104 protein-coding genes and 4 tRNA genes (2 of these 108 running past the window's edge) are annotated in these 112,043 nt (G+C 65.7%); 79 read left to right on the top strand and 29 right to left on the bottom strand.

Annotated features, from left to right (window positions below; genetic code table 11):
- Positions 1–1,539, bottom strand: partial view of a phosphoenolpyruvate synthase gene (gene ppsA / locus AC3WUM_RS13800; protein ID WP_492410902.1) — the 5' portion only. Its footprint begins 837 nt before the window's first position; the window shows 1,539 of its 2,376 coding nt (coding positions 1–1,539); its start codon is at positions 1,537–1,539; its stop codon lies off the left edge, out of view.
- 236 nt (positions 1,540–1,775) lie between these two features.
- On the opposite strand from ppsA, the gene ppsR reads away from it, so the two are divergent.
- The 3 genes from ppsR to AC3WUM_RS13815 all read left to right on the top strand — a co-directional run bounded on the left by ppsR (position 1,776) and on the right by AC3WUM_RS13815 (position 5,567).
- The gene (gene ppsR, locus AC3WUM_RS13805) at positions 1,776–2,597 is read left to right on the top strand and encodes a posphoenolpyruvate synthetase regulatory kinase/phosphorylase PpsR (protein WP_492410903.1); all 822 of its coding nucleotides are present in this window, start codon (positions 1,776–1,778) and stop codon (positions 2,595–2,597) included.
- A 137-nt stretch (positions 2,598–2,734) separates the two neighbouring features.
- Positions 2,735–4,450 (top strand): alkaline phosphatase D family protein, encoded by a 1,716-nt coding sequence (locus AC3WUM_RS13810; protein ID WP_492410904.1) that lies wholly within the window; start codon positions 2,735–2,737, stop codon positions 4,448–4,450.
- Between the two features lie 97 nt (positions 4,451–4,547).
- Positions 4,548–5,567 carry a hypothetical protein gene (locus AC3WUM_RS13815; RefSeq protein WP_492410905.1) on the top strand — a complete coding sequence of 340 codons (1,020 nt, stop codon included), beginning with the start codon at positions 4,548–4,550 and terminating at the stop codon, positions 5,565–5,567.
- An 18-nt stretch (positions 5,568–5,585) separates the two neighbouring features.
- Here AC3WUM_RS13815 and AC3WUM_RS13820 read toward each other — a convergent pair whose 3' ends face one another.
- Genes AC3WUM_RS13820 through AC3WUM_RS13830 form a run of 3 tightly spaced genes read right to left on the bottom strand, consistent with a single transcriptional unit; the run spans position 5,586 to position 6,723 of the window.
- Positions 5,586–5,873: a BolA family protein gene (locus AC3WUM_RS13820; protein WP_492410906.1), complete on the bottom strand. Its 288-nt coding sequence runs from the start codon at positions 5,871–5,873 to the stop codon at positions 5,586–5,588.
- Positions 5,870–6,169: a YciI family protein gene (locus AC3WUM_RS13825; protein ID WP_492410907.1), complete on the bottom strand. Its 300-nt coding sequence runs from the start codon at positions 6,167–6,169 to the stop codon at positions 5,870–5,872. The genes AC3WUM_RS13820 and AC3WUM_RS13825 overlap by 4 nt, the downstream gene beginning before the upstream one ends.
- 2 nt (positions 6,170–6,171) lie before the next feature.
- Positions 6,172–6,723, bottom strand: coding sequence for an inner membrane-spanning protein YciB (locus AC3WUM_RS13830; protein ID WP_492410908.1), 552 nt, complete (start codon positions 6,721–6,723; stop codon positions 6,172–6,174).
- Between the two features lie 85 nt (positions 6,724–6,808).
- Between AC3WUM_RS13830 and AC3WUM_RS13835 the strand changes: the two genes are divergently transcribed.
- The 6 genes from AC3WUM_RS13835 to AC3WUM_RS13860 are packed head-to-tail and all read left to right on the top strand — an operon-like array spanning position 6,809 to position 12,416.
- Positions 6,809–7,435: an L-threonylcarbamoyladenylate synthase gene (locus AC3WUM_RS13835; protein WP_492410911.1), complete on the top strand. Its 627-nt coding sequence runs from the start codon at positions 6,809–6,811 to the stop codon at positions 7,433–7,435.
- A gap of 3 nt (positions 7,436–7,438) precedes the next feature.
- Positions 7,439–8,104: a site-2 protease family protein gene (locus AC3WUM_RS13840; RefSeq protein ID WP_492410912.1), complete on the top strand. Its 666-nt coding sequence runs from the start codon at positions 7,439–7,441 to the stop codon at positions 8,102–8,104.
- 37 nt (positions 8,105–8,141) lie between these two features.
- Complete coding sequence (gene trpS / locus AC3WUM_RS13845; protein WP_492410913.1) at positions 8,142–9,149, top strand: tryptophan--tRNA ligase; 1,008 nt, start codon at positions 8,142–8,144, stop codon at positions 9,147–9,149.
- 11 nt (positions 9,150–9,160) lie between these two features.
- Complete coding sequence (locus AC3WUM_RS13850; protein WP_492410914.1) at positions 9,161–10,024, top strand: segregation and condensation protein A; 864 nt, start codon at positions 9,161–9,163, stop codon at positions 10,022–10,024.
- Entirely contained in the window at positions 10,017–11,057 is a 1,041-nt protein-coding gene (scpB, locus tag AC3WUM_RS13855) for an SMC-Scp complex subunit ScpB (RefSeq protein WP_492410916.1), read from the top strand. The genes AC3WUM_RS13850 and scpB overlap by 8 nt, the downstream gene beginning before the upstream one ends.
- A gap of 3 nt (positions 11,058–11,060) precedes the next feature.
- On the top strand, positions 11,061–12,416 hold the full coding sequence (locus AC3WUM_RS13860; protein WP_492410917.1) for a pseudouridine synthase: 1,356 nt from the start codon (positions 11,061–11,063) through the stop codon (positions 12,414–12,416).
- Between the two features lie 16 nt (positions 12,417–12,432).
- Here the strand turns inward: AC3WUM_RS13860 and AC3WUM_RS13865 are convergent, their stop codons facing one another.
- Together AC3WUM_RS13865 and AC3WUM_RS13870 are read right to left on the bottom strand one after the other, a co-directional pair.
- Positions 12,433–13,203: an energy transducer TonB gene (locus AC3WUM_RS13865; RefSeq protein WP_492410918.1), complete on the bottom strand. Its 771-nt coding sequence runs from the start codon at positions 13,201–13,203 to the stop codon at positions 12,433–12,435.
- A gap of 270 nt (positions 13,204–13,473) precedes the next feature.
- Positions 13,474–14,847 carry a phosphohexomutase domain-containing protein gene (locus tag AC3WUM_RS13870; RefSeq protein WP_492410920.1) on the bottom strand — a complete coding sequence of 458 codons (1,374 nt, stop codon included), beginning with the start codon at positions 14,845–14,847 and terminating at the stop codon, positions 13,474–13,476.
- A gap of 88 nt (positions 14,848–14,935) precedes the next feature.
- On the opposite strand from AC3WUM_RS13870, the gene AC3WUM_RS13875 reads away from it, so the two are divergent.
- Positions 14,936–15,460, top strand: coding sequence for a gamma carbonic anhydrase family protein (locus AC3WUM_RS13875; protein ID WP_492411092.1), 525 nt, complete (start codon positions 14,936–14,938; stop codon positions 15,458–15,460).
- 3 nt (positions 15,461–15,463) lie between these two features.
- Here AC3WUM_RS13875 and AC3WUM_RS13880 read toward each other — a convergent pair whose 3' ends face one another.
- Genes AC3WUM_RS13880 through AC3WUM_RS13890 form a run of 3 tightly spaced genes read right to left on the bottom strand, consistent with a single transcriptional unit; the run spans position 15,464 to position 16,961 of the window.
- Complete coding sequence (locus AC3WUM_RS13880) at positions 15,464–15,952, bottom strand: SixA phosphatase family protein (protein ID WP_492410921.1); 489 nt, start codon at positions 15,950–15,952, stop codon at positions 15,464–15,466.
- A 21-nt stretch (positions 15,953–15,973) separates the two neighbouring features.
- Positions 15,974–16,648 carry a class I SAM-dependent methyltransferase gene (locus tag AC3WUM_RS13885; protein WP_492410922.1) on the bottom strand — a complete coding sequence of 225 codons (675 nt, stop codon included), beginning with the start codon at positions 16,646–16,648 and terminating at the stop codon, positions 15,974–15,976.
- Positions 16,641–16,961, bottom strand: a complete 321-nt coding sequence (locus tag AC3WUM_RS13890) for an SCP2 sterol-binding domain-containing protein (RefSeq protein WP_492410924.1) — start codon at positions 16,959–16,961, stop codon at positions 16,641–16,643. The genes AC3WUM_RS13885 and AC3WUM_RS13890 overlap by 8 nt, the downstream gene beginning before the upstream one ends.
- A 99-nt stretch (positions 16,962–17,060) precedes the next feature.
- Here AC3WUM_RS13890 and pepN point away from each other — a divergent pair, with 99 nt between their 5' ends.
- The 4 genes from pepN (at position 17,061) to AC3WUM_RS13910 (ending at position 23,633) form a co-directional block, all read left to right on the top strand.
- Positions 17,061–19,670, top strand: coding sequence for an aminopeptidase N (pepN, locus tag AC3WUM_RS13895; RefSeq protein ID WP_492410925.1), 2,610 nt, complete (start codon positions 17,061–17,063; stop codon positions 19,668–19,670).
- A 103-nt stretch (positions 19,671–19,773) separates the two neighbouring features.
- The gene (gene phoB, locus AC3WUM_RS13900) at positions 19,774–20,472 is read left to right on the top strand and encodes a phosphate regulon transcriptional regulator PhoB (RefSeq protein ID WP_492410926.1); all 699 of its coding nucleotides are present in this window, start codon (positions 19,774–19,776) and stop codon (positions 20,470–20,472) included.
- Positions 20,473–20,481: 9 nt separating this feature from the next.
- The gene (phoR, locus tag AC3WUM_RS13905) at positions 20,482–21,894 is read left to right on the top strand and encodes a phosphate regulon sensor histidine kinase PhoR (protein WP_492410927.1); all 1,413 of its coding nucleotides are present in this window, start codon (positions 20,482–20,484) and stop codon (positions 21,892–21,894) included.
- A 143-nt stretch (positions 21,895–22,037) separates the two neighbouring features.
- The gene (locus AC3WUM_RS13910) at positions 22,038–23,633 is read left to right on the top strand and encodes an OpgD/OpgG family glucan biosynthesis protein (RefSeq protein WP_492410928.1); all 1,596 of its coding nucleotides are present in this window, start codon (positions 22,038–22,040) and stop codon (positions 23,631–23,633) included.
- A 73-nt stretch (positions 23,634–23,706) separates the two neighbouring features.
- Here the strand turns inward: AC3WUM_RS13910 and AC3WUM_RS13915 are convergent, their stop codons facing one another.
- On the bottom strand, positions 23,707–24,546 hold the full coding sequence (locus AC3WUM_RS13915) for a hypothetical protein (RefSeq protein ID WP_492410929.1): 840 nt from the start codon (positions 24,544–24,546) through the stop codon (positions 23,707–23,709).
- Between the two features lie 91 nt (positions 24,547–24,637).
- The gene (locus AC3WUM_RS13920) at positions 24,638–24,799 is read right to left on the bottom strand and encodes a hypothetical protein (RefSeq protein ID WP_492410930.1); all 162 of its coding nucleotides are present in this window, start codon (positions 24,797–24,799) and stop codon (positions 24,638–24,640) included.
- Positions 24,800–24,843: 44 nt separating this feature from the next.
- Between AC3WUM_RS13920 and AC3WUM_RS13925 the strand changes: the two genes are divergently transcribed.
- The 5 genes from AC3WUM_RS13925 to AC3WUM_RS13945 all read left to right on the top strand — a co-directional run bounded on the left by AC3WUM_RS13925 (position 24,844) and on the right by AC3WUM_RS13945 (position 31,432).
- The gene (locus tag AC3WUM_RS13925; RefSeq protein WP_492410931.1) at positions 24,844–26,247 is read left to right on the top strand and encodes a 3-oxoacyl-ACP reductase; all 1,404 of its coding nucleotides are present in this window, start codon (positions 24,844–24,846) and stop codon (positions 26,245–26,247) included.
- Positions 26,247–26,870, top strand: coding sequence for a GTP cyclohydrolase II (gene ribA / locus AC3WUM_RS13930; protein ID WP_492410933.1), 624 nt, complete (start codon positions 26,247–26,249; stop codon positions 26,868–26,870). The genes AC3WUM_RS13925 and ribA overlap by 1 nt, the downstream gene beginning before the upstream one ends.
- Positions 26,867–28,975 carry an AarF/UbiB family protein gene (locus tag AC3WUM_RS13935; protein ID WP_492410935.1) on the top strand — a complete coding sequence of 703 codons (2,109 nt, stop codon included), beginning with the start codon at positions 26,867–26,869 and terminating at the stop codon, positions 28,973–28,975. The genes ribA and AC3WUM_RS13935 overlap by 4 nt, the downstream gene beginning before the upstream one ends.
- Entirely contained in the window at positions 28,972–30,027 is a 1,056-nt protein-coding gene (locus AC3WUM_RS13940; RefSeq protein ID WP_492410937.1) for a quinone-dependent dihydroorotate dehydrogenase, read from the top strand. Before AC3WUM_RS13935 ends, AC3WUM_RS13940 begins: the two co-directional genes overlap by 4 nt.
- Before the next feature lie 166 nt (positions 30,028–30,193).
- Positions 30,194–31,432: an OmpA family protein gene (locus AC3WUM_RS13945; RefSeq protein ID WP_492410938.1), complete on the top strand. Its 1,239-nt coding sequence runs from the start codon at positions 30,194–30,196 to the stop codon at positions 31,430–31,432.
- Positions 31,433–31,541: 109 nt separating this feature from the next.
- Here the strand turns inward: AC3WUM_RS13945 and AC3WUM_RS13950 are convergent, their stop codons facing one another.
- Positions 31,542–32,141: a hypothetical protein gene (locus tag AC3WUM_RS13950; RefSeq protein WP_492410940.1), complete on the bottom strand. Its 600-nt coding sequence runs from the start codon at positions 32,139–32,141 to the stop codon at positions 31,542–31,544.
- Between the two features lie 91 nt (positions 32,142–32,232).
- Here AC3WUM_RS13950 and AC3WUM_RS13955 point away from each other — a divergent pair, with 91 nt between their 5' ends.
- Positions 32,233–32,535: a DUF1289 domain-containing protein gene (locus AC3WUM_RS13955; RefSeq protein WP_492410941.1), complete on the top strand. Its 303-nt coding sequence runs from the start codon at positions 32,233–32,235 to the stop codon at positions 32,533–32,535.
- A gap of 1 nt (position 32,536) precedes the next feature.
- Entirely contained in the window at positions 32,537–32,941 is a 405-nt protein-coding gene (locus tag AC3WUM_RS13960; RefSeq protein WP_492410942.1) for a hypothetical protein, read from the top strand.
- Between the two features lie 70 nt (positions 32,942–33,011).
- On the opposite strand, the gene AC3WUM_RS13965 is transcribed toward AC3WUM_RS13960, so the two are convergent.
- Together AC3WUM_RS13965 and purB are read right to left on the bottom strand one after the other, a co-directional pair.
- A complete protein-coding gene (locus AC3WUM_RS13965) occupies positions 33,012–33,536 on the bottom strand; it encodes a DUF7931 domain-containing protein (RefSeq protein WP_492410943.1) in 525 nt (174 codons plus the stop codon).
- Positions 33,536–34,903, bottom strand: a complete 1,368-nt coding sequence (gene purB, locus AC3WUM_RS13970; protein WP_492410945.1) for an adenylosuccinate lyase — start codon at positions 34,901–34,903, stop codon at positions 33,536–33,538. Before purB ends, AC3WUM_RS13965 begins: the two co-directional genes overlap by 1 nt.
- 246 nt (positions 34,904–35,149) lie before the next feature.
- Between purB and AC3WUM_RS13975 the strand changes: the two genes are divergently transcribed.
- From AC3WUM_RS13975 to AC3WUM_RS14105, 27 genes are all read left to right on the top strand, one after another.
- A complete protein-coding gene (locus AC3WUM_RS13975; RefSeq protein ID WP_492410947.1) occupies positions 35,150–36,466 on the top strand; it encodes a sigma 54-interacting transcriptional regulator in 1,317 nt (438 codons plus the stop codon).
- Between the two features lie 91 nt (positions 36,467–36,557).
- A complete protein-coding gene (locus AC3WUM_RS13980; RefSeq protein WP_492410948.1) occupies positions 36,558–38,078 on the top strand; it encodes a fumarate hydratase in 1,521 nt (506 codons plus the stop codon).
- A gap of 9 nt (positions 38,079–38,087) precedes the next feature.
- Positions 38,088–38,591: a disulfide bond formation protein B gene (locus AC3WUM_RS13985; protein ID WP_492410949.1), complete on the top strand. Its 504-nt coding sequence runs from the start codon at positions 38,088–38,090 to the stop codon at positions 38,589–38,591.
- A 35-nt stretch (positions 38,592–38,626) separates the two neighbouring features.
- The gene (rraA, locus tag AC3WUM_RS13990) at positions 38,627–39,109 is read left to right on the top strand and encodes a ribonuclease E activity regulator RraA (protein ID WP_492410950.1); all 483 of its coding nucleotides are present in this window, start codon (positions 38,627–38,629) and stop codon (positions 39,107–39,109) included.
- A gap of 52 nt (positions 39,110–39,161) precedes the next feature.
- Positions 39,162–40,517: an MATE family efflux transporter gene (locus AC3WUM_RS13995; protein WP_492410951.1), complete on the top strand. Its 1,356-nt coding sequence runs from the start codon at positions 39,162–39,164 to the stop codon at positions 40,515–40,517.
- Between the two features lie 242 nt (positions 40,518–40,759).
- Positions 40,760–42,067, top strand: coding sequence for an isocitrate lyase (aceA, locus tag AC3WUM_RS14000; RefSeq protein WP_492410952.1), 1,308 nt, complete (start codon positions 40,760–40,762; stop codon positions 42,065–42,067).
- A gap of 476 nt (positions 42,068–42,543) precedes the next feature.
- Complete coding sequence (locus tag AC3WUM_RS14005) at positions 42,544–43,566, top strand: SRPBCC family protein (RefSeq protein WP_492410953.1); 1,023 nt, start codon at positions 42,544–42,546, stop codon at positions 43,564–43,566.
- Between the two features lie 29 nt (positions 43,567–43,595).
- Complete coding sequence (gene uvrY, locus AC3WUM_RS14010; RefSeq protein WP_007187472.1) at positions 43,596–44,243, top strand: UvrY/SirA/GacA family response regulator transcription factor; 648 nt, start codon at positions 43,596–43,598, stop codon at positions 44,241–44,243.
- Between the two features lie 38 nt (positions 44,244–44,281).
- Positions 44,282–46,105 carry an excinuclease ABC subunit UvrC gene (gene uvrC, locus AC3WUM_RS14015; RefSeq protein ID WP_492410954.1) on the top strand — a complete coding sequence of 608 codons (1,824 nt, stop codon included), beginning with the start codon at positions 44,282–44,284 and terminating at the stop codon, positions 46,103–46,105.
- An 85-nt stretch (positions 46,106–46,190) separates the two neighbouring features.
- Complete coding sequence (pgsA, locus tag AC3WUM_RS14020; protein WP_007187470.1) at positions 46,191–46,769, top strand: CDP-diacylglycerol--glycerol-3-phosphate 3-phosphatidyltransferase; 579 nt, start codon at positions 46,191–46,193, stop codon at positions 46,767–46,769.
- A 113-nt stretch (positions 46,770–46,882) separates the two neighbouring features.
- A tRNA-Gly gene (locus tag AC3WUM_RS14025) sits at positions 46,883–46,958 on the top strand.
- Between the two features lie 78 nt (positions 46,959–47,036).
- Positions 47,037–47,110, top strand: a tRNA-Cys gene (locus AC3WUM_RS14030).
- A 63-nt stretch (positions 47,111–47,173) separates the two neighbouring features.
- Positions 47,174–47,260, top strand: a tRNA-Leu gene (locus AC3WUM_RS14035).
- A gap of 89 nt (positions 47,261–47,349) precedes the next feature.
- Positions 47,350–47,940: a heme ABC exporter ATP-binding protein CcmA gene (ccmA, locus tag AC3WUM_RS14040; protein WP_492410955.1), complete on the top strand. Its 591-nt coding sequence runs from the start codon at positions 47,350–47,352 to the stop codon at positions 47,938–47,940.
- Positions 47,937–48,605, top strand: a complete 669-nt coding sequence (gene ccmB / locus AC3WUM_RS14045; protein ID WP_492410956.1) for a heme exporter protein CcmB — start codon at positions 47,937–47,939, stop codon at positions 48,603–48,605. Before ccmA ends, ccmB begins: the two co-directional genes overlap by 4 nt.
- 10 nt (positions 48,606–48,615) lie before the next feature.
- Positions 48,616–49,359, top strand: a complete 744-nt coding sequence (locus AC3WUM_RS14050; RefSeq protein ID WP_492410957.1) for a heme ABC transporter permease — start codon at positions 48,616–48,618, stop codon at positions 49,357–49,359.
- Complete coding sequence (gene ccmD, locus AC3WUM_RS14055; RefSeq protein ID WP_492408887.1) at positions 49,352–49,513, top strand: heme exporter protein CcmD; 162 nt, start codon at positions 49,352–49,354, stop codon at positions 49,511–49,513. Before AC3WUM_RS14050 ends, ccmD begins: the two co-directional genes overlap by 8 nt.
- Positions 49,506–49,979 carry a cytochrome c maturation protein CcmE gene (gene ccmE / locus AC3WUM_RS14060; RefSeq protein WP_492410958.1) on the top strand — a complete coding sequence of 158 codons (474 nt, stop codon included), beginning with the start codon at positions 49,506–49,508 and terminating at the stop codon, positions 49,977–49,979. Before ccmD ends, ccmE begins: the two co-directional genes overlap by 8 nt.
- Positions 49,980–49,988: 9 nt before the next feature.
- The gene (locus AC3WUM_RS14065; RefSeq protein ID WP_492410959.1) at positions 49,989–51,959 is read left to right on the top strand and encodes a heme lyase CcmF/NrfE family subunit; all 1,971 of its coding nucleotides are present in this window, start codon (positions 49,989–49,991) and stop codon (positions 51,957–51,959) included.
- A 3-nt stretch (positions 51,960–51,962) separates the two neighbouring features.
- Positions 51,963–52,487 carry a DsbE family thiol:disulfide interchange protein gene (locus AC3WUM_RS14070; protein ID WP_492410960.1) on the top strand — a complete coding sequence of 175 codons (525 nt, stop codon included), beginning with the start codon at positions 51,963–51,965 and terminating at the stop codon, positions 52,485–52,487.
- Positions 52,484–52,942, top strand: a complete 459-nt coding sequence (locus AC3WUM_RS14075; protein ID WP_492410961.1) for a cytochrome c-type biogenesis protein — start codon at positions 52,484–52,486, stop codon at positions 52,940–52,942. The genes AC3WUM_RS14070 and AC3WUM_RS14075 overlap by 4 nt, the downstream gene beginning before the upstream one ends.
- The gene (gene ccmI / locus AC3WUM_RS14080; RefSeq protein WP_492410963.1) at positions 52,939–54,156 is read left to right on the top strand and encodes a c-type cytochrome biogenesis protein CcmI; all 1,218 of its coding nucleotides are present in this window, start codon (positions 52,939–52,941) and stop codon (positions 54,154–54,156) included. Before AC3WUM_RS14075 ends, ccmI begins: the two co-directional genes overlap by 4 nt.
- Positions 54,157–54,199: 43 nt before the next feature.
- Positions 54,200–55,057, top strand: coding sequence for a MaoC/PaaZ C-terminal domain-containing protein (locus AC3WUM_RS14085; RefSeq protein WP_492410965.1), 858 nt, complete (start codon positions 54,200–54,202; stop codon positions 55,055–55,057).
- Between the two features lie 201 nt (positions 55,058–55,258).
- On the top strand, positions 55,259–56,164 hold the full coding sequence (galU, locus tag AC3WUM_RS14090) for a UTP--glucose-1-phosphate uridylyltransferase GalU (protein ID WP_492410966.1): 906 nt from the start codon (positions 55,259–55,261) through the stop codon (positions 56,162–56,164).
- Positions 56,165–56,290: 126 nt separating this feature from the next.
- Positions 56,291–59,152: a 2-oxoglutarate dehydrogenase E1 component gene (locus AC3WUM_RS14095; RefSeq protein ID WP_492410968.1), complete on the top strand. Its 2,862-nt coding sequence runs from the start codon at positions 56,291–56,293 to the stop codon at positions 59,150–59,152.
- A 63-nt stretch (positions 59,153–59,215) separates the two neighbouring features.
- Positions 59,216–60,451: a 2-oxoglutarate dehydrogenase complex dihydrolipoyllysine-residue succinyltransferase gene (odhB, locus tag AC3WUM_RS14100; protein ID WP_492410969.1), complete on the top strand. Its 1,236-nt coding sequence runs from the start codon at positions 59,216–59,218 to the stop codon at positions 60,449–60,451.
- A 132-nt stretch (positions 60,452–60,583) separates the two neighbouring features.
- Positions 60,584–60,976, top strand: a complete 393-nt coding sequence (locus AC3WUM_RS14105) for a hypothetical protein (protein ID WP_492410970.1) — start codon at positions 60,584–60,586, stop codon at positions 60,974–60,976.
- A gap of 21 nt (positions 60,977–60,997) precedes the next feature.
- On the opposite strand, the gene zwf is transcribed toward AC3WUM_RS14105, so the two are convergent.
- On the bottom strand, positions 60,998–62,482 hold the full coding sequence (gene zwf / locus AC3WUM_RS14110; protein ID WP_492410971.1) for a glucose-6-phosphate dehydrogenase: 1,485 nt from the start codon (positions 62,480–62,482) through the stop codon (positions 60,998–61,000).
- A gap of 174 nt (positions 62,483–62,656) precedes the next feature.
- Between zwf and edd the strand changes: the two genes are divergently transcribed.
- Entirely contained in the window at positions 62,657–64,537 is a 1,881-nt protein-coding gene (gene edd, locus AC3WUM_RS14115; RefSeq protein ID WP_492410972.1) for a phosphogluconate dehydratase, read from the top strand.
- A gap of 12 nt (positions 64,538–64,549) precedes the next feature.
- Positions 64,550–65,176 carry a bifunctional 4-hydroxy-2-oxoglutarate aldolase/2-dehydro-3-deoxy-phosphogluconate aldolase gene (locus AC3WUM_RS14120; RefSeq protein ID WP_492410974.1) on the top strand — a complete coding sequence of 209 codons (627 nt, stop codon included), beginning with the start codon at positions 64,550–64,552 and terminating at the stop codon, positions 65,174–65,176.
- 78 nt (positions 65,177–65,254) lie between these two features.
- Here the strand turns inward: AC3WUM_RS14120 and AC3WUM_RS14125 are convergent, their stop codons facing one another.
- Positions 65,255–67,765, bottom strand: coding sequence for a glycogen/starch/alpha-glucan phosphorylase (locus AC3WUM_RS14125; RefSeq protein ID WP_492410975.1), 2,511 nt, complete (start codon positions 67,763–67,765; stop codon positions 65,255–65,257).
- 117 nt (positions 67,766–67,882) lie between these two features.
- On the opposite strand from AC3WUM_RS14125, the gene lpdA reads away from it, so the two are divergent.
- The 16 genes from lpdA (at position 67,883) to AC3WUM_RS14205 (ending at position 80,084) form a co-directional block, all read left to right on the top strand.
- On the top strand, positions 67,883–69,319 hold the full coding sequence (gene lpdA, locus AC3WUM_RS14130) for a dihydrolipoyl dehydrogenase (protein WP_492410976.1): 1,437 nt from the start codon (positions 67,883–67,885) through the stop codon (positions 69,317–69,319).
- A gap of 81 nt (positions 69,320–69,400) precedes the next feature.
- Positions 69,401–69,985, top strand: coding sequence for a YfaZ family outer membrane protein (locus AC3WUM_RS14135; RefSeq protein WP_492410977.1), 585 nt, complete (start codon positions 69,401–69,403; stop codon positions 69,983–69,985).
- Between the two features lie 59 nt (positions 69,986–70,044).
- Complete coding sequence (locus tag AC3WUM_RS14140) at positions 70,045–70,764, top strand: YebC/PmpR family DNA-binding transcriptional regulator (RefSeq protein ID WP_492410978.1); 720 nt, start codon at positions 70,045–70,047, stop codon at positions 70,762–70,764.
- A gap of 17 nt (positions 70,765–70,781) precedes the next feature.
- Entirely contained in the window at positions 70,782–71,303 is a 522-nt protein-coding gene (gene ruvC / locus AC3WUM_RS14145; RefSeq protein ID WP_492410979.1) for a crossover junction endodeoxyribonuclease RuvC, read from the top strand.
- A 79-nt stretch (positions 71,304–71,382) separates the two neighbouring features.
- Positions 71,383–71,979 carry a Holliday junction branch migration protein RuvA gene (ruvA, locus tag AC3WUM_RS14150; RefSeq protein WP_492410980.1) on the top strand — a complete coding sequence of 199 codons (597 nt, stop codon included), beginning with the start codon at positions 71,383–71,385 and terminating at the stop codon, positions 71,977–71,979.
- Positions 71,966–73,027 carry a Holliday junction branch migration DNA helicase RuvB gene (gene ruvB, locus AC3WUM_RS14155; protein WP_492410981.1) on the top strand — a complete coding sequence of 354 codons (1,062 nt, stop codon included), beginning with the start codon at positions 71,966–71,968 and terminating at the stop codon, positions 73,025–73,027. The genes ruvA and ruvB overlap by 14 nt, the downstream gene beginning before the upstream one ends.
- A 10-nt stretch (positions 73,028–73,037) precedes the next feature.
- Entirely contained in the window at positions 73,038–73,442 is a 405-nt protein-coding gene (ybgC, locus tag AC3WUM_RS14160) for a tol-pal system-associated acyl-CoA thioesterase (RefSeq protein WP_492410982.1), read from the top strand.
- Positions 73,443–73,590: 148 nt separating this feature from the next.
- Positions 73,591–74,271 (top strand): protein TolQ, encoded by a 681-nt coding sequence (gene tolQ / locus AC3WUM_RS14165; RefSeq protein ID WP_492410983.1) that lies wholly within the window; start codon positions 73,591–73,593, stop codon positions 74,269–74,271.
- 2 nt (positions 74,272–74,273) lie between these two features.
- Positions 74,274–74,726 carry a protein TolR gene (tolR, locus tag AC3WUM_RS14170; RefSeq protein ID WP_492410985.1) on the top strand — a complete coding sequence of 151 codons (453 nt, stop codon included), beginning with the start codon at positions 74,274–74,276 and terminating at the stop codon, positions 74,724–74,726.
- 6 nt (positions 74,727–74,732) lie between these two features.
- Positions 74,733–75,794, top strand: coding sequence for a cell envelope integrity protein TolA (gene tolA / locus AC3WUM_RS14175; protein WP_492410987.1), 1,062 nt, complete (start codon positions 74,733–74,735; stop codon positions 75,792–75,794).
- Positions 75,795–75,844: 50 nt separating this feature from the next.
- Positions 75,845–77,125: a Tol-Pal system beta propeller repeat protein TolB gene (tolB, locus tag AC3WUM_RS14180; protein ID WP_492410989.1), complete on the top strand. Its 1,281-nt coding sequence runs from the start codon at positions 75,845–75,847 to the stop codon at positions 77,123–77,125.
- Positions 77,126–77,180: 55 nt separating this feature from the next.
- A complete protein-coding gene (gene pal, locus AC3WUM_RS14185; RefSeq protein ID WP_492410990.1) occupies positions 77,181–77,696 on the top strand; it encodes a peptidoglycan-associated lipoprotein Pal in 516 nt (171 codons plus the stop codon).
- 53 nt (positions 77,697–77,749) lie between these two features.
- Positions 77,750–78,559, top strand: coding sequence for a tol-pal system protein YbgF (gene ybgF / locus AC3WUM_RS14190; RefSeq protein WP_492410991.1), 810 nt, complete (start codon positions 77,750–77,752; stop codon positions 78,557–78,559).
- Positions 78,560–78,567: 8 nt separating this feature from the next.
- The gene (gene queE, locus AC3WUM_RS14195) at positions 78,568–79,245 is read left to right on the top strand and encodes a 7-carboxy-7-deazaguanine synthase QueE (RefSeq protein WP_492410992.1); all 678 of its coding nucleotides are present in this window, start codon (positions 78,568–78,570) and stop codon (positions 79,243–79,245) included.
- A complete protein-coding gene (queC, locus tag AC3WUM_RS14200) occupies positions 79,242–79,928 on the top strand; it encodes a 7-cyano-7-deazaguanine synthase QueC (RefSeq protein WP_492410993.1) in 687 nt (228 codons plus the stop codon). The genes queE and queC overlap by 4 nt, the downstream gene beginning before the upstream one ends.
- 80 nt (positions 79,929–80,008) lie before the next feature.
- Positions 80,009–80,084 (top strand) — tRNA-Lys (locus AC3WUM_RS14205).
- Between the two features lie 70 nt (positions 80,085–80,154).
- Here AC3WUM_RS14205 and AC3WUM_RS14210 read toward each other — a convergent pair.
- A complete protein-coding gene (locus AC3WUM_RS14210; protein WP_492410994.1) occupies positions 80,155–80,355 on the bottom strand; it encodes a hypothetical protein in 201 nt (66 codons plus the stop codon).
- A 314-nt stretch (positions 80,356–80,669) separates the two neighbouring features.
- Between AC3WUM_RS14210 and trpA the strand changes: the two genes are divergently transcribed.
- From trpA to recJ, 5 genes are read left to right on the top strand one after another with little or no spacing between them, the layout of a single operon-like run.
- Positions 80,670–81,503 (top strand): tryptophan synthase subunit alpha, encoded by an 834-nt coding sequence (gene trpA / locus AC3WUM_RS14215; protein WP_492410995.1) that lies wholly within the window; start codon positions 80,670–80,672, stop codon positions 81,501–81,503.
- A 17-nt stretch (positions 81,504–81,520) separates the two neighbouring features.
- Positions 81,521–82,390 (top strand): acetyl-CoA carboxylase, carboxyltransferase subunit beta, encoded by an 870-nt coding sequence (accD, locus tag AC3WUM_RS14220; protein WP_492410996.1) that lies wholly within the window; start codon positions 81,521–81,523, stop codon positions 82,388–82,390.
- A gap of 34 nt (positions 82,391–82,424) precedes the next feature.
- On the top strand, positions 82,425–83,717 hold the full coding sequence (gene folC, locus AC3WUM_RS14225) for a bifunctional tetrahydrofolate synthase/dihydrofolate synthase (RefSeq protein WP_492411093.1): 1,293 nt from the start codon (positions 82,425–82,427) through the stop codon (positions 83,715–83,717).
- Positions 83,718–83,726: 9 nt separating this feature from the next.
- Positions 83,727–84,635 (top strand): SPOR domain-containing protein, encoded by a 909-nt coding sequence (locus tag AC3WUM_RS14230; protein WP_492410997.1) that lies wholly within the window; start codon positions 83,727–83,729, stop codon positions 84,633–84,635.
- A complete protein-coding gene (gene recJ / locus AC3WUM_RS14235) occupies positions 84,625–86,349 on the top strand; it encodes a single-stranded-DNA-specific exonuclease RecJ (protein ID WP_492410998.1) in 1,725 nt (574 codons plus the stop codon). The genes AC3WUM_RS14230 and recJ overlap by 11 nt, the downstream gene beginning before the upstream one ends.
- A gap of 44 nt (positions 86,350–86,393) precedes the next feature.
- Here the strand turns inward: recJ and AC3WUM_RS14240 are convergent, their stop codons facing one another.
- The 12 genes from AC3WUM_RS14240 to AC3WUM_RS14295 form a co-directional block, all read right to left on the bottom strand.
- Positions 86,394–89,549 (bottom strand): EAL domain-containing protein, encoded by a 3,156-nt coding sequence (locus AC3WUM_RS14240; RefSeq protein ID WP_492410999.1) that lies wholly within the window; start codon positions 89,547–89,549, stop codon positions 86,394–86,396.
- A gap of 107 nt (positions 89,550–89,656) precedes the next feature.
- Positions 89,657–90,868 carry a SufS family cysteine desulfurase gene (locus AC3WUM_RS14245; protein WP_492411000.1) on the bottom strand — a complete coding sequence of 404 codons (1,212 nt, stop codon included), beginning with the start codon at positions 90,866–90,868 and terminating at the stop codon, positions 89,657–89,659.
- Positions 90,865–92,052 (bottom strand): Fe-S cluster assembly protein SufD, encoded by a 1,188-nt coding sequence (sufD, locus tag AC3WUM_RS14250; RefSeq protein ID WP_492411001.1) that lies wholly within the window; start codon positions 92,050–92,052, stop codon positions 90,865–90,867. Before sufD ends, AC3WUM_RS14245 begins: the two co-directional genes overlap by 4 nt.
- Positions 92,049–92,792: a Fe-S cluster assembly ATPase SufC gene (sufC, locus tag AC3WUM_RS14255; RefSeq protein ID WP_492411094.1), complete on the bottom strand. Its 744-nt coding sequence runs from the start codon at positions 92,790–92,792 to the stop codon at positions 92,049–92,051. Before sufC ends, sufD begins: the two co-directional genes overlap by 4 nt.
- Positions 92,793–92,851: 59 nt before the next feature.
- Positions 92,852–94,324 (bottom strand): Fe-S cluster assembly protein SufB, encoded by a 1,473-nt coding sequence (gene sufB, locus AC3WUM_RS14260; RefSeq protein WP_492411002.1) that lies wholly within the window; start codon positions 94,322–94,324, stop codon positions 92,852–92,854.
- A gap of 26 nt (positions 94,325–94,350) precedes the next feature.
- Positions 94,351–94,824, bottom strand: a complete 474-nt coding sequence (locus AC3WUM_RS14265; RefSeq protein WP_341920249.1) for an SUF system Fe-S cluster assembly regulator — start codon at positions 94,822–94,824, stop codon at positions 94,351–94,353.
- Between the two features lie 132 nt (positions 94,825–94,956).
- Positions 94,957–95,502 (bottom strand): ECF-type sigma factor, encoded by a 546-nt coding sequence (locus AC3WUM_RS14270; protein WP_492411003.1) that lies wholly within the window; start codon positions 95,500–95,502, stop codon positions 94,957–94,959.
- 3 nt (positions 95,503–95,505) lie between these two features.
- Entirely contained in the window at positions 95,506–96,843 is a 1,338-nt protein-coding gene (locus tag AC3WUM_RS14275; RefSeq protein WP_492411004.1) for a hypothetical protein, read from the bottom strand.
- Positions 96,844–97,057: 214 nt separating this feature from the next.
- Positions 97,058–99,724: an aconitate hydratase AcnA gene (acnA, locus tag AC3WUM_RS14280; protein WP_492411005.1), complete on the bottom strand. Its 2,667-nt coding sequence runs from the start codon at positions 99,722–99,724 to the stop codon at positions 97,058–97,060.
- A 251-nt stretch (positions 99,725–99,975) separates the two neighbouring features.
- A complete protein-coding gene (gene acnB, locus AC3WUM_RS14285) occupies positions 99,976–102,570 on the bottom strand; it encodes a bifunctional aconitate hydratase 2/2-methylisocitrate dehydratase (protein ID WP_492411006.1) in 2,595 nt (864 codons plus the stop codon).
- Positions 102,571–102,783: 213 nt separating this feature from the next.
- Entirely contained in the window at positions 102,784–104,073 is a 1,290-nt protein-coding gene (locus tag AC3WUM_RS14290; protein ID WP_492411007.1) for an HlyC/CorC family transporter, read from the bottom strand.
- A gap of 71 nt (positions 104,074–104,144) precedes the next feature.
- Positions 104,145–104,945 (bottom strand): cytochrome C assembly family protein, encoded by an 801-nt coding sequence (locus AC3WUM_RS14295; protein WP_341920263.1) that lies wholly within the window; start codon positions 104,943–104,945, stop codon positions 104,145–104,147.
- Positions 104,946–105,121: 176 nt separating this feature from the next.
- On the opposite strand from AC3WUM_RS14295, the gene AC3WUM_RS14300 reads away from it, so the two are divergent.
- The 8 genes from AC3WUM_RS14300 to htpG form a co-directional block, all read left to right on the top strand.
- Positions 105,122–105,889 carry an MBL fold metallo-hydrolase gene (locus AC3WUM_RS14300; RefSeq protein WP_492411008.1) on the top strand — a complete coding sequence of 256 codons (768 nt, stop codon included), beginning with the start codon at positions 105,122–105,124 and terminating at the stop codon, positions 105,887–105,889.
- 79 nt (positions 105,890–105,968) lie between these two features.
- Positions 105,969–107,333, top strand: a complete 1,365-nt coding sequence (gene ffh / locus AC3WUM_RS14305; RefSeq protein WP_492411009.1) for a signal recognition particle protein — start codon at positions 105,969–105,971, stop codon at positions 107,331–107,333.
- A gap of 38 nt (positions 107,334–107,371) precedes the next feature.
- On the top strand, positions 107,372–107,881 hold the full coding sequence (locus AC3WUM_RS14310; protein ID WP_492411010.1) for a TlpA family protein disulfide reductase: 510 nt from the start codon (positions 107,372–107,374) through the stop codon (positions 107,879–107,881).
- Positions 107,882–108,209: 328 nt separating this feature from the next.
- Positions 108,210–108,464, top strand: a complete 255-nt coding sequence (gene rpsP, locus AC3WUM_RS14315; protein WP_007187413.1) for a 30S ribosomal protein S16 — start codon at positions 108,210–108,212, stop codon at positions 108,462–108,464.
- Positions 108,465–108,472: 8 nt separating this feature from the next.
- Positions 108,473–108,991 (top strand): ribosome maturation factor RimM, encoded by a 519-nt coding sequence (rimM, locus tag AC3WUM_RS14320; RefSeq protein WP_492411011.1) that lies wholly within the window; start codon positions 108,473–108,475, stop codon positions 108,989–108,991.
- Between the two features lie 8 nt (positions 108,992–108,999).
- Entirely contained in the window at positions 109,000–109,755 is a 756-nt protein-coding gene (gene trmD, locus AC3WUM_RS14325; protein ID WP_492411012.1) for a tRNA (guanosine(37)-N1)-methyltransferase TrmD, read from the top strand.
- 2 nt (positions 109,756–109,757) lie between these two features.
- Positions 109,758–110,105, top strand: coding sequence for a 50S ribosomal protein L19 (gene rplS, locus AC3WUM_RS14330; protein WP_492411013.1), 348 nt, complete (start codon positions 109,758–109,760; stop codon positions 110,103–110,105).
- Positions 110,106–110,283: 178 nt separating this feature from the next.
- A protein-coding gene (gene htpG / locus AC3WUM_RS14335) for a molecular chaperone HtpG (RefSeq protein WP_492411014.1) crosses the window boundary here: on the top strand, positions 110,284–112,043 show its 5' portion. It continues 109 nt past the right edge of the window; only the first 1,760 of its 1,869 coding nucleotides appear in the window; the start codon lies at positions 110,284–110,286; its stop codon lies beyond the right edge, outside the window.

The raw sequence follows: 112,043 nt of genomic DNA on the forward strand, positions 1-112,043 counted from the left end.
GATGAACTCGGTGCGGGCCAGGCCGACGCCCTTGTGCGGCAGCGCGGCGAAGTCGAAGGCCTGCTCGGGCGTGCCGACGTTCATCATGATCTTGACCGGAATCTCCGGCATCTTGTCGAGGGCGATTTCGTCGACCTGGAAGTCGATGTTGCCGTCGTAGATGTGGCCGGTGTCGCCCTCGGCGCACGAAACGGTCACGAGCTGGCCATCCTTGAGCACGGCGGTGGCGTCGCCGCAGCCGACTACGGCCGGGATGCCGAGCTCACGCGCGATGATCGCGGCATGGCAGGTGCGGCCGCCGCGATTGGTGACGATGGCGCTCGCGCGCTTCATCACGGGCTCCCAATCGGGGTCGGTCATGTCGGTGACGAGCACGTCGCCGACCTGCACGCGGGCCATCTCGTCGATCGACTTGAGCAGGCGGACCGGGCCGGCGCCGATCTTCTGGCCGATCGCGCGGCCTTCGGACAGCACCGTGCTCTTGCCCTTGAGCTTGTAGCGGCGCAGCGTGCTGGCCGAAGCGCGGCTCTGCACCGTTTCCGGGCGCGCCTGCAGAATGTAGAGGCCGCCGTCGACGCCGTCCTTGCCCCACTCGATGTCCATCGGACGGCCGTAGTGGTTCTCGATGATCAGCGCCTGCTTGGCGAGCTCTTCGACATCGGTATCGGTGATGCAGAACTTTTGGCGTTCTTCGGTCGACACCGGCACGAACTCGACCGTGCGGCCGAGCACGCGCTCCTTGGCGTAGACCATCTTCTTGGCCTTCTCGCCGAGGCCGCGCTTGAGCACGGACGGCTTGCCGGCGCGCAGCGCGGGCTTGTAGGCGTAGAACTCGTCCGGGTTCACGGCGCCCTGGACCACGGCTTCGCCGAGGCCCCAGCTGGCGGTGATGAACACGGCGTCACGGAAACCCGATTCGGTGTCCATCGTGAACATGACGCCCGAGGCGCCACGGTCGGAGCGCACCATGCGCTGCACGCCGGCGCTCAGTGCGACCTGGCTGTGCGCGAAATTCTGGTGCACGCGATAGCTGATCGCGCGGTCGTTGAACAGCGAGGCGAACACTTCCTTGATCGCCTTGAGCACATTGTCGATGCCCTGCACGTTCAGGAAGGTTTCCTGCTGGCCGGCGAACGAAGCGTCGGGAAGATCCTCGGCGGTGGCCGACGAGCGCACGGCGACCGAGATTTCCGAAGTGCTCTCGGCCAGCAGCACGTCGTAGGCGGCGCGGATCTCCTTTTCGAGCTCGGCCGGGAAGGGCGCCTTGATGACGGCTTCGCGGATTTCCTTGCCGGTCTTGGCCAGGGCGTGCACGTCGTCGACGTCGAGCGCGTCGAGCATACTGTTGATGCGATCGGCCAAGCCCTCGAAGGCGAGGAATTCGCGGTAGGCGGCGGCCGTGGTGGCGAAGCCGTTGGGCACCTTGACGCCGGAGGCGGCGAGGTTGCCGATCATTTCGCCGAGCGAAGCGTTCTTGCCACCGACAATCTCGACGTCCTTCATGCCGAGCTGCGAGTACCACAGAACGTTATGGCTCATGGCACCCAGGTTGTGGTCGCTTCCCATGTTTGATTGCACTCCGGCGGCTGTGATTCGTGGTTCGGAAAATAGATCGAAGGGTCGATCGAACTGATGCAGTGACGCAGTTACGGCAAAGAGGCCAACGCAATTCCCATGCGCGGCCGAATGACGGTGCTCTGGATCGTGGGTGGTGAGATGTACTTGACTCTGTTATCAATGCAACACGACGAACGACTCGGGCGATACCCCTAGACATGGCTGATCAGCGATACGTTTTCTTTCTTTCGGATGGTACCGGCATCACCGCCGAAACCCTGGGAGCCACCCTGCTGACCCAGTTCGAATTCGTCGAATTCAAGAAAACGACCCTGCCATTCATCAATACCCCCGACAAGGCACGCAATACGGTCGACTATATCAATCACCTGGCTGTTCAGGGTAGCCGCCCGATCGTTCTGTCGACCACGGTCAACGATGAAATCCGCAACATTCTGCGGCAATGCCAGGGATTGTTCATGGATTTCTTCGACGCCTACATTCCAGCAATCGAGGCTGAATTGGGTCTGAAGTCGATCCACGCCACCGGCCGTGCGCATGGACTGTCGGACGCCCGGCGCTACAACGCCCGCATCGACGCCATGAACTACGCGATGGAGCACGACGACGGCCAGAGCACGCGCGACCTGTCCAAGGCCGACGTGATCCTGATCGCGCCGTCACGCTGCGGCAAGACGCCGACCACGTTGTACCTGGCCCTGCAGTACGGCATCTTCGCGACCAATTTTCCGCTGACCGAAGAAGACCTCGAGGCGCAGAAGCTGCCGGCCTCGCTCAAGGGGCTGGCGCCGAAGTGCTTCGGCCTGACCTCCGATCCGGATCGCCTGCACCAGGTCCGCACCGAGCGTCGCCCGGGTTCCAAGTACGCCTCGCTGCCGCAGTGCGCCTACGAACTGCGCCAGGCCGAGAGCCTGTACCGCAAGCAGAACGTGCCGTTCATCAACTCGGCGAACATGTCGATCGAAGAGATCGCGGCGATCGTGCTTCAGGAAAAGAACTTGCGCCGCCAAACCAGCTGAGCCCGAACAAGGGCGGCCGATCTAAGCCACATTTACCAGCGGCCGCGCCCTCGTCCGTAACCCCGCTGTAACTCCCGAGCCTTAGCGTTGTGCGATTCGCGCCGCGCTCGCCGGCGCTTCGATCTTGGGGACTCCGAATGGGCAAGGCCCGCCGTCAGCGGCCGCGCAAGCGCGGCTGGTCGCGCCGTGACTTTTTGCGGCGCGCAGGTTTCGCATCGACCGCGGTCGCCGCCGCTCCGCTGCTGGCCAGTTGCAGCGCCGGCGGCGGTGGACGCGATCCGGACCCGGGCAGCGAACCCGGCAGCGTCGAGTTCAAGCACGGCGTGGCCTCGGGCGACCCCTTGCAGGACCGCGTCATCCTGTGGACCCGGGTGACGCCGGCGAGCGGCGGCACCATCGAAGGCGAGGTGCAGGTGGCGAGTGATCCGGCCTTCACGCGGATCGTGCGGACCGGCCGTTTTTCGACCGACGCTTCGAAGGACTACACGGTCAAGGTCGATCAGGACGGGCTCGCGCCGGCGACGACGTATTACTACCGCTTTTCGGTCGGACAGACCCGGTCGGTGATCGGGCGCACGCGCACGGCCGCGGAGGGCGGGCTCGACCGGCTGCGCGTCGGCGTGGTGTCCTGCTCGAGCTACGCGCACGGCTATTTCAGCGCGTACAAGGCACTGGCCAGGCGCGCCGACATCGACGTGGTGCTGCACCTGGGCGACTACATCTACGAGTACGGCAGCGGCGAATACGGCGAGGCGCGCGAATACCAGCCGGCGCACGAGATCACCACGCTCGACGACTACCGCACGCGCCATGCCCACTACAAGCTCGATCCTGACCTGCAGGAGGTGCATCGCCAGCACCCCTTCATCACCGTCTGGGACGACCACGAGACCGCCAACGATTCCTGGCGCGACGGCGCCGAGAATCACACCGAGGGCAGCGAGGGCGTCTGGACTCAGCGCAAGGCCTGGGGCGTGCAGGCGTATGCGGAATGGCTGCCGATCCGACTGCCTGACGCGGCCAATCCCGAGCGCATCTACCGCCAGTTCCGCTATGGCGATCTCGCCGAGTTCGTCATGCTCGACACCCGCCTCGACGGCCGCGATGAGCAGGCCGGCCTGGCCGATCCGGCGAGCATCAACGACGCCGACCGACGCCTGATCAGCGAGCAGCAGTTCGGTTTCCTGTCGAACGCGCTGGCGACCACGAGCGCCAGGTGGAAGCTGCTCGGCCAGCAGGTCATGTTCGGCCAGCTGCGCATCGTCGGCCTGCCCGAGCTTTCGGTGCTGACCGGTCTGCCGATCGAGCAGCTGCAGGACCTCGTCAATTCGCTGCCGATCGTCAGCACCGGCGGGCTCATCATCAATCCCGATCAGTGGGACGGCTATCGCGCCGAGCGCGCCCGCGTGTTCGACCTGATCGAGAGCGCCGGCGGCGGCAACGTGGCGGTGCTGACAGGCGACATCCACACCTCCTGGGCGATGGACCTGTCACGCGATCCGAACAATCCGCTGGTCTACAACCCGCTCAACGGTTCGGGTTCGCTGGCGGTCGAGTTCGTCGCCACCTCGGTGACCTCGCCGGGGCTCGATCAGCTCGCTCCGCTGCAGTCGCTGCTGCAGCTGCTGAATCCGCACATGAAGTACGTGGACCTCGCGCGGAAGGGGTATCTGCTGCTCGACGTCACGCCCGAGCGTTTGCAGGGCGAATGGTGGTATTCGCAGACGATCGCCGAGAGCTCGGAGGCCGAGAGCTTCGGCGCCGCCTATTTCACGGCCGATGGCGACAATCACCTGAGCCGGGCCGACGGCCCGAGCGAAGCAAGGACCGACGCCCCGGCACTGGCGCCCTGAGCCGGCCCGGGAAAACCCCGGCCGCAGCCGAAAATCGGGCGTCAATGCTACTGTTTGGCTGCCGCCGGCCGGCGGCCGACTCAAGGAGGAGAAAGCCATGCGGAATTTCGGGGCGGCGATCGGTCTGGCGGCTTCGGCGCTGTTGCTGAGCGCCTGTGGCGGCGGCAGCGACGGCCGCGATTACGACGATGGCGGTGACGAGGGCGAACCGGCGCCGCTGTCGGGCAAATCCGACGTGCTGCGGGAGATCAGCATCGTCACCAACGTGGCCCAGCTGTTCGGTTACGGCGACGGGCTGGCCGAATCGGGTTCCGCGACGCTCAAGGCGGCCGGGGTTCCGGGCGGTCACTGGGGGCGATATTCCGCGCGCAATCCGGGCCTGCTCAAGGCGGCGACCCGCCAGAACTGCGACAGCGGCTCGTACACGCTCGAGGAAGGCAGCGGCCAGGAGCCTTTCGGCTATTTCGACGGCAGCCGGCGCGCTGTGAGCTTTCGCATCTACAACTACGACGACTGCACCATCGACGACGAGACCGGCAACGGCTCGAGCTACGACGACGGCCGCGTCGAGAACGGCAGCGGCACGCCGAACGCCAACAACGAAACCTACGATTACAGCCTGCTCGGTTCTGGCGACACCCCGCATCTGTATCGCCGCTACGAGCCGGTCGGTTCGCGCACTGAACTTACCGAGTTCTACACGCTCGGCCGCTTCGAGTTCAAATCCACGACCAGCCAGCAGGAACAGCGGTCGATCCTGAGCTTCCGGCTCAATGCCGAGGACGACGACTACCTGCTCGATCTCGACCTCGGCAACGGCAGCGGCCCGTTCGCGATCGCCGAGAACACCAGCAGCCAGACGCTGAGCCTCAGTGGTCCGTATCGCTATCACAGCTCGGTCTGCGACTGGACCTACGCCGAGGTCAGCACGCCGACGCCACTCGCGATCAGCACGGATGGGTTCACCGCCGGCCGCCTGCGCATCGAATCCGACCGTGGCCTGGCGACGATCACGTTCGCGGCCGACGGCAGCGCCCGTTACGAACTCAGCAATGGCAGCAGCGGAACGCTCAATGCGTCGGAGATCGGCCTCGCGGTCAGCGAGCCGGCTTGCTGAGCAGTCCCAAGCCCAGCCTCAGCCGGCCGACGATGCCGCTTCGGCCGGCGTGCGCGTTTCCATCGACAGCGCGTGGATGTCGGTTTGCATGAGATCGCCGACCGCCGCGTAGACCGCACGGTGCCGGCGTATCAGCGTCAGGCCTTCGAAGGCCTCGGCGACGATGCGTACATGAAAGTGCCCGCGGCCGGTCGCCGCGCCGGCATGTCCGGTGTGCAGATGGCTCTGGTCCTCGACTTCGAGAAACCGCGGAGAAAATGCGGTCTGCAACGCGAGCCGGATGCGCTCGACGCGCGGCGAACTCATTCCGGCAAGGCCTTGATGAAGGGCTTGACCGTCACGCTCGCGTAGACGCCGGCCGCGACGTATGGATCGGCGTCGGCCCATTCGGTGGCCTCGGCGAGGCTGTCGAACTCGAGCACCAGCAGGCTGCCGGTGGCGCCGGCCGACAGATCGGGCGCATCGGCGACCGGGCAGGGGCCGGCGAGCACGAGGCGGCCCTGTTTCTGGAGTTCGCGCAGGCGCTCGATGTGCGCCGGGCGGGCGGCCTTGCGGGCCGGCAGGCTGTTTTCGACGTCTTGGCCGATGATGGCGTAAAGCACGTTTAAGTCGTTCCCTTGTCCTGGGTCGAATCGTTGAGGTATTGCGACAGAAACGGCGCGTGCGCGGCCGCGAACAGCAGCGGCAGCACGGTGAGCCCGCCGAACTTGAACACCGCCCAGACCTTGTCGCTGTACATGTGGGCGACGTAGAGGTTCAGCACCGCGCAGGCCGCGTAGAAGATCACCCAGGCGACGTTGACCTTGCGCCAGACCGCCGGCGGCAGCGAGATCGCATTGCTCGCCACGCGCTCGACGATGGTTTTCTCGCCGACGAACTGGCTGCCGAGCAGCACCACCGCGAAGCCGGCGAACAGGATCGTCGGCTTGAGCTTGATGAAGTTGGCGTCGTGGAAATAAATCGTCATGCCGCCGAGCACGAGCGTGATGCCGGCCGCGACGAGGTGCATCCTGTGCCACTCGCCGAACCTGATCCGGTAGAAGGCGATCAGCACGAGCAGCGAGGCCATCAGCGCCATCGTTCCCTTGTAGATGTCGGTCGTCAGCGTGACCGCGAGGAACACCAGGAAGGGGGCGAGATCGAGCAGGGGTTTCATAAGCCGCCAGTATACCGGGCGGCCGTCCCGCGGGCCGGTTTGTGCGCGCCGAGTCCCCAGGCAGGCTCAGACGGTACAATGACGAATGTCGAACTGGATCGAAGTCCACCCGCAAAATCCCCAATCCCGCCTGCTCGCGCAGGCCGCCGTGCACCTGCGCCAGGGCGCGGTGATCGCCTATCCGACCGACTCCTGCTACGCCCTCGGCTGCCACCTCGACGACAAGGACGCGGCCGAGCGGCTGCGGCGCATCCGCCGTTTCGACAAGAACCACCAGTTCACGCTGATGTGCCGCGACCTGTCCGAGATCGCGACCTACGCGCGCGTCGACAACTGGCAGTTCCGCCTGCTGCGCCAGCTCACGCCGGGGCCGTACACCTTCGTACTGACCGCGACCAAGGAGCTTCCGCGCCGGGTCGCGCACGAAAAGCGCAAGACCATCGGCATCCGCATTCCGGAGCATCCGGTCACCCAGGGCCTGCTCGCCACGCTCGGAGAGCCGCTGATCAGCTGCACGCTGCAGTTTCCGGGCGAGGAGCTGCCCGTGAACGATCCACGCGAGTTCGAGGAGCGGCTCATGCGCGAGGTCGACGTGGTGCTCGATTCGGGCAACTGCGGCCTGGAGCCGACCACGGTGGTCGATCTATCGGAAGGAGAGGCTCGCGTGCTGCGTCAGGGCAAGGGCCGCGTTCAGGGAATCTTCTCGGAATAACGCATGTTCGATGAGCTTTCACTGGTCCAGAAACTCGCGGTCTGGGCGCTGCCGGTGCTGCTGGCGATCACCATTCGCGAGATCGCGCATGGCTATGCGGCGCGCGCCTGCGGCGACATGACGGGCACCGCGCTCGGGCGGCTGTCGCCGAGTCCGCTGCGGCATGTCGATCCGGTCGGCACGCTGCTGGTGCCGGGCCTGCTGATCACGCTCGGTGGTTTTCTGATGGGCTGGCCCAAGCCGATTCCGGTCGATTTCTCGCGTCTGCATCATCCCAAGCGCGATCTCGCCAAGGTCGCCGTCGCGGGCCTCGCGGCGAACTTCGCGATGGCCGTGCTGTGGGCCGCGCTGATCAAGGCCACACTCGTCTTCGGCAGCGATCAGCCGACCTGGGTCGGGCTGCGCTACATGACGGTGGCCGGCGTGGTGATCAATCTCGCGCTGTTCGTGCTGAACCTGCTGCCGCTGCCGCCGCTCGACGGCGGACGCATCCTGATCAGCCTGCTGCCGATGCGCCAGGCGATGGCGCTCGCCAAGGTCGAGCCTTACGCATTCTTCATCGTGCTCGGCGTGCTGCTGCTGTTCAAAGGCCTGCTGTTCTGGCCGCTCGTGATCAGCCAGGGTTTGCTGTTCCAGGCCTTCGGCATCGAGCCCGTTTCCCTGTACTGATTTCTCTCCTCATCACCGACACATCACGGTTCTTCGAATGTCATCGAATTCGCAACGCCCCATCGTTCTTTCCGGCATCCAGCCTTCGGGCCGGCTCACGCTCGGCAATTATCTGGGCGCGATCAAGAACTGGGTTCCGTTGTCGGAAACCTACGCCTGCTACTACATGCTCGTGGACCTGCACGCGATCACGGTGCGCCAGGATCCGAAGGTGCTGCGCGAGCGCTGCTACGAATTCCTCGCGCTCTACATCGCCTGCGGTCTCGACCCGGCCAAGAACACCTTGTTCGTGCAGAGCCACGTGCCGGCGCATTCGCGACTGTCGTGGATCCTCAACTGCTACACGCAGATGGGCGAGCTCAACCGCATGACGCAGTTCAAGGACAAGAGCGCCAAGCACGTCGACAACATCAATGCCGGCCTGTTCGATTATCCGGTGCTGATGGCGGCCGACATCCTGCTGTACCAGGCGCACGCGGTGCCGGTCGGCGACGACCAGAAGCAGCATCTCGAACTCACGCGCGACGTGGCGACGCGCTTCAACAACATCTACGGCGAGGTGTTCCGCATTCCGGAGCCGATGATCCCGCCGGTCGGCGCGCGCATCATGAGTCTCAAGGAGCCGACCAAGAAGATGAGCAAGTCGGACGAGGCCGAAACCAACGCGATCTACCTGCTCGATCCGGTCGACACCATCGTGCGCAAGATCAAGAAGGCCGAGATGGATTCGGGCAACGAGATCCGCTTCGACATCGCCGAGAAACCCGGCGTGAGCAACATGATGTCGATCCTGTCGGCCACCTCCGGCGAAAGCTTCGACAGCATCGCCCTCCGCTACAACGGCCAGGGCTACGGCAAGTTCAAGCAGGCCGTCGCCGATGCGGTCGTCGCCTGCCTGGAGCCGGTGCAGACGCGCTATCGCGGCATTCGTGAAGATATCGACGGCTTGCAGCGCGTGCTGCGCGACGGCGCCGCGCGCGCCTCGTCCGCGGCCGATGCGACGCTCGCGCGCGTGCACGACGTGCTCGGTTTCATTCCGGAGTGAACGGGTAAGGGATGAGCGATCCGGCCGACAACGCCGAAATCGTGGCCGAAGTCGAAGAGACTTCGGATGCTTCGCGCCTGCCGAAGATCAACGGCCAGGTGCTCGAGAAACTGCCCGAAGATCTCTACATCCCGCCAGACGCGCTGCAGGTGTTTCTCGAAGCCTTCGAAGGCCCGCTCGACTTGCTGCTGTACCTGATCCGCCGCCAGAACCTCAACATACTCGACATCCCGGTTCTCAAGATCACGCAGCAGTATCTGCAGTACATCGCGCTGATGCAGGAGCTGCGGCTGGAGCTTGCGGCCGAATACCTGCTGATGGCCGCGCTGCTCGCCGAAATCAAATCGCGCATCCTGCTGCCGAAGCCCGTTGAGGCCGAAGAAGAAGAGGGCGATCCGCGCATGGAACTCGTGCGCCGACTGCAGGAATACGAGCGCTTCAAGACCGCGGCCGAGAATCTCGACCGGCTGCCGCGCGCGGGCCGCGAGTTCTATCGCGCAACCGCCAAGCCCGAGGTGATTCCGACCCACGTCGTGCTGCCGCAGCCGAGCCTGCGCGAACTCATGCTCGCGTTCCGCGAGGTGATGATGCGCGCCGAACTGTTCACTCGGCATCAGGTCAAGCGCGAGCCGCTGTCCGTGCGCGAGCGCATGACGCACATCCTCGATCTCGTGCACAGCGGACCGAAGCGCTTCGACGAGATCATCGAGCCGTCCGAAGGCCGCGCCGGTGTGATCGTCTGCCTGCTCGCGATCCTCGAACTCGTGAAGCTCGCCGCGATCGATCTCGTGCAGGAAGGACCGTTCGCCGAAATCATGATCGACAGCGGCCGCCCGATATCGGACACGGCCATCGAGACCGCCAGCTATGAGTGATACGCCCGACAACGAAGAGCAGGACGACGAACTGCCCGAGGTGCCGCTGCCTCCGCAGGAGTTGCCCAAGCCCGAGATGGAGTCCGACAAGGCTGCGATCGCCGGCGTCGCGCCCGAAATCGCGGCCGAAGCGCCGATGCAGGACATCGTGCCGAACCTCGCCGACAACACGGAGGCGATCGATAGGCTCGAGCACATCATCGAAGCGCTGCTGCTCGCCGCGGACGGTCCGCTGTCGGTCGATGCCTTGCACCGCCTGCTCGGAGAAGACCTCGGCGTGGGCCGCAGCGAGCTGCGCGCCGCGCTCGCCAGGCTCGACGCGCGCCTGCAGGGTGGAGCCGCGCAATTGCAGGAAGTCGCGAGCGGCTGGCGCATCCAGGTGCGCGAGGAATATGCCGGGTGGGTCGCGCGACTGTGGCAGGAAAGGCCGCCGAAATTCTCGCGCGCCTTGCTTGAAACACTCGCGCTGGTGGTCTACCGGCAGCCGATCACGCGCGGTGAGATCGAAGAGGTGCGTGGCGTTTCGGTGTCGTCGAACATCCTGCGCACGCTGCAGGAGCGCGGCTGGGTCAAGGAGCTCGGCGTCAAGGAAGTGCCCGGGCGTCCGGCCTTGTTCGGCACCACCGCGCAGTTTCTCGACGACTTCAACCTGCGCACGCTCGATCAGCTGCCGTCGCTGCCCGAGATTCGCGACATGGATCAGCTCGACGCCGCGCTCGCGCAGCTCACGGGCGAGCTGCCGTCCAAGGGCGACGAACCCGAGTCCGAACCCGAGGCGGACGAAGCCGTGAACGAATCGGCGAGCGAAACGGCAAGCGCCGCGAACTCCGCTGAAGCGCTGCCCGAAGCGATCGAAGCCGGCGGCGACGAAAGCACCGAAGACGAAGTGGAAGAAATCGTCGAGGCGATCATCGATGAAGACGATGAGGACGGCGCCGATGCCGACGAAGAATCCGGCCCCGCAGCGGATACGGAAAACACCGATGACGACCGCTCGCACACCGAAGAATCCAAGCCGGACGAGGAAGGCTGAGCCATGGTAGATCGCATACAGAAACTGCTCGCCACGGCCGGCATCGCCTCGCGCCGCGCCATCGAAACGATGATCGCCGAAGGCCGCGTGACGGTGAACGGTCGTCCGGCCGAGATCGGCCAGAAGATCGATCACAACGACAGCGTGCGCGTCGACACCAAGCTCGTGCCCTTGCACCGCAAGCCCGAAGCGACGCGCGTGCTGCTGTATCGCAAGCGCGTCGGCGAACTCGTGACGCGCGACGATCCGGATGGCCGCAAGACCGTGTTCCGCAAGCTGCCCGAACTCGAAACGGGCCGCTGGATCGCGGTCGGCCGGCTCGACATCAACACCTCGGGCCTGCTGCTGCTGACCAACGACGGCGAACTCGCGCGCCGGCTCATGCATCCGAGCTTCGAAATGCGCCGCGAATACGCGGTACGCGTACTCGGCAGCGTCGATGCGGACATGCTCGATCGCCTGCGCAAGGGCGTCGAACTCGAAGACGGATTCGCCAAGTTCGAAACGATCCAGCCCGGCGAAAGCGTCGACCTCGACGAAGAAGGCGGGCGCCGTGAGAACGAGGGCTCGTCGGCCAACAGCTGGTGGAACGTCACCGTGCGTCAGGGGCGCAATCGCGTCGTGCGCCGGCTGTTCGAATCGCAGGGCCTGCAGGTGAGCCGGCTCATGCGCGTCTCGTATGGGCCGATCGCGCTCGGTCGCGGCATCAAGAGCGGAACCTGCCGCGAGGCGACGCCCGAAGAACTGCAGGCCTTGCTCGAAGCGGTCGCGATCGCGCAACCGAGGCCGGCCAAGGCCGGCAAGCGGCCATCGGCCAAGCGCCACGACGAGCGGCGCAAACCCGAAGGCGAACTCGTGGCGCCGGCGCGCGGCGGTTTGCGCAAACTTGCCGGGCGTCCTCCTCGCAGTGAATCCGAGCGCGAGCGCAGTCTGCGCGAGCGTTTTCCGCATGCGGAAACGCCAGATGCGCCGGCTCGAGACGAACGCGAGGACGAAGGTCGCAGGAGTTTCGACAAGCCTCGCGCCGAGCGCGGCGATTCGAAGCGGGCCCATCGCGAGCGTGCGGCGGAGCGTCGCGACGAGCGCTCGCAGAAGCAGCGCGATGCAGGCAAGCAAGCGAGATCGCCGACGAGCCCGTCGCCCGGTCGTGCCGATGCGAATAGGCCTGGCAAGGGGCCGAACCGCAGCTCCGAGCGTCGGCCGGAGCGCCCAACATCGGAGCGTTCTTCCGATCGGGTCCCCGGCAAGAAGAACCCGAACCGCAATTCGAAGCCGAATGCCCGGCCAGGCTCGAAGCCCCATTCGAAGCCCACGTCGCCGCCAAAGTCGAGCCGGCCGCCGCGCAAGCCCAAGCCTTGATCGGGCAGCTGATCGCTTACAGCCTGAAATTCACCGGCTGATCGATGACGATGCTTTCCATCCAGGGCCGCAGCACCGATGGCACCGGTGGAAAGCTCGCGATGCGATACATCAGCGCCTGGGCTTCCTCGTCGAGATAGCCGAAGCCCGACGAGGTCACCACGCGGGCTTCGAGCACGCTGCCGTCGCGGCCGATGCGCATGCGCACGATGGTGACGCCGGACTCCTTGAACTGCCGGGCCCGCACGGGCACGCGCATGTTCCGCTCGACCGAGCGCATCACCATCATCGAATACTGACGCTCGAGCCGGCTGATCTGCTCGGGGCTCATGCTCACGGCCGGCGCTCCGACCGGGCGCCCGGCGCCAGGATTCGACGGCGCGGCGCTCGCCGCAGCGGTGGAAGGCGCGCTCGCTGCCGCGGCCATAGGCGCCGGCGTCGGCTGCGATTGAGCCACCGCGGGCTCGGCGGGTTTGGAGATTTCGGGCTCCGGCTCGGGCGCTTTGACCGGCGCGGGCGCCTGGGTGGCGACCACCGGCCTGGGTTTCGGCTTTGCGGGTTTGGGCCTGGGCTTTGGCGCCTCGACCGCTACAGGCGGCGCGGCCGGTGGAGGGGCGGCGGCTGCGGAAGGCGACGAGGCCGCGGCCGTGATCAGCGACACCTCGATCGATTTCTGGTCGGCGGCGGGCGGAAGCTCCAGCGTCCTATTTGGCCACTTCACGAACAGCCCGAGCGCGAGCAGCAGGTGCAGGCCGATCGAGATGGCGATGCCGAGCCGACGGCTCAACGGAGCGTCGTCCAGTTGTGGCGCCCGGCTCACGGTCATGTGAGAGCGGGTTCGCCTGTCAGTGAGTGCCGAGGCCGCGAGTGGAGTCATGACGGCCCGATCGCAGCAGGATTCGCGCCAGGGCCGCTGCGCTGCCCGCAAGCCTTGCGTTCAACCGTCTGGGCGTTTTAGAGCCCTGTATTCAAAGCTGAATTTCTCGATGCACGTAAAAGGAAACCCGCCCGGAGCCGAGCTCGGGGCGGGTTCGGAAGCGCGCCGTCGTGGCTCTTTTTAGTGCGCCGCGGTCGCTCCGCCCGCATCGATGAGCGCCAGGATCTCCTGCGTCTTGGCGTTCATGAGCGCCTCGTCGGCGCGCGATTCCACGTTCAGGCGCAGCACCGGCTCGGTGTTGCTGCCGCGCAGGTTGAAGCGCCAGCTGCCGAAATCGAGGCTGATGCCGTCGGTCTTGTCGATCGCGCTGGCCTTGGGCGCGTAGGCGCTTTCGATCCGCGCGATGGTGGCCTTGACGTCGGCGACCTTGCGGTTGATTTCGCCGCTGGCCGGGAAGGCCTTCATGCGCTCTTCGACAAGCTTGGACAGCGGCTTGCCGCTCTCGCTGATCAGCGCCGCCGCGAGCAGCCACGGAATGTTGCCGTTGTCGCAGTAGGCGAAGTCGCGGAAATAGTGGTGCGCGCTCATTTCGCCGCCGTAGATCGCGTTTTCCTTGCGCATGCGCTCCTTGATGAAGGCATGGCCGGTCTTGCTCATGACCGGCACGCCGCCGGCGCTCTCGACGACGTCGACCGTGTTCCAGGTCAGGCGTGGGTCGTGGATGATCTTGCCGCCCGGCTCCTTCTTGAGCAGCGCCGCGGCGAGCAGGCCGACGATGTAATAGCCCTCGATGAAGCCGCCGTTCTCGTCGAACAGGAAGCAGCGGTCGAAATCACCGTCCCAGGCCACGCCGAAGTCGGCACCATGCGCCTTGACCGCATCGGCCGTGGGCGCGCGCATCTCGGGCAGCAGCGGGTTCGGGATGCCGTTCGGGAAATCGCCATCGGGCTCGTGATGCACCTTGATGAACGTGAACGGCAGGCTCTTCTCGATCGCGTCGACGACCACGCCGGCCACGCCGTTGCCCGCGTTGACGACGATCTTGAGCGGCTTGAGCCTGGAGGTGTCGACGTAGCCGAGCAGGTGCTGCACGTAGCTGTCGCGATAGCTCACTTTCGTGACGACGGGTTCGCCCTCGGGGCACTTGGCGGTCGAAGCGGCCACGGCTTCCTCGATCTCGCGCAGGCCGGTGTCGCCCGAGATCGGAATCGATCCGCCGCGCACGAGCTTCATGCCGTTGTAGTCCATCGGGTTGTGGCTCGCGGTGACTTCGATGCCGCCGTCGACGCCGGGCTGCTGCGCCGCCCAGTAGATTTCCTCGGTGCCGCAGAGGCCGATGTCGAGCACTTCGACACCGCGCGCATTGAATCCGTGCGCGAGCGCCTTGAGCAGCGGCAGCGAGGAATGGCGGATGTCGCGGCCGAGCGCGATCTTTTTCGGCGCGAAGCGCTCGGCGTAGGCGATGCCGAGCCGGTAGGCGATGTCCGGATTGAGTTCGTCGGGAACGCGGCCGCGGATGTCGTAGGCCTTGAAAGCGGGCAGGCGAGTGGTCATGTCGTCAGGTGTGGAAAAGCGGGAATGCGCGGCCTCATCGTATGCGATCCACGACGGCGGCTGGAACCTCGGTGCGTATAATCGCCGCATGCTCTACCAACTCGATCACCGCAAGCCCGAACTGCAGGGCGACAACTTCGTCGCCGACAACGCGAGCCTGATCGGCTCGGTCGTGCTCGAACGCGGGGCCAGCGTCTGGTTCAACGCGGTGCTGCGCGGCGACAACGACGAGCTGCGCGTCGGCGAAGGCAGCAACGTGCAGGACGGCTCGGTGCTGCACACCGATCCGGGGCTCAAGCTCGTCATCGGCAAGCACTGCACGATCGGCCATCTGGTCATGCTGCACGGCTGCGAGATCGGCGACGGCTCACTGATCGGCATCAAATCGGTGGTGATGAACCGGGCGCGCATCGGCAGGAACTGCCTGGTCGGCGCCAACAGCCTCGTCACCGAGGGCAAGCAGTTTCCGGACGGCGTGATGATTCTCGGCTCACCGGCCAAGGTCGTGCGCGAACTGACGCCCGAGGAGATCGCGGGCCTGCGCAAATCGGCCGAAGTCTATGCGCAGCATTCGCTGCGTTATCGCGCCGGCCTCAAGCGCATCGAGAGCTGAGCCTTACTGCCGTTCCTTCGGGAACGAGTACGCGAACAGGCGGCCCTGGGCGACATCGGCCCAGCGGTCGGCATCGAATTCGAGCACGGCCATCGCGCAGGTCGGCATCTCGCTGAACGTGCAGCGCGCGAGCCGGTGCGACAGATCGGTGAGGCCCGGGTTGTGGCCGAACAGCGCCACGTTCGGAAACGCATCGTCGAGCTTGCGCACGACCGCGAGCAGCTCGGCGGCAGTGGCGTCGTAGATGGCCGGCTCGAAGCGAATCGCGCTTTCGGGAACGCCGAGCACTTCGGCGAAGATGCGCGCCGTCGTCGTCGTGCGCAGGGCGGGGCTCGCGACGAGTTGCGGTGTCGCATCGAGCAGGTTGCCGAGACGCTGCGCCATCACCGGCGCGTCGCGAAAGCCGCGCTCGTTGAGCGGGCGATGAAAATCTTCGATCCTGGGATCGTCCCACGAGGACTTGGCGTGACGGATCAGCGTCAGAGTGCGCATGGCGGATGGGGTTGAATCGGGCTAGCGGCGGTTGAGATAAATATCGTAGCGCGCCTGCGTGCCGACAACGTCCGCGTTCGGCTGGCGTTCATCGAGCCACGGCGCCTTGGTCGGACGCTTGACCGCGATGCGCGCGGCGCCGCTCGCCATCGCGGCGCTCAGCAGCTCGGCCGAATCGTCGTCGCCGTCGGTGAGTTCGCGCAGCATCTGCATGCCCTTTTGCGGCAGCGCGGTCTTGCCGTCTTCGGGATACATCGGATCCAGATGTACGCCGTCGAGCGTATGCGGGCAATGGCGCAGCCATTCGCGCGCATCGGCCTGCACGATCTCGACGCGCGAGCAGGCCGCGATCGCCCACTTCTCGTTGCAGGCGCTCGCACGCGCGAGCGCATCGCGCAGCAAGTCGATGACCAAAGGATGGCGCTCGACGAGAATCACGCGCGCTCCGAGCGCGGCGAGCGTGAAGCCGTCGCGACCGAGGCCGGCGGTCGCATCGGCGATCAGCACGTCCGCTTTCTTGTGCAAGCCGAGCGCGCGCGGAAGCAGCTGCTTGCGACCGGCGAGGATGCGCCGGCGCACATCGGCCGAGAGCCAGTCGATGCACAGCGGCTCCCATTCGGGGCGATGCAGCGCGCGCAGGCGCAGGCCTGCTGTGCTGGCTTCGAGCTCGAACGAGACGTTTCGAGCTTCAGCCAAGCTTGCCGGCCTCGAACCATTGCGTCAGGCGCTGCGCGAGCATCAGATCGCCATCGACCGTGAGCTTGCCGGTCATGAAAGCCGTCATGCCGTTGAGTTCGCCGGTCATCAAGGCAACGAAGTCGGCATCTTCCATCGTCAGGCTTACATCGGGCGAGGCGGCGGCTCCGCTCATGACTTCGCAGCGGCCATTGCGAATCAGCAGGTGCATGGGCTCGGAGACGTTGAACTGGATCGTGCAGTCGGTGTCCGCTGCCGCGGTCGCGTCGAACGCGGTGGGCAACTGCCGGATCAGATCGGTGGCGCTGGGCATCGCAGTCTCCGCGAAAAGCTGCCGAAGGCAGATGGCGCGGATACTAAGGCCAGCATGACGGTGTGGCTACAATGCGCCACGCATCGAGAAGATCACGACATGAACGCAGCGGTGGAAGTGTTTCGCAAGGATTACCGGGCTCCCGATTACGTGGTCGAGAGCGTGGAGCTCGATTTCGACCTGCGTGATCGCACGACCGTGGTCAGTGTGCTGCAGCTTCGGCGCAACGGGCAGGCGAGCGAAGCGGCGCAGGCCGATGCGCCGCTGCATCTCGATGGTCGCGGCTTCGAACTGATCGAGATCGCGATCGACGGCCAGGCCGTCGCGGCCGACCGCATGGAGCGAAACGACGAGCGCCTGCTGCTCAAGAACCTGCCGCAGGTGTTCAGCCTGCGCGTGGTGACGAAGCTCGATCCGGATTCGAATCATTCGCTCGAAGGCCTGTATCGCTCGGGCCCGATGCTCTGCACGCAGTGCGAGGCACGTGGCTTTTCGCGCATCACCTATTTCCCCGATCGGCCCGACGTGCTCGCACGCTTCAAGGTCCGCATCGAGGCCGACGCGCAGCGCTATCCGGTGCTGCTCTCGAACGGCAATCGCGTCGAAGCGGGCGAGGCCGCCGACGGCCGCCATTACGCGATCTGGGAAGACCCGTTCCTGAAGCCCTGCTATCTGTTCGCGCTCGTCGCGGGCGATCTGGGCTGCGTGAGCGATACCTACACGACGGCGAGCGGCCGCGAGGTGGCGTTGCAGTTCTACGTCGACAAGGGCAACGAGGGCCGCGTGCCGCATGCGCTCGAATCGCTCAAGAAGGCGATGCGCTGGGACGAGGAGGTCTACGGGCTCGAATACGACCTCGACATCTACATGGTCGTCGCCGCGCGCGAGTTCAACATGGGCGCGATGGAGAACAAGGGCCTGAACCTGTTCAATGCGCGCTTCGTGCTGGCTTCGCCCGAGACCGCGACCGATGCCGACTACGAGGGCATCGAATCGGTCATCGCCCACGAGTATTTCCACAACTGGACCGGCAACCGCGTGACCTGCCGCGACTGGTTCCAGCTCTCGCTCAAGGAAGGGCTCACGGTCTTTCGCGACCAGAACTTCTCGGCCGACCTGAACGGCTTCGACGTGCAGCGCATCGGCGAGGTGCGCCAGCTGCGCACGCTGCAGTTCGCCGAGGACGCCGGCCCGATGGCGCATCCGGTGCGTCCGGACTCCTACGTCGAGATCAACAACTTCTACACCGCGACGGTCTACGAGAAGGGCGCCGAGATCGTGCGCATGCTGCAGACCCTGCTCGGGCGCGAGACCTTCATCAAGGGCGTGCAGCATTACCTGCGCGAGCACGACGGCTCGGCCGCGACGATCGAGGATTTCCTCGCCGCGCACGAGGCCGTCTCGGGACGCCATCTCGAAGGCTTCCGGCGCTGGTACTCGCAGGCCGGCACGCCGACGGTCGGCATCGACGACGAATACCACCTGCTCGCGCACACCTACACGCTGCATCTGGAGCAATCCACGCCCGCGACGCCCGGTCAGCCCGACAAGAAGCCGGTGCCGATTCCGATCCGCGTCGCCTTCTTCGACGGCGAGGGCCAGCGCATCCACCTGCCGGCGCAGCCGCCGCTGATGCCGACGCCCGATCTGATCCTGCTCGAGGACGCGCGGGCGACGATCACCTTCGAGGACGTGAAAGTCCGGCCGACGCCGTCCTTCGTGCAGGGCTTTTCGGCGCCGGTGCGGCTGCAGTTCGGTTATTCGTCCGACCAGCTCGTGAATCTGCTGCTGCACGAGACTGACGGCTTTGCGCGCTGGGAGGCGGGGCAGCGGCTCCTGCTGAACGCCTTCTTCGAGCTGCTTTCCGGTCCGGCCGGGGACGCGACCCAGGCCTTGCTGAAGGGCTTGCAGCTGCTCGCGGCCCAGCATTTCGACGACAGGGCCCTGCTCGCCGAGCTGCTGCGGATGCCGTCCGAAAGCTATTTGGCCGGCCAGCTGCAGCCGCTCGATGGCGAAAAACTCGCCGCCGCCCGCGATGATCTGCGCCTGCGCATCGCCCATGCGTTGACCGGCCCGCTGTCGGTCTGGGCGACCGCCGCGCCGGAGGACCCGGGCGCGGCCAACGTCGGCCGCCGGGCGCTCGCCGCGATCGCGAGCTGGTATCTGGCGGCGACGCGCTCGAACCGCATCCTCGACCTGTGCCGCGAGCGCGCCGATTCGCCGAACATGACGATCTCGTACGGGGCGCTCGCCGCGCTCAACGACATCGACTGCCCGCAGCGCGAGGCGGCGATGGATGCCTTCCTGTCGCGCTGGCGCGGCGATGCGCTCGTGCTCGACAAGTGGTTCGCGCTGCAGGCCGGTTCGGCGATCGGCAACGGCGTCGAGCGGGCGGCCGGGCTGCTCGATCATCCGGACTACGTCGCGAGCCCGAATCGCATCCGCTCGGTGCTCGGCACGTTCTGGCGCGAGAACCTGCGCGCCTACCATCGCGCCGACGGTTCGGGTTACCGGCTGCTGGCCGATCAGGTGCTCAAGCTCGACAAAAGCAACCCGCAGATCGCCTCGCGCCTGGCCGACGGCCTGCTCGGCTGGCGCGGCCTGGCGGCTCCGCGTGACGGATTGTTGCGTGCCGTGTTGCAACAGCTGGTCCAGCAGGTGACTTCGCCCGACGTTGGCGAGAAGATCCAGAAGGCCCTGTCAGGCTAAATCCGAGCGCGGGCAAGGGTTTGGCGTTGTCACATTGGGCAGGAGAGCTGTCAAAAACCTGTAATAAGTTGTCTTTAGCATCCCGCAATCATCTAATGCGACCATGGGCATGCCGAACAAACTGATACTGGTTGTCGAAGACGAAGCACCGATTCGTGAAATGCTCAAGTTCGCGTTGGAGCGTGCCGATTACAACGTCGCTCTGGCCAGTGGTGCGAGTGAAGCCCGCCTGCGTATCGCCGAGAGCCAGCCCGACCTGATCCTGATGGACTGGATGATGCCGGGCGCCTCGGGCATCGAGTTCTCGCGCGAGCTCAAGAACAACGCCACCACGCGCGACGTGCCGATCATCATGGTCACCGCGCGCGTCGAGGAAGAGGACAAGATCCGCGGCCTCAACACCGGCTGCGACGATTACGTGTCCAAGCCGTTTTCGTTTCCCGAGCTGATCGCCCGCATCCAGGCCGTGCTGCGCCGCGCGACGCCGGGCGGCGAAGAAGAAACGCTGTCGGTCGCCGGCCTCGAGGTCAACGCGGCGAGCCAGCGCGTGACCGCCAAGGGCGAGCCGGTGCGCCTCGGTCCGACCGAATACCGGCTGCTGCATTTCTTCGTGAGCCACCAGGATCGTGTCTACACGCGCGAGCAGGTGCTCGATCGTGTCTGGGGCCAGAGCGTCTACGTGGAGGAGCGCACGGTCGACGTGCACATCCGTCGCCTGCGCAAGGCGCTCGAGCCGCACGGCTTCGACGGCATGATCCAGACCGTTCGCGGAACCGGCTACCGTTTCTCCGAAAAGGTCTGAGCAGTTCGCATGGCAGCCGACCCGCCGGCTTCTTCTGCCGCGCTTGCCTCGCGGGCTCCGGCCGCATCCAAGCCTCCGAAGGGGCGGGCGCTGAGTTCGCTGGCCTGGCGCCAGGAGCTCGTCAAGCTCGCGATCGTCGCCGCCGTCGGCCTGCTGGCCGGGCAGTTGTTCTCGCACCTGCTGGCCGGCTTCACGGTCGCCATCGTGGTCTACCTGGCGAACCAGATGCGCCATCTGCGGCATCTGCGCCTGTGGCTGATGGCGCCCAAGCACTATCAGTTGCCCGAACCTTCGGGAATCTGGGGCGAGGTGTTCGAAGCCTTGCAGGTGCTCGACAAGCGCAACCGCAAGCGCAAGAAGAAGCTCGCCGAGATCGTCGCCGAGTTCCAGGCTTCGACCGCCGCGCTGCCCGACGGCGCGGTGGTGCTCGGCGAACATGGCGAAATCCTCTGGTTCAACCGGGCCGCGCAGTCGCTGCTGGGCCTGCGATCGAGCCAGGACGTGGGCATCCGCATCGCCAACCTGATCCGGCATCCGAACTTCACCGATTACATCGCCGAGGACGCCTACGCCGACGAGGTCGAGGTGCCGTCTCCGATCAATCGCAACATTGCGCTCGCGCTGCGCATCATTCCGTACGGCAACAACCAGCGGCTCATGATCGTGCGCGACATTTCCGAAGTGCGCAGGCTCGAGCATGCCCGGCGTGATTTCGTCTCCAACGCCTCGCACGAGTTGCGCACGCCGCTGACGGTGCTGCGCGGCTATCTCGACATGCTCGAGCCCGATACACGCGATGGAAAAGGCCTGGCCGAATGGCGGCTGCCGATCACCGAGATGCGCAACCAGGCCGTGCGCATGGAATCGCTGATCAACGACATGCTCAAGCTCGCCCGGCTCGAGGCCGACGGCTACGACCACCGCCTCGATGTGCTCGACGTGCCGGCCATGCTCGCGCGCACGGTCGAGGAGGCCAAGGCGATGTCGAAGGGCCAGCATCGCTTCGAGGTCAACATCCAGCCCGGGCTGTTCCTCTGCGGGCGCGAGATCGAGGCGCAGAGCATCTTCTCGAACCTCGTCACCAACGCGGTGCGCTACACGCCGGCCGGCGGCGTGATCCGAGTGAACTGGTGGGGCGACGCCGAAGGGGCACATTTCTCGGTGGTCGACAGCGGCATCGGCATCGAGGCGGCCGACATTCCGCGGCTGACCGAGCGCTTCTACCGTGTCGACGTCGGCCGTTCGCGCGCGAGCGGCGGCACCGGCCTGGGGCTGTCGATCGTCAAGCATGCGCTGGAGCGTCACGACGGCCGGCTGCGCATCGACAGCGAAGTCGGCGTCGGCAGCACCTTCCGCTGCGATTTCCCGCCGCATCGCGTCGACGGTCACGAAGCCCTGCCGGTCGGCAACGTCGCTCACTGACGACGGACGCGAGCGCTCCGGCTCGAGACGGCGGCGGTTCATTTCGGAGCCGGACGCGATTGCCTAGAATCGCGCGCTTGAGCCGCGAACCCGAAGAATGCCGCGGCTCCTTGCTTGCGCCTTCCGACCAGGGACTCCAGACAATGCAGAGAAGGGATTTGTTGAAAGCCGCGACTGCCTTCGCAGCCGCGGGTTTGCCGGTGCCGATGGCCCTGTTGCCGACCGTCGCCGGGGCCGCCAAGCCCAAGCCGCTCGGCAAGGCCGAACGCTTCGATTACGCCGCACTCAAGGGCCAGGCGCGCGCGCTTTCGTCGCAGGCCTACAAGTCGCACCAGGGTGAGCTGCCGAAGGAGGTTTCGTCGCTCGACTGGGATCAGTACCAGGCGATCCAGTTCCGCCAGGACCATGCGCTCTGGCAGGACGACAAGCTGCGCTTCAAAGCCAAGTTCTTCCACCTGGGCCTGTACTTCAAGAGCCCGGTCAAGATGTACGAGATCGCGGGCGGCCAGGCGCAGGAGCTCGCCTACGACCCGGCGATGTTCGATTACGGCAAGAGTGGCCTCAAGGGCGGCAAGCTGCCGAAGGATCTCGGCTTTGCCGGTTTTCGCTTGAACTTCCATACCGACGAAACCCGCGACGTCGCCGCGTTTCTCGGTGCGAGCTACTTCCGCGCGGTCGGCGGCGAATGGCAGTACGGCCTGTCGGCACGTGGCCTGGCGATCGACACCGGCGCGCCGACGCCCGAGGAGTTTCCGAACTTCGTCGCGTACTACCTCGAAAGGCCCGATCCGGCTTCGAACACGCTGACCGTCTACGGCCTGCTCGATTCGCCGAGCACCACGGGCGCCTACCGCTTCATCATCACGCCGGGCGGCACGCTGACGATGGACATCGACGCGGCGCTGTACCCACGCAAAGTCATCGACCGGCTCGGCATCGCCCCGTGCACGAGCATGTACCAGACCGGCGAGAACGATCGCCGCATGGCCTGGGACTGGCGCCCGGAGATTCACGACTCCGATGGCCTGTCGATGTACACGGGCTCGGGCGAATGGATCTGGCGGCCGGTCGAGAACCCGCGCAACCTGCGTTTCAACGCCTACCAGGACAACGATCCGAAGGGCTTCGGCCTGCTGCAGCGGGATCGCAATTTCGATCACTACCAGGACGACGGCGTGTTCTACGACCGCCGGCCGAGCCTCTGGGTCGAGCCCAAGGCCGGCTGGGGCAAGGGCTCGGTGCAGCTCGTCGAGATTCCGACCGTCGACGAGACCTTCGACAACATCGTCGCGTTCTGGAGCCCGGCGACCAAGCCCAAGGCCGGCGACGAGCTGCTGTTCGGCTATCGCCTGCACTGGGGCGCGAAGATGCCGGCCAACCCGCCGAACGCGATCTGCGTGGCGACGCGCACCGGTCTCGGCGGCGTGGTCGGCCAGAAGCGCCAGTATTTCTCGTGGCGCTTCGCGGTCGACTTCGCGGGTGGCGATCTGCCGCTGATCGCGGGCAAGACCGAGGTCAAGGCCGAGATCAGCGTCTCGCGCGGCAAGGTCGAGATCACCTCGGCGCGCCCGCTCGATGCGATCCGCGGCTATCGCGCGATGTTCGACGTGGTGCCGCCGGACGACTCGACCACGCCGATCGACATTCGCCTGTATCTGTCGGCCAATGGCCAGCCGATGACCGAAACCTGGCTGTACCAGTGGACGCCGCCGCCGAAGGAAGACCGCAAGCTGTTCTGATCTCGCGTCGATTCCAGACAAAACGGGCCGCATCTGCGGCCCGTTTCGTTTGCTGCGCCAGAAGTCGCTGCGATCAGCGCACGTAGACGGGCCCGTGCAGTTCCGCGGCGAGCGTCTGGCCTCGCTGGTTCGCGAGATCGGGGCTTATCACGATGGTATAGCGACCCGGCTTGGCCTTGAGCAACAGCAGGCGGCGATTGCTCGCGAGTTCCCAGCTGCCGCCGACCGCGTGGCCCTGGCCGTCGACGACCCGGATCGCACTGCCGACGGCCGTCGCATCGGCGAACACCGAATCGAACAGCAGGGCGATCGCCGGGCTTTGCGCGGCCTGGCCGGCGTAGAGCAGGTTGAGCCGGCCCGGCGTCGGGGCGCTCGGCCACCATTGGGCGAGCGCGTCGGCGCGCGGGGCGGTGGCGGACTTGGGTTTGCGCGGCTTGGCGGGTTCGGCGGCGGCGGGCGGTTCGCTCGGAGCGGCCGCCGGCTCTTCGGCTGCCGGGGCAGCGGGCTCGGCTTGCGGGGCGGCCGGAGTCGGCGACTGCTCCGTCCCCGATTCGACGGGCGCCGGGGATGTCGCAGCGCTCGGTTCCGGCGCTGCGGCGATCTGTTCCTGTACCGGCGTCGCACTGGGAGATTCGATCGCCGGGGCGGTCTCCGCGGATGCCGGCGCCTGCGTATCCGGAGCGGCTTCGCTGCCCGCGATGGCGGGCGCGGGCGACGCCTCGCTTTCCTGCGGCTTGACCACGGGTTCGGCGGCCGGCGCCGAGGCGATGTCGGAGGCGAATACCGAATCGCTGGTCGGATTGGCCTTGAGCGTTTCCTGCGTCGGCTCGAACGGCCAGATCAGGTTGAGTGCAACGTAGGTGACGATGGCCAGTCCAACGGAAACACCGGCCAGCGTATTGGCCTTGCTCATCACAGGCTCCCAGGAACGTCATTCGAATGATGTGAGCCGGCGAGTGCGTCCGGCGTGTCGCCGGGCACTATCGGCCGGCCCATCGGCAACGTCAACGGCGAATCGGACGCCTCGCGCCGGCGCAGCGGCAAGCCTTGGCGACCTTCTTCGATCCGTCATCGCACCGGGCCCAGGATTCGCCCAACGCGAAATCGTCGGTGTCGATGCCGCCAGTGTTCAGCAAGGTGGCGCTACGGATAATCGCGGCCTTCAAGCTTGATTCGTCCTTATCCCCCTTTCTTTTTCGATGGAGTCGTCATGAGCGATCGTCTGCTGGATTTCACTCAATCGCCGCTCGGCAAGCAGATCGCCGGCCTGATCGGCATGCCGACGCCGCCGCGCCTGCGCCGGGCCAAGGCCGGTTACGAAGCGCTGCCGCTGACCGATCGCGCGGTGGTGCTCGCCGGTGCGCGCAACGCCGAGCTGTCGGCTGCGCTCGTGCAGGCGCTCGACCGCATGGGCGCCAGCATCTTCGTGAGCGCCGATCTGCCGGGCCTGCCGCCGATCAAGGCCGCCGCCGCCGAAGCGCGCGTCGCGCTCAAGACCGAAGCGCCGGAAGCCAAGGCCGTGCACGCCTTCGTGTTCGATGCGAGCGGCATCGACTCGGTGGCCGGTCTGCGCCAGCTCTACGACTTCCTGCAGCCACGCCTGGCCAAGCTCGCGCCGAACGGCCGCGTGCTGATCGTTTCGCGTGCGGCTGCGTCGACCGACTCGGTCGGGGCCTACACGATGTCGATGGCGCTGCGCGGCTTCATCAAGTCGCTCGGCAAGGAGATCGGCAAGAAGGGCGCGACGGCCAACCTGCTCGAGGTCAACGCGGGCGCCGAGCCGACCATCGCCGGGGCGCTGCGCTTCTTCCTGACCGAGCACTCGGCCTACGTCGATGCGCAGATCCTCGCGCTCAATGCGCCTGCCGCAGGCGTGCCCGACTCCTTCGTGCTGCCGCTGGCCGGCAAGACCGCCGTCGTCACCGGCGCGGCACGCGGCATCGGCGCTTCGATTGCCGAAACGCTCGCGCGTGAAGGCGCGCAGGTCATCGGCGTCGATCGTCCGCAGGAAGAAGGCGCACTCGGCGCGACGATGAGCCGCATCAACGGCCGCGGCCTGGCGCTCGACGTCACCGCCGCCGATGCGGGTGATCGCCTGCTGCGCGAAGCCGGCCCGCTCGATATCGTCATCCACAACGCCGGCGTGACCCGGGACAAGATGCTGCGCAACATGCCCGTGCACTGGTGGGATCAGGTGCTCGACATCAACCTGGGCTCTATCCTGCGCATCAACGAGCGGCTATTCGATGGCGGGCTCAACACGGGCGCGCGCATCGTCTGCATCTCGTCGATCGGCGGCATCTCGGGCAACGCCGGCCAGACCAACTACGGGGCGACCAAAGCCGGTATCATTGGCTATGTGGAAACGCTGGCCTCGCAGATGGCCAAGCGCGGCGGCGCGATCAACGCCGTGGCTCCGGGTTTCATCGAAACCCAGATGACCGCCGCGATGCCGACGATTCCTCGCGAGGTAGGCCGCCGTCTGTCTTCATTGAACCAGGGCGGTCTGCCGATCGACATTGCAGAAGCCGTTACGTTCATGGCCAGCCCCCTTGCATCTGGCGTCAACGGCCGCACGCTACGTGTCTGTGGACAGAATTTCATGGGTGCTTGATGAAGCCCGTCGCCAACGCGCGAACGACTGACCGTACCAACCTCGTCAAAATCGCCGAATCGAAACTGCCGACGCCGTTCGCCGAGTTTCGGATCACGGTATTTCGGGCCCCGGACGAGAAGGAACATGTCGTCATCGCGCTCGGCGACCTGTCGGGTGAGCCGCCGCTCGTGCGCGTGCACTCCGAGTGCCTCACGGGCGACGCGCTGTTTTCGCTGCGCTGCGATTGCGGCTTCCAGCTGCACGCGGCGCTCGCCAAGATCGCCGAGGCCGGCCGTGGCGCGGTGCTGTATCTGCGCCAGGAAGGCCGCGGCATCGGTCTCGGCAACAAGATCCGCGCCTATGCGCTGCAGGACACCGGGCGCGATACCGTCGAGGCCAATCATCAGCTCGGCTTTCCGGCCGATGCTCGCGAATACGGCCTCGCGGTCGACCTGCTACGGCAGATGAACCTGCCGCGCATCCGGCTCATGACCAACAACCCGCGTAAGCTCGATGCGCTGACCTCCGACGGCATCGAAGTCACCGAGCGCGTGCCGGTGGAATCGGGCCTGAACCCGCACAACGAGGCTTATCTGCGCGCCAAGGCCAACAAGCTGGGGCATTGGCTGACGCTTCCGTGAGCGACCCGCAAGCTCCTGGCGACGAGGCGCAGCGCGCGCCACGCTTGGGCTTGCTGCGTGATCTCGGCGCGCTGACGGTCTCGACCTACCGGGTCACGCAGGGCTTCAAGCCGCTGTTCAAGCAGCTGGCTTCCGAGTCCGACATCACGCGCGACGAACTGTCGTCCTCGATCGACGTCGTCTTCGAGAGCCTGTATCGCCATCCGCTGCTGCGTTCGAGCGAGCGTGTCACCGCGTACCTGCGTGCGCGCCGGCTGATTCCGAACGAGCAGTCCACCGAGGACCTGATCCGCTACGTCGTCGAGCAGGCGGTCGCACGCAGCCCGGTGCAGGTACCCGACGCGCTCGTGCAGGAGTTCTGGCGCTTCTTCGACGAGCTGTTCGCCTCGCCCGAGCTCAAGGGCCTTGGCGAGCTGTCGCTCGACATGGTTCGTCTGGTGCTGCGCACCTACGAGCCGCTGCTCGTCGAGACCATCAACGTGCTCAAGGCCGGACGCCGCTTCAACGAGTGGCAGCTGCGCGAGGTGATGCTGCGCGCGGCCACGGTGCGCGGCGACGTGGCGATCATGCGCCGGCAGATTCGCGCCTTGCGCCATATCAAGCCGTTCTTCCAGGCCGACCCGAAGGACTTCAAGGCGCAGGCGCAGATCATCGCGAACATGGTGCGCGAATTCGGCCCGTTCTTCGTCAAGATGGCGCAGGTCGCCGCAGCCAATGCGGACTTCCTGCCCGAGGAAATCGCCCGGGAACTCGCGGTCTTCCACGAGGACGTGCCGCCGATGACGGCGACCGAAGTCGAAGCGGCCTTCCTCGAATGCTACGGCCGTGCACCGCACGAGCTGTACATGGATTTCGACACCGCGCGCCCGGTGCGCTCGGGCTCGATCGGCAGCGTCTACGTGGCCAAGAAGCCCTTCCTCGAAAACGGGCTCGAAGTGCTGCGTCCGGTGGTCGTCAAGATCGGCCGGCAGAATCTCGATCGCGAATTCGCCATCGGCAAGCTCGTGCTCGGGCTCGCGATCATGTCGAGCCAGTACTGGGCCCCGCATTCCAAGCTCGCGCCGTTCCTGCGTGCGATGCAGGAGCAGGTCGACGAATTCGTCGCCGGCTTCATGATGGAGCTCGATTTCGATCAGGAGGCGCGCAATCACGAGCGCTTCTACGATCGCAGCCTGCGCAGCGCGCTCTGGCGCGTGCCCGCGCTGTACAGCCATACGCATCGCATCATCGAGATGGAATACCTGTCCGATGCGACGAGCCTCACGCGGGCGATGCGTCGCCTGAGCCGTCGCGATCGCCGGCGCTTCCAGGCTCGCATCGCCGAGCGCCTGCTGTACTCGGTGCTGCATCACGGCTTCGTCTACGGCGAGATCCATGGCGACCTGCATCCGGGCAACGTCATGGTCGGCTCGGACGGCAGCTTGCACCTGATCGACTGGGGCAATGTCGTGAGCCTCGACGGCAAGTGGCGTGCGGTCTGGGATTACCTTGCCGCAGCCGTGCTCGCCGACACCGAGCTGCTGACCGACACGCTGATCGAAATGTCCACGCATCCGCGCAAGAACGCGGCGCGGCGCGACGAGATTCGCGCAGCCCTCGACGACACCTTGCAGCGCAAGGGCGTGACGCCGCTCAATCGCCAGAACTTCATTTCGCAGCTGCAGCGTGGCGGGCTCAAGGGCCTGTACCTGCGCGGGCAGACCGTCATTCACCTGATGTCGAACACGCAGCAGGCCGGCCTGGTTCTGCGTCGCGATTACCTGCACCTGTCGCGCGCCCTGTTCGCGGCGGCCGGCAGCTTCAGTACGCTGTACGAGAACGAATCCAAGTCGCTGCTGCTGCGCGATCTCGGCATTTCATTCACGCGCCTGCCGCTGCTCGCGACGAGCGAATGGCTGCGCGAGGAAACGCTCGGATTGCGTCGGTCGGTGGCTCGCCGCTTGCCGAAGGCGCTCGGCTCGCTGCTCGCTCCGCCAATGCACAAGCCCAGGCCGCGTCCGGTCGAGCCGCAGCGCGCAGCCGCCTGGATGCAGGCCGCGCCGAACATGCCGGCGCTGCAGACCTCTCCCTCTCCAACTTCGAATCCTTCCCGTCGTCGATCATGAGTTTGCTCTACTCGCTGGCCCGCAATGCCTTGTTCCGCGTCGATGCCGAGCGCGCGCACGAAATCACGCTCGATCTGTTCCAGCGCTGGCCCAGGCTCACGACGGCGCCGTTCGCTTTTTCGCCGATCAAGGATCCGGTCGATCTGATGGGCCTGCGCTTCCGCAATCGCATCGGCTTGGCGGCCGGCCTCGACAAGAACGGCGATTGCCTCGAGGCCTGGGATCGCCTCGGTTTCGGCTTCGTCGAGATCGGCACGGTGACGCCGCGTCCGCAGCCCGGCAATCCGCGTCCGCGCATGTTCCGCATTCCAGAGCATCAGGCGCTGATCAACCGCCTGGGCTTCAACAACAAGGGCGTCGATTACCTGCTGCAGCGCGTGCGCGAATCGAGCTTCTCGGGCGTGCTCGGCATCAACATCGGCAAGAACGCCGACACGCCGATCGACAACGCGGTCGACGACTACCGCATCGGGCTCGAGAAGGTTTATTCGAGCGCGCACTACATCACCGTCAACATCTCCTCGCCAAACACCAAGAACCTGCGCGACCTGCAGGATGAGGAGCGTCTGCGCGCCCTGCTGCGCACGCTCGTCGAGCGCGCTCGCGGCCTTGCGCAGCAGCACGGCAAGCGGGTGCCGATGCTCGTGAAGATCGCGCCCGACGTTCCCGAGGCCCAGCTCACCGGCATCGTCACGGTCGCGCGCGAAGAGGGTATCGACGGACTCATCGCCACCAACACGACGATCGAGCGCCCGGGCCTCGAAGACCATGCGCTCGCGAAGGAGGCCGGCGGGCTGTCGGGTGCTCCGCTGCTGCCGCGCGCGACCGAAACGCTGCGTCGCCTGCGCGCGCTCGCGGGCGCGGATTTTGCGCTGATCGGCGTCGGCGGCGTCATGTCGGGGCGCGATGCGGTGCTCAAGCAGGAAGCCGGAGCGAACCTCGTGCAGGTCTACAGCGGTTTCATCTATCGCGGGCCGGAGCTGGTGACCGAATGCGCGAGGGCGATGAAGCAGAAAGGCCGGGAGACGGGCAGCGCGAGACGGGAGGCCTAAAAAGCCTGGCAGTTACCATTGCGCGAGATTTCATGCGCGTTGTCGCTTCTACGTTTCTCGTCTTCGTTTTGATTGAAGCCGGAGCCCGGCTTCCGTACAGTCGCGCAAGGTGCGCGTTCTGCGCCAAAAACCATTACAGATGATGAGCTTGTCAGGGAGCAGGGGAATGAAGCGATGGGTAGCAGGGGCCGCGATGGCGCTGGCCGGTTGGATGTCGTCGTCGGCATTCGCGCAGGACGATCTGCCTTACGTGATCGGCGGCGGCGCGCTCTACGAGTTCCCCGATAGCGATCGCGATTCCGACGATGGCTTCGGCGGCCAGCTGAGTTTCCAGATTCCGCTCGCGAGCCGGACCAACGGCGGCATCGAGTTCGATCTCTATGGTCTCAAACGCGACCGCGACATCGGCGGCAGCGATGCGCAGGTCGGCCTGTTCGCGAGCTACGTGCATCACTTCGGCCTGTTCGGCTGGGAGCAGAGCGAAGGCCTCGAATCCTACCTGCCGAGCTTCATCCCGTACGTGCTCGGCGGCGTCGGCCTCGTCTACGACGACGTGCTCAACGACGATCACTACGCGCCGGCGCTGACCACCGGCGCGGGCATCGGCTTTCCGCTGTCCAGGAGCGGGCTGTCGCTGCGTACCGAAGTGCGCCTGATCGGCTCGTTCCCCGACGATGCGGTCGCCGACAAGAGCTTCCTGCTCGATACCCAGCTGCGCGTGGGCTTGTGGTATCCGCTCGGTCGCGGCGCCGCTTCCGAAGAACCGCCCGCCGCTGCGCCGCTCGAAGGCGATTGCGGCCTGGCCGTGGTCGATCCGGTGACCGGTCGCAAGGATTGCTCGGTCGATTCCGATCGCGACGGCGTTCCGGACACGCTCGATCTCTGCCCGGGCACGCCCGAAGGCACGCCAGTCGATGCGAACGGCTGCCCGGCCGCTCCGGCCGAAGTCGCCGACAGCGATGGCGACGGCGTCGCGGACGATTCCGACGCCTGCCCGACGACGCCGGCCGGCGCGACCGTCGACGAGAAGGGCTGCGTGGTCGGCGGCAAGGTGGTGCTCGACAACATCCGCTTCGCCAAGGCTTCGGCCGAGCTGACGCCGGAGGCCAAGACGCTGCTCGATCAGGCCGCGGTCGGCCTCAACGGCCAGCGCGACCTGGTGATCGAGGTCGCAGGCCACACCGATGGCGTGGGCCGCTCCGACTACAACCTCATGCTCTCGCTGCTGCGCGCCGAGAACGTGCGCAAGTATCTCGTCGACAAGGGCGTCAGCAAGTACCGCCTGTTCGTCGAGGGTTACGGCGAGACGCGTCCGGTCGCCGGCAACGACACCGAAGAAGGCCGCGCGAAGAATCGCCGCGTCGATCTCGACGAGCTCGACGTCAAGGTCATCGAGAAACCGTAAGGATCGACCGGCACGATGGCCTCACGAAAAAGCCCCGCAGATGCGGGGCTTTTTCTTTGCTGCGCTTCTCGTTCGCCGGGCCGAGCCGGCGGTTTCGGATCGAGCGAGCCTAAGGCGCATTCGGATACAGCAGGCGTCCGGGCTGGCGGCGCTGCTGCGCATCCATGCTGCTGAAGCTTTCACGATCGACCATCAGGTGTGCGCGAATGCTGCTGTCGACCGCCACGTAGGTCGTGTTGCCGAGCTTCACCGTGCCGCCCTGGCCGTTCCAGTCGGGCAGGTACAGGTAATAGCGTTCGCGATCGTATTCGTTGCCGAGCCAGACCGAACGCGGGGCATCGGAGATGAAGTACAGGTAGCTGCCGGGCTCGAAGCTCACCGCCATCCAGCGCGGGCCGCTCGCGAGCACCACGCCGGGCGTTCCGCTGTCGATGACGATTTCACGCACGGCCTGCGAGCTGCTGCTGACCAGGCGTCCGTCGCGAACGCCGCTCTGGCCGCCGGAGGACGAACGCACGAGATGAATGGTGTCGGAAACGTAGTACTGCAGCACGCGGCGCTGATCGCCGCTGACCTTGAAGCCGGACGCGAGGCCATCGGTGTAGGCGAGTCGCTCTGCGTAGCCCTCGGGCAGGAAGCCGGTGTTCGGGTCGGCGCTCTGCGGCGGCGCCGACGCGCAGCCACCGATCACGAGGCTGGCTTGCATCATGGTCAAGGCGAGCAAGCAGCGGGAGCGGGGCGCGAGAGTCATGAACGTCACGTCGAATGGCTGTGGATAAGACTTAGTGTAGCGATGCGGAATGCTCGCGTCCCATGGTTTAATCGGCTATGACTATCGTCACAATTGCCCATCGATGACGGCCCAAGAGCCTGTGGCTTTCGCGGCTTCGACGCCGGTGCAGTCGCCGTGCGTCGGCGTCTGCCAGCTCAATGCCGACAAGCTTTGCGTGGGCTGTGGCCGATCGCTCGCCGAGATCGCCGAGTGGGCGAGGGCGACGGCCGATCGTCAGCAACGAATCAAGGCCGAAGCCGCAAGGCGGCTGGCTATACTGCGGACAGCTTCCGATGCCGCACGACCATCATCCGGTAGCAAGGAACAATGAGATGAGCCGTTTTCTGCAAAGCCTGGGCCTGGCCTTGTACGTGCTGGTGGCGATGGGCGCGCTGCTCTGGTGGGCGCCGAACTTCTTCGCGGCCAATCTGCACCTGCTGCCCAAGCTCGACTACCGCTACCTCGCGGCGACCGGCATTCCGTTCGCCCTGCTGCTGATCTCGGTGGCCGCGCGGCAGTCGCTGATGCCGCGCTTCTCGCTCGTACTCGTGCTGATGGTCGTCGCGGCCGCGCTGAGCCTGATGCTGGGCTTTCTGTCGTTCGATTATCTCCAGCAAGGCGTGTTCTTCTGCGCCCTGCACCTGGCCATCTGCGGCCTGGGCCTGCTGTTCAATCTCTCGCGCTACCGCAAGGAACTCGCGGCCTGGGAAAAGCGGCAGGCGGCTCTCAGCGCCTGATCGGGGGCAGCTCGCGGCACCAGCAAAAACGCGGGCATCGAGCCCGCGTTTTTCGTTTGCAGCGCCGGCTTCAGAGCCTCAAGTCGGAGAACTCCCGCGATACCGTCGACACCTGCCAGGCGTTTTCGAACTGGCGCAGCTGCTCACGGGCAAGCAGCGGCGCATCGGCGTAGTAGCGCGCTTCGACTTCGTGGCGGTCGCTCTTGATGAGCAGCTGGCGCTGATCGACGATCAGATACTCTTCGCCGGAGTCGCGCCACGGATCGCCGCATTCGCGAAACTCCATGCGGCTCGACAGCGAGCGCGCGAGTTCGACGAGCCGGTGCGCCCCCTGCGTGACACTGCGCGGAGACTGCACGAGCCCGCGCAAGCGGCCGCGCCGATGCTCCAGCAGAAAGCCGCGCAGCAGCTTGACGAGCGGCTCGCTGCTGTAGATGCGGCGATCGAGATCGTGCGAGAAGATCAGCACCTCGCTGCGCGCGCAGCGCAGCATCTGCAGGGCCTTGTCGGCGAATTCCAGATGGCCGAGAACCGACTCCGGTGTCGGCTCGGAAGCCGGCCCCGCATCGCCGCCAGAAGTCGGATCGGCCGCCATCAGTCCGGCTTGGCCTGCTGGGCCGCGTTGCCGAGATAGCTCGCCGGCGTCATCGCCAGCAGGCGCTCGCGATCGGCCTGCGGAATGGCTAGCTCCTGCACGAAGGCGCGAATCGCATCGCGGCCGATCTTCTGTCCGCGCGTGAGGCGCTTGAGCTGCTCGTAGGGTTCGGGCAGGCCGTAGCGGCGCATGACGGTCTGGATCGCCTCGCCGAGCACCTCCCAGTTGTCGTCGAGATCGCGGCCGAGGCGCCAGGCATCGGCCTCGAGCTTCTTCATGCCCTTTTCGATCGACTGGTAGGCGATCAGCGAATGCGCTGCGCCGACGCCAAGGTTGCGCAGCACCGTCGAATCGGTGAGGTCGCGCTGCCAGCGCGAGATCGGCAGCTTCTCGGCCAGGTGCTGGAGGATCGCGTTGGCGATGCCGAGATTGCCTTCGCCGTTCTCGAAGTCGATCGGGTTGACTTTGTGCGGCATCGTCGAACTGCCGACTTCGCCTTCGACCGTCTTCTGGCGGAAGTAGCCGAGCGAGATATAACCCCAGACATCGCGGCAGAAGTCGATCAGGATCGTGTTGACGCGCGTGAGGACGTGGAAGTATTCGGCGATGTAGTCGTGCGGCTCGATCTGCGTGGTGGCCGGCGACAGCTCCAGCTCCAGGCCCGAGACGAAGGCGCCCGCGAACGCGGTCCAGTCCACGTCCGGATACGCGGCCAGATGCGCGCTGTAGTTGCCGACCGCGCCGTTGGCCTTGCCGAGCAGCGGCACCGCGGCGAACTGTTCGCGCTGGCGGCGCAGGCGATGCACGAACACCGCGAGCTCCTTGCCGAGCGTGCTCGGCGAGGCCGGCTGGCCGTGCGTGCGCGTGAGCATGGGCTGCTCGGCGAGACGCTTGGCGTTGACGTCGATCAGGCCGATGAGTTTGTCGAGCCAGGGCAGCAACACCTGGCTGCGCGCATCGCGCAGCATCATCGCGTGCGAGAGGTTGTTCATGTCCTCGGAGGTGCAGGCGAAGTGGATGAACTCGCGGATGCTGGCGAGTTCGGCGTGGCTGCCGATCTTTTCCTTGAGGTAGTACTCGACCGCCTTGACGTCGTGGTTGGTGGTCTGCTCGATGGTCTTGACGCGCTGGGCCTCGGTCACGTCGAAGCCCTGCAGGATCTTCTCGAGGCGCTCGTTGGCGTCCCTGGACAGCGTCGGCACTTCGGGAATGCCCGGGTGGGCGGCGAGGGCCTGCAGCCAGCGAACTTCGGCGATGACGCGGTACCGCATGAGCCCGAACTCGCTGAAGATGGGGCGCAGGCTGACGGTCTTCTCGGCGTAACGGCCGTCGACGGGCGAAATGGCGGACAGCGAAGTCAGATTCATCGTGAAGGGCAAGGCGGGAGATGAGGCCTATTCTAGCCGACGGGCGGCTCGCGGTTCCCGCGTGGAAGCGGTAAAAGGAGGCGCGGCCGCGCAGCCGAAGGCGGAACCCGACCCGCGATCCGTCGTCGCTCCACCGCTGATCGGCGCTATCGCCGGGTTCATCGGCACTGTTGCGGTGACGCCCGGATCAGCCCCTAGGCTTGGAACCAGATCGCCTGCGGGGCGACCAATGGAATGAGGTGAGTCATGCTGGGGATAGGGAAAACGGCCAAGCGCGAAACCGAAGGCTTCGCCGGCAAGACTGCGGCGGCGCCGAGCTTCGTCAAGGTCTTCGCGAGCGGTGGCCTGCTGTCCGACCCGGCGACGCGCGCCGAGCTCGAGCGCCAGCTGCCGCAATCGCAGAGCGTCGAGATCGCTGCGGCGGCGGGTTCGATCCGCATCGACGCCCCGTTCGTGCTGGCGTTGCATCTCGAGCCCTCGCAGCTCGATGCGATCGCCGACGCGGTGCTGTCCCAGCGCGCGGCCGGACACAAGACCACGCTGATTATCGCGATCAACACCACGCAGCTCGCGGCGCTCGGCCGCTGGCTCGATGCGCGTGCCAACGCCGGCAAGCTGTCGGGCACGCGCCTGATTCTCGCCAACAGCGTCCAGGCCGTGGCCCAGCACTTGCCCGACCGGCTCACCGCGGTGACCGAGGACAACGTCATCCGCATGCCGGTGTCGCCCGAAATCGAGAACACCGCGTACAAGAATTTCTTCACGTTCTCGCCGCAGCTGCACAAGCTCGCGGCGCGCATCCGCGGCTTCGCCGAAAACGGCGTCACGCGCGCCTACCTGCTCGGCGGGCCCGGCGCGGGCAAGACCTCGTTCGCGTATTACTACTGGCTCGTGCGCAACAAGGGCCGTTTCGTTTCGGTGAACCTGTCGGCCGAAGCCACCGGTGACAAGGCGGCGATCAAGTCGCTGCTCTGCGGCCATGTCTCTGGCGCGTTCCCGGGCGCCGGTGCGCGCACCGGATCGTTTTTGCATGCGCGGGACGGCGTCTGCTTCATCGACGAGGCGCACGGCGTCACCGGCCCGGTCATGGAAGTGCTCATGGAGGCGCTCGACAACGGCCAGTACCTGCCGTATGGCGCCTCGGCCAAGCAGCCGATCCACTGCGCGATCCTGTTCGCGAGCAACCGCAGCTGGGAGACGCTGCAGAACTCGGTCAACCTCGACGAATTCACGTGCATGGGCGCGGCCATTCTCGAAGTGCCCGAGATGCACAAGCGCGAGGAGGACATGATCGCGGTCATCGCCACCACGCTCGCTCGCCTCGGCGCCAAGTGCGGGTCCTGGAAGGCTCCGCTCGGTCTCACCGAAGGCGGCTGGAAGGCGATCCGTGATTGCCGCTGGCACGGCAACGTGCGCTCGCTGACGCGCGTGCTCGAAGCGGCCTTCGTCGATACCGCCTCGGTCGGCGGCGGCGAGCTGATCCAGGCCGAGGAGATCGAGAACGGCATCAAGCTCTGGGAGCCGAAGACGCACCACAGCCACAAGATCTACGCGGCGGCCTGAGGCCGCCAGGCGCGGGCGGGCGGGGGCGAGGGCGCGGTAATTCCGGTAGCATGCGCGGCGTCGTTTCTACGCCCGCAAGCTCCCAGCCCTCATGACCACGATCCGCCAGGAAGACTTCATCGCGTCGATTGCCGACGCGTTCCAGTACATCAGCTACTACCATCCGCTCGACTACGTCACCGCGCTCGGCGAGGCTTACGAGAAGGAACAGAACCCGGCGGCCAAGGACGCCATCGCGCAGATCCTGACCAATTCGCGCATGAGCGCCGAGGGCAAGCGTCCGATCTGCCAGGACACCGGCATTGCCACCGTGTTCCTGAAGGTCGGCATGCACGTGAAGTGGGACGCGACGCTGTCCGTCACCGAGATGATCAACGAGGGCGTGCGCCGGGCCTACAACCATCCGGACAACAAGCTGCGCGCCTCGGTGCTGGCCGATCCGGCTGGCAAGCGCAACAACACCAAGGACAACACGCCCGCGGTGATCCACTACGAGATCGTCGACGGTGACCACCTCGAAGTGATCTGCGCCGCCAAGGGCGGCGGCTCCGAAGCCAAGTCGAAGATGGCGATGCTCAATCCGAGCGATTCGATCGTCGACTGGATCGTCAAGACCATTCCGACCATGGGCGCCGGCTGGTGCCCGCCGGGCATCCTCGGCGTCGGCATCGGCGGCACGCCCGAGAAGGCGATGCTGCTGGCCAAGGAATCGCTGATGGCCCCGGTCGACATCCACGAGCTGATCGCCCGCGGCCCCAAGACGCGCGCCGAAGAGCTGCGCCTGGAGCTGTTCGAGAAGGTCAATGCGCTCGGCATCGGCGCCCAGGGCCTCGGCGGCCTGACCACGGTCGTCGACGTCAAGGTGCTCGACTATCCGACCCACGCGGCCAATCTGCCGGTGGCGATCATTCCGAACTGCGCGGCGACGCGTCACGTGCACTTCCACCTCGACGGCTCGGGCCCGGCCGAACTGCCGACGCCGAAGCTCGAGGACTGGCCGCAGGTGACCTGGAAGGCGAACCTCGAAACCTCCAAGCGCGTGAACCTCGACACGCTGACCAAGGAAGAAGTCGCGAGCTGGAAGCCCGGCCAGACCCTGCTGCTCAACGGCAAGATGCTCACGGGCCGCGACGCGGCGCACAAGCGCATCGCCGACATGCTCGCCAAGGGCGAGAAGCTGCCGGTGGACTTCACCAATCGCGCGATCTACTACGTCGGCCCGGTCGATCCGATCCGCGACGAAGTCGTCGGCCCGGCCGGCCCGACCACGGCGACGCGCATGGACAAGTTCACCGAGACGATGCTGTCGCAGACTGGCCTGATCACGATGATCGGCAAGTCCGAGCGCGGCCCGGCGGCGATCGAGTCGATCAAGAAGCACGGCAGCGCCTATCTGATGGCGGTCGGCGGCGCGGCCTATCTGGTCGCCAAGGCGATCCGCGCGGCCAAGGTCGTCGGCTTCGAAGACCTCGGCATGGAAGCGATCTACGAGTTCGAAGTGCAGGACATGCCGGTGACCGTGGCGGTCGATTCCAAGGGCGAGTCCGTGCACGAGACTGGCCCGAAGATCTGGCAGGCCAAGATCGGCAAGATTCCGGTCGCGGTGGCCTGAGGGCTCGCCATGCTATCGAGCTATCGCGGGCTGAGCTTTCTCGGGTTTCTGCTCTGCATCGGCGCGCTGCTGTTCGCCATCATCGTGCTGCAGAAGTTCATGGGCTTCGAGCCTTGCCCGATGTGCATCTTCCAGCGCGTGGCGATGCTCGTGGCGGGCGTGTTCTTCCTGCTCGGCGCCCTGCATGGCCCGAAGGCTTCGGCTCCGCGTTGGCTGTATTCGCTGCTCGCGGCGCTCGCCGCGGGCGTCGGCGCGGGCATCGCGGGTCGTCACGTCTGGCTGCAGTCGCTGCCGCCCGACAAGGTGCCGGCCTGCGGCCCGACGCTCGGCTACCTCATGGACATGTTCCCGCTCAGCGAGGTCGTGACCATGATTCTCAAGGGCGACGGCAACTGCGCCAGGATCGATGCCCAACTGTTCGGCATTTCGCTGCCGGGCTGGACGCTGATCACTTTCGTCGTGCTGATCGTGCTCGCGCTCGCGACGCCGATCCTGGCGCGTCGCGCCCGCTGATTCCTTCGTTCTTCGACTTCTTCAGGATCTTCGTCATGTCGTTCGCCACCACCGATCTCTCCGATGCCCATCCCGATGCGCCGGTCGCGGCTCCGATCTTTCGCGATTTCGGCGGCAAGACGGCGTTTTACGGGCAAGTGAAGACGATCAAGGTGTTCGAGGACAACGCGCTGGTTCGTGCCACGCTCGAAACGCCCGGCGAGGGCCGCGTGCTCGTCGTCGACGGCGGCGGTTCGGATCGCTGCGCGCTGGTCGGCGGCAACCTCGGCGTGCTCGGCGTGAAGAACGGTTGGGCCGGCATCGTGGTGTTCGGCTACATCCGCGATTCGGCCGAGATCGCGACACAGGCGATCGGCGTGAAGGCGCTCGGCCTGCATCCGAAGAAGAGCGAAAAGGGCCTGCACAGCGCGGTGTCCGACAAGCCCGTGAGCTTCGCGCGCGTGACCTTCCACAATGGCGACTGGCTCTACGCCGACGCCGACGGCATCGTGGTTTCGGACAAGCCGCTGCACGGCTGAGCGGTCTCGAAGCCGCCATTCGCGGCGCGCTTCATCCATCCAGAGAGCGGCTATGGCCATGCAGGATCTGACCGGCGGGCCCGTGCGCGGACATCTGCTGCGCATGAGCGGCTTCATGCTCGTGACGATGATCGTGCAGACGCTCTACGGCATCGTCGACCTGCTCTGGGTCGGCCGCCTGGGTGCCGAGGCGGTCGCCGCGGTCGCGCTCGGCAGCAATCTGATGATGGTGGTGATGTCGGCCGGGCAGGTGCTGTCGGTCGGTGCGGCTGCGCTGGTCGCCCAGGCGATGGGCCGCAAGGACCTGCCGGCGGTGCGGGCCTTGTTCAACCAGGCCTTGCTGCTGGCTCTGTTGCTCGGCGGGCTGTTCGGGCTGCTGTTCTTTCTCGGTCGGGGCCACTACGCCGATACGCTCGCCGGCGACCGGCACACGGCCGGGCTCGTCGTCGAGTTCCTCAACGGTTTCGTGCCCTCGCTGGCCCTGCAGATTCCGAGCATGGTGCTCAGTGCCGCATTGCGCGGGGTCGGCAACGTGCGCATTTCGACGCTCACGCAGATCGGCACCGTGCTGCTCAACATCGTGCTCGCGCCGATCCTGATCTTCGGCTGGGGCACCGGCGTTCCGCTCGGGGTCGGCGGGGCGGGGCTTGCGACGCTCATTGCGGTGGCGATCGGCTTTGCCGTGATGCTGACGCAGGTGCTGCGCAGCGGGCAGTTCTTCGGACGCGATCCCGGCGCCTGGAAGCCGCGGGCCGCACTGTGGAAGCGCATGGTCGGCATCGGGTTGCCGTCAGGCCTCGAATTCGGCCTCATGGGGCTTTATCTGGTCAGCGTGATGGCCTTGCTGCGCGCCTTCGGCCCGCAACCGCAGGCGGCGTTCGGCATCGGCATGCGCATCCTGCAGATGGGCATGATGCCGTCGATGGCGATCTCGTTCGCCACCGCCGCCATCGTCGGGCAGAACTTCGGTGCTCGCCGGCACGATCGTGTCGTCGAAGCCTGGTGGCTCGCGCTCCAATGGTGCCTCGGCGGCTGTCTGATCTTCGTGATCGCCTTCCATCTGCTGCCGGAGGCCATGTTCCGCCCGTTCACGGACGACGCGGCGGTGATCGCCTATGGCGCCGATTTCCTGCGCTGGATCTCGTGGAACCTGCTCGCCTCGGGCGTGGTGTTCGCCTGCTCGGGCATGTTTTCGGGGCTCGGCAACACGCGCCCCTCGCTGATCAGCTCGGCGATTCGCATCACCCTGATCCTGCTGCCGGCAACTTTGTTGTCCAGGCATTCCGATTTCGCGCCGGGCTGGATCTGGCGGCTTTCGGTGGCCGCCACGATCCTGCAGGCGGCGCTGAATCTCCTCTTCCTGAGAGCTCGCCTGAGAGCCTTTTCGAGCGCCCCTGCTCCCGGCTAAGTCGCTGTTCGTAAACCCGATCATTGCCCGTTCATGTGGCCGCGAGTCGAATTCGATTGGCGGCACGTTTGGCTGTGCTTTTATCCATATTAATTAAATATGGAAGACTAAAGTCTTACCAATGCTGCATTGCGAAACGGCCCCTTGCTTCGCTATGATCCGCGCCCGCTGGCACCCCTTTTCCGGGGTGTGAAAGCCGCACGACACCGCTGTCTTCTCAATCCCTAGAGGAATCGCTGCCAATGAACCGCGAAGAGCAAATCAAGGCCCTGGAACACGACTGGGCGACCAATCCCCGCTGGAAGCTCGTCAAGCGCAATTACACCGCCGCCGACGTGGTTCGCCTGCGCGGCAGCCTGCAGCCGGAATACACGCTGGCCAAGCGCGGCGCCGAGAAGCTCTGGAAGCTCGTCAACGGTGAGGCCAAGAAGGGCTACGTGAACGCGTTCGGCGCGATCACCGCCGGTCAGGCCATGCAGCAGGCCAAGGCCGGCCTCGAAGCGGTCTACCTGTCCGGCTGGCAGGTCGCTGCCGACGGCAACACCAGCGAAACCATGTACCCGGACCAGTCGCTCTACGCGTACGACTCCGTGCCGACGATGGTTCGCCGCATCAACAACACCTTCAAGCGCGCCGACGAAATCCAGTGGTCGCGCGGCATCGAGCCGGGCTCCAAGGAATTCGTCGACTACTTCCTGCCGATCGTCGCTGACGCCGAAGCCGGCTTCGGCGGCGTGCTGAACGCCTTCGAACTCATGAAGAACATGATCGGCGCGGGTGCCGCCGGCGTGCACTTCGAAGACCAGCTGGCCGCCGTGAAGAAGTGCGGCCACATGGGCGGCAAGGTGCTCGTGCCGACGCAGGAAGCGATCGAGAAGCTCGTCGCCGCCCGCTTCGCCGCCGACGTCATGGGCGTGCCGACCATCGTGCTCGCGCGTACCGACGCCGAGGCCGCGAACCTCATCACCTCGAACCACGACGCCAACGACGTGCCCTTCCTCACCGGCGAGCGCACGCAGGAAGGTTTCTACCGCGTCAAGAACGGCCTCGAGCAGGCCATCAGCCGCGGCGTCGCCTATGCCCCGTATGCCGACCTCGTCTGGTGCGAAACCGGCGTGCCGGATATCGGCTTCGCGCGTGAATTCGCCCAGGCCGTGCTCGCCAAGAACCCGGGCAAGCTGCTGAGCTACAACTGCTCGCCCTCGTTCAACTGGAAGAAGAACCTCAACGACGCGCAGATCGCCAAGTTCCAGGAAGACCTGTCCTCGCTGGGCTACAAGTACCAGTTCATCACCCTCGCGGGCATCCACGTCAACTGGTACAACACCTTCCAGTTCGCCCACGCCTACGCGCGCGGCGAAGGCATGAAGCACTACGTGAACATGGTGCAGGAGCCGGAATTCGCGGCTCGCGAGAAGGGCTACACCTTCGTTTCGCACCAGCAGGAAGTCGGTGCCGGCTACTTCGACGACGTGACCACCGTGATCCAGGGCGGCAGCTCCTCCGTCAAGGCCCTCACGGGTTCGACCGAGGAAGAGCAGTTTCACTAAAGAGGCGAGCAGCGTAGAGGGGCCCCGGCGTCAGCCGGGGATCTAGCGTCGCGAGTCCTCTTGTACGCAAAGTCGCTGCAGATCGAGCTTCAAGCGGTTCGCAAAGGGCAGCGTAGAGGGGCCCCGGCGTTAGCCGGGGATCTAGCGTCGCGAGTCCTCTTGTACGCAAAGCCGCTGCGGATCGAGCTTCAAGCGGTTCGCAAAGGGCAGCGTAGAGGGGCCCCGGCGTCAGCCGGGATCTAGCGTCGCGAGTCCTCTTGTACGCAAAGCCGCTGCGGATCGAGCTTCAAGCGGTTCGCGACGGCCAGCGTGACCCCAGCGCTGCGAATCCTCAGCAGTGAACAAAAGCCCGGACCCTGTCCGGGCTTTTTGTTTTTCCGACACGACGTTCACCCACCCGGCTTCGCTTGCTGCATCCCTGAAGCTTCCATTAAGGTTTGCCGACAAGGGGTGGCCCAGGTGGCCGGGGAAACTGGATGCGCGTGCTCAGCGGGCTGTTCATCGCCTTCGTCATCTTCGTCGTGGCTGCGATCGGCGTGGGTTTTTTCCTTCCCGACCAGGCGCATGTCGAGCGCAGCACGCTCATCGACGCACCGCCCGCGACGGTGTACGCGGTGCTCGGCGGCTTCAAGCAGTTCAATCGCTGGTCGCCCTGGGCCGATCTGGATCCGAAGACCCGGTATCAGTATTCCGGCGCCCCGTTCGGCCCCGGCGCGCGGCAGAAGTGGCAAAGCGACGATCCGAACGTCGGCGGCGGAAGCCAGGAAATTCTCGAGGCGACGCCGTACTCGCAGATCAAGGTACGCCTGTCCTTCGACAGCATGTCCACCGAAAACCAGCTGACCTACACGCTGACGCCCGAAGGCGAGGGCACGATGCTGGTCTGGGCGATGGACACGAACTTCGGCGGCAGCTTGCTCAATCGCTACTTTGGCCTGTTGTTCGACCGCATGATCGGCCCCGATTTCGAGAAGGGCCTGAGCCGCCTGAAGCCCTTCGTCGAAAGCCTGCCGAAGGACGATTTCACGAGCGCCGGTTTCAGCCTGCGCGAAGTGAGCGCGCGCCCGCTCGCGCTGCTGCCCGTGGAAACGCCGTTCGCCGAAGCCGGGCCGGTGCTGACGGCTGCTTACACCCGCATCGGCGAGTTCGTCGCCGCGAGCGGCCGGCGCATCGTCGACACCGCGGTCACGGTGACGCGCCGCTATGACGAGCAGACGCAGCTGTGGACCGTCGACGCGGCGCTGCCGCTCGATCAGGCCTGCACGCCGGCTGCCGAAGAGGGCGGCGTGCAATGCCGCAGCAGTTATGCGGGCTGGGTGATCTACGCCCGCCACAAGGGCGCCTACGCCTCGATACCCGCACATTACGCGGCGCTCAGGAGCTTCAAGACTGCCGCCGGTCTCGAAGACAACGGCGATCGCTGGGAGCAGTACGTGAGCGATCCGGCGACGGCGCCGGAGGCCGAGCTCGCCACCGACCTTTACTGGCCCATCAAGTAGTTTTCAGCGATCGGTATACTCAGGGAACGATGATCAAGATCATGCTGGTGGACGACCACCGCCTCGTCCGAGCCGGACTTCGCCGTGTACTGCAGGAAGTGTCCGACATGAGTGTCGTCGCCGAAGCCAGCAGCGGCGAAGAGGCGCTCGACCTCGCGCGCGAACATTCTCCCGACGTCGTGCTCATGGACATCAACATGCCTGGCATCGGCGGGCTCGAATGCACGCGCCGCCTGCTGCAGCGTTCGCCGACGACCAAGGTCATCGCCGTCTCGATGCACATGGAGGAACCGTATCCGAGCCGCTTCCTGGCCGGCGGCGCCGCAGGTTACCTGAGCAAGGATTCGGCCGCCGACGAGGTGGTCGCCGCGATCCGCCGCGTGCATGCGGGCGGTCACTACGTGGCGGCCGATGTCGCCGGCAATCTCGCGGCGACGCTCGTGCGCGGCAGCGGCAATTCGCCGTTCGAGCAGCTCAGCCAGCGCGAAACCCAGGTCATGCTGATGGTCACCAAGGGCTATGGCACGCAGGAGATCTCCGATCGCCTGCACCTGTCGCCAAAGACCGTGAGCACCTACCGCTATCGCCTGTTCGAGAAGCTCAACGTCACCAACGACGTCGAGCTCACGCGCATGGCGATGCGTTATGGCCTGCTGGAAGACAAAGCCGGCCCGTGACTTCTCCGAGCCGGTCGCAGAACCGGCGTTGACCGACGATGGCGTCTTCTCCCGCAGACAGTTTCGATTCCCGCGCATTCCTGTCGCAGCTCACCACGCATCCGGGCGTCTACCGCATGTACGGTGGCGCGGACGAGCTGCTATACGTCGGCAAGGCGCGCAATCTCAAGAAGCGTGTCGGGCAGTACTTCCTGCGCGCTTCGGGCAGCCCGCGCATCGAATCGATGGTCTCGCAGATCCGGCGCATCGAAGTCACGGTCACGCGCACCGAAGACGAGGCGCTGATCCTCGAGAACAACCTGATCAAGGAGTTCGGGCCGCGATACAACGTCATGTATCGCGATGACAAGAGTTATCCGTACGTCCGTTTCAGCGCGCACCGTTATCCGCGCATCAGCTACTACCGCGGCGCGAAGACGCCGCCCGATCGCTACTTCGGCCCGTTTCCGAATGCGACTGCGGTGCGCGAAACGCTTTACACCCTGCAGAAGCTGTTCCGCCTGCGGCCTTGCCGCGACAGCTTCTTCGCCCATCGTGAACGGCCGTGCCTGCAGCACCAGATCAAGCGCTGTAGCGCGCCCTGCGTGAACCTGATTTCGCCCGAGGATTACGCCAAGGACATCGCCAAGGCCGGGCGCCTGCTCGAAGGGCGCGGCGACGAGCTCGCGCGCGAACTCGGGACCGAAATGGAACAGGCCTCGGAAGCTCTGGAGTTCGAACTCGCCGCGCGCCTGCGCGATCAGATCGCCGCGCTCAAGCGCGTGCGCGAGAACCGCGTGATGACCGGTGGCGCCGATGCGCTCGACGTGGTGGCGGTCGCGCCGCATGCGGGTTCGAGCTGTGTCGTCGTGATGAGCGTGCGCGATGGCGTGAATCTCGGCCATCGCAGCCATTTCCCGAAGCATCCGCCGCATGCCGAAATCAGCGAGCTGCTCGACAGCTTCATCAGCCAGCATTACGCGCAGTATCCGGCGCCGCCCGAGATCCTGATCAGCCACGAACTCGAGGACCTCGACTGGCTCGAACAGGCGATCAGCCAGCACGCCGGGCGCAAGGTCGCGATTCGCCACCCGCAGCGCGGCGCCAAGCTGCAGCTCGTCGAGATCGCGCAGAACACCGCGCTGCAGGCGCTGTCGACGCGGCTCGTCGAGTCCGCGAGCATGGATCAGCGCCTGCTCGAATTGCAGCGCGCGCTCGATCTCGAACAGCCGCCCAAGCGCATGGAGTGCTTCGACATCAGCCATACGCGCGGTGAGAAGGCGGTCGCCTCGTGCGTGGTGTTCGGCGAAGACGGGCCGATCAAGGCGAGCTATCGCAAGTTCAACATCGACGGCATCACGCCGGGTGACGACTACGCGGCGATCAAGCAGGCCGTCGGCCGGCGTTTCGCGCGCATCAAGAACGGCGAGGTGCAGAAGCCCGACGTGCTGTTCATCGACGGCGGCCAGGGCCAGCTCAACTCCGCGCTCGAAGCGCTTGACGAACTCGGCATCGAGGATCTGCGCATCGTCGCGATCGCCAAGGGCCCGACGCGCAAGCCAGGCCTCGAAGAGCTGATCCTTCCCGAGATGGAGTTCCCGCTGCGGCTTGCGGCCGATTCGCCGGCGCTGCACCTGATCCAGCGCATACGCGACGAGGCGCATCGCTTCGCGATTACCGGGCATCGCGGCCGACGCGAAAAGGCCAGGCTCACCTCGGGTCTCGAATCGATCGAAGGCCTCGGGCCCGCCCGCCGGCGCGCATTGCTCAACGCTTTCGGTGGCACCGCGCAGCTGCGCCGCGCGACGGTCGACCAGCTCGCCCAGGTCGAAGGCGTGAGCCGCACGCTGGCCGAGCGCATCTATGCGTTCTATCGCGACTGAGGAGCATCGGGCGGTCGATTCATTGCGACGAAGGTCGCGGGCGCGTAAAAGCGCACGGAAGCCCAAAAAAGCTGATACTCGGTCCATGAACATGAATCTGCCCAACCTGCTCACGGTGCTGCGCGTCGCTGTGATTCCGGTCGTGCTCGTTCTGTTTTACCTACCGATCGAACACTCGCGCCAGATCGCCACGCTGCTCTATGCGGCGGCTTGCGTGACCGACTGGATCGACGGTTACCTGGCCCGCAAATGGGGGCAGACGTCCAAGTTCGGCGCCTTCCTCGATCCGGTCGCCGACAAGCTGCTCGTCACCGTCACCCTGATCATGCTGCTCGACGCCGAAGTCGCCGAAGGGCGAGGGCGGTTGCTCGCGGTGCTCGTCGCCATCATCATCGGCCGCGAGGTCACGATCTCGGCACTGCGCGAATGGATGGCCGAACTCGGCCAGCGCACCAGCGTGGCGGTCGGCAAGGTCGGCAAGTTCAAGACCATCTTCCAGATGGTGGCCATCGGCATGATGCTCTGGGGCATTCCGTTCTACGGCATCCCGATCTACAAGATCGGCTTCGGCATCCTGTTCATTGCGGCGGTGCTGACGGTGTGGTCGATGCTGCTGTATCTGAAGGCGGCATGGCCGTACATGAAGGAAGACCATCCGCTTTGAGCGGTTCGCGAGAAAGCGCGGGATTGCAAGCGAAGCGGCAAAAAAGATTTTCGGGGAATTTCAAAAAAGGTTGTTGACACAGAGGCTTCAAACGCTAAAATGCGCGCCTCTTCGCGGGAATAGCTCAGTTGGTAGAGCGCAACCTTGCCAAGGTTGAGGTCGCGGGTTCGAATCCCGTTTCCCGCTCCAGGCTCAAGAAAACCCCGGGTAAACCGGGGTTTTTTCTTTCACTCATGGCACCTGCCAGCGAGTAGACTTAGACACCCTGGCTGGGTGGCAGAGTGGTCATGCAGCGGACTGCAAATCCGCGTACGCCGGTTCAATTCCGACCCCAGCCTCCATTTTTCCGATCATCTTGCGAACGCCGCTTCCCGAGCGCGTTCGCGATGTTGCGAAAGTCGCTCGCCCGAGTGGTGAAACTGGTAGACACAAGGGACTTAAAATCCCTCGACCTCACGGTTGTGCCGGTTCGATTCCGGCCTCGGGCACCAATGCGCGTTTCGTCGCAATTGATTCTTGCCTTGGTACTTTTGTCTCGAATCAGGGCTTCGGCGTCGCCATCAGGCTAAGATGCGCGCCCATGACGCCCGCCCTGCTCAGCACTCACGACTTGTCGCTGGGACGCGGTGATCGCGTCCTGGTCGATGGTCTGTCGCTGACGCTGCGCGCGGGCAGTGTGCTGCATCTCAAGGGCCGCAACGGCGCCGGCAAGACCTCGCTGCTCGAAGTGCTCGCCGGACTGCGTGCCCCGGTGTCCGGGCGGGTCGAGCGGCCCGAAGGCGGCCTGCACTGGCTCGGACACAAGAACGCCTTGAACCCCGACCTCAGCGTGCTCGAGAACCTGCGTTTCTGGTGCGCCCTGCAAGGCGTCGAAGGCGCCGCGATGGCGCAGTCGCTCGATCGGCTCGGACTCTCCAAGCTGCGCCATCGTCCGGCGCGAACCCTGTCGGCCGGTCAGAAGCGCCGCGCCGCGCTTGCACGCCTGCTCGCGGTGCCGCGCAAGCTCTGGCTGCTCGACGAGCCGCTCAGCGCGCTCGATGCCGAAGGCTTGCTGCGCTTCGCCGAAATCATCGACGAGCATCTGGCCAAGAACGGCGCCGCGCTCGTGACGAGCCATCAGCCGCTGCCGGTGATCGACGAGCGATTGACGGTGCTGGAGCTCGCTCGATGATCGGCGCGTTCGGCGCCGCGATCGGCCGCGAGCTCGGCCTGGCGATGCGCCACAAGGGCGAGTGGCTGATGCCACCCTTGTTCTACCTGATCGTGGTGACCCTGTTCGCGCTTGGTGGCAAGCCCAACGATCCGCATCTGTCCGCTTTCGCTCCAGCCATTCTGTGGATGGGCGCGCTGCTGTCGGCGCTGCTGACGCTCGATCGGCTGTTTCGCGGCGATTTCGAGGACGGCACGCTCGAACAGGTTTTCCTCTGCGAATCGGGGCCGCTGCCGGTGATCTACGCCAAGCTCATCGGCCACTGGGTACTGAGTGGATTGCCGCTGTCCCTGCTCGCGGCGCCGCTGGCACTGCAACTCGGCACGGCGCCCGAAGTGCTGCCCGCGCTGCTCGCCGGATTGCTGCTCGGAACGCCGATGCTGAGCCTGATCGGCGGCTTCGCCGCCGCGCTCACGGTGGGCTTGCCACGCGCCGGGGTGCTGCTGCCCGTGCTCGTGCTGCCGATGATCGGGCCGATCGTGATCTTCGGCTCGGGTGCGGCGCGCGCAGCCGCCAACGGCCTGTCCGCAGGGGGTCCGTTATACTTGCTCGGCTCGCTTCTGGTGCTCGGCCTGTGTCTGCTGCCTATCGCCGCCACCGCGGCTCTCCGCAATAGTTTCGACTAGAAAAAACGGCATGTGGACCTGGTTCCATCGACTCGCTTCTCCGCCCGCGTTCTATCGCCTGGCTGATCGCTGGGCGCCGTGGCTCGCGATCGTCTCGGCGCTGCTGATCGGCTATGGCCTGGTCGGCGGCCTCGTGCTCGCGCCCGCCGATTACCAGCAGGGCGAAGCCTTTCGCATCATCTACGTGCACGTGCCGGCCGCATGGCTCTCGCTGTTCGGCTATACCGCGATGGCCTCGGCCGCTTTCGTCGCGATCGTCTGGCGCATCAAGCTCGCCGAATGCGTGGTGGTCTGCGCGGCTCCGGTCGGCGCGAGCTTCACCGCACTCGCGCTCGTTACCGGCATGCTCTGGGGCAAGCCGATGTGGGGCGCCTACTGGGTCTGGGATGCGCGGCTCACGTCCGAACTCGTGCTGCTGTTCCTCTACCTCGGCGTGATCGCGCTGAACCAGTCGTTCCAGGACCCGCGCACCGCGGCTCGCGCCTGCGGCCTGCTCGCGCTCGTCGGCGTGGTCAACGTGCCGATCGTCCATTACTCGGTGGAGTGGTGGAACAGCCTGCACCAGGGCCCGACGGTGTCGAAGATCGGCAAGCCGAGCATCGCCGCCGACATGCTGTGGCCGCTGCTGGCGATGAGCGTGGGCTGCATGACGTTCTTCGCCTGGGCGGTGATCCGGCGCGTGCAGAACGAGTTGCTGCTGCGCGAGCGTCATTCGTCCTGGGTCCGTGAACGCTTGCTGAGCTTCAATGTCTAGCTTTTTCTCCATGGGCGGCTACGCCGCGTACGTCTGGGGCAGCTTCGGCGCGTTCGCGCTGGTGCTGGTCTGGAACCTCGTGACACCCGCCCTGCGCCGTCGCAGCGTGATCCAGCAACTGGCCGAAGGCCAGAGCGAGACAGACGATGACTAAGCGTCAAGGCAGGATGCTGTGGGTGGGCGTGCTGATCGGCGGCATTGCGCTGGCGGCAGTGCTCGGCTTCACGGCCTTCCGCAAGAACATGATGTATTTCTACACGCCGAGCGATCTGGTGGCGCAGAACGCGCCGAAGCATGCGCGGCTGCGTCTGGGCGGTCTCGTCGAGCAGGGCAGCCTGCAGCGTGGCGAAGGCCTGCTAGTGAGCTTCACGCTGGCCGATTGCGCGCAGAAGGTGCAGGTGCGCTACGACGGCATCCTGCCGGATCTGTTCCGCGAGGGTCAGGGCATCGTCGCCACCGGACAGCTCGGCGACGACGGCCAGTTCACGGCCGAGGAAGTGCTCGCCAAGCACGATGAGAACTACATGCCGCCCGAACTTGCCAAGTCGCTGACGACGCCGGACGGCAAGCATTCCTGCGCGCCCTTCAAGTCGGTGCAGTCGGCCGACGCAACCCGCTAGGAGACGGCGATGGCGGAGATCGGTCACTACGCATTGGTGCTCGCGCTGTTCGTGGCGGTCGCGCAGGCGATCCTGCCGGTGATCGGTTACCTGCGCCGCGATGCGCGCCTGCTCGCGATCGGTGCGAGCGGCGCGCAGACGCAGTTTCCGCTCGTGCTGCTGGCCTACGCGATCCTGACGCTGGCCTTCGTGCAGGGCGATTTCTCGCTGCTCTACGTGGCGAGTAACTCGCACTCGAATCTGCCGATCATCTATCGCTTCACCGCGGTCTGGGGCGCGCACGAAGGCTCGCTGCTGCTGTGGGTGCTGATGCTGTCGGGCTGGACCTTCGCCGTGTCGCTGTCGAGCAAGCGCCTGCCGCCCGACATCGCGGCGCTCGTGCTCGCCACGCTCGGGGCGATCGCGGTGGGTTTTCTGCTGTTCCTGCTCACGGTCAGCAATCCCTTCGAGCGCGTGTTCCCGGTGCCGGCCGAAGGTCGCGACCTCAATCCGCTGCTGCAGGATCCCGGCATGATCATCCACCCGCCGACGCTCTACATGGGCTATGTCGGCTGCGCGGTGGCGTTCGCGTTCGCGATCGCGGCGCTGGTGACGGGCAAGCTCGACGTCGCCTGGGCGCGCTGGACGCGGCCGTGGACGACGCTGGCCTGGACCTTCCTGACCATGGGCATCACGCTCGGCTCGTGGTGGGCCTACAACGAACTCGGCTGGGGCGGTTGGTGGTTCTGGGATCCGGTCGAGAACGCCTCGTTCATGCCCTGGCTGATCGGCACCGCGCTGATCCATTCGCTCGCGGTGACCGAAAAGCGCGGCGTGCTCAAGAGCTGGACCGTGCTGCTGGCGATCCTCGCGTTCGCGCTGTCGCTGCTCGGCACCTTCCTCGTGCGTTCGGGCGTGCTGGTTTCCGTGCATGCCTTCGCGACCGATCCGGCGCGCGGCACCTTCATCCTCGTGTTCCTCGGCGCCGTGCTCGGCGGGGCGCTGACGCTGTATGCGATCCGCGCGCACAAGCTCGTTTCCGAGGCCGAAGTGCAGCTGTTCTCGCGCGAAGGCCTGCTGCTGCTCAACAACGTCTTCCTCGTCGCGGCTGGTGCCGCGGTGCTGCTCGGCACGCTGTATCCGCTGATCGCCGACGCGCTGGGCCTCGGCAAGGTCTCGGTCGGCCCCCCGTACTTCAACGCAGTGTTCCTGCCGCTGATGTCGCCGCTGGCCGTGCTCGTCGGCATCTCGGCGCTCGTGGGCTGGAAGCGCGCGAAGTTCGCCGACGTGCTCGCTCGCATCCGCTGGGTGGCGATCGTCGCGATCGTCGCGGGTGGCCTGCTGCCGTTCGTGCTCGAAGGCAGCTGGAACTGGCTCGCGATCGTCGGCTCGGTGTTCGCGGTCTGGGTTCTGGCGGGATCGATGCTCGACGTGCTGCATCGCCTGCGTTCCAAGCGTGACCGGATCGCCGCGCTGCGCTCGATTCCGGCCGGCAGCTGGGGCATGACGCTGGCCCATCTCGGGCTCGGCGTCTGGGTGCTCGGCGTCACCTTCACGAGCCTGTTCAGTGTCGAAAAGGACGTGCGCCTGGCGCCCGGCCAGACGACCGACATCGGCGGCTACGACTTCACGTTCCAGGGCGTGGAGCCGGTGAATGGCTCGAACTACAAGAGCGATACCGGCCGCGTGCTCGTCGAGAAGAATGGCCGGCAGATTGCGCTGCTGACGCCCGAGAAGCGCCTGTATCCATCGCAGCGCAGCGTAATGACCGAGGCCGCCGTCGATCACAACCCGAGGCGCGATCTGTACGTGGCGCTCGGCGAGCCGATCGGCGAGCGGGATTGGGCCCTGCGCTTCTACTACAAGCCGATGATGCGCCTGGTCTGGTTCGGTGGCGTGCTGATGTTCTTCGGCGGGATCATCGCAGCGGGCGACCGACGCTACCGGCTCGAGCGCAAGACCGCCGCTGCAAAGTCCCCCGCAAGCTCCGTGGCGGCCTGAGTCATGCGCTTCGCGATTCCGATTGTCGTGCTGCTCCTGCTGATCGGCTTTCTGGCGATCGGGCTCAAGCACGATCCGCGCGAGATTCCGAGCCCGCTGGTCGGCAAGCCCATGCCCGCGTTCGCGCTGACGAGTCTCGACGGCAGCAAGCCGGTGACGCAGGCCGAGTTGCAGGGCCGGCCGCTGCTCGTGAATTTCTTCGCGAGCTGGTGCGCGGGCTGCCAGGTCGAGCACCCGGTACTCATGAAGCTCTCGCGTGAATACCAAGTCGAAATCGTCGGCCTCGACTACAAGGACACGCAGGCGGACGCAGAACAGTGGCTGCAGCGGCACGGCAACCCGTACCGCTCGGTGATCGCCGATCCGGCGGGGCAGGCCGGGCTCGATTGGGGCGTCTACGGCGTGCCGGAGACTTACGTGATCGGAGCCGACGGCACCGTGCTCTATAAGCACATCGGGCCGGTCACCGAGGACGCCTGGCGCAGCAAGATCGCGCCGCTGCTGCAGACGACGGGCTCACGCTCGTGAGCCGCTGGCGTCTGCTGCTGGTGGGCTGCGGCCTGTTCGCGAGCGCTGCGTTCGCGCAGCAGGATCTGTCGGACCTGAACGCCGATCAGGCCGAGCGCTACGACACGCTGATCCACGAGCTGCGCTGCCTGGTCTGCCAGAACCAGACCATCGCCGATTCGAGCGCTCCGCTGGCCGTCGACCTGCGCGATCAGGTGCACAAGCAGATCGCGTCGGGCCGCAGCGACAAGGAGATTCGCGGCTACCTGACCGATCGCTACGGCGATTTCGTGCTCTACAAGCCGCCGTTCGCCTGGCGCACCGCCATTCTCTGGCTCGGACCGTTCGCGCTCGCGCTCGGCGCGCTGATCGCGGTGCTGAGTTTCACCCGGCGCTCCAAGGCCGGCTCTGCCCAGGTCGCCGCCGATCCCGAGGCCCTCAAGCGGCTGCTCGACGAGGATTCGAAGCGCTCATGAATGTGCTGTATCTGGCGATGGCCGCGCTCACGGTGCTCGCGGCGCTCGGTCTCGCACGGCCGTGGTGGAGGCGCGCGGGCAGCGAAGCCTCCCGGCGCCGCGACGCCAACGTCGCCGCCTACCGTCAGCGACTCGAGGAAATCGACGCCGAAGTCGCCGCCGGCCTGATTCGAGCCGAAGCGGCGGCAGCGCTGCGCGACGAGGCGGGCGCGCGCCTGCTCGACGATGCCTCGGGTCAGGCCGAGGCGCCGCAATCGGCCGCCCCGCTCTGGCGCGGCGCGGTGTTGCTCGGCCTGCTGCTCGCGGTGTGTTCGGCCGGCTATTACGCCTGGTCCGGCTCCTGGCGCACCGCGGCGATGGTCGCCGGTGAGATCGAGCCGCCCAAGCCCGACGTCGACGCGATGCTGGCCCAGCTCGAGCAGCGGCTGCAGCAGAACCCAGACGACGTCGACGGCTGGGCCATGCTCGGGCGTGCGCGCTTCATGCTGCAGCGCTACGCCGGTTCGGCCGAGGCCTACGCCAAGGCCAACGAGCTGACCAGCCAGCGCGAGCCCGAACTGCTCGTCGGCGAGGCCGAGGCGCTCGGCATGGCGGCCGATCGCCAGCTGCAAGGCAGGCCGAGGCAGCTGTTCGAACAGGCGCTCGCGCTCGATCCGAACCAGGCCAAGGCGCTCTGGTACGCCGGCATGGCCGCGCTGCAGGCCGACGACAAGCCGCGCACGGTCGAGCTGTGGACGCGCCTGCGCTCGCAGCCGATGCCCGAAGAGCTCAGCAGCATCCTCGACCAGCAGCTCGCCGAACTCGGAGCCCCGGTTCCGAAGGTGGCCGAATCGCCAGCCGGCGCGGCATCGCCGGCCACACCGTCGGCGGTCGCGCTCGACATAAGCTTGAGCCTCGCCCCCGAACTCGCCTCCAGGCTGCCGGCCGATGGCATCCTGATCGTCTACGCCAAGGCGGCCGCAGGGCCTCCGATGCCGCTGGCGGTCGTACGCCAGCCGCTCGCCGGCTTCCCGGTTCAGGTCCGGCTCGATGACAGCCAGGCCATGATGCCCAACCTCAAGCTGTCATCGTTCGATCACTGGGAAGTGACCGCGCGCGTCGGCAGGAGCGGGCAGGCCAAGGCCGAATCCGGCGATTTGCAAGGGGTGGTACGCGTGGACCGGGCTGCCGCGGCCGGGCCGATCGCATTGACGATCGACTCGGTGGTGCCCTGATCCAGAACCCAATATCGAAGCCTTGTTCCGAGACGGACCCGTCATGATGCAGACGCTGACCCATCTTCCCGACGCTCGCCCGCTGCTGCTCAAGGCGCTGACGACGGCGACCCGCAAGCCGACCGCCGATGCCGTCATTCCGCCGCTGGCGGTCAAGGTCGGCGGAGTGCGCGCCGAGCCGGCGCTGCTCGAGCGCTATCGCGACGTCTGCGGCTTCGCGTCCTCGGAATTCCTGCCGATCACCTATCCGCAGGTGCTCGCGACCTCGCTGCATCTGTGGCTCATGACCCAGCCCGAATTCCCGCTGCCGCTGCTCGGACTGGTGCACCTGCGCAACAAGATCGAGCAGCCCACGGGCGGCCTGCCGGCTGACGGCGTCTACGACGTGGTCGCGAGCGTCGGTCCGGCGCGCAAGTTGCCGCAGGGCCTGATCTTCGACCTCAAGACCGAATTCACCGACGCGGCCGGGCAGGTGGTCTACAACGCCATCACCACGCCGCTCGTGCGTCTCAAGACCGGATTGCAGAAAAACAAGTCGCAGCCCGAGCCGAACACCAGCGGCCTGGCCGATTACCGCGAGGTCCGCGTGCCGGCCGATACCGGCCGTCGCTATGCGGCGGTATCACAGGATTACAACCCGATTCACCTGTTTCCGCTGACCGCCAAGCTGTTCGGCTTCAACCGCGCGATCGCGCACGGCATGTGGTCGGTCGCGCACTGCGCGGCCCTGCTCGAAGCGGACCTGGGCGCCCAGCCGCGCCTGCTGCAGGTGCAGTACAAGGCCCCGTTGCTGCTGCCGAACAAGGCCGTGCTCAAGCGATCGACGGCTGCCGGCTCGCAGGACTTCATGCTGCTGGCCGAACGCGGCGAAAAAGTGTTCCTGACCGGCTCGATTCGCTGACCGGCCCGTGGATGAGGCCGGATCGGGATTTTTCCTGCCGGCTTATCCGCTTATCGAGTCGGGAATATCGGTTTTGGCAATACAGGTTTCATGCTGAATTGCATGCATTGTTCAGCCTAACCTCCTAAACTATCGCCCGCTTCGAGCGGACGGCATGGGGTTTGCTGTTTCGCTCATTCCAAATTTGAAAAGGAGTGAGGCATGCGCATTCGTAAAGCGGTGTTTCCGGTCGCCGGCATGGGAACGCGGTTTCTCCCCGCCACCAAGGCCAGTGCGAAGGAAATGCTGCCGGTCGTCGACAAGCCGCTGATTCAGTACGCGGTGCAGGAGGCGATCAGTGCGGGTGCCGAAGAACTCATCTTCGTCACGGGCCGCTCGAAGAATTCCATCATGGATCACTTCGACAAGGCCTACGAGCTCGAGGCCGAACTGGCCCAGCGCGGCAAGGAAAAGCTGCTGCAGACCGTGCAGGAGATCCTGCCGCCGGGGATCACCTGCATCTTCATCCGCCAGGCCGAAGCCCTCGGCCTTGGCCACGCCGTGCTGTGCGCCTGGCCGGCCGTGGGCGACGAAGACTTCTCGGTGATCCTCGCGGACGACCTCATCGACGGCAAGCTGCGGCCCTGCCTTGCGCAGATGCAGCGCGTCTATCAGGAATACGGCACCAGCGTGATCGCCACGCAGCGCGTACCGAAGGAAGAGATCAGCGGCTACGGCGTCGTCGACGTGCAGCCCGTCGGCCCTGGCCTCGGCGAGATCCGTCGCATCGTCGAAAAGCCCAAGCCCGAAGATGCGCCGTCGAACCTCGCGGTGGTCGGTCGCTACATCCTGACCCCGCGCATCTTCAAGCTGCTCGAGCGCACGCAGCGCGGCGCCGGCGGCGAGATCCAGCTCACGGACGCCATATCGATGATGATCCAGGAGCAAACGGTGCTGGCCTACGAATTCGAAGGCACGCGCTATGACTGCGGTTCCAAGCTCGGTTACCTGAAGGCCAACGTCGAATACGGCCTCAAGCATCCGGAGCTCGCTGAAGATTTCCGCAATTACCTTTCCGAACTCGACGTCAAGAAGCCGGAGAAAGCGGAAAAGACGGCCAAGAAATAAGTCGCACCGCCGTGCGGGCGGCTTGGGTGCCGTCCCTCTCTCTGCCGCGATCCCTCAGGCGGCACTCCAGCTCCGCACGGTGTCCCTCGTAGCCCTTACGCAGAGCATCGCGGCAGCCAATTAAAAATGAGCGGTAGCAAATATCAGAGTTTCGTTGGTTCCTCCTCCATCCAGGGAGGCAACGCGACCTACGTCGAAGCGTATTACGAGCAGTTCCTCGAAGACCCGGAATCGGTCGATCCGTCCTGGCGCGCGTATTTCCGCTCGATCCAGGACCAGAGCGTGCAGCGCGAGGTGGCGCACAGCGATGTGCTGGCGCGCTTCGAGCGCATCGCCCGCGACAAGAAACCCGGTGCGGTCACGGTATCGCAGGAAAGCTTCGACGCCCGCGCGGCCGAGAAGCAGGGTGCGGTGCTGCGCCTGCTGAACTACTACCGCGTTCGCGGTCATCAGGCCGCCAAGCTCGATCCGCTCGGTATCGCTCCGCAGGTGCTGATCCCGGATCTCGATCCGGCCTTCCACGGCCTCGACGCCGCGGACATGGATACGGTGTTCAACACCGGCTCGCTCATGCACGACGGCGGCGACCGCCTGCCGCTGCGCGAGATCATCCGCATCCTCAAGAACGTGTACACGGACACCATCGGTGCCGAGTACATGTACATCACCGAGACGGCGCAGAAGCGCTGGATCCAGAAGCGTCTCGAAGGCGCGGCGTTCAAGCCTAAGGTGGCTCCCGAAGCCAAGCGCGAACTGCTCAAGCAGCTCGTCGCGGCCGAAGGCATCGAGCGCTACCTGCACAACAAGTACGTCGGCCAGAAGCGCTTCTCGCTCGAAGGCGGTGACGCACTGATTCCGGCGATGGACGAGATCCTGCGTGGCGCCGCGGCGCGCGACGTGGAAGAAGTCATGATCGGCATGGCCCACCGCGGCCGCCTGAACGTGCTGATCAACGTGCTCGGCAAGTCCCCCAAGGACCTGTTCGCCGAATTCGAGGGCAAGTACTCGGTCGATGCGCTGTCGCGCGCCGGCGACGTGAAGTACCACATGGGCTTCTCGACCGACGTCGAAGTGTCGGGCAAGCGCCTGCACCTGGTGCTCGCGTTCAACCCCTCGCACCTCGAAATCGTCAACCCGGTGGTGGAAGGCTCGGTCAAGGCGCGCCAGGTTCGCCGTCACGACGACATCGGCGCCCGTGCGGTGCCGGTGCTGATCCACGGTGACGCCGCGTTCGCGGGCCAGGGCGTGGTGATGGAGACCATGCAGCTGTCGCAGTCGAAGGGCTATGCGACCGGCGGCACGGTGCACATCATCGTCAACAACCAGATCGGCTTCACCACGCCGAACCCGATCGAAGCCAATCCGAGCCACGAGGCGCGCACGAGCCGCTACTGCACGGACATCGCCAAGATGTTCGAGGCGCCCGTGTTCCACGTGAACGGCGACGATCCCGAAGCGGTGGTGTTCGTCACGCGTCTGGCGATGGACTTCCGCAACGAATTCCACAAGGACGTCATCATCGACATCTGCTGTTATCGCCGGCTCGGCCACAACGAGGCCGACGAGCCGAGCGTGACGAGCCCGATGATGTACGAGGCGGTCAAGAAGCATCCGACCACCATGACGCTCTACACGCGCAAGCTCGAAGAGGAAGGCGCGATCGCCAAGGGCGAGGGCGCGGACCTGGTCAAGGCCTACCGCGAAGGCCTCGACAAGGGCGAGAACATCGTCCGCACCACGCTCGGCCTGGTCGGCAACAAGCACACGGTCAACTGGTCGAACTACACCAAGGGCAACTGGGACGACGCGGCCGATACCTCGGTGAGCCTCGAAACCCTGCGCACGATGTACGAGCGCGTGTCCAAGCTGCCCGAGACCTTCACGCTGCACAACCGCGTGCAGAAGATCTACGACGACCGCAACAAGATGGCGGCCGGCGAACTCGCGATGGACTGGGGCTTCGCCGAGACCATGGCCTACGCCACGCTCGTCAACGAAGGCTTCGCGGTCCGCCTGTGCGGCCAGGACGCGCGTCGCGGCACCTTCTTCCATCGTCACGCCACCGTGCATGACGCCCGGAACGGCGAGAACTTCACGCCGCTGCGCCATCTCGACCAGGACAAGTACAAGTTCGTCGTCAACGATACGCTGCTGTCCGAAGAAGCCGTGCTCGGTTTCGAATACGGCTACTCGACGGCCGAGCCGAACACGCTGGTGATCTGGGAAGCGCAGTTCGGCGACTTCGCCAACGGCGCCCAGGTGGTGTTCGACCAGTTCATCTCGAGCGGCCAGGCCAAGTGGGGCCGCGCCTGCGGCCTCGCGGTGTTCCTGCCGCACGGCTACGAAGGCCAGGGTCCGGAGCATTCCTCGGGCCGTCTGGAACGCTGGCTGCAGCTGTCGGCCGGCAACAACCAGCAGGTCTGCGTGCCGTCCACGCCGGCGCAGATGTTCCACATGCTGCGTCGCCAGATGAAGCGCGGCCTGCGCCTGCCGCTGATCGTGATGACGCCGAAGTCGCTGCTGCGCCACCCGCTGTCGGTGTCGACGCTCGACGATCTCACCAAGGGTCGCTTCCAGACCATCATCAGCGACAACGATGTCGACGCCGCGCAGGTCAAGCGCATCGTGTTCTGCTCGGGCAAGGTCTACTTCGACCTGTACCAGGCCCGCCTCAAGCAGGAGATCAAGGACGTGGCGCTCGTGCGTATCGAGCAGCTCTATCCGTTCCCGCGCGACGCCTACGAGGCCGCCCTGGCGCAGTTCCCGAACGCCAAGGACGTGGTCTGGTGCCAGGAAGAGCCCGAGAACCAGGGCGCCTGGTATCAGATCAAGCATCGCCTCGGCGCCTATCTGAAGCCGCAGCACAAGCTGCTGTACGTCACGCGCGACGGCAACTCGACGACGGCGGTCGGCTACCTGAAGGTGCACAACAAGGAACAGGAGGCCGTCATCAACGGCGCCCTCACCGGAGGCAAGCCGGCCAACTAAAGGCCGGCTTCCGCCGCGACAACGTATTCAACGGAAAAAAGTAAGTTCCCTTTCGGAGACAAGATGAGTATTGAGATCAAAGTGCCTGCGCTGCCGGAGTCGGTGTCGTCCGCGACTCTGTCGGCTTGGCACGTGAAGGCTGGAGAGCCGGTCAAGCGTGAGCAGAACCTCGTCGATCTGGAGACGGACAAGGTCATGCTCGAAGTGCCGTCGACGGTCGACGGCATCCTCAAGGAAATCCGCATCCAGCCGGGCGCGACGGTCAATGCCGGCGACGTCATCGGCATCATCGAAGAAGGCGCCAGCGCCGCCGGCCCGAAGGCCGACGAGCCGCAGGTCATGGCCAAGAACGAGGCCAAGGCTTCGCAGCCGACCTCGACCACCACGCCGGCTCCGGCGACCAATGGCGGTGGTGACGAACAGCAGGGTCCGGCCGTGCGCAAGCTGCTCGCCGAGCTCGGCCTGTCGGCCGCGCAGATCACCGGCACCGGCAAGGGCGGTCGCCTGACCGTCGAAGACGTCAAGGCCTTCGCGGCCAAGCCCGCGCCCGCCGCGGCTCCGGCCGCCAAGGTCGAGGCGCCGAAACCGGCCGCCGGCGCCCGCGAGGAGCAGCGCGTGCCGATGACGCGCATCCGCGCGCGCATCGCCGAGCGCCTGAAGGAATCGCAGAACACCGCGGCCATGCTGACCACTTTCAACGAAGTGGACCTCAAGGCCGTCAACGATCTGCGCGCCAAGTTCAAGGACAGCTTCGAGAAGACCCACGGCACCAAGCTCGGCTTCATGAGCTTCTTCGTCAAGGCCAGCATCGAGGCGCTCAAGAAGTTCCCGCTCGTCAACGCCTCGATCGACGGCAACGACATCGTCTACCACGCCTACTACGACATCGGCGTCGCCGTTTCGTCCGAGCGTGGCCTGGTCGTGCCGATCCTGCGCGATGCCGATGCGCTGTCGTTCGCGGAGATCGAGAAGACCATCGGCGAGCTTGGCGCCAAGGCCAAGACCAACAAGCTGACGATGGAAGACCTCACCGGCGGCACCTTCTCGATCACCAACGGCGGCATCTTCGGCTCGATGATGTCGACGCCGATCCTGAACCCGCCGCAGGCCGCGATCCTCGGCATGCACGGCATCTTCGATCGTCCGGTCGTGGTCAAGGGCGAGATCGTGATCCGCCCGATGATGTACATCGCGCTGACCTACGATCACCGCATCATCGACGGCCGCGACGCCGTGCTGTTCCTCAAGAGCATCAAGGACAGCCTCGAAGACCCGAGCCGTCTGCTGCTGCAGCTCTGATCGCCGCCGCTGCATTGCATTGATGCACGAAAAAGCCCGCGCAAGCGGGCTTTTTCGTGGGCGCCGTCCAGCGACGGTTCGGTGGCGAGCGATCAGGCTAGAGGCAAACAAAGGGAGCCGATGATGAGATTCATGATGTCTTTGCTGGCTTGCGTCCTGCTGTGCGCCTGCGCGGCGCAAAACTACGAGGGCGCCAAGAAGAGCCTGTCGACCCAGCAGCGGTCGTTCGTCGCCGCGATGCCGGCCTCGACAGCCTTGCGCGCGATCATCGAGGGCGCCGGCAAGTGCGCGCCAGGCGAGGGCGCGAACCTGATCCAGGAACGCCGTCTGGCCAAGGACGGCTTCGACGAGATCAGCCTCGTCACGCGCGATGGCAATTCGGCCGTGCTGCTCGCCGCGATCGAGATCTCGCCGCTCGACACCAAGACCACGCGCGTCAACGTGATCTGGAATCGCTGGCGCTGGAAGCACGACGAGCATCTCGTCGAGAAGTGGTCGCAGGGCTTCGCGGTCTGTTCGCTCTGAGCGTCGCTCCGGAACGATGGCCTACTGGTAACCGTCCTCGCGCCAGGTATTGCCGTCGCGCGTGATCAGCGTGTTCGACGCGGTCGGGCCCCAGGTGCCGGCGGCGTAGCTCCTGGGCGATTCGCCGAGCGCATCCCAGCCGTCGCGGATCGGGTCGATCCAGCGCCAGGCGGCGTCGAGCTCGTCGCGGCGCATGAACAGCGTGAGCTTGCCGAGGATCACGTCCATGAGCAGGCGCTCGTAGGCGTCCCACTGGCGCGTCTTGAACTCCTGCTTGAAGTCGAGATTCAAGTCCACCGGCCGCACTTTCATTTCCGCGCCGGGCACTTTGACCATCAGATACAGCATCACTTCTTCGTCGGGCTGCAGGCGGATGACGAGGCGATTGCCCTCGCTCGCCGAGCTCGGCAGGATCGCGTGCGGAACCGGCCGGAAGTTCACGACGATCTCGGCCATGCGTTCCTGCATACGCTTGCCCGTGCGCAGGTAGAACGGCACGCCGGACCAGCGCCAGTTGTCGAGCTCGGCCTTGATCGCGACGAAGGTTTCGGTGTGGCTGTCGGGCGGAATGTCGTCCTCTTCGAGATAGCCGCGCACGGCCGCGCCGTCGATCGCGCCGGCGCGATACTGGCCACGCACGGTCTTGGCCTTGATGCAGTCGAGCGTGATCGGGCGCAGGGCGCGCAGCACCTTGAGCTTCTCGTCGCGCACCGCGTCGGGATCGATGCTCGAAGGCGGCTCCATCGCCAGGATGCAGAGCAGCTGCAGCAGGTGGTTCTGCACCATGTCGCGCAGGGCGCCGTAGCGATCGTAGTACTCGCCGCGCCCTTCGACGCCGACCGTCTCGGCGATCGTGATCTGCACGTCCTGCACATTCGAGCGCCGCCACAGCGGCTCGAAGATCGCATTGCCGAAGCGCAGCGCGATGAGGTTCTGCACGGTCTCCTTGCCGAGGTAGTGATCGATGCGATAGATCTGCCGCTCTTCGAAGATTCTGGCGACGGCCTCGTTGATCTCGTAGCTCGAAGCCCGATCGCGTCCGAGCGGCTTCTCGAGCACGACGCGCGTCTGCGGCGTCACGAGCTGGTGGGCCGCCAGATTCGTGCAGATCTGAGCGAACAGGCTCGCGGCCGTCGACAGGTAGAACACGCGCACGCGATCGTTCGAACTCTGCAGACGGCGCGCGAGTTCGGCGTAGCCTTCAGGCTGGGTGCCGTCGAGGCGCAGATACTCCAGGTGCGCGGTGAACGCGGTCCAGGCCCGTTCGTCGAAGTCGCCGCCCGGAATGAACTGCCGGCAGTGCTCGCTGACGAGGTTCAGGTACTGCTCGCGGCTCAGGTCCTGACGCGCCACTCCGATGATGCGCCAGCCCTGCGTATGCTGGCTGTCGCGGAAGCGGTTGTAGAGCGCGGGCAGCAGTTTGCGCATGGCGAGATCGCCGGTGCCGCCGAAGAAGATCAGGTCGAACTCCTGCAAAGCGGTACCGACGGATTTGGCTTCCTGCATAATACCCTCTATGAAAACGTTTTCACGATCTGCACAGTGTGCGCCCAAATGGTCCTTCGATGCGAGTCGAAAGAGTGTTTTGGGCTCCTCCGTTTGCAGCCATTGCGGGTTCCCGGGCCAGCATCGTCGCTGGCTCAGCTTTTGCCAGTCCATTCAAATGGACAGGGAGATGTCATGAAGCAAGTCGAGTTGCACCCAACCGTCGCTGCGGTTACGCAACGCATTCGCGCACGCAGCGAAACTACGCGCAAAGCCTATCTCGGTCGCATGCACGCCGCGCGACAGAAGGGCACGGTGCGCTCGCACATGCCGTGTACCAACCTCGCGCACGCCTTCGCGGCCTTCGGCGACGACGACAAGCAGACCTTGCGCCAGGCGCGCTGGCCGAGCATCGGTATCGTCTCGGCCTACAACGACATGCTGTCGGCGCACCAACCGCTCGAGCATTTTCCGGCGCTGATCAAGCAGGCCGCGCGCGAGGCCGGTGCGGTCGCGCAGTTCGCGGGCGGCGTGCCGGCGATGTGCGACGGCGTCACCCAGGGTGAGCCCGGCATGGAGCTGTCGCTGTTCTCGCGCGACGTCATCGCCATGTCGACCGGCGTCGCGCTGTCGCACAACAGTTTCGATGCGGTGCTCTGCTTGGGCGTCTGCGACAAGATCGTGCCGGGCCTGCTGATCGGGGCGCTCGCGTTCGGCCATCTGCCGGTGATCTTCGTGCCGGCCGGGCCGATGACCTCGGGCATCTCGAACGAGGAGAAGGCCAAGGTTCGCCAGCTGTTCGCTCAGGGCAAGGTCGATCGCGAGGCCCTGCTCGAATCCGAAGCGCGTTCGTATCACGGCCCCGGCACCTGCACGTTCTACGGCACCGCGAATTCGAACCAGATGCTCATGGAGATCATGGGCGTGCACCTGCCGGGCACGGCTTTCGTCAATCCGTACACGCCGCTGCGCGAAGCGCTCACGCGCCAGGCCGCGAAGCAGGCTGCGAGCATCACCGCGCTCGGCAGCGACTACCGGCCGCTCTGCGAGGTGATCGACGAGAAGGCCATCGTCAACGGCATCATCGGCTTGCATGCGACGGGCGGTTCGACCAACCACACGATCCATCTCGTGGCGATGGCGCGCGCGGCCGGCGTGCTGATCAACTGGGACGACTTCGCCGACCTGTCGGCGGTGATTCCGCTGCTCGCCAAGGTCTACCCGAACGGCAAGGCCGACGTGAATCACTTCCACGCCGCGGGCGGCATGGGCTACCTGATCGGCCAACTGCTCGATGCGGGCCTGCTGCACGAGGACGTCAACACCGTGGTCGGTCGTGGCTTGCGCCGCTATGCGCAGGAGCCCAAGCTCGTCGACGGCCAGCTGCGCTGGCAGGACGCGCCGACCGCGAGCCTCGACGAGAACGTGCTGCGTCCGGCTGCGAATCCGTTCAGCCCCGAAGGCGGCTTGCGGCTGCTCACGGGCAATCTCGGTCGAGCGGTGATCAAGGTATCGGCGGTCAAGCCCGAGCATCGCATCGTCGAGGCGCCCGCGATCGTCTTCAACGATCAGGAGGAAGTGCAGGCCGCGTTCAAGCGCGGCGAGCTGCGGCGCGATTTCATCGCCGTCGTGCGCTATCAGGGCCCGCGCGCGAACGGCATGCCGGAGTTGCACAAGCTCACGCCGACGCTCGGCGTGCTGCAGGACGAGGGCTTTCATGTCGCGCTGGTGACCGACGGCCGCATGTCGGGCGCTTCGGGCAAGGTGCCCGCGGCGATCCACGTGACGCCCGAATGCCTGTCGGGCGGGCCGCTCGCGCTCGTTCGCAATGGCGACATCCTGCGGCTCGACGCCGAAACCGGCGAGCTGTTCGTGCGCGTCGCGGCCGAGGAATGGAACAGCCGCAGGATCGAGCCCGTCGATCTGTCGCATAACGAGTACGGCACCGGCCGCGAACTGTTCTTCAACGCGCGCCTGCACGCGGGCGGAGCCGAGCAGGGCGCGATGATGTACGCGCCTTACGATGACGTCTCGGCACCCATGCCAGTCGCCGTCGCAGCCCACACCCACGCCTGAGGAACGCGAGCAATGACTATCGACGAGATCTTCGCCGCCGGCCCGGTGATTCCGGTCATCGTGATCCAGCGCCTGGAATCGGCCGTGGGCCTAGCGCGAGCGCTCGTCGACGGCGGCGTGCACGTGCTCGAAGTGACGATGCGCACGCCCGTCGCGCTCGATGCGATGCGCGCGATGCGCGATGCGGTTCCTGAGGCCATCGTCGGCGCCGGCACGATCACCAGTCCCGCTGATTTGAACAAGGCGATCGCCGCAGGCGCGCAGTTCGGCGTGAGCCCGGGCGCGACGCCGTCGCTGCTGTCCGCGATCCGGGATTCGGGCCTGCCGTTCCTGCCCGGCGCGATGACGCCGTCGGACGTGATGCTGCGTCGTGATGCGGGCTTCACGGCGATGAAGCTGTTTCCGGCGCAGCAGGCCGGTGGCATCGGCATGCTCAAGGCGCTCGGCAGCGTCTTCGCCGACGTGCGCTTCTGCCCCACTGGCGGTATCGACGCGGCGACGGCGCCGCAGTTTCTCGCGCTGCCGAACGTGGCTTGCGTCGGCGGCTCATGGATCGTGCCGAACGATCTGGTCGCCGCCGGGCGCTGGAGCGAGATCACCGCCCTGGCTCGACAGGCGAGTGCGCTGCGAACCACCTGACGACGTCGCAGTTGCGATCGGACACCACAAACGAAAAGGCCGCCGATGAACCCGGCGGCCTTTTTCACTTCGGGACGACTACTGCTGCTCGAAGGCGGACTCGACGTCCTCCTGCGTGAGCAGGCGGATCGGCACCGATTTAGCGCCCCAGATTTCGTCGCAGTACTGCAGGATGGTGCGATCGGACGAGAACTTGCCCGAACGCGCGCTGTTGAGGATGGCCATGCGCGTCCAGCGATCGGCATTGCGATAGACGCGTGCGACTTCGTCCTGGCAGGCGACGTAGGAATCGAAGTCGGCGAGCAAAAAGTACGGATCGTGATAGAGCAGGTTGTCGACCAGCGGCTTGAACAGGCTCGCGTCTCCGCGCGAAAAGAAGCCGCTCGCGATCAGGTCGATGACTTCGCGTAGCGAATCGCTGCGCTGGTAATACTCCATGGGCCGGTAGCCGCTCGCGCCGAGCGCGTAGACCTCGGGCGTCGACAGGCCGAACTGGAAGAAATTCTCGGCGCCGACTTCCTGCTGGATTTCGATGTTGGCGCCATCCATCGTGCCGATCGTCAGCGCACCGTTCATCTGGAACTTCATGTTGCCGGTGCCCGAGGCCTCCTTGCCGGCGGTGCTGATCTGCTCGGACAGATCGGCGGCCGGATAGATGCGCTGGCCGTTGGTGACCGAGAAGTTCGGCATGAACACGACCTTGAGCCGGTCGCGCACGGCCGGATCGACGTTGACGACGTCGCCGATCGCAGTGATGAGCTTGATCATGAGCTTGGCCATGAAATAGCCCGGCGCCGCCTTGCCGCCGAAGATGAACGTGCGCGGCGTCAGATCGATGTTCGGGTTGGCCTTGATGCGCAGATACAGCGCGATGATGTGCAGCGCGGCCAGATGCTGGCGCTTGTACTCGTGGATGCGCTTGACCTGTACGTCGAAGATCGAATCCGGGTTGATCGAAATCCCAAGCCGTCGCGTGATGTGCGCAGCGAGATCGACCTTGTTGTCGCGCTTGACCTTGGCCCAGCGCAAGCGAAAGTCCGCATTCTCGATATGCGATTCGAGCCCTCGCAGCTGGCCCAGATCCTTGATCCAGCCTTCGCCGAGCGTCTCGCTGATCAGCGCGGTGAGCCGTGGATTGGCGAGCACGATCCAGCGGCGTGGGGTGACACCGTTGGTCTTGTTGCTGAACTTTTCGGGCCAGAGTTCGTAGAAATCCTTGAGCACGTCCTGCTTGAGCAGCTCGGTGTGCAGATCGGCCACGCCGTTGATCGCGTGGCTGCCGGCGCAGGCGAGGTTGGCCATGCGGACGTAGCGCGGCCCCTGCTCGTCGATCAGCGACATGCGGGCCAGGCGCTGCTCGTCGCCGAAGAAACGCAGGCGCACCTGGTCGAGGAAGCGCGCATTGATCTCGTAGATGATCTCGAGATGTCGCGGCAGCACGCGCTGGAACAGCGGCAACGACCAGCGCTCGAGCGCTTCGGGCATCAGCGTGTGGTTGGTATATCCAAAACTCTTGCAGGTGATATCCCAGGCCGTATCCCAGGCCAGCAGATGTTCGTCGACGAGTAGGCGCATGAGCTCGGCGACGCCGATGGCCGGATGCGTGTCGTTGAGCTGCACCGCGAACTTCTCGTGGAAGCGCTCGACCGGAACGCCCTGGATTCTGAGGATGCGCAGCATGTCCTGCAGCGAGGCGGAGACGAAGAAGTACTGCTGCTGCAGGCGCAGCTCCTTGCCGGCTTCCTGCTCGTCGTTCGGATAGAGCACCTTCGATAGGTTCTCGGAGACGATCTTCTGCGTCACCGCGCCGGCGTAATCGCCGCGGTTGAACTGGCCGAAGTCGAACGATTCGGGCGCCTCGGCCTTCCACAGGCGCAGCGTGTTCGCGGTGTTGACGTGATAGCCGAGGATCGGCGTGTCGTGCGGAACGCCGAGGACGACGCGCGCGGGCAGCCAGCGCACGCGCAGGCGTTGCTGCTCGTCGACGTACTGCTCGGTGTGTCCGCCGAAACGGATCTCCACGGTCCACTCGGGGCGCGCGATCTCCCAGGGATTGCCGTAGCGCAGCCACTTGTCGGTCTTTTCGGCCTGCCAGCCGTCGACGAGGGTCTGGTGGAAGATGCCGTATTCGTAGCGAATGCCGTAGCCGAGCGCCGGCACTTCGAGCGTGGCGAGCGAATCGATGAAGCAGGCCGCTAGGCGGCCCAGGCCGCCGTTGCCGAGCCCGGGCTCTTCTTCCTGATACAGCAGGTCTTCGAGATCGAGTCCGAGTTCGGCAACCATCGTCGCCGTCTCGTCGTAGATGCCCAGGTTGACCAGGTTGTTGCCCAGGTGCGGGCCCATCAGGAATTCGGCCGACAGATAGCAAACCGTACGCGACGCCTGCGAGGTGTAGGCCGATGCGGTGCTGATCCAGCGCTGCATCAGGCGATCGCGCACCGTGTGGGCGAGGGCCAGATAGTAGTCGGCGTTGTTCGCGAGCTTCGGAAACTTGCCCTGTACGTAGAGCAGGTTGTCGAGGAAGGAACGACGCAGATCCCGTATATCGAGGGAGGCGCGCTCACTTGCACGACGTTCGGTGTTCGTCATTCTGCAGACTCCGTTCTGGTTCTTGAATGCGCGTGATCGCAAATTCCGTGCGCGCTCGAACCCTGCGCCCGGCCATCTACTGGGGTTACAATATTCGCATCACCGAGAGAGAGAAAGATGAGCGAAAACTACGATGTAATCGTGATTGGTGGCGGTCCGGCCGGTTATCCCGCTGCGATCCGCGCCGCGCAGCTGGGCCTCAAGACGGTGTGCATCGACGCCTGGCTCAACAAGGACGATTCGCCTGCTTTCGGCGGCACCTGCTTGAACGCCGGCTGCATTCCGTCCAAGGCACTGCTCGAATCGTCCGAACTCGTGCATCGTGCACAGCACGAGTTCGAGAAACATGGCATCAGCACGGGCGAGGTCGCCTTCGACCTGAGCAAGATGCAGGCCCGCAAGACCAAGATTTCGCGTGACCTCACCGGCGGCATCAAGGCGCTGTTCCAGGCCAACAAGGTCACCGGCCTGTTCGGCTTCGGCAAGCTGCTCGGCGACGGCAAGGTCGAGTTCAAGGGCCACGATGGCAAGACCCAGGAACTGGTCGGCAAGCACGTCGTCATCGCCACCGGCTCGGCGCCCGTGAACCTCAAGATCGCGGCCTTCGACAACGACAAGATCGTCGATTCCTGGGGCGCGCTCGATTTCACCGAAGTGCCGAAGCGCCTCGGCGTGATCGGCGCCGGCGTGATCGGCACCGAACTCGGCAGCGTCTGGGCGCGCCTCGGCGCCAAGACCGTCATCATCGAAGCGCTGCCGACCTTCCTGCCGATGGTCGACCAGGCCATCGCCAAGGAAACCCTCAAGCACCTGACCAAGCAGGGCCTCGACATCCGCCTCGGCGCCAAGGTGGCCGGGGCCAAGGTCGAGGGCGATGCCGTGGTCGTCGAGTACGAACAGGGCGGCGAGAAGAAGACCGAGACCTTCGACAAGCTCGTCGTCGCGGTGGGCCGCAAGCCCTACACCGATGGCGTCAACGCGCAGGGCATCGGCGTGGCGTTCGACGAGCGCGGCTTCGTCAAGGTCGATGGTCACTACAAGACCAACGTGCCCGGCGTCTACGCGATCGGCGACGTGATCGGCGGCGCGATGCTCGCGCACAAGGCGATCGAGGAAGGCGTGGCCCTGGCCGAGCAGATCGCCGGTCACCACACGCAGGTCAACTACAACGCGATTCCGTCGGTCATCTACACGGCGCCCGAAGTTTCCTGGGTCGGACTGTCCGAGGAAGCGGCCAAGGCGGCCGGCTTCGAGGTCAAGACCGGCACGGGCTCGTTCGTGTCCTCGGGCCGCGCCAAGGCGATGGAACAGGCTGCCGGCACCGTCAAGGTGATCGCTGACGTCAAGACCGATCGCATCCTCGGCGTGCACATGGTGGGTCCGTTCGCCTCCGAGCTGATCGCCGAATCGGTGCTGGCGCTCGAATACTCGGCCACGGTCGAAGACCTCGCGCTGACCATGCATGGCCACCCGACGCTCGCGGAGACCTTCCACGACGCCATCCTGTCGGTCGACGGTCGCGCGATTCACGGCATCAACAAGCCGCGCAAGTAAGCGCGGCTCCCAATACCGGAAGCCGCGGCACGGGTTCCGTGCCGGTTGCCGCGGCCCCGGAATACACGATCAGGAGAGAGAATGAAGCTGCTCAAAATGCTGGTACCGGCCCTTTTGCTGGGCGGTGCGGCCCTGCCGGCCCAGTCGGCGTCGCTCGACTTGAACCTCAACGACGAGGCGGTGCGCGGTGAATTCAGCGGCGCGCTGTCGAGCCTGTTCTCGACGAGCGCCGAAGGCCAGTACCAGCTCGGTGCTCTCTACAGCGACGACGAGAATCTCGACCTGACGCAGCTCCATGCGGGGCTGCTCGCCACCGGCGATACCGGGGCGCAGGAAGTGCGGGCCACCGCCGGTCTCGGCCTGCGCGGCCAATACGTCGACGCTCGCGGTGGCGACGGTGGCGGCGTCGCCCTCGGCGGCCAGTTCGACATCCGCCTCGCGGGCTTCGAACGCCTGGGCCTGCAGGGCTATTTCTGGTACTCGCCCAAGGTGCTGAGCTTCGGCGATATCGAGGATCAGTCCGAGTGGTCGCTGTCCGCGGATTACCAGATCCTGCGCAACGCCTCGGTTTACGTGGGCTATCGCCAGCTGCGCATCGACCCCGAGAACGGCCACGCCTTCGATGCGGACGACGGTTTCCACCTCGGCTTCCGGTTCAAGTTCTAACTCTAATCTCGGGCCAAGCTCTAAACTTCCGGCCCAACGCTTCTGCCGAGAGTCTTGTCATGGGTCGTGGTCCGAGTATCGAAGGTCGCAAGAACGCGGCCGATGCCGTCAAAGCCAAGGTCTTCACCAAGCTGATCCGCGAGATCAGCCTGGCGGTGCGCGCCTCGGGGCCCGACCCGGCAGGTAATCCGCGCCTGCGTCTGGCCGTGTCGAGGGCGCTCGACGTCAACATGACCAAGGACAAGATCGAGACCGCGATCAAGCGCGCGAGCGGCGAAGGCGCCGATGCCCAGCAGGAAGTTCGCTACGAAGGCTACGGCCCGGGCGGCATCGCGGTGATCGTCGACTGCGTGACCGACAACCCGACGCGCACGGTCGCCGACGTGCGCCACGCGTTCTCCAAGCACGGCGGCAACATGGGCACGAGCGGCTCGGTGGCCTTCCAGTTCGCCGAAGCCGGCCAGCTCTGGTTCGACGTCAGCGCCAATCCGGAGCTCGAGGAGAAGATTCTCGAAGTCGCGCTCGAAGCCGGTGCGGACGACGTGCAGACCGACGGCGGCTGGTGCGAAGTCGTGACCCAGCCCGATGCCTTCGAAGCGGTCAAGAAGGCGCTCGTCGATGCCAAGCTCGAACCGGCGCAGGCGCGCGTGACCCAGCGGCCGTCGAACCGCGTGGCCGTCGAAGGCGAGGCGGCGGAAACGCTGCAGAAGCTCATCGATCGCCTCGAAGAGCTCGACGACACCCAAGAGGTCTATCACAACGCCGAACTGCCGGCCTGACCGGGCGAGGCAGGCCCATGGCCGCGAAAGTCCGCATCCTCGGCATCGATCCGGGGTCGCGCAAGACCGGCTACGGCATCATCGAGACCAGCGGCCATCGCAGCGTGCACATCGCGAACGGCTGCCTGTCGCTCGGCGACGGTGAGCTCGCCCCGCGCCTGCTCAAGATCCTGCGTGGGCTCACCGAGATCATCGAGGAGTACGCGCCTGCGGAGGTCGCGATCGAAGAAACCTTCGTCAACCGCGCCAATGCCGCGAGTGCGCTCGTGCTCGGCCAGGCGCGCGGCGCGGCGATCTGCGCGATCGCCGGTTCCGGCGTGCCGATGGCCGAATACGCCGCGGCCCAGGTCAAGGTCGCCATCGCGGGCAATGGCCGCGCCGAGAAGCAGCAGGTGCAGCACATGGTCAAGGTGCTGCTGAACCTGCAGGACAAGCTGACGGCCGACGCCTCTGACGCGCTCGCGGTCGCGCTCACGCATGCGCATGTGCGCGGCACGCGCGTGAAGACCGGCATCGCGCTCAACAAGGCCTGGGGCTGAGTCCGGCGGCTCGACGCGTCGCGGTCAGGCCGTCGCCATCGAGCTTGTTCCCACGCAGCCAAACCCGAATACTGCCGCCATGATCGGACGCCTGACCGGAAAGCTCGTCTTAAAACAGCCGCCTTTGCTCGTGCTCGACGTCGGCGGCGTCGGCTACGAGGTCGAGGCGCCGATGTCGACCTTCTACAAGCTGCCGGCACTCGGCGAGACGGTGACGCTGCAGACGCACCTGACCGTGCGCGAGGACGCACACCTGCTGTTCGGCTTCGGCAGCAGCGTCGAGAAGGCGCTGTTCCGCGAGCTCATCAAGATTTCAGGCGTCGGCCCCAAGCTCGCGCTGTCACTGCTGTCGGGCATCAGCGTCGAGGATTTCTGGAGCACCGTGCGCGCCGGCGAAGTGGCCCGGCTGACCAAGGTGCCGGGCGTCGGCAAGAAGACCGCCGAGCGTCTCGTCGTGGAAATGCGCGACAAGGCCGGTGGCGGCGATGCGGGCAGTTTCGGGTTGCCGGGCGCGGTGACGGCCGAAGCGGGCAGCCCGCTGCAGGAGGCCAAGGCGGCGCTCGTCGCGCTCGGCTACAAGCCGGCCGAGATCCAGCGCTTCACCGATGCCGTCCACAAGGACGGCATGAGCACCGAACAGATCATCCAGGAAGCGCTGCGCCGTGCCGTCCGCTAAGCCAAGCTCCGACCGCGCCGTTTCCGCGAGCGTCGGCGGCTCCGACGAGGAGCGCATCGAGCGCGCGATCCGCCCGCATCGGCTCGCGGACTATGTCGGCCAGCCGGTGGTTCGCGAGCAGATGAGCATTTCGATCGAGGCCGCCCGCCGTCGCAACGAAGCGCTCGACCACGTACTGATCTTCGGCCCGCCGGGCCTCGGCAAGACCACGCTCGCGCACATCCTGGCCGAGGAAATGGGCGTGAACCTGCGCCAGACCTCCGGCCCGGTGCTCGAACGCGCCGGCGATCTGGCCGCGTTGCTGACCAACCTCGAGCCGCGCGATCTGCTGTTCGTCGACGAAATCCATCGGCTGTCGCCGGTCGTCGAGGAAGTGCTGTATCCGGCGATGGAGGATTACCAGCTCGACATCATGATCGGCGAGGGCCCGGCGGCGCGTTCGATCCGGCTCGATCTGCCGCCGTTCACGCTGGTCGGCGCGACCACTCGCGCCGGTGCACTGACGAGCCCGCTGCGCGATCGTTTCGGCATCGTGCAGCGACTCGAGTTCTATTCGGTCGAGGATCTCGCGAGCATCGTCGAGCGCTCGGCCGGCATTCTGAAGGCGCCGATGGAAGACGGCGGCGCACACGAAATTGCGCGCCGTTCGCGCGGCACCCCGCGCATCGCCAACCGCCTGCTGCGCCGCGTACGCGATTACGCGGAGGTGCGTGGGCAGGGCGTGATCACCCAGCAGATCGCGGGCGAGGCGATGAAGCTGCTCGACGTCGATTCCAACGGCTTCGACCTGATGGACCGCAAGCTGCTGCTGGCCCTGATCGAGCGCTTCGACGGCGGGCCGGCCGGCGTCGACAACCTCGCGGCCGCGATCGGCGAATCGCGCGACACCATCGAAGACGTGATCGAGCCCTACCTGATCCAGCAGGGCTATCTGATGCGCACGCCGCGCGGTCGCGTGGCCGGGCGCCTGGCCTATCAGCACTACGGGCTCAAGCCGCCCACCGGGCTCGAAACGCGCGTGACGCCCGATCTGTTCGGATCGGACTGAGTCGCAGGCGATGAGCAGCGACAGCCACTGCTGGCCCGTGCGCGTCTACTGGGAAGATACCGACGCCTCGGGCGTGGTCTATCACGCCAACTACCTGCGCTGGTTCGAACGCGGACGCACCGAATGGCTGCGCGCCCTGGGCTTCGATCAGGACAAGCTCATGCGCGAGGTCGGGGTGGCGTTCACGGTGGCCAGTCTGGATATCCAGTACAAGCGGCCCGCGCGGCTCGACGACGAACTTGAGGTCGTCACCGGCGTCGCCGAGCTCAAGAAAGCCTCGCTGACGTTCGCGCAAACCCTGAGCCGTCGTGGCGATCGCGCTGCCGTCCTGTGCCAGGCGCGTGTACTGGTGGCGTGTGTCGATGCGCGTACGTTTGCGCCCAGGCGCATGCCGGAGCTCGGGTTTACTGTCTGAAAGGCAGCGGGTTCACTCCAAATTCATGCGCTGACGCCACATTGTTGAGCATATAATCACAGACTCATGTGTCACGCCCCGAGGCGTTGCCGTCGCTCGGGCGTCGGTCTTTCGTTTTTATCCAGACGTTTCGGAGGGTCATCGGGGAATGAATGCCAATCTGTCGCTGGCACATCTCGTCGCGCAGGCGAGCTTGCCGGTCCAGTTCATCATGCTGTTGCTGTTGCTGGCATCGGTGGGAAGCTGGGCGGTGATCTTTGCCAAGCGCAATCTGCTGGCCCGGACCCGCAAAGCCGCCGATGATTTCGAAAACCGCTTCTGGTCCGGCGGCGCGCTGACCGATCTCTACGAATCGACGCGCCGCAACAAGGAAGACGAAGGCCTAGTGCCGATCTTCTCGGCGGGCTTCGAGGAATATACGCGCCAGCAGCAGGGTGGACGCATCGATCCGGACGACATCATGGCCGCCGTGCAGCGGCAGATGCGCGTCGCCCAGGTGCGCGAGGTCGAGCGTCTCGAAGGCGGCCTTTCGCTGCTCGCGACGATCGGTTCGGTGAGTCCCTACGTCGGTCTGCTCGGCACCGTCTGGGGCATCATGAGCGCCTTCATCGCCATCGGTAACGTCAAGCAGGCCTCGCTCGCGATGGTCGCGCCAGGCATCGCCGAAGCGCTGATCGCCACCGCCATCGGCTTGTTCGCGGCGATTCCGGCGGTCGTGGCGTACAACTTCTTCACGCGCAGCGTGGAAAGCCTGGAGAACCGCTACATGACGTTCTCCGACGAAATGATCGGCATCATCGAACGCGCGCTGCGTAGCGCGAAGAGCTGAGCATGGGCGCTTCCGTCAGTCCGCGCGGCGGCAAGAAGCGCCGCATGAATGCCGAGATGAATGTGGTGCCGTACATCGACGTCATGCTGGTGCTGCTGATCATCTTCATGGTCACCGCGCCGCTGCTCACGCAGGGCATCGAAGTGGAGCTTCCGGCCACCGATGGCCAGCAGATGACGCAGGGCGACGAGCCGATCACGCTGTCGGTCAACCGCGACGGCGAGTTCTTCCTCAACGTCGGCGACAACAAGGACTCCCCGCTGTCGGACGAAGACGTTCGTGCGCGTGCCGGCGCCATCGTCCGCAACAAGCCGCAGGAGATGTTTCTGGTCGAAGGTGACGCCAAAGTGCCTTACGAATCGGTCGCCCGCGCCATGGCCGTGCTGCAAAGCGCCGGTGTGCAGAAGATCGGTTTCGTGACCGACCCCGTGGTTACGACGCCCAAGAAGAACTGAGGCTGCATGCCCGTTTCGAAGCGCCATTTCCTGCTGGCGGCAGCCGCGCATGCCGCGTTGATCCTGCTGATGATCTTCGGTGTGCAGTGCCAGACCAAGATCGAGCCGCCGCCGGTCATGGTGGCGATGGTCGTCCCCAAGCCTTCGGCCAAGCAGGACACGCCGACCGACACGCCGCGCGTCACGCCGGAGCAGAAGACCGACGACATGGCCGAGCAGCGCAAGGCCGAAGAAGGCAAGCGCCAGGAAGAGCTCAAGAAGCGCGAGCAGCAGCGCCAGGAAGAAATCAAGAAGCAGGCTCGCGCGCAGGAAGAAAAGCTCAAGGCCCAGCAGCAGGAAAAGGCCGAGCAGCAGCGGCAGCTCGAGGCGCGCAAGGCCGAAGAGCAGAAGAAGACCCTGGCCGAGGCCGAGAAGAAGAAACAAGCCGAAGCGGAGGCTGAGAAAAAGAAGCAGGCCGAGCTTGCGCTGCGCAAAGCCCAGGAAGAAGAAGCCAAGAAAAAGGCCGACGCCGAGGCGGCCGAGAAGAAGAAGGCCGAAGAAGCCGCCAAGCAGAAGGTCGCCGAAGACGCTCGCCAGAAAGCCGAAGCGGAAGCCGCCGAGAAGAAGCGCCAGGAAGACGAGGCGCGCGCCCGCGCCGAAGCCGAAAAGAAGAAGGCCGAAGAGGCGGCGCGCAAGGCGGCCGAGGAGCAGCGCCGTCGTGAAGAGAACGCGCGCAAGCAGCAAGAGGACATGGCGCGCAAGATGATGGCCGAGGAGGCCGCGCGCGCCGAAGGCGAGTACATCCAGGGCGTGCAGGCCACCTGGCAGCAGCAGCTCATCGAGCACATCAGCCGCTACTGGGACCGCATTCCGGGCCTGCCGAACAACCTGCGCTGCCAGGTCACGATCACCCTGCTGCCGAGCGGCCAGGTGATCGACGTGCGCGTGATCCAGAGCTCGGGTTCGCCGGCGTTCGACGATTCCGTCCGTACCGCCGTGCTCAAGGCGAGCCCGCTGCCATTGCCCGCGGACCCGAAGGCCTTCGATCGGACCCTGAAACCGATCTTCACCCCTGAAATGCTGCAGTAGTGAAATTGGTTACACGAGGATTTCGTCATGCGAGGTAAGTCATGGATGCTATGAAACGCCTGATACTGGTCCTATTGCTGGTCGTGCCGGGGCTCGCGCGTGCCGATCTGGAATTCACGGTCACCGGCGGCAACACTCGCGCCAAGCCGATCGCGATCGTGCCGTTCGCCGGCAACGATCCGTCGCTGACCGACGTCGCGGGCATCATCGAGGCCGACTTGAACCGCAGCGGCCTGTTCCAGTCGCTGCCGCGTGGCGACATGCTCGAGCGTCCGAACGAGCCCGGCCAGGTCGATTTCCGCAACTGGCGCGCGGTCAACATGGAGAGCCTCGTCATCGGCCGCATGAACCGCGAGCCCGGCAGCGATCGCATGTCGACGCGCTTCTTTTTGCTCGACGTCTATCGCGGCGAGCAGCTGATCGCCTACGACATGCCGCCGGTCGCACCCGATCAGCTGCGCTACGTGGCGCACCAGATCGCCGACCTGATCTTCGAGCGGCTCACCGGCATTCCGGGCATCTTCAACACCAAGATCGCGTACGTGGCTTCGAGCGGTTTCGGCCCCTCGCGGACCTACCAGCTGCTGATCGCCGACGCGGACGGCTTCAACCCGCGCACCATCGCAAGCTCGCGTGAGACGCTGATGTCGCCCGCCTGGTCGCCGGATCGCAAGAAGCTCGCGTATGTGGCGTATGAGCGCGGTCGCTCGGGCATCTACGTGCACGACATCGCCACCGGCGTGGTCAAGCGCCTGATCTCGGAAAAGGGCATCAATGGCTCGCCGGCCTGGTCGCCGGACGGTACGCAGCTGGCCATCACGCTGTCGTACGAAACCAACCCCGACATCTACATCCTCGACGTCGCATCCGGTCGTAAGCGCCGGGTCACCGATCACTACGGAATCGACACCGAGCCTGCGTTTGCTCCCGACGGGCAAAGCATCGTTTTCACGTCCGATCGCGGCGGCCAGCCGCAGCTCTACCGGACGTCGGTCAACGGCGGCGACGCACAGCGGATCACCTTCCAGGGCAAGCAGAATCTGCGCGCCAGTTTTGCCCCGGACGGCAAGAGTCTAGCTCTGGTCAATGTTGAGAATTCCAGTTATCGTATTGCGCTACTTGACTTGGCTTCCGGCAACCTTCGCATCCTCAGCGACGGCAACATGGATGAAAGCCCGAGTTTCGCTCCCAACGGTGCAGTCATCATCTACGCGACCCAGAAATCTGGGGCCGCGGAGCTGGCGACTGTCACAACAGACGGTCGGGTCAAGCAGCGCCTGCGGCAGCCTGGTGACGTTCGAGAGCCCGCGTGGTCGCCGTTGTCACGTTAATCAAAAATTTAGTTATCTACCCGACAATGACGGGACTTTTTTCAGGAGCTTTGAAATGTTGAAGCAGATTCTGGTGGCGGCGGTTGTCGTGGGCAGCCTTGCGGTGACGGGTTGCGCGAGCAAGGGCAAGAAGAACACGGCTCCGCCTCCGGTCTCCAATACCGACAGCGGCATGACCGGCTATGGCGCGACCGACAGCAACGTCACGGGTTCGGGCCTCGGTGATCTGGCCTCCCAGGTCGCGTCGAAGAAGGTCGTGTACTTCGATTACGACAGCGCCGAGCTGACGTCCGAAGGCCAGGCCACGGCCTCGCTGTGGGCTCGCTATCTCGCCGCCAATCCGAGCGTTCGCGTCCGCCTCGAAGGCAACACGGACGAGCGTGGCACCCGCGAGTACAACATCGCGCTCGGTGAGAACCGCGCCAACTCCGTGCAGGCTGCTCTGACGGCCGGCGGCGCGTCCGCCAGCCAGATCAGCGTCGTCAGCTACGGTGAAGAGCGTCCGGCTGCTCCGGGCCATGACGAATCGGCTTGGTCCCTGAATCGCCGCGTCGAGTTCGTGCAGCAGTAAGCCGCACACGCTGACGTCTGACGCTCTTCACGAATCTGTCAAAGAGGCTCCTTATGTCGGCCCACCGCCGTTCTGCGCTCGTGCTCCTGTCGATTCTTTCTGTCAGTGGCTGCGCGGATATGGGTGGGCCGATCAACGGTTCGGGACAACTGTCGCCGGAAGAGCGTCGGCTCCAGGATCTGGAGAACAAGACGGCCGCAATGTCGCGCCGTCTTGATAATCTGAATGCGAGCGCAACGGATCAGGAACTCAGCCGCCTGCGCGAGGATCTCCGTGATCTTCGCGGCACGGTTGAAAAGCTTCGCTACGACAGTGATCAGCGCGATCGGACCGCGAAGGATCTGTATCAGGACGTCAACTCGCGCCTGCAGCGCCTCGAAGGCACGGCCCCGCCGGCCGTTTCGAGTGCTCCGGGCATCATCCCAGGCGCTACTCCGGGCACCATCGCCACCGCCCCGACGCCGCAACGTCCCACCGTTGCGTCTCCCGAAGAAGAGGCGGCTTATCTGGCGACCTTCGACCTGCTCAAGAACGGCAAGTACGACGACGCCATCCGTGGCTTCAAGTCCATGCAGCAGCAATGGCCGCAGGGGCGCTACGCCGATAATTCCTGGTACTGGATGGGCGAGGCTTACTACGTCAAGCGCGATTACAACGGTGCCTTGAGTAGCTTCCAGGCTCTCGTCGACCGTTTTCCGACCAGCCCCAAGCTGGCCGATGGACTGGTCAAGGTCGGGCTGTGCCAGATCGAACTCAAGCGCACGAGCGATGCCAAGGCAACGCTCCAGCGCGTGACACGTGAATTCCCCACGTCGAATGCCGCGAACATCGCCCGGCAGCGACTGGAAACATTGGGTGGGTAAGTAGCACCATGGGTTTTGCCGTTGCGCAGCCGGCGCCGGCGCGTGACGAACGGCTGAAGCTCACTGAAATCTTTCTCTCGCTGCAAGGCGAATCCTCTTATTCAGGCTGGCCCACGGTTTTCGTGCGGCTGACGGGCTGCCCCTTGCGCTGCGTGTATTGCGATACCGCTTATGCCTTCCATGGCGGACAGTGGAAGGGTTTCGATCAGATCCTCGAGGAAGTGGCGGCGCTCGGAGCTCGCCATGTCTGCGTGACGGGCGGCGAGCCGCTCGCGCAGAAGAATGTCATCGGGTTGCTCAAGCGCCTGTGCGACGCCGGCTACGCCGTCTCGCTCGAAACCAGCGGCGCGCTCGATGTGTCGGCCGTCGACACACGGGTGATGCGCGTCGTCGACGTAAAGACTCCCGATTCGGGCGAGGTCGAGCGAAATCTCTGGAGCAACTTCGATCAGCTCACGAGCCATGACGAGGTCAAGTTCGTGATCTGCTCACGCAGCGATTACGACTGGTCCAGGCGCGTCGTGCAGGAACATTCGCTCACGAGCCGCTGCACGGTGCTTTTTTCACCGAGCCATGGGCAGGTGAAAGCCCGCGAGCTTGCGGACTGGATCGTCCAGGATCGCCTCGCGGTGCGTTTCCAGACCCAGCTGCACAAGCAGCTCTGGGGTGAGGAGCAGGGACGATGAGCCAGCCAAGTAAAAAAGCCGTGGTGCTGTTGTCCGGCGGGCTCGACTCCGCGACCGTACTCGCGATGGCGGTGGAGCAGGGCTTCGAACCGTATACGCTCGCGGTCTCGTACGGCCAGCGTCATTCGGCCGAGATCGAGGCCTCGGTCCGAGTAGCGACGAGCATGGGATCGGTGCGGCACCAGGTCATGCGGGTGAACCTCGACGAACTCGGCGGCTCCGCGCTTACCGATCGGTCGATCGCGGTGCCCGAGGTGCCTACGAGCGGGATTCCGGTCACCTACGTGCCCGCGCGCAATACCTTGTTTCTGTCGCTCGCCCTGGGCTGGGCCGAAGTCGTCGGAGCGACGGATTTGTTCATCGGCGTCAATGCCGTGGATTACTCGGGCTATCCGGACTGCAGGCCCGAGTTCATCGAAGCCTTCGAGAAGCTCGCGAACGTGGCGACCAAGGCGGGCGTCGAGGGCGCGAGTTTTCGCATCCACACGCCCCTGATCGCGATGAGCAAGGCGCAGATCGTGACGGAGGGCGCCCGGCTTGGCGTGGATTACGCGCAGACGGTGTCCTGCTATCAGGCCGATGATTCGGGAGCCGCTTGCGGACGCTGCGACTCCTGCAGGCTGCGTCGCGCCGGCTTCGAATCCGCAGGCCTTGCCGACCCGACGCGCTACCAATCGGCCTGAAAACTATTCAACCCGAAGACGGGTTCCAGTATCATGCGCGGCCCCCGCACAGGGGGCTTTGTTTGTAAGGCTGTCCAGATGGGTCGTTAGCTCAGTCGGTAGAGCAGTTGACTTTTAATCAATTGGTCGATGGTTCGAATCCATCACGACCCACCATCTGGCGGCGCGGGATATGAAAAAGGCCTCTGCAGCTTCCGCTGTGGAGGCCTTTTGCTTTGCGGGAACCTCAACCCCAGCGAACTTTTCTCGGCTGCTGGCCCGGTGGCTGAGCTTTGTTCGGCATGCCCTTGGCTGGCGCACGGAACGGTCGAATCTTGTTCGGCGGCAGTACATCGGTATCGAGCTCGAGCTCCTCGACGGAGCTGTATTGGCCAGCCGTTACCCAGGCTGCGAACCAGTCGGAAAAGTTCGGCATCAATCGTTTCATGGCGGCTTCCTGCCCAGGGTGCAGCGGATGCTGCAATGCAACAAAGATAAGGGCTGGATAGTCGGTTTCCCAATTGCGAGTTCGAATCCTGCCAATAGGCTCGACTTACTTTTCGGTAAGTTTTAATTCATGATGGGAAAACCGTACGGAAGCAGTACGCTTGAGTGTGGAAGCAGCGATCCCGTAAAGTCGTCACGGTTCAAAGCCGATTCAGCCATTCGTCAGCGCGTCATTGGTTTACGGCAGAACGAATCGAAATCGTCGCATCACTTATCACGGCATCGCTCGATGACCGGCAGAATTCATAAGGACGCATGAGTCGCATCTCTGCGGTACTCGCTCAACTCAAGCAGCAGCAGCGCAAGGCGCTGATTCCGTTCATCACTGCCGGCGATCCGCATCCGGACCACACCCTGGGTCTGATGAATGCGCTGGTCGAAGGGGGAGCCGACATCATCGAGCTCGGCGTTCCGTTTTCGGATCCGATGGCCGACGGCCCGGTGATCCAGCTCGCCTGCGAACGCGCGCTCGCGCACGGCACCAGCCTCAAGCAGATCCTCGGCATCGTGAAGGAGTTCCGGCGCGCCAATGCCCGCACTCCGGTCGTGCTGATGGGCTACCTGAACCCGGTGGAACATCTCGGTCTCGCCCCGTTCGCGGACGCGGCGGCGGAGGCGGGGGTCGACGGCGTGCTGATCGTCGATCTCGCGGTAGAGGAGGCGGCGGAGTATTCGTCGGTGCTCAAGGCACGCGGCATCGATCTGATCTTCCTGCTCGCTCCGACAAGCCCGGCCGAGCGAATCCAGGCCGTGGCCTCGCAGGCAGGTGGTTATTTGTATTATGTTTCCGTGAAAGGCGTCACCGGTTCGGCGAATCTGGACGTGGGCAGCGTCGCGACCAAGCTCGACGAGATTCGCCGGTTCACCGATCTGCCACTGGCCGTCGGCTTCGGAATCCGCGATGCGGAATCGGCCGCCCGGGTCGGAGAGGTGTCCGACGGCGTCATCGTCGGTAGCGCCCTGGTCGGCGAAATCGAAAAGCATCAATCGACGCCAGCCATGTTGCCGGCTCTGCTCAGGGACAAGCTCAAGGCGATGCGTGGTGCGTTGGACGAATCATCGAAGAGTCATCACAGAGTCAACACTTAAGGAACAGGTGCAAGGACATGAGCTGGCTCGACAAAATTTCTGGATCGCAGTTGCTGACCACGGGCGTGCGCAAGCACAACGTTCCCGAAGGCCTCTGGACCAAGTGTGAGGGCTGCGGTTCGGTGCTTTATCGTGCCGAGCTCGAGCGGACGCTCGAGGTCTGTCCCAAGTGTTCGGCGCATCGCCCGATCACGGCGCGCTCGCGTCTGAACCAGCTGCTCGACAAGGAGCCGCGCGTCGAGATCGCGACCGATCTCGCGCCGGCCGATCCGCTCAAGTTCAAGGACTCGCGCAAGTACACCGACCGCGTCAAGGAGGCCCAGGCCGACACCGGCGAGAAGGACGCGCTGGTGGTCATGAAGGGCCAGATCATCGGCCTGCCGCTGGTGGTGTCGGCTTTCGAGTTCGGCTTCATGGGCGGCTCGATGGGCAGCGTCGTCGGCGAGAAGTTCGTGCACGGTGCCAACGCGGCGCTCGAAGCGGGTATTCCGTACGTCTGCTTCTCGGCCACCGGCGGCGCGCGCATGCAGGAGTCGCTGTTCTCGCTCATGCAGATGGCCAAGACCTCCGCTGCGCTCGCCAAGCTCTCCGAGCGCGGCCTGCCGTTCATCTCGGTGCTCACGCATCCGACCATGGGCGGTGTGTCGGCGAGCCTCGCGATGCTCGGCGACATCATCATCTCCGAGCCGCGCGCCCTGGTCGGCTTCGCCGGCCCGCGCGTGATCGAGCAGACCGTGCGCCAGAAGCTGCCGGAAGGCTTCCAGCGCGCCGAGTTCCTGTTCGAGCACGGCGCCATCGACATGATCGTCGACCGTCGCGAGCTGCGTGAGAAGCTGCATCGCCTGCTCGCGATGATGACGCACTGGGCACCGCCGCCGAGCGCCTGATGCGCCGCTGCATCCCGCTCCCGCTCGGCTTCATCTGAGCGCGGTTCCAGCCCCGCCGCCTTCGGCCTCTCTGGCCGATTGGCTGGCCTACCAGGAACGCCTGCATCCCTCGGCGATCGAGCTGGGGCTCGCCCGTGTGCGCGCGGTTGCGCAGCGCCTCGGCTTGCTCGATTCGCCGCCGTTCACGCTGACGGTCGGCGGCACCAACGGCAAAGGCTCGAGCTCGACGCTCGCCGCGTCGATCTACCAGCAGGCCGGCTATCGCGTCGGTCTGTACACCTCGCCGCATCTGCTGCGCTACAACGAGCGCATCGTCGTCGACGGCGCCGAGGCTGAGGACGAGCGGATCGTCGAGGCCTTCGAGGCGATCGAGGCCGCGCGTGGCGAAATCGGGCTCACGTACTTCGAGTTCGGAACGCTCGCCGCGCTGTGGCTGTTCAAGCGCGCGAAGGTCGACGTGCAGGTGCTCGAGGTCGGCCTCGGCGGCCGGCTCGATGCGGTCAACATCGTCGACGCCGACGCGGCGATCGTGACCAACATCGGGCTCGACCATCTCGACTGGCTCGGCCCCGACCGCGAAACCATCGGTGCCGAGAAGGCTGGCATCTTCCGCCGCAGTCGCCCCGCGATCGTGGCCGAGCGCGATCCGCCGCGCAGTGTGTTCGCAAAGGCGAAGGACATCGGCGCGCGCGTGCTCGCGCTGGGGACCGACTACGACTATCGCGCCGACAGTGAATCGTCTTGGCGTTGGTCGGGCCTGGACCTGCAGCTCGAGGCGCTGCCGATGCCCGGGCTGCAGGGCGAAGCGCAGCTCGCGAACGCGGCCGGGGTGATCGCGGCGCTGCAGGCTCTGCGCGATCGGCTGCCTGTCGAGGCGTCGGTCATCCGCTCGGCATTGCCCGCGCTGCGGCTCGGAGGCCGTTTCGAGCGCATTGGCAACTGGATTTTCGACGTCGCCCACAACGCCGAATCGGCCGAGGTGCTCGCGCGCAATCTGGCCGCGCTGAAGCTTTCGCCCCGGCCGCGACTGCTGCTCGGCATGCTGTCCGACAAGCCGGTCGAAACGGTGCTGCGGATCCTGTCGGCGCAGGTGCGACGAATCGATTTCGTGAGCCTGCCGCCGCCGCGCGGCCTTTCGGCCGACGAACTCAGGCTGCGCGCCGACGCTTTGCAATTGAGCGCTACGAGCGGCGAATGCCATGCGAGTCTCGATCAGGCAGTGCGACAATGCGCGCCTTCGGGCCCGGCGGACGTCACCGTCGTCTGCGGCTCGTTTCTGACCGTCGCGCATGCCATGCAGGCCTTGCATTTCGATTCCATCCGATGACGTCCGCTGATGAATGAGACCCTGATTCGCCGACTGGTCGGTGCCGGCGTGCTCGCCGCGGGCGCGCTGGTCGTCAGCCTGCTGCTGCCGCAGCCGAATCAGCCGCCCGAGCTCGAAGAAGGACTCCAGGTCGTCGAGGTGCGGGTCGACGAATCCGGGCAGATGGTCGAACAATCCTCGGGCCAGCGTCCGCTGGCGGACGGACGCGATCGCAGCCGTGAGGAAAAGGGCAGGCCTGCGCTGAGCGCGGATGCCGAAGAAGGCCGCTATTCGCCCGACTCGGTCGAGCTCGCCGCGAGCGGGGAGGCCGACATCCGTCCACCTGCCGATTCCGGTAGCGAGCCCGCGGTCGCCGAGCGAGCTCCCGAAGTGGACGAGATACCCGAGGAGCCGGCTCCGGAACCCAAGCCGGCGCCCGCGGTTCAGACACCGACTCGGAAGCCCGCCGAAAAGCCGGTGCAGAAACCGCAGGCCAAGCCGGCGGAGCCGCTGCGCAAGCCCGAAGCCCCGAAGCCCGCGACCACGGCGCCGGTCAAGGAAGCGCCGAAACCCGCTCCCGCGCCGGCGACGACGCCCAAGCCCGAAGTCGCGACCGCCTCCCAGCAGCCAGCCGTGACACCACCGCCGAAGCCCGAGGCGAGCGCCGCCACGCCCAAGCCCGCGACTCCGGCGGCATCGGGCGCCGTGCGCTGGGCCGTACAGGCCGGCAGTTACGCGGACATCGCCAACGCGCGGCAGATCCAGGCGCAGCTCAAGTCGCTCGGTTATCCGAGCAACATCACCGTGATCGATACGAGCGGCGGGGCGCGCTACCGCGTGCGCTGCGGCCCGTTCGCGACTCGCGAGGCGGCCGACGCGGCTCGCGGGCGCATCGCCGGCTCCAAGCTGCCCGCGCAGGTCGTCAACGATGGTCTATGAGCGCCCGCGTCTGACGCGGCGCGTGCTGGTCGATCACCGCTTCGACGCCTCGATTCCGGCCGTGCTGCACCGCGTCTATGCGGGACGCGGGGTCGGCAGCGCAGACGAGCTCGCGCTCGAAGTCGCCCGGATGCTCGTGCCGACCGGCCTGCTCGGACTGGAAGTCGCGGTCGATCTGCTCGAAGCCGCGATCCGCAATGGCGAGCGCATCGTCATCGCCGGCGATTACGACGCCGACGGCGCGACCGGCGTCGCGCTCGCGGTGCTCGGCCTGCGCGCGATGGGCGCGGCGCAGGTCGATTACGTGGTGCCGAACCGCGTCACGATGGGTTACGGCCTGTCTCCGCCACTCGCCGAAGCCGCCGCCGCGCTCGGAGCGCAGTTGCTCGTCACGGTCGACAACGGCATCGCGAGCATCGCCGGCGTGGCGGCCGCGCGTCGGCTCGGCATGCGCGTGATCGTCACCGACCATCATCTGCCGGGCGCCGAGCTGCCGCAGGCCGATGCGCTCGTCAATCCGAACCAGCCCGGCTGCGGTTTCCCGAGCAAGTCGCTGGCCGGCGTCGGCGTGATGTTCTACGTGCTCGCCGCCTTGCGCGCCCGGCTGCGCCAGCGCGGCCATTTCACGGCTGCGAACGAGCCCAGGCTCGCGGATTGGCTCGATCTGGTCGCGGTCGGCACGGTGGCCGACGTCGCGCGGCTCGATCGCAACAACCGCATCCTCGTGGCGCAGGGCATCGCCCGGCTGCGCAGCGGCCGCGGACGGCCAGGACTGCTTGCCATGCTCGCGGCCGCCGGCCGCGATCCGTCGACGCTGACCGCGAGCGACCTGGGCTTCGTGCTGGGCCCGCGCATCAACGCGGCCGGGCGGCTCGCCGACATCCGCACCGGCATCGAATGCCTGCTAGCCGAAACGCTCGAGCAGGCGCAGCCGCTGGCCGAAACGCTCGAGCGCATCAATCGCGAGCGCCGCGAGATCCAGCGCACGATGACCGAGGATGCGGTGCTGCAGATCGCCGAGGACGTCGGATCGAATCGCGCCGGCGTCACCGTGTTCGACCAGGACTGGCACGAAGGCGTGGTCGGGCCGGTCGCCTCGAAGATCAAGGAACGCTTGCAGCGCCCGGTCATCGCGTTTGCGCCCGGGCAGGACGGCGAGACGCTCAAGGGCTCGGCGCGTTCGATCCCGGGCTTCAACATTCGCGACGCGATCGCACTCGTCGAGGCGCGGCATCCGGGCCTGATCGAGCGCTTCGGCGGCCATGCGATGGCGGCCGGACTGAGCCTGCGCAAATCGAACTACCGCAGGTTCCAGAGCGCCTTCGACGAAGCCTGCCGGGCGGGCCTGCCCGCAGGCTGGAACGTGATTCGCATCGAAACCGACGGCCCGCTCGCGAACGAGGAATTCAACGTGCAGACCGCGCTCGCGATCGAGCGCGGCGGCCCCTGGGGCACGGGATTCGAGGAGCCGCGATTCGACAATTGCTTCGAAGTCGCCGAAGCCCGCATCGTCGGCAGTGACGGCACTCACGCCAAGTACCGCCTGCGGCTGATCGACGGTCCGCCGTCGCTCGAGATCAGCGCGATCGACTTTGGCGGCGCCGAACGCCTGTGCCGCAAGGGCCGGCTGCGCGCGGTTTATGCGGTCGGGGTGAATCGCTTCCGTGATCGCGAGTCGCTCGATCTACGACTCGAGTATCTCGAGCCGATTTGAGAATCATTGCCCGGCTGCGAGCACCGTAGTGCCCGGGCAATGATTCAGCCGCCCGGCGCGTAGAACACCACCGGCGATGGCTTCGCCACGGTGGCGCCCTGCAGATAGTCCGCGCCGAGGCGGCGCCAGGCTTCGAGCGCGCCGGCGTCGGCGATGTTGCCGACCACGACGCGCTTGCGCAGGGCGCGCGACAGCCGGATCACCGATTCGGCGAGCATCTGCTCGACCGGATCGGTCGACAGGCTGCGGAACTGCAGCGCGTCGATCTTGACGAAATCCAGGTGCAGGCGGCGGATCAGCGCGATGTCCGATGGGCTGCGGCCCGAGAACTGCTCGACCGCGACGCGAACGCCGAGCGTGCGCATGGCCTCGCAGAAGGTCTGCGCCTGGTTCGGGAATTCCGACAGCACGTTCTCGTGCACTTCGAGGCAGAGCTTTCGCGCCGGCACGTCGGGATGCAGCTGCAGCTGGTCGGCCAGGAATTCGATCAGCGAATGGTCGGCCAGCGTGCTGCCGGACAGCTGGATCGCGCAGAAGGCCAGGCGCTCGAGCGTCTCCGGATAGCGCGTCAGGTGGTCGAGCGTGGACCGCAGTACCCAGCGGTCCATGTCGGCGACCAGGTGATGGCGCTCGGCCACCGGCATGAAGGCGCCGTGCGAGGCCCAGAAGCCTTCCTCGTCTTCGAGCGCGAGCAGGATCTCGTAGACGTGGCCTTCGGACTGATGCGCCTGCGCCGGCATGATCCACTGCGTGGTCAGGTGGAACAGGCTTTGTTCGAGGCCGGCGCGAATGCGGCGAACCCAGATCGAATCGTCGATGCCGGTTTCGGCGCGATCGAGGCTCGCGTCGTAGGGCTTCACGGCGTTGCGGCCGGCGCGCTTGGCGGCGGCGCAGGCGTCTTCGGCGCGTGCGAGCACATCGACCGGCGACTGCATGTCGTCGGTGATCGGCGTCATGCCGATGCTCACGGTCACCGATAGCGGCTGCGATTCCCAATAGATGCGCGTGTTGGCGACGAGCTCGCGCAGGGCCTCGGCGAAGATGCGGGCGCGCTCGGGCTCGAAATTGGTCAGCAGCACGACGAACTGGTCCGCGCCCATGCGGAACACTTCACCGGCGTTGCCGACCTTGGAGGCGAGCGATTCGCCGAGCCGGGCGAGCACTTCGTCGCCGGCCTGCTGGCCCGCGATGTCGTTGATGCGCTTGAGGTGATCCACGTCGAGCGACAGCACCACGCTCGGCCGCGGATGGACGCGCTGGCTGTCGAGCAGCAGGCGCAGGGCGCGATCGCAGGCGACGCGGTTCGGCAGGCCGGTGACGACGTCGCGCGTCTGCTGCTCCGGCGACGGCTTTTCGCCAGCGCCGACCGCGACTGTGCCCGAGATCTCGCGGAACACGACGATCGCCCCGATCACCCGGTTCAGGCGCGTGCGGATCGGCGTGACCGAGACGTAGACCTCGGCGTCGGGCAGCGCATCGCGCTGCAGGAACACGCCGCTGGTGTATTCGAGCCGGGCGCCGCGGCTGATCGCGAGTTCGGCCAGGTTGGCGAGCGGCGTCGACTGCCCCGATTCCGGATCGCAGCTGCGCGCCCTGAAGACGTCGGCGAACGAGCGTCCGCGCGCTGCGCGATGACCCACGCCCGAGAGCTGCTCGGCCATCGGATTCACTTCTTCGACGATGGCCCGCTCGTTGGTCATGATCACGCCGTCGGCGACCGCCTGCAGCGCGAGCGTGGCGCGTTCCTGCGCCTTGACGAGCGCTTCCTGCGCGGTGCGGCGCTCGTCGGATTCGACGACGAGCTGCGAGTTGGTCGCGATCGTGCGTTCCATCAGTTCGCGCAACTGGCGCACGCGCTCGTTGTGCCAGTGCGAAAGCACGCCGATCTCGTTGTCGGCGTTCTCGTTGAACTGCAGATGCAGCGCGTCCTCGGCCGACTCGGCGTGCGCGAGTTCGCCGGTCATGCGGCGCAGCGGGCGCAGTACGAGCCAGTTCACGCCCGCGTAGATCAGCAGGATCGCGAGCGCCAGGCCGACGCCCATGATCATCAGCGTGCGAGAGAACAGGTAATCGACGCCGGCCAGGCCATCGCGCGTCGACACCACGCGCACGAGCCGCCAGTGCGTGCCGGGCAGGTCGATGATGTTCGCGAACGAAGGCTCGCCGAGCACCGCGTCGCTGTCGAACTGGAGCCGCTGGGCGACGGAGGACTGCTGCTGTCGGCTCGAGGTTCCGTTCCAGATCGCGGCGAGCGCGGCCTCGGCCTCGGGGCGCGACATTTCGCGGCTCGCGTCCTTGAGCGCGGAGACCGTCGCCGCGTCGTAGAGCGGGGATTGCACGGCCGCCGAAATGAAGGCCTCGTTCTGCTGGTGCATGAACAGGGCCAGCGGATTGAAGGCGGGCAGCTTCTGCGCGAGTTCGACGAGGTTGGTCGGCGGCTGGGCGCCGAAGGCCAGCGCGGCGGCGTCGGAGATTCCGAGCAGGCGGTTGTCGCGGCCGATCAACAGGCTGTAACCCTTGCCGCCCTGCGAATAGCGCGCGAACAGCTCGTTGAGCCGGATCGTCGACAGGTTGACCGTCACGGCACCGACGAAACCGCGGCCGTCCCGCATCGCCATGGTGCAGGAGACCACCTCCTGCTTGGACAAGGCCTCGCGATGCGCCGGTGTCCAGAAGCAGGTGTCGGCGGGCAGGTACTGGGCTGGCGTGAACCAGCTTTCCTGCAGATAGCTGATCGCGGCCGGATCGTTGTAGTCGCTGCGTGCGCGGAACGTGCCCGAGGCATCGCGCAGCCAGAACTCGCTCGCGCGTTCGGCGAGCGGATCGAGGGTTTTCGGCAGCGGCCAGACGCCGGCCGAGACGATCAGGCTGTCCGCGCGGCTGTGCTCGACGAGGCTTTGGATCGAGGCCATCGCCGTCGCGCGCGAGGGGCCGGAGGACGACTGCAGGGCGAGCAGGGCGATGGTGCTCGCGAGCCCCTGCACGGCGCGCGCGTCGGCGTTGAGCTTTTCGGCCAGGCGCAGGGCGCTTTCGCTGTCGTAGGCGTAGCGATCGTCGACGAGGTTGCTACGGACCAGTTCGTCGCCGGCCCAGTAGGCCAGGCCAGCGAGCGCGAGCGTGATCAGGCCGAGCGTGAGGCCGAGCTTGAACTGCAAGCCCTGACGCCACGACAACGCCCTCGGCTGGGCGTTGGTCTGCATCGCAGCTGTGCTGGGTCGCGATCGGCTCATTGCAGCTTGGGTCTACGACGTGGTTGTGGACATCATTACACAGCACTATCGATTGTTTGCCTAACTGCCGACAAGGCCTACAGAAGCAGGCGTTTCACCCGTGCCAGTCCGGAACCGAGCTGGTCGAGATCGTCCTTGCCGTTATAAACGGCAAGAGACGCCCGAACTGTAGCCGGAACCCGGAACCTTTCCATCAGCGGCATCGTGCAATGGTGCCCGGTGCGCACGGCGACGCCGTCCTGGTCGAGAATCGAGCCGATGTCGTGCGGATGCGCGCCGTCGATCACGAAGGACAGGATGCCGGCCTTGCCGGGGGCGGTGCCGATCAGGCGTAGCCCGTCGATGCCTTTCAGCAGCTCGGTCCCGTACAACAGCAAGTCGTGTTCCTGGGCGGCGATCGCGTCGATGCCGACGCTGTCGATCCAGTCGAGCGCCGCGGCGAAGCCGATGGCGCCGGCCATGTCGGGCGTGCCGGCCTCGAACTTGTACGGTACGTCGTTCCAGGTGCTGCCTTCGAAGGCGACCGTGCGGATCATGTCGCCGCCGCCCTGCCAGGGCACCATCGCCTCGAGATGCTCGGCCTTGGCCCACAGCACGCCGAAGCCGGTCGGTCCGTAGGCTTTGTGCGAGGAGCAGGCGAAGAAGTCGGCGTCGAGCGCGGCGAGGTCGACGCGTTGGTGCGCGATCGCCTGGGCACCGTCGACGAGCACCGGAATGCCGCGCGCATGTGCCGCCTCGATCATCTTCCCGACCGGGTTCACCGTGCCGAGCGTGTTCGACACGTAGGCCACCGCGACGAGGCGAGTGCGCTCGCTGAGCCGGGCGAGCCAGCCGTCGAAGTCGAGGCTGCCGTCGTCGAGCACCGGAGCGGCGACCGTCTTCGCGCCCGCGAGCTGCCACGGCACGATGTTGGAGTGATGCTCCATGCCGGTGACGAGCACTTCGTCGCCGGGCTGCACGCGCGGCTGCAGGTAGCTGCGCGCGACGAGATTGATCGACTCCGAGGTGCCGCGCGTGAATACGATCTGGTCGCGGTGCGTATTGAAGAATTGCGCGATGCGATCGCGCGCGCCTTCGTAGGCATTGGTCGCGCGAGCCGCGAGTTCATGCACCGCGCGGTGCACGTTGGCGTTCGAGTGGCGGTAATAGCCGTCGAGCTTCTGCAGCACGGCTTCGGGCTTCTGCACGGTCGCCGCGTTGTCGAGATAGGCCAGGCGCTTGCGGTGGATGCGCTCGGCCAGGATCGGAAACTGGGCGCGGATCGCCTCGAGATCGATCGGCTTGCTCATGCGAGCTCGTCCAGCGACTGCGCGCCGGGCAGGCGGCTCAGCAGGCGGCGCTGCATTTCGCCGCGCGCCTGCTCGTCGCCCACCTGCGACAGCACGGTGTGCGCGAAGGTGTAGAGCAGCACGTTGCGCGCGGTCTCGACATCGAGGCCGCGTGAGCGCAGGTAGTACACGGCCATTTCATCGAGCTGGCCGCAGGTCGCGCCGTGTGCGCACTTGACGTCGTCGGCGTAGATTTCGAGCTCGGGCTTGGCGTTGATCTGCGCGCCCGGCGCGAGCAGCAAGGTCGCGACGTGCTGCTCGGAATCGGTCTTCTGCGCGTCCTTGTGGACGACGATCTTGCCGTTGAAGACCGCGTTGGCCTTGTCGCGCACGAGGCCGCGAAAAGTCTCGCGGCTCGTCGTGTGCGGCGACACGTGGTGAATGCGCGTGTGCGTGTCGAAATGCGAGCGTCCGCCCGGCGCGAACACGCCGTGCACGTCGGTCGCGGCGCCAGCGCCGTCGAGGAACACGTTGAGATCGTGGCGCACGAGCGCTCCGCCGAGATCGAGGCCCACGTAGTCGAAGTGCGCATCGCGCTGCACGTGCACTTCGGTGCGCGTGAGGTCGGTGCTCTTGTCGCCGAGATCCTGGATGCGCAGCAGGCGCAGCCTGGCGTTGGCCTCGAGTTCGATCTCGAACACCGAGGTCGACAGCGCCTCGCTGCGGTCGCTGCGCAGATCGAGCAGCACGGTCGCCTCGGCTCCGCTTTCGAGATGCAGGCGATGGCGCAGATGGCTCATGCCGGCGCCGCCATTGGCGAGCGTCAGCAACAAGGGCGTGCGCCGCTGGTTGCGGCCGATGCGCAGGTCGAGCCCATCACGCACGAGCGCGGCATTGAGCGCGCTGACGCCGTCGTCGACGAGTTTGGCGTTTGGCGCGGCGGCTTCACCGTTCTCGCGGTGGCCGTTGACGAAGCGCAGCGCATCCCAGCCGGGCAGGGCGGGTGAGGGCGCATCGAAGGCACTCGCGTCGAGCGCGTAGTTCGCCGCGCTGAGCGCCGACAGATCGGTGTACTTCCAGTCTTCCTGCTTGCGCGTCGGAAAGCCGAGCTGCTCGAAACGATGCCAGGCTTCGCGACGGGTTTCGCGCAGTTCGGCCGGCAGGTTCGCGAAGGCTTGTGCGTACGTTGACGAAGCTGCGCTCACGCGGCCTCCAGCCAGCCGTAGCCGCGCTCTTCGAGTTCGAGCGCGAATTCGGGGCCACCCGATTTGACGATGCGGCCGCGGGCCAGCACGTGCACGAAGTCCGGTTTCACGTAATCGAGCAGGCGCTGGTAGTGCGTGACGAGGATCACCGAGCGCTCGGGCGAGCGCATCGCGTTGATGCCGTCGGCCGCGAGCTTGAGCGCGTCGATGTCGAGGCCCGAGTCGGTTTCGTCGAGCACCATGAGCTTGGGCTGCAGCACGAGCATCTGCAGGATCTCGTTGCGCTTCTTCTCACCGCCCGAGAAGCCTTCGTTGACGCCGCGCTGGAGCATCGAGGTTTCGAGCCCGACCTTCTTCGCCTGCTGGCGTACGAAGGCGAGGAAATCGGTGGCTTCGATCTCGGCTTCGCCGCGCCGCTTGCGCTGCGCGTTGAGCGCGGCCTTGAGGAAGTACATGTTCGACACGCCCGGAATTTCGACCGGGTACTGGAAGCCCAGGAAGATGCCGGCGGCGGCACGTTCTTCGGTTTCGAGTTCGAGCAGATTCTTGCCGTCGAACGTCACCAAGCCCTGCGTGCATTCGTAACCTTCGCGGCCCGCGAGCACGTGGCCGAGCGTGGACTTGCCGGCGCCGTTCGGGCCCATGATGGCGTGTACTTCGCCGGGGTTCACGGTCAGGCTCAGGCCCTTGAGGATGTCCTTGCCGCTGGTGCTTGCGTGCAGGTTGTCGATGGTCAGCATCGGTGTCGTCATTGTTTTGATCTCTCGTTGTCGCTTTGCAGCAGTTGAAAGCGCGTGGCTCAGCCGACTGCACCCTCAAGCGAAACCTGCAGCAGCTTCTGCGCTTCGACGGCAAATTCCATCGGCAGCTCCTTGAACACGTCCTTGCAGAAGCCGTTGACGATCATCGACACGGCGTCTTCTTCCGAGAGTCCACGGCTGCGCGCGTAATAGAGCTGGTCTTCGCCGATCTTGCTCGTCGTCGCTTCGTGTTCGAGCTGCGCGGTCGGGTTGCGGATTTCGGTGTACGGGAAAGTGTGCGCCCCGCACTGCGAGCCGATCAGCAGGGAATCGCACTGCGTGTAGTTGCGCGCGCCTTCGGCGCCTGGCAACACGCGCACGAGGCCGCGATAGCTCTGCTCGCTCCTGCCGGCCGAGATGCCCTTGGCGACGATATTGCTGCGCGTGCGCTTGCCGACGTGGATCATCTTCGTTCCGGTGTCGGCCTGCTGCAGGTTGTTGGTCAGCGCGACCGAATAAAACTCGCCGATCGAGTCATCGCCGCGCAGGATGCAGCTCGGATACTTCCAGGTGATCGCCGAGCCGGTTTCGACCTGCGTCCAGCTGATCTTGGCGCGCGCACCGCGGCAGTCGCCGCGCTTGGTGACGAAGTTGTAGATGCCGCCGCGGCCTTCCTCGTCGCCCGGATACCAGTTCTGCACGGTCGAATACTTGATCGTCGCATCGTCGAGCGCGACGAGTTCGACGACCGCAGCGTGCAGCTGGTTCTCGTCGCGCTGCGGAGCCGTGCAGCCTTCGAGATACGAAACCGAAGCGCCCGATTCGCAGACGATCAGCGTGCGCTCGAACTGCCCGGTATTGCGCTCGTTGATCCGGAAGTAGGTCGACAGCTCCATCGGGCAGCGCGTGTCCTTGGGGATGTAGACGAACGATCCGTCGGTGAACACGGCGGAGTTCAGCGCGGCGTAGTAGTTGTCGCCGGCCGGCACCACGGTGCCGAGATATTGCTTGACGAGTTCCGGGTGCTCGCGCACGGCTTCGGAGATCGAGCAGAAGATCACGCCGGCTTTCTTGAGCGTTTCCTTGAACGTGGTGCCGACCGAGACCGAGTCGAACACCACGTCGACGGCGACGTTCTGCACGCCCGCGAGCATTTCCTGCTCCTTGAGCGGAATGCCGAGCTTCTTGTAGGTCTCGAGCAGCTTGGGATCGACTTCGTCGAGTGACTTCGGACGATCCTTCATCGACTTCGGGGCCGACCAGTACGAAATGGCCTGGAAATCGACCTTCGGATACTTCACGTGCGCCCAGGTCGGCTCTTCCATCTTGAGCCAGCGCGCATAGGCCTTGAGGCGGAACTCGAGCAGCCACTCGGGCTCGTGCTTGCGCGAGGAGATCAGGCGAATCGTGTCTTCGGACAGGCCCGGCGGGGCGCTTTCCGATTCGACGTCGGTGATGAAGCCGGCCTCGTACTTGCGCGCCTTGACGAGCGCCTGGAGGTCTTGCGTGGTGGTCTGAGCTGGGGCTGCCATGAGGGTTGCCAGTGTCTGCCTGGGCCTCATTCCCGCGCAGGTGGCGCGGAAGCAGGCCGTGGGTGAAAGGTGAGCGGCGACTCGTTGCCGCTGCGGCGCAGCGGAGCCGCCATCTGCGCGAGCGTGACTGCTTCGAGCGCTTCGCGGATGGCGGTGTTGATGAGGCGCCAGTTCGCGCGCGTGCCGCAGCTGCGTTCGATGCTGCAGCCGCCCGCGTGGATCGAGCATTCGGTCACCGCGATCGGGCCCTCGATGGCATCGACGACGTCGGCGACGGTGATCTGCGTCGCCGCACGCAGCAAGCGATAACCGCCGTGAGCGCCGCGTGCCGCTTCGATGAGCCTGGCCTTGGCGAGCTGCTTGAGCAGCTTCGAGGTCGTCGCGAGCGACAGATGCGAGCGCTCGGCGAGTTCCTGCGCGCTGGCCCAGCTCAAGGGATCGGCCGCCAGCACGGTCATCAGCACCGTGGCGTAGTCGGTCAGCTTGGCGAGTTTGAGCATGGCAGCGGGACGAGGCGAAGCGGGCGAGGGCGAATCAGTACCGAATCAGTACGGTATGAGTTTAGTCACTTGCCGGCCATCGGACAAGCCGGACCGGTCTATCGAAATGCCCTGCTCGCCGAGGCGAGCGGCCTACTCGGCGCCGAGCGCGTCCTGCAGCAGCGTTCGCGCTTCGGTCCAGCGCTGCTCGACCGGTTCGGGCTGCTGGTGCAGGGCGACGGCGATCTCGTCGATCGACAGGTCGGCGTAGAGCCGCATCTCGACCACGGCGCGGGCGAGCGGATCGAGATCCTGCAGCTGGTCGATCAGGTGATCGAGCACTTCGACGTCGGCCGCCGGCTCGACCTCGAGCAGCGGCGTCGCCAGGCGCATTTCGCCGAATTCGCGGCGCTTCTTGAGCTTGCGGCGGGTCTCGCTGAGGTCGCAGATCACGCCGCGCATGACCGAGGCCGCGTAGGCGATGAACTCGAGCGTCTCCTCGAGCGCGAGCTCGCCGCTGACGCGCTCGCCGACCTTGTCGATGATGGCCCGGCTCTGTTCGGACGTGATGAGTTCATCGACCGCCCAGCGCGCCTGCGCGAGCCGCCGGGCCTCGGTATAGACCTGGCCGTAGACGAACTCGCGCGCCTCCGCATCACCGGATCGCGCACGCTCCCATGAAGCTCCGAAATCGAACACGGCCTACTCCGCCAGCAGCATCTGCGGCGTGCGCGGCGTCGTCAGCAGGTCGAACAGCGCGCGCCAGCGTGCGTAATCGGGCTCGGATTCGCCCACGCTGCGCTGCACGTAGCCACCGACCACGGCTTCGCCGAACGCGTAATTGATGATGTAGGCACCGTAGCGGTCGAAGAAATCGAGGCGTTGCTGGGCGCGTTCGGGCGTCGCCAGGCCATAAGCCTGCAGCCAGTCGAGCGTCTGCGCCGCATCGGCCTGGCCGTCGCGATAGCGGCGCGCGGCCTCGACGGTCGCCGCGCCGGCGAGCTTGGTGGTCTGCACGATGGCGTCGTAGGTCTCGGCCTCGCCCGGATTGAGCCCCGAAACCGCCATGAGCTTCTTGATCAGGGCGATGCGCGCGGGCTTCGGAAACGCGAGCTCGATGCCGTAGTCGGCGGTGCCCTCGGCAATGAACGACTGCGGCGAAAACAGCGGGTAGATCGTGAACTCCTTCCAGCCGCGGCCGCGCACGAGCTGGTCTTCGATCAGCACGTTGAAGACGTGATGCCCCGGATAGCCTTCGTGCGCCGCGAGTTCGAGCGCGCGCGCGACGGTCAGCGGCTGGTCGGTATTGATCTCGATGCGGCTGACGAATTCGCCCTGATACCAGTTGTAGGCGCTCCAGGGCTTGTCCTTGACGAGCGCGAGCTCGAAGCGTTCGCCCTCCGGCAGGCGGAAATACTGCAACGTGCGCTCGCGCGCCGTGCCGATGGCGATGCGCATGACTTCCTCGACACGGTTCGGCGGCACCGTGAAGCGCTCGAGATAGCGGTTGTAGCGCTCGGTGAGCGTGCCGTCGCCTGGCGGCAACATGCGCTCGAGCGAGGCCAGCATGGGCTTGAAATCTTCCTGCCCGTAGAACGGGGCCGAGATGTCGTAGAGCGCCAGCGATTCGTCGTCGAACGAGGGCTTCCAGCCTTCGAGCATGCGCGTGCGCGCCTCGAGCGCCGCGATCTGGTTGCGCAGGTGGCGGCGGCGCAGGTTCCAGAGTTCGGGTGGGATGCTGGTGTCGGTCGGGGCCGAGTCGATGTCCTGGTAGAGCCGCACGAGCACGTTGCGAATCTCGATCAGCGTGCGCTTGCGGGTCTTGGCCTGCGCCTGCCAGTCCTTCGGGCCGTAGTAGGCGTCGACGAGGTTCGGATCGTGCTCGCCGAGGGCGAGCGCCTGCTTGATGTACAGCTCGGAGATCTGGTCCATGGTCAGCTGCGGTGGACGAACGGACGGACGCTCGCTCGCGCAGCCGGCGATGGCGAGGCCCAGCAGCAGGCTCAGCGAGGCAAGGGTCCAGGTGAGTCGACGGTTCAAGGCGGCTCTCGGTTCCAGTTGGAATGGCGCGAAGTCTAACAGGCAAGAAAAAAGCGGCTTGCGCCGCTTTTTTGGGTTGTTGAGGCGAAGCCGATCTGCGGCAGGCGCCGCTCGCTCCGTGATTTCGCGAAGACCGGAGAGACTAGCGTGGTCGCTCGCTAGCAGCCTTCGCTGATCTCTCCGATCCCCGCTGCGCGGAGCTCCTCGTCGGGGCTCAGGCTGCCATCTGCCTCAGCATGTACTGCAGCACACCGCCGTTCTCGTAGTACTCCCACTCCTTCGGCGTGTTGATGCGGACCTTGGCCTTGAACGGGACCTTGCTGCCATCGGCCTTGGTCGCGGTGACGGAAACTTCGGTGGCGCCATTGACCAGGCCGTCGAAGTCGAAGACTTCGGTGCCGTCCAGGCCCAGGCTCTGCGCCGATTCGCCGTTGACGAAGTTCAGCGGCAGCACGCCCATGCCGACAAGGTTGGAGCGGTGGATACGCTCGAAGCTCTCGGAAATCACCGCCTTGACGCCGAGCAGGATGGTGCCCTTGGCGGCCCAGTCGCGCGAGGAGCCGGTGCCGTATTCCTTGCCGGCGAGCACCACCTGCGGCGTGCCGTCGGCGACGTGCTTCATCGCCACGTCGTAGATCGGCTCGACCGGTCCGGCGGTGCCATCCTTGCCGATGTACTTCGACACGCCGCCTTCGACACCGGGCGTCATCTGGTTCTTGATGCGCGTGTTCGCGAAGGTGCCGCGCATCATGATCTCGTGATTGCCGCGGCGGCTGCCGAAGCTGTTGAAATCGGCCTTGGCGACGCCGTGCGCCTCGAGGAACTTGCCGGCCGGGCCGTCCTTCTTGATGTCACCGGCCGGGCTGATGTGGTCGGTGGTGATCGAGTCGCCGAGCACGGCCAGCACGCGCGCGCCCTTGATGGTCGGAATGCCCGGCGGCGTCTTGGTGATGCCGACGAAATAGGGCGGGTTGGCGATGTAGGTGGACTTCGGATTCCACGGATAGGTCTCCGACTTGGTGACCTTGATGCCCTGCCAGCGCTCGTCGCCCTTGAGCACGTCGGCGTAGCTCTTCTTGAACAGTTCGCTCGTGACGGCCTTGGCGACCACGTCCTGGATCTCGGCGTTGCTCGGCCAGATGTCCTTGAGGAACACGTCCTGTCCGTCTTTGCTCTTGCCGAGCGGCTCGGACGAGAGGTCGATGTCGGTGCTGCCCGCGATCGCGTAGGCCACGACCAGTGGCGGCGAGGCGAGGTAGTTCATGCGCACGTCCTGATGGACGCGGCCTTCGAAGTTGCGGTTGCCCGACAGCACGGCCGAGACGCTCAGCGTGTTGTCGTTGATGGCCTTGCCGATCGGCTCGTCGAGCGGGCCCGAGTTGCCGATGCAGGTCGTGCAGCCGTAGGCGCTGACGAAGAAGCCCAGGTGTTCGAGGTCTTCGAGCAGATTCGCCTTCTTGAGGTATTCGGTCACCGCGAGCGAGCCCGGCGCGAGCGAGGTCTTGACCCAGGGCTTGCTCGTCAGGCCGAGCGCGCGCGCCTTCTTGGCGAGCAGGCCGGCGCCGATCAGCACGTTCGGGTTCGACGTGTTGGTGCAGGACGTGATCGCCGCGATCACGACGGCGCCGTCCTTGAGCTCGAAGTCCTGGTTCTTGTGATGGACCTTCGCCGGTCCCTTCGACGGACGCGCCTTCTGCTCGGATTCGAAGGCCTTGCGGAAGTTGGCTTTGACGTCGGTCAGCAACACGCGATCCTGCGGACGCTTTGGGCCCGCGAGGCTCGGCTTGATGCTGCCGAGATCGAGGTGCAGCACGTCGGTGTATTCGGCCTCGGGCTGATCCGGCGTCCACCACATGCCCTGCGCCTTGGCGTAGGCCTCGACGACGGCGATGTGCTCCTCGGAGCGGCCGGTCAGGCGCAGGTAGTTCAGGGTCTCGACGTCGATCGGGAAGATGCCGCAGGTGGCGCCGTATTCGGGCGCCATGTTGCCGATGGTGTTGCGATCCGAGGCCGACAGGTTGGCGATCGCCGGGCCGAAGAATTCGACGAACTTCTCGACCACGCCGCGCTTGCGCAGCAGCTCGGTGACGGTCAGCACGAGGTCGGTGGCGGTGGCACCTTCGGCAAGCTTGCCGGTCACGCGTACGCCGATGACTTCGGGAATCAGCATCGACGAGGGCTGGCCGAGCATCGCGGCCTCGGCCTCGATGCCGCCGACGCCCCAGCCGAGCACGCCGATGCCGTTGACCATCGTCGTGTGGCTGTCGGTGCCGAAACAGCTGTCGGGATACAGCACGCCGTCGGCGTTCTCGAAGACGACGCGCGCCAAGTACTCGATGTTGACCTGATGGACGATGCCCGTATCGGGCGGCACCGCCTTGAAGTTCTGCAGCGCTTCCTGGCCCCAGCGCAGGAAGTTGTAGCGCTCCTCGTTGCGCTTGAATTCGATCTTGGCGTTGAGGTCGAGCGCTTCCTTGCTGCCGTAGTGATCGATCATCACCGAGTGGTCGATCACGAGTTCGACCGGACACAGCGGATTGACCTTGCTCATGTCACCGCCGAGCGACTTCATCGCGTCGCGCATCGCCGCCAGATCGACCACGCACGGAACGCCCGTGAAGTCCTGCAGCACGACGCGCGCCGGGGTGAAGTTGATGTCCTTGTTCGGCAGCGCCTTGAAGTCGGCTCCGGCGAGCGCCTCGATGTCGGTCCTGGTGGTGTTGACGCCGTCCTCATGGCGCAGCAGCTGTTCGAGCAGCACCTTGATCGAATACGGCAGACGCGACAGCTTGAACTGCGGCTCCAGCGCTTTGAGGTTGTAGTAGGTGTAGGTCTTCGAGCCGACCTTGAGCTGGGCCTTGGTCTTGAAGCTGTCCGTCATGGCAAATCTCCTTGTGGCTTCCGCGGTCCGGCGAGCAGGGCCCGCGGCGCGGTGGCGAATGGAACGGGGCGAATCCTGACCCGCTTACGATGAGGTTGTCTTGAACGCAGGCAATAGAATCGCTCGCGTTGAATCCAGCGGGCAAAAAAAAGCCCGCCGGCTCGCGCCGACGGGCTGCATGATGGCTCCACCGATCCCGACACGGCCTGAACTGCGCGGTGCCGGTGGAGTGTCATCGCGGTGAGGGCCTTTTAGGCGACCGACACCGACTTCGCGGTTTCGGCGTATTCCTCGATCTGGTTGAAGTTGAGGTACTTGTAGATCTTGTCGGCGTTCTTGGTGATCACGCCGGTTTCGGTCAGGTACTCCTCGACGGTCGGCAGGCGACCGAGCTTGGAGGCCACCGCCGCGAGTTCCGCCGAGCCCAGGAACACGTTGGTGTTCTTGCCCAGGCGATTCGGGAAGTTGCGCGTCGAGGTCGAAATGGCCGTGCTGCCTTCCTTGATCTGCGCCTGGTTGCCCATGCACAGCGAGCAGCCCGGCATTTCGGTGCGCGCACCGGCGGTGCCGAAGGTGTTGTAGATGCCTTCCTTGGTCAGCTCGGCGGCGTCCATCTTGGTCGGCGGGGCGACCCACAGGCGGACCGGAATGTCCTTCTTGCCTTCGAGCAGCTTGCCGGCCGCGCGGAAGTGGCCGATGTTGGTCATGCACGAGCCGATGAAGGCCTCGTCGATCTTGGTGCCGGCGACTTCGGACAGGAACTTGGCGTCGTCCGGATCGTTCGGGCAGCAGACGATCGGTTCCTTGATGTCGGCGAGGTCGATCTCGATCACCGCGGCGTATTCGGCATCGGCGTCGGCCGACAGCAGGTTCGGCGCGGCGAGCCACTCTTCCATCTTCTTGATGCGGCGCTCGAGCGTGCGCGCGTCCTTGTAGCCGTCGGCGATCATGTTCTTCATGAGCACGATGTTCGAGTTCATGTACTCGATGATCGGCTCCTTATTGAGCTTGATCGTGCAGCCGGCGGCGGAGCGCTCGGCCGAGGCGTCGGACAGCTCGAACGCCTGCTCGACCTTGAGGTCCGGCAGGCCTTCGATTTCGAGCACGCGGCCCGAGAAGATGTTCTTCTTGCCGGCCTTGGCGACCGTCAGCAGGCCCGCCTTGATCGCGTAGAGCGGGATCGCATGCACGAGATCGCGCAGCGTCACGCCGGGCTGCATCTGGCCCTTGAAGCGAACCAGCACCGATTCGGGCATGTCGAGCGGCATCACGCCGGTGGCGGCGCCAAAGGCGACCAGGCCCGAGCCGGCCGGGAACGAAATGCCGATCGGGAAGCGCGTGTGCGAGTCGCCGCCGGTGCCGACGGTGTCGGGCAGCAGCAGGCGGTTGAGCCAGGAGTGGATCACGCCGTCGCCCGGACGCAGGGCGACGCCGCCGCGGTTGCTGATGAAGGCGGGCAGTTCGCGATGCGTCTTGACGTCGACCGGCTTCGGATACGCGGCCGTGTGGCAGAACGACTGCATGACGAGATCGGCCGAGAAGCCCAGGCAGGCCAGGTCCTTGAGCTCGTCGCGCGTCATCGGGCCGGTGGTGTCCTGGCTGCCGACCGTGGTCATCTTCGGTTCGCAGTAGGTGCCCGGGCGCACGCCCTGGCCTTCCGGCAGGCCGACCGCGCGGCCGACCATCTTCTGCGCGAGCGTGAAGCCCTTGGTCGAAGCCGCCGGCGACTGCGGCAGGCGGAACAGGGTCGAGGCGGGCAGGCCGAGGAATTCGCGGGCCTTGCTGGTCAGCGAGCGGCCGATGATCAGGTTGATGCGGCCGCCGGCCTGGACTTCGTCGAGCAGCACCTGGCTCTTGAGTTCGAAGGTGGCGGCCACCGCGCCGTTCTTCTCGATCTTGCCTTCGTACGGATAGATGTCGATGACATCGCCCATTTCGAAGTTGGAGACGTCGACTTCGATCGGCAGCGAGCCGGAATCTTCCTGCGTGTTGAAGAAGATCGGGGCGATCTTGCCGCCGAGCGTCACGCCGCCGAAGCGCTTGTTCGGCACGAACGGAATGTCTTCGCCGGTGGCCCAGATCACCGAGTTGGTGGCGGACTTGCGCGACGAGCCGGTGCCGACCACGTCACCGACGTAGGCGACGAGGTTGCCCTTCTTCTTGAGGTCTTCGATGAACTGGATCGGGCCGCGCTTGCCGTCTTCCTCGGGCACGAACGCCGCGTCGGAGCGCAGGTTCTTGAGCATGGCGAGGTAGTGCAGGGGGATGTCCGGGCGGCTCCAGGCATCCGGAGCGGGCGACAGGTCGTCGGTATTGGTTTCGCCGGGGACCTTGAACACCGTGACGGTGATCTTCTCGGCGACTTTCGGGCGGCTCGTGAACCACTCGGCGTCGGCCCAGGACTGGATCACGGCCTTGGCGTTGGCGTTGCCGGCCTTGGCGAGCTCGGCGACGTCGTGGAAGAAATCGAACATCAGCAGCGTCTTCTTGAGTGCTTCGGCGGCGACCGTGCCGACTTCGGCATCGCCGAGCAGGTCGATCAGCGGCTTGACGTTGTAGCCGCCGACCATCGTGCCGAGCAGCTCGGTGGCCTTGGCGCGCGAGATCAGGTCGACCTTGAGTTCGCCGTCGGCGACCACGGTCAGGAACGAGGCCTTGACCTTGGCCGCGTCGTCCACGCCCGGCGGAACGCGGTGCGTGAGCAGGTCCACGAGGAAAGCCTCTTCGCCGGCCGGCGGATTCTTGATCAGTTCGATCACTTCGGCGGTCTGCTGGGCAGACAGCGATAGCGGCGGAATGCCGAGAGCGGCGCGCTCGGCAAGGTGTTGGCGATAGGCTTGCAACATGGTCTCAGTTTGTCCGGTGTTGGGAAGAACGGATGAAGGGCGGCACTGGGCGGGTGCAAGCTCTTCTATGGTGCTGGGATGGTGCTGGCTCCGAGCAAGTCAGGTCAGTGACTTAGCTCGCAATGATAATTCAATCACCACCCCAGTTCACACCTCCGAAGGTCGAGAGGCGCTACAACTGTCGCGTTTTGCCGCAGCGCGATCGGTGCCGCCTTACGCGGCGATCGGCGAAACCGATGGAGCGCCGCCGGGGGTGATGCGGGCGTTCTTGATCGCGTTGGCCTGCATCTCGGTGATCTCGAACAGATAGCCGTCGATTTCGAGCTGCCGGCCCGGTTGCGGAATCTGCTCGAGCCGCTCCATGACCAGGCCGTTGACGGTCTTGGGGCCGTCGAGCGGCAGTGTCCAGCCCAGGCTGCGATTGAGGCTGCGCAGGGTCACCGAGCCGCCGACGCGATAGCTGCCGTCGGCTTCGGCGTGCACGTTGCGTGCGCGCTGGCCGTTGCCGGTGGTGAATTCGCCGATCACTTCTTCGAGGATGTCGTCGAGCGTGGCGATTCCGCGAATGTCGCCGTACTCGTCGACGACGAAGCCCATGCGTTGGCGCTGGGTCTGGAAGTTGAGCAGCTGCTGGTTCAGCGGCGTGCCTTCGGGCACGAAGTAGGGCTCGCGGACGAACTGCTGCAGCGTCTGCTGGTCGAGCTGGTCCTCGGCGGCCAGGCGCATGAGCCGGCGCAGGTGCACCACGCCGAGCAGGTCGTCGATCGAGCCGTGGTAGACCGGCAGCTGGGTGTGCTCGGACTCGATGATCTGCGCGCGCACGAGCGCCCAGGGCTCGGACAGGTCGAGGCCGACGATATCCTGCCGCGGCACCATGATGTCCTCGACCGTGCTGTGCTCGAGATCGAGGATGGACAGCAGCATCTTCTGGTGGCGCTGCGGAATCATCGCCCCGGCTTCGGCGACCACCGTGCGCAGCTCCTCGACCGACAGCGAGTGCTGGGCCGCGTCCTCGGGCGTGACCCCGAACAGGCGCAGCACGCGGTTGCCGATGATGTTGACGATGTCGATGAACCAGCCGAGCACGCGCAGCAGCGGCCAGTACACGTAGGCGGCCGGAATCGCGATGCGCTCGGGATGCAAGGCACCGAGTGTCTTGGGCATCGATTCCGAGAAAACGAAGATCAGCAGCGCGGTCGCGGCGGTGGCGACGACGATGGCGGTTTCGGCGTCGCCGGTCGCCCGCAGCGTGATCGCCATGAGCAGCATCGGGATCAGCGCCTGGGCGACGTTATTGAGCAGCAGGATCAGGCCGATCAGCCGGTCGGGCCGGCGCAGCAGGTCCTGCGCCATGCGGGCTCCGCGCTCGCCCTGCTGGGCTCGATGGCGCAGCCGGTAGCGGTTGAGCGTCATCAAGCCGGTTTCCGAGCCCGAGAAAAACCCCGAGACGAGCATGCAGACCAGAAGCGCCGCGATCAGAACGGCCAGCGGGAGATCGTTCAAGCGAAGGACGGTATTCCCAAAGTCGAAGTCTAGTTACGGGGCGTGACGCGACCCTGTCAACCCGGCGTGCTTCAAGAACCCGGCGGAACCCAATGTTTTTGCAGCACAAGCTCGAGAATCAGCTTGGTCCCGAAGTAGGCGAGCAACAGGATTCCATAGCCCGACAGCGCCCAGCGGATAGCAATGCGCCCACGCCAGCCGTGCTTCCAGCGCCCCCAGAGCAGCACGCCGAAGACCACCCAGGCGACGATCGAGAGCACCGTCTTGTGCGCCAGATGCTGGGCCAGCCAGTTGTCGATGAACCAGAAGCCCGAAAGCAGCGTCAGCGACAGCAGCACGAAGCCGATCGCGACCATCTGGAACAGCAGCCGCTCCATGAGCTGCAATGGAGGCAGGCGCGAGAGCGAGGCTACCGCATGCTGGTGCAGCAGCCGGTCCTGGATCGCCAGTGCTACCGCCTGCACCGCGGCGAGCGTCAGCACGCCGGCCGACAACAGCGAAATCAGGATATGCAGCCCGACCTGCCACTGGAGCGGATCGACATCGGTGATCGGGGCCGGAAACAAGGCCGCCCAGACCGCGAAGGCGCCGGCCAGCGGATAGACCACCACGCCATTGATCGATACCGGCTCGCGCCAGCTGAACATCCACAGCAGCGAGGCCGACTGCCAGGCGAACAGCGACAGCGCTTCGGTGACGCCGATGCGCAGCGAGCCGTCCTGGAACAGCTGCGCGAACAGCGAGCCCGCATGCAATGCGATCGAGACCAGCGCCACCCACGGCAGCTCGGCGCGACTGCGCCAGGCGAGCACGCCGGCGACCGCGTAGCCGATCAGGGCTGCGATCGCGGCCAGAAGGACGGGGTTGGACATAGCCGAGAAAGAATAGCATTCGCATGGTGAGGTGCAGGGCCGGCGATTCCCACCGTTTGCCTGCGCCCCGATTCCGGAGCGCGGTCACGCGCGCGCGAGCCGCATCGGCGGAAGCTCGAAATCGCCGTGCTAGCATCGGTCGATTGCGGCGCGGGGCCCGCAAGCATCGGAGGCGAATGCGTATCGAGATCCTGGGCTGCAGTGGTGGAGTCGGGCCCGGTCTGCGAACGACCAGCCTGCTGATCGACGATCGCCTGCTGATCGATGCAGGCTCCGGCGTCGAGGACTTGTCGCTCGCCCAGATGCGCCGCATCGAGCGCATCTTTCTGACGCACTCGCATCTGGATCACATCTGCGGCCTGGCCTTCATGGCCGACAACCTGTTCGGCCTGATCGACCGCCCGATCCAGATCAGCGCCCTCGAGGCCACGCTCGCCGCGATCCGCACGCACCTGTTCAACTGGGTGATCTGGCCCGATTTCTTCCAGCTGCCGAGCGCGGCAGCCCCGATGCTGGTCGAGCGGCCGCTGCAGCCCATGCAGCGCCAGGCCCTGCATGATGGTCTGGTGCTGACGGCTTCCGAGGTCGCGCATACAGTGCCGGCGGTCGGCTATGCGCTCGAATCGCCCACGGGTGTCTTCGCTTTCAGCGGCGATACCGGAGCCGGATCGAGCTTCATCGAGTACCTCAACGGCCTGGCGCGGGTCGATCTGCTGATGATCGAGATCGCGTTTCCGGACGAGGATGCCGAGCTTGGCGAGGCCTCCCGCCATTTCACCCCGAGCCGGCTCGCGGCCGAACTCGCCGGCCTGCGCCATCGGCCCGAACTGCTGCTCACGCACCACAAGCCCGGCAGCGAGCTGCGCATCGAACAGCAGTGCCGGCAGCTGTTCGCGGGCTGGCGCTACCGGCACCTGCGGCGCGGCGAAGTCTTCGAGCTCTGAGCCGCGGCCGGGTCGGCGGGCCGACTCGGCTGCCGACTGTGTCCTACACTAGACATCACCTTCTGCAACGGACCGCTTCGTGTTCGAGAACCTGACATCCCGACTGACCCGCGTCCTCGATTCGATTCGGGGCCAGGGCCGCCTGACCGAAGAGCAGATTTCCGCCGCTGCGCGCGAACTGCGCATGGCCCTGCTCGAAGCCGACGTGGCGCTGCCGGTCATCAAGGACTTCATCGACAAGGTCAAGGCGCGCGCGCTCGGCGTCGAGATCACCCAGTCGCTGACGCCGGGCCAGGCGTTTCTGCGCATCGTCCAGCAGGAGCTCACGGCCACGCTCGGCGGTACCGCCGAGCCGATCAACCTGCGCGCCCAACCGCCCGCGGTGATCCTGATGGCCGGCTTGCAGGGCTCGGGCAAGACCACCACCACCGGCAAGCTCGCGCGCAAGCTCAAGACCGAGGACAAGAAGAACGTCATCGTCGTCTCGGCGGACGTCTACCGTCCGGCTGCGATCGAGCAGCTGCGCATCGTCGCCGGCCAGGTCGGCGTCGAATGGTTCCCGTCGGCGGTCGGCGAGTCGCCCGTCGCGATCGCCACCGCGGCGCTCGCGCATGCGCGCAAGCAGTACGCCGACGTGCTGATCGTCGACACCGCCGGCCGCACCACCGTCGACCAGGAGATGATGGCCGAGATCGCCCAGCTGCACGCGGCGGTCAACCCGGTCGAAACCCTGTTCGTGGTCGACTCGATGACGGGCCAGGACGCCGCCAAGACCGCGCGCGCCTTCGCCGACGCGGTGCCGCTGACCGGCGTGGTGCTGACCAAGATCGACGGCGATTCGCGCGGTGGCGCGGCGCTGTCGGTGCGCCACGTCACCGGCAAGCCGATCAAGTTCCTCGGCGTCGGCGAGAAGAGCGACAAGCTCGAAGTTTTCCATCCCGATCGCATCGCCAACCGCATCATCGGCCAGGGCGACATGCTCTCGCTGATCGAAGAGACGGCGAAGAAGGTCGATGCCGAGAAGGCCGCCAAGCTCGCGCAGAAGCTCAAGAGCAAGAAGGGCTTCGATCTCGAGGACTTCCGCGAGCAGATGCTGCAGGTGCAGAACATGGGCAGCATCGAGTCGCTGATCGAGAAGCTGCCGGGCGGTGCGCAGATCCAGGCGCAGATGAAGAACGTCAATGCCGGCAAGGAAATGGGCAAGGTCGTCGCGATCATCAACTCGATGACCCCGCAGGAGCGCAAGTTCCCGGATCTGATCAAGGCCTCGCGCAAGCGCCGCATCGCGGCCGGCAGCGGCGTCGAGGTGCAGGAGGTCAACAAGCTGCTGCGCCAGTTCGACACCACGCGCGACATGATGAAGAAGGTCGCCAACGGCGGCATGGCCAAGCTCATGCGCGGACTCGCCGGCCGCATTCCGCCCGGGATGATGCCGCGCAGATGAGTCCACGGGCATCCGGTCTCCGTTCGTTGCGAGGCCTGATGCTCGGGGTATTGCTGTCTTCGTCGCCGTGGGCGGTTGCAGGAACCGCTCCCTACGTGGTCGGCATCGGCGATCTCGCGCCCGAGGCGGCCGGCATCGTTCTGCAGGGACCGGCCGGCATCAAGCTCAGCAGGCTCAAGGGCAAGGTCGTGCTGGTCGATTTCTGGGCGACCTGGTGCGGACCCTGCAGCGAGTCGATGCCGGAGCTCAACGCGATGCGCAACAGCCTGCACCGCGAGGGCTACGCAGACGACTTCGAGGTGCTGTCGGTGGCCACCGACCCCGAAGTGGCCAAGCCGCGCAGCTTCCTGCAGCGCGTGAAGGTGGATTTTCCGGTGGTCGCCGACCAGATCGGCATCGCTCCGCAGACCTACAAGCTCTGGCGCCTGCCGGCGACCTACCTGATCGACCGCAATGGCCGCGTGCAGATGATCTACGCCGGCTACGGCAAGGGTTATACGGCCGAGCTCAGGACGCGCGTTCTGGCATTGCTCAAGCGAACGAACTGAGCTGCGTGCCAGCCACGAATCACGTGGGCGGTTGAACGGTCGCCGGAACGACGCACGCCAACGGCGCCAGCTACCCCTGTGCCGAACCCGATCAGGACAAGTCGATCGATGGTGTTGTTGCCCTGCTCATGGGCTCGGCCTGCCGCATCTGCTGGTAAGCCCGGATGGCCCCGTTTCGGCCAGCCTCGCGTGACCGACGGGCGGTCGTCACGTAGGTGTTTCATAAGCTTCACATTTGCAAAGAAGTCGCTACAATACGCGCCCTTCAACGGCCCACCCGGGTCGGTTGATCCGCATTCAATTGGTTTTTGGACTCACTGGATTAAGCATGGTCAAGATTCGTCTGGCTCGCGCCGGCGCCAAGAAGCGCCCGTTCTATCATGTGGTTGCGACCGAGAGCCGCAGCTCGCGCGACGGCCGTTTCATCGAACGTCTGGGCTATTACAACCCGAACGCGCGTGGCGGCGAGCAGAAGCTCGTGCTCGACCTGGCCCGCGTTGACCACTGGAGCAAGAGCGGCGCGCAGATTTCCGAGCGCGTGGCCTACCTCGTCAAGACCGCTCCGGCTCCGGCCGCTGCCTGAGTCTGACTGTGGTCCGCCGGCTGACGCTGGGCCGCGTCGCCGGGGTTTTCGGGGTTCGCGGATGGGTGAAGCTGCATTCCTATACGCGTCCCATTGAAAACCTGCTGGATTACTCGCGCTGGACCTTGCTCCAGCAAGGTAAGGAATCGGTGGTCACCCTGCTCGAAGGGCAGGTGCAGAACAAGGGTCTGATCGCCCAGCTCGGTGATGCCGAAGGCAAGCCGATCGCCGATCGTGATGTCGCCGCCGCGCTGATCGGCGCGGAGATTCTGGTGGATCGGGACGACATGCCCGAGCCTGACGAAGGCGAGCATTACTGGGCCGATCTGGTCGGTTGCAAGGTGGTGAATGAAGACGGCGTCGAGCTCGGTATCGTCGACAGCCTGACCAGCAACGGGGCTCAGGACGTGCTGGTGTTGACGCAAGGCGAAGTCGAAAGGCTGATTCCCTACGTCAAGGGGCCGATCATCAAGTCGGTCGACATGGGCGAACGCGTCATCGTTGCCGATTGGCAGCTGGATTATTGAGGGCTTCGATGAAGATCGAGGTCCTGAGCTTGTTTCCGGAACTCGTGGAACAGGTCGCGAAGTTTGGAATGCCGCGCGTGGCGGTCGAACGCGGGGCGATGCAGTTGAGTACGCGGCAGTTGCGCGACTACAGCGGGAATCGCTGGAGACGCGTCGACGAGCGAACCTTCGGCGGCGGTCCGGGCATGGTGATCCAGGCCGAACCGCTGACCCAGGCGATCGAAGCGGCGAAAGCCAGCATCGGGCCTGCGAAGGTCGTGAGTCTGTCGCCGCAGGGCGAGCGTTTCGACCAGCGATGGGCGGAACGCTTGAGCGCGGAGCCGGGGCTGATCCTGATCTGCGGGCGTTACGAGGGCATCGACGAGCGGGTCGCACCGCAGATCGACCTCGAGCTGTCGGTGGGTGATTTCGTGCTCTCCGGCGGTGAACTGCCCGCGATGTTGATCGTCGACAGCATCGCGCGCTTGTTGCCCGGCGTGTTGGGGCATGAAGGATCGGCGGCCAGTGACTCGTTCTCGAACGGCTTGCTGGATCACCCGCACTATTCGCGGCCCGAGGTCTGGCGCGGCGAGCCGGTGCCGGAAGTGTTGATGAGCGGTGACCATGCGGCGATTCGCCGTTGGCGCCTCAAGCAGGGGTTGGAGCGGACGCTGCTGCGTCGCCCCGACTTGTTGGATGAACTGAAGTTGGATGCGGAACAGCTCAAACTGCTCCGTGAGATCGTCATAGAGCAGTTGCACGAGCAGGACGGAGCACACAGATGAGCATGAGCAAGATCATTGCGGCGATCGACGCCGAGCAGATGAACAAGAAGATCCCGGACTTCAACCCCGGCGATACGGTCGAGGTCAAGGTCAAGGTCAAGGAAGGCGACCGCGAGCGTCTGCAGGCCTACGAAGGCGTGGTGATCGCCAAGCGTTCGCGCGGCATCAACTCCGCGTTCACGGTCCGCAAGGTTGCGCATGGCGAAGGCGTGGAGCGCGTGTTCCAGACCTACAGCCCGCAGGTGGCCGAGATCATCGTGAAGCGCCGTGGCGACGTCGCCCGCGCCAAGCTGTACTACCTGCGCAACCTGCAGGGTCGCGCCGCTCGCATCAAGGAAAAGCTGGCCTAAACGCCGGCGGTTCCGTACCGAGGTCATGAAGCCCGCCCGGGTTCCCGGCGCGGGCTTTTTGCGTTGCGCGCGTTTTTGCGGGGACGTGGCGCTGCCAGGCAAGCGTCGCGGCACTTGAAGCCGCGCATTCGGCCCCCAGTAGAAGGGCGAACACAACACCCGAGGAGGCCCTTCCGTCATGACCGCTGAACGTCACGCTGAACGCCATGAATTTCAGACCGAAACGCGCTCGCTGCTGCGCCTGATGATCCACTCGCTGTACTCGAACAAGGAAATCTTCCTGCGCGAGCTCATCAGCAATGCCAGCGATGCCTGCGACAAGCTGCGCTTCGCGGCGATCCAGCAGCCGGACCTGATCGACGGCGAGCTGTTCGTCGAACTGCAGGCCGACAAGTTCACCGGCACGCTGACGATTCGCGACAACGGCATCGGCATGTCGCGTGAAGAGGTGGTCGACAACCTCGGCACGATCGCGCGTTCGGGCACCAAGCGCTTCATGGAATCGCTGTCGGGCGACCAGGCCAAGGATGCGCAGCTGATCGGCCAGTTCGGCGTGGGTTTCTACTCGGCCTTCCTCGTCGCGGACAAGGTCACGGTCAAGACCAAACGTGCCGACGGCGAGGCGACGGTCTGGGAGTCGACCGGCGAGGGCGACTACACGCTCGAAACGGGCGACAAGGCCGAGCGCGGCACAGAAGTGATCCTGCACCTGCGCGACGACGACAAGGAATTTCTCGAAGAGCATCGCCTGCGCGACATCGTGCGCAAGTATTCCGATCACATCGGCCTGCCGATCAAGCTGCGCAAGGCCGAGGGCGAGCCCGAGGCGATCAACCAGGCGCGCGCGTTGTGGACGCGGCCGAAGTCCGAGATCGGCGAGGACGATTACAAGAGCTTCTACGAGCACCTGACGCACGACTTCGAAGCGCCGCTGGCCTGGGCGCATCACAAGGTCGAAGGCAACCTCGAATACACCTCGCTGCTCTACATTCCGACGCGCGCCCCGTTCGACCTGTGGGATCGCGATCAGCAGCGCGGCGTGAAGCTCTACGTGAAGCGCGTCTTCATCATGGATCGTGCGGCCGAGCTGCTGCCGTCCTACCTGCGCTTCGTGCGTGGCCTCGTCGACACCGCCGACCTGCCGCTCAATGTCTCGCGCGAGATCCTGCAGGGCAATCGCACGGTCGACAAGATTCGCTCCGCGCTGGTCAAGCGCGTGCTCGATCTGCTCGACGACCTCGCAGCCAACAAGCCCGACGATTACGCGAAGTTCTACGAGCAGTTCGGCAAGGTGCTCAAGGAAGGCATCGTCGAGGACCATCCCAACCGCGAGCGCATCGCCAAGCTGCTGCGCTTCAACTCGACGACGGCGCTCGACAAGCCCAGCGTGGGTCTCGACGACTACATCGCGCGCATGCCCGAGGCGCAGGAGAAGATCCTGTATCTGACGGGCGAGACGCTCGGTGCGATCCGCAACAGTCCGCATCTCGAGGGCTTCCGCAAGGCCGGCTTCGAAGTGCTGCTGCTGTCCGATCGCATCGACGAGTGGGTCGTCGGCAACCTGACCGAATACCAGGGCAAGAAGCTCGAATCGGCAGCGCGCGGCGATGCCGCATCCGCCGGCAAGATCGAGAGCGCCGACAAGGCCAAGCAGGAAGCCGAGTTCGCGGACGTGCTCGCCAAGCTGCCCGAGGCGCTCGGCCATCGCATCGCGAGCGCGCGCGTGTCGGCGCGACTCACGGAATCGCCGTCCTGTCTCGTCGCGCCCGAGCACGGCATGTCGCGCCAGTTGCTCGAAATCCTCAAGCAGGCCGGCCAGGATGCGCCTGACATCAAGCCGATCCTCGAGCTCAATGCCGAGCATCCGCTCGTCGCCAAGCTCAAGGACGCACTCGGCGACGAGGTGGGTTTCGCCGATCTGGCCGAAGTGCTGCATGG

Source organism: Hydrocarboniphaga sp. FW305-C-57 (assembly GCF_058783045.1).

What these genes read in the sequence shown, in the direction of transcription:
- AC3WUM_RS13915 (WP_492410929.1), bottom strand. Translation starts at nt 24,546, where the DNA reads ATGAGCAAGGCCAATACGCTGGCCGGTGTTTCCGTTGGACTGGCCATC.
- AC3WUM_RS13810 (WP_492410904.1), top strand. Translation starts at nt 2,735, where the DNA reads ATGGGCAAGGCCCGCCGTCAGCGGCCGCGCAAGCGCGGCTGGTCGCGC.
- AC3WUM_RS14085 (WP_492410965.1), top strand. Translation starts at nt 54,200, where the DNA reads ATGATGCAGACGCTGACCCATCTTCCCGACGCTCGCCCGCTGCTGCTC.
- ybgF (WP_492410991.1), top strand. Translation starts at nt 77,750, where the DNA reads ATGTCGGCCCACCGCCGTTCTGCGCTCGTGCTCCTGTCGATTCTTTCT.
- scpB (WP_492410916.1), top strand. Translation starts at nt 10,017, where the DNA reads ATGAGTGATACGCCCGACAACGAAGAGCAGGACGACGAACTGCCCGAG.
- lpdA (WP_492410976.1), top strand. Translation starts at nt 67,883, where the DNA reads ATGAGCGAAAACTACGATGTAATCGTGATTGGTGGCGGTCCGGCCGGT.
- ccmD (WP_492408887.1), top strand. Translation starts at nt 49,352, where the DNA reads ATGTCTAGCTTTTTCTCCATGGGCGGCTACGCCGCGTACGTCTGGGGC.
- rplS (WP_492411013.1), top strand. Translation starts at nt 109,758, where the DNA reads ATGAGCAAGATCATTGCGGCGATCGACGCCGAGCAGATGAACAAGAAG.
- acnA (WP_492411005.1), bottom strand. Translation starts at nt 99,724, where the DNA reads ATGACGGACAGCTTCAAGACCAAGGCCCAGCTCAAGGTCGGCTCGAAG.
- AC3WUM_RS14135 (WP_492410977.1), top strand. Translation starts at nt 69,401, where the DNA reads ATGAAGCTGCTCAAAATGCTGGTACCGGCCCTTTTGCTGGGCGGTGCG.
- ccmE (WP_492410958.1), top strand. Translation starts at nt 49,506, where the DNA reads ATGACTAAGCGTCAAGGCAGGATGCTGTGGGTGGGCGTGCTGATCGGC.
- AC3WUM_RS14140 (WP_492410978.1), top strand. Translation starts at nt 70,045, where the DNA reads ATGGGTCGTGGTCCGAGTATCGAAGGTCGCAAGAACGCGGCCGATGCC.
- phoR (WP_492410927.1), top strand. Translation starts at nt 20,482, where the DNA reads ATGGCAGCCGACCCGCCGGCTTCTTCTGCCGCGCTTGCCTCGCGGGCT.
- zwf (WP_492410971.1), bottom strand. Translation starts at nt 62,482, where the DNA reads ATGCAGGAAGCCAAATCCGTCGGTACCGCTTTGCAGGAGTTCGACCTG.
- AC3WUM_RS13870 (WP_492410920.1), bottom strand. Translation starts at nt 14,847, where the DNA reads ATGACCACTCGCCTGCCCGCTTTCAAGGCCTACGACATCCGCGGCCGC.
- rpsP (WP_007187413.1), top strand. Translation starts at nt 108,210, where the DNA reads ATGGTCAAGATTCGTCTGGCTCGCGCCGGCGCCAAGAAGCGCCCGTTC.
- AC3WUM_RS14095 (WP_492410968.1), top strand. Translation starts at nt 56,291, where the DNA reads ATGAGCGGTAGCAAATATCAGAGTTTCGTTGGTTCCTCCTCCATCCAG.
- ribA (WP_492410933.1), top strand. Translation starts at nt 26,247, where the DNA reads ATGAAGCCCGTCGCCAACGCGCGAACGACTGACCGTACCAACCTCGTC.
- galU (WP_492410966.1), top strand. Translation starts at nt 55,259, where the DNA reads ATGCGCATTCGTAAAGCGGTGTTTCCGGTCGCCGGCATGGGAACGCGG.
- AC3WUM_RS13985 (WP_492410949.1), top strand. Translation starts at nt 38,088, where the DNA reads ATGCTATCGAGCTATCGCGGGCTGAGCTTTCTCGGGTTTCTGCTCTGC.
- AC3WUM_RS14210 (WP_492410994.1), bottom strand. Translation starts at nt 80,355, where the DNA reads ATGAAACGATTGATGCCGAACTTTTCCGACTGGTTCGCAGCCTGGGTA.
- AC3WUM_RS14295 (WP_341920263.1), bottom strand. Translation starts at nt 104,945, where the DNA reads ATGTCCAACCCCGTCCTTCTGGCCGCGATCGCAGCCCTGATCGGCTAC.
- aceA (WP_492410952.1), top strand. Translation starts at nt 40,760, where the DNA reads ATGAACCGCGAAGAGCAAATCAAGGCCCTGGAACACGACTGGGCGACC.
- AC3WUM_RS14310 (WP_492411010.1), top strand. Translation starts at nt 107,372, where the DNA reads ATGCTCGGGGTATTGCTGTCTTCGTCGCCGTGGGCGGTTGCAGGAACC.
- AC3WUM_RS13815 (WP_492410905.1), top strand. Translation starts at nt 4,548, where the DNA reads ATGCGGAATTTCGGGGCGGCGATCGGTCTGGCGGCTTCGGCGCTGTTG.
- trmD (WP_492411012.1), top strand. Translation starts at nt 109,000, where the DNA reads ATGAAGATCGAGGTCCTGAGCTTGTTTCCGGAACTCGTGGAACAGGTC.
- pgsA (WP_007187470.1), top strand. Translation starts at nt 46,191, where the DNA reads ATGAACATGAATCTGCCCAACCTGCTCACGGTGCTGCGCGTCGCTGTG.
- AC3WUM_RS13950 (WP_492410940.1), bottom strand. Translation starts at nt 32,141, where the DNA reads ATGATGCAAGCCAGCCTCGTGATCGGTGGCTGCGCGTCGGCGCCGCCG.
- sufB (WP_492411002.1), bottom strand. Translation starts at nt 94,324, where the DNA reads ATGGCAGCCCCAGCTCAGACCACCACGCAAGACCTCCAGGCGCTCGTC.
- AC3WUM_RS13945 (WP_492410938.1), top strand. Translation starts at nt 30,194, where the DNA reads ATGAAGCGATGGGTAGCAGGGGCCGCGATGGCGCTGGCCGGTTGGATG.
- pepN (WP_492410925.1), top strand. Translation starts at nt 17,061, where the DNA reads ATGAACGCAGCGGTGGAAGTGTTTCGCAAGGATTACCGGGCTCCCGAT.
- tolQ (WP_492410983.1), top strand. Translation starts at nt 73,591, where the DNA reads ATGAATGCCAATCTGTCGCTGGCACATCTCGTCGCGCAGGCGAGCTTG.
- acnB (WP_492411006.1), bottom strand. Translation starts at nt 102,570, where the DNA reads ATGTTGCAAGCCTATCGCCAACACCTTGCCGAGCGCGCCGCTCTCGGC.
- AC3WUM_RS13835 (WP_492410911.1), top strand. Translation starts at nt 6,809, where the DNA reads ATGTCGAACTGGATCGAAGTCCACCCGCAAAATCCCCAATCCCGCCTG.
- tolR (WP_492410985.1), top strand. Translation starts at nt 74,274, where the DNA reads ATGGGCGCTTCCGTCAGTCCGCGCGGCGGCAAGAAGCGCCGCATGAAT.
- trpS (WP_492410913.1), top strand. Translation starts at nt 8,142, where the DNA reads ATGTCATCGAATTCGCAACGCCCCATCGTTCTTTCCGGCATCCAGCCT.
- AC3WUM_RS14125 (WP_492410975.1), bottom strand. Translation starts at nt 67,765, where the DNA reads ATGACGAACACCGAACGTCGTGCAAGTGAGCGCGCCTCCCTCGATATA.
- AC3WUM_RS13875 (WP_492411092.1), top strand. Translation starts at nt 14,936, where the DNA reads ATGCTCTACCAACTCGATCACCGCAAGCCCGAACTGCAGGGCGACAAC.
- AC3WUM_RS13955 (WP_492410941.1), top strand. Translation starts at nt 32,233, where the DNA reads ATGCTCGCGTCCCATGGTTTAATCGGCTATGACTATCGTCACAATTGC.
- AC3WUM_RS14005 (WP_492410953.1), top strand. Translation starts at nt 42,544, where the DNA reads ATGCGCGTGCTCAGCGGGCTGTTCATCGCCTTCGTCATCTTCGTCGTG.
- AC3WUM_RS13925 (WP_492410931.1), top strand. Translation starts at nt 24,844, where the DNA reads ATGAGCGATCGTCTGCTGGATTTCACTCAATCGCCGCTCGGCAAGCAG.
- AC3WUM_RS13860 (WP_492410917.1), top strand. Translation starts at nt 11,061, where the DNA reads ATGGTAGATCGCATACAGAAACTGCTCGCCACGGCCGGCATCGCCTCG.
- AC3WUM_RS13995 (WP_492410951.1), top strand. Translation starts at nt 39,162, where the DNA reads ATGGCCATGCAGGATCTGACCGGCGGGCCCGTGCGCGGACATCTGCTG.
- edd (WP_492410972.1), top strand. Translation starts at nt 62,657, where the DNA reads ATGAAGCAAGTCGAGTTGCACCCAACCGTCGCTGCGGTTACGCAACGC.
- AC3WUM_RS13830 (WP_492410908.1), bottom strand. Translation starts at nt 6,723, where the DNA reads ATGAAACCCCTGCTCGATCTCGCCCCCTTCCTGGTGTTCCTCGCGGTC.
- trpA (WP_492410995.1), top strand. Translation starts at nt 80,670, where the DNA reads ATGAGTCGCATCTCTGCGGTACTCGCTCAACTCAAGCAGCAGCAGCGC.
- queC (WP_492410993.1), top strand. Translation starts at nt 79,242, where the DNA reads ATGAGCCAGCCAAGTAAAAAAGCCGTGGTGCTGTTGTCCGGCGGGCTC.
- uvrC (WP_492410954.1), top strand. Translation starts at nt 44,282, where the DNA reads ATGGCGTCTTCTCCCGCAGACAGTTTCGATTCCCGCGCATTCCTGTCG.
- ccmI (WP_492410963.1), top strand. Translation starts at nt 52,939, where the DNA reads ATGAATGTGCTGTATCTGGCGATGGCCGCGCTCACGGTGCTCGCGGCG.
- AC3WUM_RS14245 (WP_492411000.1), bottom strand. Translation starts at nt 90,868, where the DNA reads ATGAGCAAGCCGATCGATCTCGAGGCGATCCGCGCCCAGTTTCCGATC.
- AC3WUM_RS14240 (WP_492410999.1), bottom strand. Translation starts at nt 89,549, where the DNA reads ATGCAGACCAACGCCCAGCCGAGGGCGTTGTCGTGGCGTCAGGGCTTG.
- AC3WUM_RS13980 (WP_492410948.1), top strand. Translation starts at nt 36,558, where the DNA reads ATGACCACGATCCGCCAGGAAGACTTCATCGCGTCGATTGCCGACGCG.
- AC3WUM_RS14105 (WP_492410970.1), top strand. Translation starts at nt 60,584, where the DNA reads ATGATGTCTTTGCTGGCTTGCGTCCTGCTGTGCGCCTGCGCGGCGCAA.
- rraA (WP_492410950.1), top strand. Translation starts at nt 38,627, where the DNA reads ATGTCGTTCGCCACCACCGATCTCTCCGATGCCCATCCCGATGCGCCG.
- purB (WP_492410945.1), bottom strand. Translation starts at nt 34,903, where the DNA reads ATGAATCTGACTTCGCTGTCCGCCATTTCGCCCGTCGACGGCCGTTAC.
- sufC (WP_492411094.1), bottom strand. Translation starts at nt 92,792, where the DNA reads ATGCTGACCATCGACAACCTGCACGCAAGCACCAGCGGCAAGGACATC.
- AC3WUM_RS13890 (WP_492410924.1), bottom strand. Translation starts at nt 16,961, where the DNA reads ATGCCCAGCGCCACCGATCTGATCCGGCAGTTGCCCACCGCGTTCGAC.
- AC3WUM_RS14230 (WP_492410997.1), top strand. Translation starts at nt 83,727, where the DNA reads ATGAATGAGACCCTGATTCGCCGACTGGTCGGTGCCGGCGTGCTCGCC.
- ppsR (WP_492410903.1), top strand. Translation starts at nt 1,776, where the DNA reads ATGGCTGATCAGCGATACGTTTTCTTTCTTTCGGATGGTACCGGCATC.
- ruvA (WP_492410980.1), top strand. Translation starts at nt 71,383, where the DNA reads ATGATCGGACGCCTGACCGGAAAGCTCGTCTTAAAACAGCCGCCTTTG.
- uvrY (WP_007187472.1), top strand. Translation starts at nt 43,596, where the DNA reads ATGATCAAGATCATGCTGGTGGACGACCACCGCCTCGTCCGAGCCGGA.
- AC3WUM_RS14120 (WP_492410974.1), top strand. Translation starts at nt 64,550, where the DNA reads ATGACTATCGACGAGATCTTCGCCGCCGGCCCGGTGATTCCGGTCATC.
- ccmB (WP_492410956.1), top strand. Translation starts at nt 47,937, where the DNA reads ATGATCGGCGCGTTCGGCGCCGCGATCGGCCGCGAGCTCGGCCTGGCG.
- ccmA (WP_492410955.1), top strand. Translation starts at nt 47,350, where the DNA reads ATGACGCCCGCCCTGCTCAGCACTCACGACTTGTCGCTGGGACGCGGT.
- ybgC (WP_492410982.1), top strand. Translation starts at nt 73,038, where the DNA reads ATGAGCAGCGACAGCCACTGCTGGCCCGTGCGCGTCTACTGGGAAGAT.
- AC3WUM_RS13880 (WP_492410921.1), bottom strand. Translation starts at nt 15,952, where the DNA reads ATGCGCACTCTGACGCTGATCCGTCACGCCAAGTCCTCGTGGGACGAT.
- tolA (WP_492410987.1), top strand. Translation starts at nt 74,733, where the DNA reads ATGCCCGTTTCGAAGCGCCATTTCCTGCTGGCGGCAGCCGCGCATGCC.
- AC3WUM_RS14070 (WP_492410960.1), top strand. Translation starts at nt 51,963, where the DNA reads ATGCGCTTCGCGATTCCGATTGTCGTGCTGCTCCTGCTGATCGGCTTT.
- AC3WUM_RS14300 (WP_492411008.1), top strand. Translation starts at nt 105,122, where the DNA reads ATGCGTATCGAGATCCTGGGCTGCAGTGGTGGAGTCGGGCCCGGTCTG.
- AC3WUM_RS14050 (WP_492410957.1), top strand. Translation starts at nt 48,616, where the DNA reads ATGTGGACCTGGTTCCATCGACTCGCTTCTCCGCCCGCGTTCTATCGC.
- tolB (WP_492410989.1), top strand. Translation starts at nt 75,845, where the DNA reads ATGAAACGCCTGATACTGGTCCTATTGCTGGTCGTGCCGGGGCTCGCG.
- queE (WP_492410992.1), top strand. Translation starts at nt 78,568, where the DNA reads ATGGGTTTTGCCGTTGCGCAGCCGGCGCCGGCGCGTGACGAACGGCTG.
- AC3WUM_RS14265 (WP_341920249.1), bottom strand. Translation starts at nt 94,824, where the DNA reads ATGCTCAAACTCGCCAAGCTGACCGACTACGCCACGGTGCTGATGACC.
- pal (WP_492410990.1), top strand. Translation starts at nt 77,181, where the DNA reads ATGTTGAAGCAGATTCTGGTGGCGGCGGTTGTCGTGGGCAGCCTTGCG.
- AC3WUM_RS13960 (WP_492410942.1), top strand. Translation starts at nt 32,537, where the DNA reads ATGAGCCGTTTTCTGCAAAGCCTGGGCCTGGCCTTGTACGTGCTGGTG.
- AC3WUM_RS14065 (WP_492410959.1), top strand. Translation starts at nt 49,989, where the DNA reads ATGGCGGAGATCGGTCACTACGCATTGGTGCTCGCGCTGTTCGTGGCG.
- odhB (WP_492410969.1), top strand. Translation starts at nt 59,216, where the DNA reads ATGAGTATTGAGATCAAAGTGCCTGCGCTGCCGGAGTCGGTGTCGTCC.
- ruvC (WP_492410979.1), top strand. Translation starts at nt 70,782, where the DNA reads ATGGCCGCGAAAGTCCGCATCCTCGGCATCGATCCGGGGTCGCGCAAG.
- AC3WUM_RS13975 (WP_492410947.1), top strand. Translation starts at nt 35,150, where the DNA reads ATGCTGGGGATAGGGAAAACGGCCAAGCGCGAAACCGAAGGCTTCGCC.
- AC3WUM_RS13850 (WP_492410914.1), top strand. Translation starts at nt 9,161, where the DNA reads ATGAGCGATCCGGCCGACAACGCCGAAATCGTGGCCGAAGTCGAAGAG.
- phoB (WP_492410926.1), top strand. Translation starts at nt 19,774, where the DNA reads ATGGGCATGCCGAACAAACTGATACTGGTTGTCGAAGACGAAGCACCG.
- AC3WUM_RS13940 (WP_492410937.1), top strand. Translation starts at nt 28,972, where the DNA reads ATGAGTTTGCTCTACTCGCTGGCCCGCAATGCCTTGTTCCGCGTCGAT.
- AC3WUM_RS13965 (WP_492410943.1), bottom strand. Translation starts at nt 33,536, where the DNA reads ATGGCGGCCGATCCGACTTCTGGCGGCGATGCGGGGCCGGCTTCCGAG.
- AC3WUM_RS13840 (WP_492410912.1), top strand. Translation starts at nt 7,439, where the DNA reads ATGTTCGATGAGCTTTCACTGGTCCAGAAACTCGCGGTCTGGGCGCTG.
- accD (WP_492410996.1), top strand. Translation starts at nt 81,521, where the DNA reads ATGAGCTGGCTCGACAAAATTTCTGGATCGCAGTTGCTGACCACGGGC.
- AC3WUM_RS13820 (WP_492410906.1), bottom strand. Translation starts at nt 5,873, where the DNA reads ATGAGTTCGCCGCGCGTCGAGCGCATCCGGCTCGCGTTGCAGACCGCA.
- recJ (WP_492410998.1), top strand. Translation starts at nt 84,625, where the DNA reads ATGGTCTATGAGCGCCCGCGTCTGACGCGGCGCGTGCTGGTCGATCAC.
- AC3WUM_RS13910 (WP_492410928.1), top strand. Translation starts at nt 22,038, where the DNA reads ATGCAGAGAAGGGATTTGTTGAAAGCCGCGACTGCCTTCGCAGCCGCG.